General features: G+C 60.1%; 102 protein-coding genes, 15 pseudogenes and 1 other annotated feature. Of the genes and pseudogenes, 57 read left to right on the top strand and 60 right to left on the bottom strand.

What is annotated here, in order from left to right:
- Positions 1-703: 703 nt before the first annotated feature.
- A complete protein-coding gene (locus J3O30_RS25090; protein WP_207584495.1) occupies positions 704-1477 on the bottom strand; it encodes an SDR family oxidoreductase in 774 nt (257 codons plus the stop codon).
- A gap of 89 nt (positions 1478-1566) precedes the next feature.
- Between J3O30_RS25090 and J3O30_RS25085 the strand changes: the two genes are divergently transcribed.
- The 4 genes and pseudogenes from J3O30_RS25085 to J3O30_RS25070 all read left to right on the top strand — a co-directional run.
- Positions 1567-2184 carry a TetR/AcrR family transcriptional regulator gene (locus J3O30_RS25085; protein ID WP_207584494.1) on the top strand — a complete coding sequence of 206 codons (618 nt, stop codon included), beginning with the start codon at positions 1567-1569 and terminating at the stop codon, positions 2182-2184.
- Between the two features lie 274 nt (positions 2185-2458).
- Positions 2459-2902 carry a response regulator gene (locus tag J3O30_RS25080; RefSeq protein WP_246762870.1) on the top strand — a complete coding sequence of 148 codons (444 nt, stop codon included), beginning with the start codon at positions 2459-2461 and terminating at the stop codon, positions 2900-2902.
- A 16-nt stretch (positions 2903-2918) separates the two neighbouring features.
- Complete coding sequence (locus J3O30_RS25075; protein WP_207584493.1) at positions 2919-3773, top strand: transglutaminase family protein; 855 nt, start codon at positions 2919-2921, stop codon at positions 3771-3773.
- Between the two features lie 37 nt (positions 3774-3810).
- Positions 3811-4012, top strand: a pseudogene (locus tag J3O30_RS25070) (isochorismatase family protein); the annotation flags it as partial.
- A 112-nt stretch (positions 4013-4124) separates the two neighbouring features.
- Here J3O30_RS25070 and J3O30_RS25065 read toward each other — a convergent pair.
- From J3O30_RS25065 to J3O30_RS25050, 4 genes are read right to left on the bottom strand one after another with little or no spacing between them, the layout of a single operon-like run.
- Positions 4125-4550, bottom strand: a complete 426-nt coding sequence (locus J3O30_RS25065; RefSeq protein WP_207584492.1) for a type II toxin-antitoxin system VapC family toxin — start codon at positions 4548-4550, stop codon at positions 4125-4127.
- Positions 4550-4804 carry a type II toxin-antitoxin system Phd/YefM family antitoxin gene (locus J3O30_RS25060; protein ID WP_207584491.1) on the bottom strand — a complete coding sequence of 85 codons (255 nt, stop codon included), beginning with the start codon at positions 4802-4804 and terminating at the stop codon, positions 4550-4552. Before J3O30_RS25060 ends, J3O30_RS25065 begins: the two co-directional genes overlap by 1 nt.
- Positions 4805-4841: 37 nt before the next feature.
- A complete protein-coding gene (locus J3O30_RS25055) occupies positions 4842-5024 on the bottom strand; it encodes a hypothetical protein (RefSeq protein WP_207585203.1) in 183 nt (60 codons plus the stop codon).
- Positions 5024-5257, bottom strand: coding sequence for a hypothetical protein (locus J3O30_RS25050; protein ID WP_207584490.1), 234 nt, complete (start codon positions 5255-5257; stop codon positions 5024-5026). The genes J3O30_RS25055 and J3O30_RS25050 overlap by 1 nt, the downstream gene beginning before the upstream one ends.
- Before the next feature lie 156 nt (positions 5258-5413).
- On the opposite strand from J3O30_RS25050, the gene J3O30_RS25045 reads away from it, so the two are divergent.
- Entirely contained in the window at positions 5414-6013 is a 600-nt protein-coding gene (locus tag J3O30_RS25045) for a peptidoglycan-binding domain-containing protein (RefSeq protein WP_207584489.1), read from the top strand.
- A gap of 382 nt (positions 6014-6395) precedes the next feature.
- Here the strand turns inward: J3O30_RS25045 and J3O30_RS25040 are convergent.
- The 3 genes and pseudogenes from J3O30_RS25040 to zwf all read right to left on the bottom strand — a co-directional run.
- Positions 6396-6781: pseudogene (locus J3O30_RS25040) on the bottom strand (IS6 family transposase); the annotation flags it as partial.
- A 19-nt stretch (positions 6782-6800) separates the two neighbouring features.
- Positions 6801-7510, bottom strand: a pseudogene (locus J3O30_RS25035) (ISL3 family transposase); the annotation flags it as partial.
- Between the two features lie 217 nt (positions 7511-7727).
- Positions 7728-9194, bottom strand: a complete 1467-nt coding sequence (zwf, locus tag J3O30_RS25030; protein WP_018494277.1) for a glucose-6-phosphate dehydrogenase — start codon at positions 9192-9194, stop codon at positions 7728-7730.
- A 463-nt stretch (positions 9195-9657) separates the two neighbouring features.
- Here zwf and J3O30_RS25025 point away from each other — a divergent pair.
- A pseudogene (locus J3O30_RS25025) lies at positions 9658-10409 on the top strand (IS6 family transposase).
- 561 nt (positions 10410-10970) lie between these two features.
- Here J3O30_RS25025 and J3O30_RS25020 read toward each other — a convergent pair.
- Both J3O30_RS25020 and J3O30_RS25015 read right to left on the bottom strand, forming a co-directional pair.
- On the bottom strand, positions 10971-11642 hold the full coding sequence (locus tag J3O30_RS25020) for an SDR family NAD(P)-dependent oxidoreductase (protein ID WP_221166905.1): 672 nt from the start codon (positions 11640-11642) through the stop codon (positions 10971-10973).
- A 68-nt stretch (positions 11643-11710) separates the two neighbouring features.
- Positions 11711-12460 carry a glucose 1-dehydrogenase gene (locus J3O30_RS25015; protein WP_207584487.1) on the bottom strand — a complete coding sequence of 250 codons (750 nt, stop codon included), beginning with the start codon at positions 12458-12460 and terminating at the stop codon, positions 11711-11713.
- 117 nt (positions 12461-12577) lie between these two features.
- On the opposite strand from J3O30_RS25015, the gene J3O30_RS25010 reads away from it, so the two are divergent.
- Entirely contained in the window at positions 12578-12946 is a 369-nt protein-coding gene (locus J3O30_RS25010) for a helix-turn-helix domain-containing protein (protein WP_207584486.1), read from the top strand.
- A gap of 134 nt (positions 12947-13080) precedes the next feature.
- Positions 13081-13161 (top strand): annotated as a pseudogene (locus J3O30_RS33355) (TetR/AcrR family transcriptional regulator); the annotation flags it as partial.
- Between the two features lie 28 nt (positions 13162-13189).
- Here the strand turns inward: J3O30_RS33355 and J3O30_RS25005 are convergent.
- Entirely contained in the window at positions 13190-13822 is a 633-nt protein-coding gene (locus tag J3O30_RS25005) for a class I SAM-dependent methyltransferase (RefSeq protein WP_207584485.1), read from the bottom strand.
- 317 nt (positions 13823-14139) lie between these two features.
- Here J3O30_RS25005 and J3O30_RS25000 point away from each other — a divergent pair.
- Positions 14140-15068: pseudogene (locus J3O30_RS25000) on the top strand (IS3 family transposase); the annotation flags it as partial.
- Positions 14421-14537, top strand: a sequence feature (AL1L pseudoknot). (Overlaps the previous pseudogene by 117 nt.)
- Positions 15069-15078: 10 nt before the next feature.
- On the opposite strand, the gene J3O30_RS24995 reads toward J3O30_RS25000, so the two are convergent.
- On the bottom strand, positions 15079-16485 hold the full coding sequence (locus J3O30_RS24995) for an IS30 family transposase (protein WP_207584484.1): 1407 nt from the start codon (positions 16483-16485) through the stop codon (positions 15079-15081).
- A 43-nt stretch (positions 16486-16528) separates the two neighbouring features.
- Here J3O30_RS24995 and J3O30_RS24990 point away from each other — a divergent pair.
- Positions 16529-16831: pseudogene (locus tag J3O30_RS24990) on the top strand (integrase core domain-containing protein); the annotation flags it as partial.
- A gap of 565 nt (positions 16832-17396) precedes the next feature.
- On the opposite strand, the gene J3O30_RS24985 reads toward J3O30_RS24990, so the two are convergent.
- Positions 17397-17624 (bottom strand): hypothetical protein, encoded by a 228-nt coding sequence (locus J3O30_RS24985; RefSeq protein ID WP_207584483.1) that lies wholly within the window; start codon positions 17622-17624, stop codon positions 17397-17399.
- A gap of 228 nt (positions 17625-17852) precedes the next feature.
- Here J3O30_RS24985 and dinB point away from each other — a divergent pair, with 228 nt between their 5' ends.
- The gene (gene dinB, locus J3O30_RS24980) at positions 17853-18941 is read left to right on the top strand and encodes a DNA polymerase IV (protein WP_207584482.1); all 1089 of its coding nucleotides are present in this window, start codon (positions 17853-17855) and stop codon (positions 18939-18941) included.
- Here dinB and J3O30_RS24975 read toward each other — a convergent pair.
- Positions 18938-19432 carry an SOS response-associated peptidase gene (locus J3O30_RS24975; protein ID WP_207584481.1) on the bottom strand — a complete coding sequence of 165 codons (495 nt, stop codon included), beginning with the start codon at positions 19430-19432 and terminating at the stop codon, positions 18938-18940. The genes dinB and J3O30_RS24975 overlap by 4 nt on opposite strands.
- Positions 19433-19475: 43 nt before the next feature.
- Here J3O30_RS24975 and J3O30_RS24970 point away from each other — a divergent pair, with 43 nt between their 5' ends.
- The 3 genes from J3O30_RS24970 to J3O30_RS24960 all read left to right on the top strand — a co-directional run bounded on the left by J3O30_RS24970 (position 19476) and on the right by J3O30_RS24960 (position 21117).
- Positions 19476-19760, top strand: coding sequence for a hypothetical protein (locus J3O30_RS24970; RefSeq protein WP_246762817.1), 285 nt, complete (start codon positions 19476-19478; stop codon positions 19758-19760).
- Positions 19750-20340, top strand: coding sequence for an SOS response-associated peptidase (locus tag J3O30_RS24965; protein WP_207584480.1), 591 nt, complete (start codon positions 19750-19752; stop codon positions 20338-20340). Before J3O30_RS24970 ends, J3O30_RS24965 begins: the two co-directional genes overlap by 11 nt.
- A gap of 168 nt (positions 20341-20508) precedes the next feature.
- Positions 20509-21117, top strand: coding sequence for a J domain-containing protein (locus J3O30_RS24960; protein ID WP_207584479.1), 609 nt, complete (start codon positions 20509-20511; stop codon positions 21115-21117).
- On the opposite strand, the pseudogene J3O30_RS33350 reads toward J3O30_RS24960, so the two are convergent.
- From J3O30_RS33350 to J3O30_RS24935, 5 genes and pseudogenes are all read right to left on the bottom strand, one after another.
- A pseudogene (locus J3O30_RS33350) lies at positions 21095-21752 on the bottom strand (LysR family substrate-binding domain-containing protein); the annotation flags it as partial. The gene J3O30_RS24960 and the pseudogene J3O30_RS33350 sit on opposite strands and share 23 nt — an antisense overlap.
- A 331-nt stretch (positions 21753-22083) precedes the next feature.
- A complete protein-coding gene (gene groL, locus J3O30_RS24945) occupies positions 22084-23727 on the bottom strand; it encodes a chaperonin GroEL (protein WP_207584476.1) in 1644 nt (547 codons plus the stop codon).
- Positions 23728-23792: 65 nt separating this feature from the next.
- Positions 23793-24089, bottom strand: coding sequence for a co-chaperone GroES (gene groES, locus J3O30_RS24940; protein ID WP_207584475.1), 297 nt, complete (start codon positions 24087-24089; stop codon positions 23793-23795).
- A gap of 240 nt (positions 24090-24329) precedes the next feature.
- Positions 24330-24570 (bottom strand): annotated as a pseudogene (locus J3O30_RS33345) (ISL3 family transposase); the annotation flags it as partial.
- An 834-nt stretch (positions 24571-25404) separates the two neighbouring features.
- The gene (locus tag J3O30_RS24935) at positions 25405-25551 is read right to left on the bottom strand and encodes a DUF1127 domain-containing protein (RefSeq protein WP_080753481.1); all 147 of its coding nucleotides are present in this window, start codon (positions 25549-25551) and stop codon (positions 25405-25407) included.
- A gap of 453 nt (positions 25552-26004) precedes the next feature.
- On the opposite strand from J3O30_RS24935, the gene J3O30_RS33340 reads away from it, so the two are divergent.
- On the top strand, positions 26005-26187 hold the full coding sequence (locus tag J3O30_RS33340; protein ID WP_246762814.1) for a hypothetical protein: 183 nt from the start codon (positions 26005-26007) through the stop codon (positions 26185-26187).
- Positions 26188-26593: 406 nt separating this feature from the next.
- Here J3O30_RS33340 and J3O30_RS24930 read toward each other — a convergent pair whose 3' ends face one another.
- From J3O30_RS24930 to J3O30_RS24885, 11 genes are all read right to left on the bottom strand, one after another.
- Entirely contained in the window at positions 26594-27169 is a 576-nt protein-coding gene (locus J3O30_RS24930; protein ID WP_207584474.1) for a dihydrofolate reductase family protein, read from the bottom strand.
- A 353-nt stretch (positions 27170-27522) separates the two neighbouring features.
- A complete protein-coding gene (locus J3O30_RS24925; protein WP_246762813.1) occupies positions 27523-28920 on the bottom strand; it encodes a phosphatase PAP2 family protein in 1398 nt (465 codons plus the stop codon).
- Positions 28853-29557, bottom strand: coding sequence for a DedA family protein (locus J3O30_RS33335; protein WP_246762868.1), 705 nt, complete (start codon positions 29555-29557; stop codon positions 28853-28855). The genes J3O30_RS24925 and J3O30_RS33335 overlap by 68 nt, the downstream gene beginning before the upstream one ends.
- Positions 29558-29672: 115 nt before the next feature.
- Positions 29673-30224: a phosphatase PAP2 family protein gene (locus J3O30_RS24920; protein WP_207584473.1), complete on the bottom strand. Its 552-nt coding sequence runs from the start codon at positions 30222-30224 to the stop codon at positions 29673-29675.
- A 176-nt stretch (positions 30225-30400) separates the two neighbouring features.
- Positions 30401-31246: a hypothetical protein gene (locus J3O30_RS24915; RefSeq protein WP_207584472.1), complete on the bottom strand. Its 846-nt coding sequence runs from the start codon at positions 31244-31246 to the stop codon at positions 30401-30403.
- Positions 31247-31325: 79 nt separating this feature from the next.
- Complete coding sequence (locus tag J3O30_RS24910; protein WP_207584471.1) at positions 31326-31715, bottom strand: hypothetical protein; 390 nt, start codon at positions 31713-31715, stop codon at positions 31326-31328.
- Between the two features lie 244 nt (positions 31716-31959).
- Positions 31960-32211 (bottom strand): DUF1344 domain-containing protein, encoded by a 252-nt coding sequence (locus J3O30_RS24905; protein WP_207584470.1) that lies wholly within the window; start codon positions 32209-32211, stop codon positions 31960-31962.
- Positions 32212-32284: 73 nt separating this feature from the next.
- The gene (locus J3O30_RS24900; RefSeq protein WP_207584469.1) at positions 32285-34939 is read right to left on the bottom strand and encodes an FtsX-like permease family protein; all 2655 of its coding nucleotides are present in this window, start codon (positions 34937-34939) and stop codon (positions 32285-32287) included.
- On the bottom strand, positions 34921-35604 hold the full coding sequence (locus J3O30_RS24895; RefSeq protein ID WP_207584468.1) for an ABC transporter ATP-binding protein: 684 nt from the start codon (positions 35602-35604) through the stop codon (positions 34921-34923). Before J3O30_RS24895 ends, J3O30_RS24900 begins: the two co-directional genes overlap by 19 nt.
- Positions 35597-36259 (bottom strand): ABC transporter ATP-binding protein, encoded by a 663-nt coding sequence (locus tag J3O30_RS24890; protein WP_207584467.1) that lies wholly within the window; start codon positions 36257-36259, stop codon positions 35597-35599. Before J3O30_RS24890 ends, J3O30_RS24895 begins: the two co-directional genes overlap by 8 nt.
- A gap of 4 nt (positions 36260-36263) precedes the next feature.
- Positions 36264-36869 carry a hypothetical protein gene (locus J3O30_RS24885; protein ID WP_246762811.1) on the bottom strand — a complete coding sequence of 202 codons (606 nt, stop codon included), beginning with the start codon at positions 36867-36869 and terminating at the stop codon, positions 36264-36266.
- A 90-nt stretch (positions 36870-36959) separates the two neighbouring features.
- On the opposite strand from J3O30_RS24885, the gene J3O30_RS24880 reads away from it, so the two are divergent.
- The 4 genes from J3O30_RS24880 to J3O30_RS24865 all read left to right on the top strand — a co-directional run bounded on the left by J3O30_RS24880 (position 36960) and on the right by J3O30_RS24865 (position 40717).
- On the top strand, positions 36960-37604 hold the full coding sequence (locus J3O30_RS24880) for a HAMP domain-containing sensor histidine kinase (RefSeq protein WP_246762809.1): 645 nt from the start codon (positions 36960-36962) through the stop codon (positions 37602-37604).
- A 294-nt stretch (positions 37605-37898) separates the two neighbouring features.
- The gene (locus J3O30_RS24875; protein ID WP_207584466.1) at positions 37899-38912 is read left to right on the top strand and encodes an ABC transporter substrate-binding protein; all 1014 of its coding nucleotides are present in this window, start codon (positions 37899-37901) and stop codon (positions 38910-38912) included.
- 94 nt (positions 38913-39006) lie between these two features.
- The gene (locus tag J3O30_RS24870; protein ID WP_207584465.1) at positions 39007-39825 is read left to right on the top strand and encodes an ABC transporter ATP-binding protein; all 819 of its coding nucleotides are present in this window, start codon (positions 39007-39009) and stop codon (positions 39823-39825) included.
- A gap of 10 nt (positions 39826-39835) precedes the next feature.
- Positions 39836-40717, top strand: a complete 882-nt coding sequence (locus tag J3O30_RS24865; protein WP_207584464.1) for an ABC transporter permease — start codon at positions 39836-39838, stop codon at positions 40715-40717.
- Between the two features lie 74 nt (positions 40718-40791).
- Here J3O30_RS24865 and J3O30_RS24860 read toward each other — a convergent pair whose 3' ends face one another.
- The 4 genes from J3O30_RS24860 to J3O30_RS24845 all read right to left on the bottom strand — a co-directional run bounded on the left by J3O30_RS24860 (position 40792) and on the right by J3O30_RS24845 (position 42861).
- Positions 40792-41004, bottom strand: a complete 213-nt coding sequence (locus J3O30_RS24860; RefSeq protein ID WP_207584463.1) for a sensor histidine kinase N-terminal domain-containing protein — start codon at positions 41002-41004, stop codon at positions 40792-40794.
- Between the two features lie 77 nt (positions 41005-41081).
- A complete protein-coding gene (locus J3O30_RS24855; protein ID WP_207584462.1) occupies positions 41082-41750 on the bottom strand; it encodes a response regulator in 669 nt (222 codons plus the stop codon).
- A gap of 140 nt (positions 41751-41890) precedes the next feature.
- Positions 41891-42112: a hypothetical protein gene (locus tag J3O30_RS24850; protein ID WP_207584461.1), complete on the bottom strand. Its 222-nt coding sequence runs from the start codon at positions 42110-42112 to the stop codon at positions 41891-41893.
- On the bottom strand, positions 42109-42861 hold the full coding sequence (locus tag J3O30_RS24845) for a TMEM165/GDT1 family protein (RefSeq protein WP_207584460.1): 753 nt from the start codon (positions 42859-42861) through the stop codon (positions 42109-42111). The genes J3O30_RS24850 and J3O30_RS24845 overlap by 4 nt, the downstream gene beginning before the upstream one ends.
- Positions 42862-43392: 531 nt before the next feature.
- Here J3O30_RS24845 and J3O30_RS24840 point away from each other — a divergent pair.
- The 11 genes from J3O30_RS24840 to J3O30_RS24790 all read left to right on the top strand — a co-directional run bounded on the left by J3O30_RS24840 (position 43393) and on the right by J3O30_RS24790 (position 53587).
- The gene (locus J3O30_RS24840; RefSeq protein WP_207584459.1) at positions 43393-44049 is read left to right on the top strand and encodes a response regulator transcription factor; all 657 of its coding nucleotides are present in this window, start codon (positions 43393-43395) and stop codon (positions 44047-44049) included.
- Complete coding sequence (locus J3O30_RS24835; RefSeq protein WP_207584458.1) at positions 44046-45422, top strand: ATP-binding protein; 1377 nt, start codon at positions 44046-44048, stop codon at positions 45420-45422. The genes J3O30_RS24840 and J3O30_RS24835 overlap by 4 nt, the downstream gene beginning before the upstream one ends.
- A 169-nt stretch (positions 45423-45591) precedes the next feature.
- A complete protein-coding gene (locus J3O30_RS24830; protein ID WP_207584457.1) occupies positions 45592-46275 on the top strand; it encodes an MtnX-like HAD-IB family phosphatase in 684 nt (227 codons plus the stop codon).
- Between the two features lie 20 nt (positions 46276-46295).
- Entirely contained in the window at positions 46296-47717 is a 1422-nt protein-coding gene (locus J3O30_RS24825; protein WP_207584456.1) for an aminotransferase class III-fold pyridoxal phosphate-dependent enzyme, read from the top strand.
- A 4-nt stretch (positions 47718-47721) separates the two neighbouring features.
- Positions 47722-48675, top strand: a complete 954-nt coding sequence (locus J3O30_RS24820; protein WP_207584455.1) for an arginase — start codon at positions 47722-47724, stop codon at positions 48673-48675.
- Positions 48672-49025, top strand: a complete 354-nt coding sequence (locus tag J3O30_RS24815) for an EamA family transporter (protein ID WP_207584454.1) — start codon at positions 48672-48674, stop codon at positions 49023-49025. Before J3O30_RS24820 ends, J3O30_RS24815 begins: the two co-directional genes overlap by 4 nt.
- A complete protein-coding gene (locus J3O30_RS24810) occupies positions 49022-49894 on the top strand; it encodes a fatty acid desaturase (RefSeq protein ID WP_207584453.1) in 873 nt (290 codons plus the stop codon). Before J3O30_RS24815 ends, J3O30_RS24810 begins: the two co-directional genes overlap by 4 nt.
- Positions 49884-50696 carry an alpha/beta fold hydrolase gene (locus J3O30_RS24805; protein WP_207584452.1) on the top strand — a complete coding sequence of 271 codons (813 nt, stop codon included), beginning with the start codon at positions 49884-49886 and terminating at the stop codon, positions 50694-50696. The genes J3O30_RS24810 and J3O30_RS24805 overlap by 11 nt, the downstream gene beginning before the upstream one ends.
- On the top strand, positions 50677-51822 hold the full coding sequence (locus tag J3O30_RS24800; RefSeq protein ID WP_207584451.1) for a peptidogalycan biosysnthesis protein: 1146 nt from the start codon (positions 50677-50679) through the stop codon (positions 51820-51822). Before J3O30_RS24805 ends, J3O30_RS24800 begins: the two co-directional genes overlap by 20 nt.
- Positions 51822-52250: an EamA family transporter gene (locus J3O30_RS24795; protein ID WP_207584450.1), complete on the top strand. Its 429-nt coding sequence runs from the start codon at positions 51822-51824 to the stop codon at positions 52248-52250. The genes J3O30_RS24800 and J3O30_RS24795 overlap by 1 nt, the downstream gene beginning before the upstream one ends.
- Positions 52250-53587: a cyclopropane-fatty-acyl-phospholipid synthase family protein gene (locus tag J3O30_RS24790; RefSeq protein ID WP_207584449.1), complete on the top strand. Its 1338-nt coding sequence runs from the start codon at positions 52250-52252 to the stop codon at positions 53585-53587. Before J3O30_RS24795 ends, J3O30_RS24790 begins: the two co-directional genes overlap by 1 nt.
- Here the strand turns inward: J3O30_RS24790 and J3O30_RS24785 are convergent.
- Positions 53528-54352, bottom strand: coding sequence for a MipA/OmpV family protein (locus J3O30_RS24785; protein ID WP_207584448.1), 825 nt, complete (start codon positions 54350-54352; stop codon positions 53528-53530). The two genes, J3O30_RS24790 and J3O30_RS24785, sit on opposite strands and share 60 nt — an antisense overlap.
- A 192-nt stretch (positions 54353-54544) precedes the next feature.
- On the opposite strand from J3O30_RS24785, the gene J3O30_RS33330 reads away from it, so the two are divergent.
- Positions 54545-55072, top strand: a complete 528-nt coding sequence (locus tag J3O30_RS33330) for an ISAs1 family transposase (protein WP_221166906.1) — start codon at positions 54545-54547, stop codon at positions 55070-55072.
- Entirely contained in the window at positions 55059-55430 is a 372-nt protein-coding gene (locus J3O30_RS33325; RefSeq protein WP_221166907.1) for an ISAs1 family transposase, read from the top strand. Before J3O30_RS33330 ends, J3O30_RS33325 begins: the two co-directional genes overlap by 14 nt.
- On the opposite strand, the gene J3O30_RS24775 is transcribed toward J3O30_RS33325, so the two are convergent.
- A complete protein-coding gene (locus J3O30_RS24775; RefSeq protein ID WP_207584447.1) occupies positions 55403-56086 on the bottom strand; it encodes an IS6 family transposase in 684 nt (227 codons plus the stop codon). The two genes, J3O30_RS33325 and J3O30_RS24775, sit on opposite strands and share 28 nt — an antisense overlap.
- A 391-nt stretch (positions 56087-56477) precedes the next feature.
- Here J3O30_RS24775 and J3O30_RS24770 point away from each other — a divergent pair, with 391 nt between their 5' ends.
- The 3 genes from J3O30_RS24770 (at position 56478) to J3O30_RS24760 (ending at position 57924) form a co-directional block, all read left to right on the top strand.
- Complete coding sequence (locus J3O30_RS24770) at positions 56478-57218, top strand: SDR family oxidoreductase (protein WP_207585182.1); 741 nt, start codon at positions 56478-56480, stop codon at positions 57216-57218.
- Positions 57219-57325: 107 nt separating this feature from the next.
- The gene (locus tag J3O30_RS24765) at positions 57326-57529 is read left to right on the top strand and encodes an NmrA family NAD(P)-binding protein (protein WP_207584446.1); all 204 of its coding nucleotides are present in this window, start codon (positions 57326-57328) and stop codon (positions 57527-57529) included.
- Positions 57526-57924, top strand: a complete 399-nt coding sequence (locus J3O30_RS24760; protein WP_221166554.1) for an NmrA family NAD(P)-binding protein — start codon at positions 57526-57528, stop codon at positions 57922-57924. Before J3O30_RS24765 ends, J3O30_RS24760 begins: the two co-directional genes overlap by 4 nt.
- 177 nt (positions 57925-58101) lie before the next feature.
- Here J3O30_RS24760 and J3O30_RS24755 read toward each other — a convergent pair whose 3' ends face one another.
- Positions 58102-58989 carry a helix-turn-helix domain-containing protein gene (locus tag J3O30_RS24755; RefSeq protein ID WP_207584444.1) on the bottom strand — a complete coding sequence of 296 codons (888 nt, stop codon included), beginning with the start codon at positions 58987-58989 and terminating at the stop codon, positions 58102-58104.
- A 95-nt stretch (positions 58990-59084) separates the two neighbouring features.
- On the opposite strand from J3O30_RS24755, the gene J3O30_RS24750 reads away from it, so the two are divergent.
- Both J3O30_RS24750 and J3O30_RS24745 read left to right on the top strand, forming a co-directional pair.
- Positions 59085-60647, top strand: a complete 1563-nt coding sequence (locus tag J3O30_RS24750) for a 4-hydroxyphenylacetate 3-hydroxylase N-terminal domain-containing protein (protein ID WP_207584443.1) — start codon at positions 59085-59087, stop codon at positions 60645-60647.
- A 10-nt stretch (positions 60648-60657) separates the two neighbouring features.
- Positions 60658-61170 (top strand): flavin reductase, encoded by a 513-nt coding sequence (locus J3O30_RS24745; protein ID WP_207584442.1) that lies wholly within the window; start codon positions 60658-60660, stop codon positions 61168-61170.
- Positions 61171-61235: 65 nt separating this feature from the next.
- Here J3O30_RS24745 and J3O30_RS24740 read toward each other — a convergent pair whose 3' ends face one another.
- The 3 genes from J3O30_RS24740 to J3O30_RS24730 form a co-directional block, all read right to left on the bottom strand.
- The gene (locus tag J3O30_RS24740) at positions 61236-61910 is read right to left on the bottom strand and encodes a cytochrome P450 (RefSeq protein WP_207584441.1); all 675 of its coding nucleotides are present in this window, start codon (positions 61908-61910) and stop codon (positions 61236-61238) included.
- Positions 61895-63373, bottom strand: a complete 1479-nt coding sequence (locus tag J3O30_RS24735; RefSeq protein ID WP_207584440.1) for an aldehyde dehydrogenase — start codon at positions 63371-63373, stop codon at positions 61895-61897. The genes J3O30_RS24740 and J3O30_RS24735 overlap by 16 nt, the downstream gene beginning before the upstream one ends.
- Before the next feature lie 108 nt (positions 63374-63481).
- On the bottom strand, positions 63482-64933 hold the full coding sequence (locus J3O30_RS24730; protein ID WP_207584439.1) for an APC family permease: 1452 nt from the start codon (positions 64931-64933) through the stop codon (positions 63482-63484).
- A gap of 319 nt (positions 64934-65252) precedes the next feature.
- Between J3O30_RS24730 and J3O30_RS24725 the strand changes: the two genes are divergently transcribed.
- From J3O30_RS24725 to J3O30_RS24660, 14 genes and pseudogenes are all read left to right on the top strand, one after another.
- Positions 65253-66041, top strand: a complete 789-nt coding sequence (locus tag J3O30_RS24725; protein WP_207584438.1) for an IclR family transcriptional regulator — start codon at positions 65253-65255, stop codon at positions 66039-66041.
- Entirely contained in the window at positions 66038-67291 is a 1254-nt protein-coding gene (locus J3O30_RS24720) for a Tm-1-like ATP-binding domain-containing protein (protein ID WP_207584437.1), read from the top strand. The genes J3O30_RS24725 and J3O30_RS24720 overlap by 4 nt, the downstream gene beginning before the upstream one ends.
- Positions 67288-67938 carry an HAD-IA family hydrolase gene (locus J3O30_RS24715; RefSeq protein ID WP_207584436.1) on the top strand — a complete coding sequence of 217 codons (651 nt, stop codon included), beginning with the start codon at positions 67288-67290 and terminating at the stop codon, positions 67936-67938. The genes J3O30_RS24720 and J3O30_RS24715 overlap by 4 nt, the downstream gene beginning before the upstream one ends.
- 16 nt (positions 67939-67954) lie before the next feature.
- On the top strand, positions 67955-69310 hold the full coding sequence (locus J3O30_RS24710) for an aspartate aminotransferase family protein (protein WP_207584435.1): 1356 nt from the start codon (positions 67955-67957) through the stop codon (positions 69308-69310).
- A gap of 2 nt (positions 69311-69312) precedes the next feature.
- On the top strand, positions 69313-70596 hold the full coding sequence (locus tag J3O30_RS24705; protein WP_207584434.1) for an aspartate aminotransferase family protein: 1284 nt from the start codon (positions 69313-69315) through the stop codon (positions 70594-70596).
- 7 nt (positions 70597-70603) lie between these two features.
- Positions 70604-71623: a homoserine kinase gene (locus tag J3O30_RS24700; protein WP_207584433.1), complete on the top strand. Its 1020-nt coding sequence runs from the start codon at positions 70604-70606 to the stop codon at positions 71621-71623.
- A gap of 53 nt (positions 71624-71676) precedes the next feature.
- Positions 71677-72063, top strand: coding sequence for a 5-carboxymethyl-2-hydroxymuconate Delta-isomerase (locus tag J3O30_RS24695; RefSeq protein WP_207584432.1), 387 nt, complete (start codon positions 71677-71679; stop codon positions 72061-72063).
- A gap of 44 nt (positions 72064-72107) precedes the next feature.
- Entirely contained in the window at positions 72108-73625 is a 1518-nt protein-coding gene (hpaE, locus tag J3O30_RS24690; RefSeq protein WP_207584431.1) for a 5-carboxymethyl-2-hydroxymuconate semialdehyde dehydrogenase, read from the top strand.
- Between the two features lie 34 nt (positions 73626-73659).
- Positions 73660-74640 (top strand): 3,4-dihydroxyphenylacetate 2,3-dioxygenase, encoded by a 981-nt coding sequence (hpaD, locus tag J3O30_RS24685; protein WP_207584430.1) that lies wholly within the window; start codon positions 73660-73662, stop codon positions 74638-74640.
- Between the two features lie 70 nt (positions 74641-74710).
- Complete coding sequence (gabD, locus tag J3O30_RS24680) at positions 74711-76165, top strand: NADP-dependent succinate-semialdehyde dehydrogenase (protein ID WP_207584429.1); 1455 nt, start codon at positions 74711-74713, stop codon at positions 76163-76165.
- A 27-nt stretch (positions 76166-76192) separates the two neighbouring features.
- Positions 76193-77062 (top strand): fumarylacetoacetate hydrolase family protein, encoded by an 870-nt coding sequence (locus J3O30_RS24675; RefSeq protein ID WP_207584428.1) that lies wholly within the window; start codon positions 76193-76195, stop codon positions 77060-77062.
- A gap of 1 nt (position 77063) precedes the next feature.
- Positions 77064-77867 carry a 2-oxo-hept-4-ene-1,7-dioate hydratase gene (gene hpaH, locus J3O30_RS24670; RefSeq protein WP_207584427.1) on the top strand — a complete coding sequence of 268 codons (804 nt, stop codon included), beginning with the start codon at positions 77064-77066 and terminating at the stop codon, positions 77865-77867.
- Positions 77868-77878: 11 nt separating this feature from the next.
- Entirely contained in the window at positions 77879-78685 is an 807-nt protein-coding gene (gene hpaI, locus J3O30_RS24665) for a 4-hydroxy-2-oxoheptanedioate aldolase (RefSeq protein ID WP_207584426.1), read from the top strand.
- Positions 78686-78812: 127 nt separating this feature from the next.
- A pseudogene (locus J3O30_RS24660) lies at positions 78813-79284 on the top strand (SDR family NAD(P)-dependent oxidoreductase); the annotation flags it as partial.
- Positions 79285-79409: 125 nt separating this feature from the next.
- Here J3O30_RS24660 and hpaR read toward each other — a convergent pair.
- From hpaR to J3O30_RS24630, 5 genes are all read right to left on the bottom strand, one after another.
- Positions 79410-79919 carry a homoprotocatechuate degradation operon regulator HpaR gene (gene hpaR, locus J3O30_RS24650; RefSeq protein ID WP_207584425.1) on the bottom strand — a complete coding sequence of 170 codons (510 nt, stop codon included), beginning with the start codon at positions 79917-79919 and terminating at the stop codon, positions 79410-79412.
- 175 nt (positions 79920-80094) lie between these two features.
- On the bottom strand, positions 80095-81522 hold the full coding sequence (locus tag J3O30_RS24645; protein ID WP_207584424.1) for an arabinose isomerase: 1428 nt from the start codon (positions 81520-81522) through the stop codon (positions 80095-80097).
- 31 nt (positions 81523-81553) lie between these two features.
- Positions 81554-82558 (bottom strand): ABC transporter permease, encoded by a 1005-nt coding sequence (locus tag J3O30_RS24640; protein ID WP_207584423.1) that lies wholly within the window; start codon positions 82556-82558, stop codon positions 81554-81556.
- On the bottom strand, positions 82555-84117 hold the full coding sequence (locus J3O30_RS24635) for a sugar ABC transporter ATP-binding protein (protein WP_246762807.1): 1563 nt from the start codon (positions 84115-84117) through the stop codon (positions 82555-82557). The genes J3O30_RS24640 and J3O30_RS24635 overlap by 4 nt, the downstream gene beginning before the upstream one ends.
- A gap of 29 nt (positions 84118-84146) precedes the next feature.
- The gene (locus J3O30_RS24630; protein WP_207584421.1) at positions 84147-85316 is read right to left on the bottom strand and encodes a substrate-binding domain-containing protein; all 1170 of its coding nucleotides are present in this window, start codon (positions 85314-85316) and stop codon (positions 84147-84149) included.
- Positions 85317-85507: 191 nt separating this feature from the next.
- Between J3O30_RS24630 and J3O30_RS24625 the strand changes: the two genes are divergently transcribed.
- Both J3O30_RS24625 and rsgA read left to right on the top strand, forming a co-directional pair.
- Entirely contained in the window at positions 85508-86374 is an 867-nt protein-coding gene (locus tag J3O30_RS24625; RefSeq protein WP_207584420.1) for an AraC family transcriptional regulator, read from the top strand.
- Positions 86375-86595: 221 nt separating this feature from the next.
- Positions 86596-87363: pseudogene (gene rsgA, locus J3O30_RS24620) on the top strand (ribosome small subunit-dependent GTPase A); the annotation flags it as partial.
- A 218-nt stretch (positions 87364-87581) separates the two neighbouring features.
- Here the strand turns inward: rsgA and J3O30_RS24615 are convergent.
- Positions 87582-89004 (bottom strand): annotated as a pseudogene (locus J3O30_RS24615) (ISNCY family transposase).
- Between the two features lie 167 nt (positions 89005-89171).
- Here J3O30_RS24615 and J3O30_RS24610 point away from each other — a divergent pair.
- The gene (locus J3O30_RS24610; RefSeq protein WP_207584419.1) at positions 89172-89360 is read left to right on the top strand and encodes a hypothetical protein; all 189 of its coding nucleotides are present in this window, start codon (positions 89172-89174) and stop codon (positions 89358-89360) included.
- A 12-nt stretch (positions 89361-89372) separates the two neighbouring features.
- Here the strand turns inward: J3O30_RS24610 and J3O30_RS24605 are convergent, their stop codons facing one another.
- Positions 89373-90410, bottom strand: a complete 1038-nt coding sequence (locus tag J3O30_RS24605; protein WP_207584418.1) for a class I SAM-dependent methyltransferase — start codon at positions 90408-90410, stop codon at positions 89373-89375.
- Between the two features lie 230 nt (positions 90411-90640).
- Between J3O30_RS24605 and J3O30_RS24600 the strand changes: the two genes are divergently transcribed.
- On the top strand, positions 90641-92587 hold the full coding sequence (locus tag J3O30_RS24600; protein ID WP_207584417.1) for a GGDEF domain-containing phosphodiesterase: 1947 nt from the start codon (positions 90641-90643) through the stop codon (positions 92585-92587).
- Positions 92588-92765: 178 nt separating this feature from the next.
- Here J3O30_RS24600 and J3O30_RS24595 read toward each other — a convergent pair whose 3' ends face one another.
- Complete coding sequence (locus tag J3O30_RS24595; protein WP_246762805.1) at positions 92766-93182, bottom strand: UTRA domain-containing protein; 417 nt, start codon at positions 93180-93182, stop codon at positions 92766-92768.
- 34 nt (positions 93183-93216) lie between these two features.
- Here J3O30_RS24595 and J3O30_RS33320 point away from each other — a divergent pair.
- Positions 93217-94535 (top strand): annotated as a pseudogene (locus tag J3O30_RS33320) (hypothetical protein); the annotation flags it as partial.
- Positions 94536-94788: 253 nt separating this feature from the next.
- Here the strand turns inward: J3O30_RS33320 and J3O30_RS24585 are convergent.
- Complete coding sequence (locus J3O30_RS24585; RefSeq protein ID WP_207585181.1) at positions 94789-95622, bottom strand: DUF6030 family protein; 834 nt, start codon at positions 95620-95622, stop codon at positions 94789-94791.
- 578 nt (positions 95623-96200) lie between these two features.
- The gene (locus J3O30_RS24580; protein ID WP_207585180.1) at positions 96201-97442 is read right to left on the bottom strand and encodes an MgtC/SapB family protein; all 1242 of its coding nucleotides are present in this window, start codon (positions 97440-97442) and stop codon (positions 96201-96203) included.
- A 214-nt stretch (positions 97443-97656) separates the two neighbouring features.
- Here J3O30_RS24580 and J3O30_RS24575 point away from each other — a divergent pair, with 214 nt between their 5' ends.
- Positions 97657-98478: a universal stress protein gene (locus J3O30_RS24575; RefSeq protein ID WP_207584416.1), complete on the top strand. Its 822-nt coding sequence runs from the start codon at positions 97657-97659 to the stop codon at positions 98476-98478.
- A 375-nt stretch (positions 98479-98853) separates the two neighbouring features.
- Here the strand turns inward: J3O30_RS24575 and J3O30_RS24570 are convergent.
- From J3O30_RS24570 to J3O30_RS24525, 10 genes and pseudogenes are all read right to left on the bottom strand, one after another.
- A pseudogene (locus J3O30_RS24570) lies at positions 98854-99575 on the bottom strand (two-component sensor histidine kinase); the annotation flags it as partial.
- Positions 99572-100249, bottom strand: coding sequence for a response regulator transcription factor (locus J3O30_RS24565; protein ID WP_207584415.1), 678 nt, complete (start codon positions 100247-100249; stop codon positions 99572-99574). The gene J3O30_RS24565 and the pseudogene J3O30_RS24570, both read right to left, overlap by 4 nt.
- Positions 100246-100811 (bottom strand): annotated as a pseudogene (locus tag J3O30_RS24560) (cytochrome b/b6 domain-containing protein). Before J3O30_RS24560 ends, J3O30_RS24565 begins: the two are co-directional and overlap by 4 nt.
- A gap of 2 nt (positions 100812-100813) precedes the next feature.
- A complete protein-coding gene (locus tag J3O30_RS24555; protein ID WP_207585179.1) occupies positions 100814-101080 on the bottom strand; it encodes a PepSY domain-containing protein in 267 nt (88 codons plus the stop codon).
- Between the two features lie 434 nt (positions 101081-101514).
- A complete protein-coding gene (locus tag J3O30_RS24550) occupies positions 101515-102972 on the bottom strand; it encodes an HlyD family type I secretion periplasmic adaptor subunit (protein ID WP_207584414.1) in 1458 nt (485 codons plus the stop codon).
- On the bottom strand, positions 102969-105113 hold the full coding sequence (locus J3O30_RS24545) for a peptidase domain-containing ABC transporter (protein WP_207584413.1): 2145 nt from the start codon (positions 105111-105113) through the stop codon (positions 102969-102971). Before J3O30_RS24545 ends, J3O30_RS24550 begins: the two co-directional genes overlap by 4 nt.
- Positions 105114-105156: 43 nt before the next feature.
- Positions 105157-105465, bottom strand: coding sequence for a hypothetical protein (locus J3O30_RS24540; protein WP_207584412.1), 309 nt, complete (start codon positions 105463-105465; stop codon positions 105157-105159).
- 68 nt (positions 105466-105533) lie between these two features.
- A complete protein-coding gene (locus J3O30_RS24535; RefSeq protein ID WP_207584411.1) occupies positions 105534-106766 on the bottom strand; it encodes a GTP-binding protein in 1233 nt (410 codons plus the stop codon).
- A 49-nt stretch (positions 106767-106815) separates the two neighbouring features.
- Positions 106816-112161, bottom strand: coding sequence for a DUF4082 domain-containing protein (locus J3O30_RS24530; protein ID WP_207585166.1), 5346 nt, complete (start codon positions 112159-112161; stop codon positions 106816-106818).
- 229 nt (positions 112162-112390) lie between these two features.
- On the bottom strand, positions 112391-113575 hold the full coding sequence (locus tag J3O30_RS24525; protein WP_207585165.1) for a GTP-binding protein: 1185 nt from the start codon (positions 113573-113575) through the stop codon (positions 112391-112393).
- Between the last annotated feature and the right edge of the window lie 79 nt (positions 113576-113654).

Raw genomic sequence — 113654 nt, 5'->3', positions numbered from 1 at the left:
CATAGCCGTTTACCTCGCCGGTGCGGGAACGTTTCTGCCCAGTTGCACAAGCTTTCCCGCGGCCAACAAAGATGCTCCTCGTCGAGAGCAGGCAACAATAGCGAAGGCGAATCTTGCTCGAGATGTAAAAGCTTGCAGCAGCACACCGAATTTCGAAGGAATGCTTCGTACGAAATGTTACTGAGGAACTTGAGTCGCACCCGAGATTCAAAGCAAGCGCGTTCCATATACGCTCGCCTGCGCGCCGGAGGTAATCGCGAAACACAGCGATCCTCGGCACATGTTTTTTTCAACAAATTGATTACGCGACTTTTAATCGAAACGACACACTGAAGATATGCGTCCAGTCCACGATCACCGCCGACAGGGGGAGGACACGTTGGCAGCTGCTCATTGAGGATGAGTTGGCTTGTCGCGGCCAGGTCCGTTTACGCCGCCGTTTACCGGAACATTCAACCTCCAACGAAAGAGGTTCTTGGTGGGCGAGTTAATGTCGGCGCGTTGAGGCTGTTCGGGATGCGAGGAACGATCCTGCCAGCTTAGGCAGGCGCCCCGCCGATTGGATGAAAACATGATCGCGCCTGGCGAGCGCGATTCTGCCTTATGGACTAACGGGGAAGCGGACCTAAACCGGTACCTCGTCGAGGATGCATCCTGTGCCGCGGTTTGGATGGCTGCAAACACAGAAAAGTCTTAGGATCGATCAGATCCGCGCACCCCCCGTCGCATCGATCATCTGGCCCGTCGTCCAGCGCGCATGGTTCGATGCGAGGAAAGCGATAACGTCAGCGACGTCCTCCGCCCGGCCGACACGTGAGAAGACCGAGAGCGCTTCGGCGCCGGCGCGCGCGTCCGGCGATGCCAGCCACTCGGCATTCATATCCGTCTCCGTCACACCCGGAAGCACCGCATTGACCGTAATCCCCCGAGTTGCAAATTCAGGTGCCAGTGCCAGTGTCAATGTCTCCAGCGCCCCCTTGGAGGCCGCATAGGCAGGATGTGTCGGCGCAGCGATCCGCGTAAACCCAGTGGAGATATTAATGATGCGGCCGTTGTCGCGGATGTGGTCCGCCACTGCCTGGATCAGGAAGAACGGCGCCTTATAGTTAATCGTCATCACCTCGTCGAAAGCTGCTTCGCTCGTCTGCTCCAACGGTAACGCCGGCGCGATACCCGCATTGTTCACCAGAATGTCCAGAGCGGATGAGCCCGTCTCTATACGCGCGGCTTCGCTGAACTGGGCCCAGAGGTTATCGGCCGCGTCCTTGCCGTGTCTGAGATCGGCTTTCACAGCGACAGCCTTGACGCCAAGCGCCCCAATGTCGCGTACCGTGGCATTAGCGGCATCCGCGTTGGCGGTGTAGTGCACACCAATCAACGCGGCACCCTCCCTCGCAAACGCAAGGGCGGCCGCCCGGCCGATACCGCGCGAGCTTCCGGTAATGAGGGCTATCTTGTTTGCTAGTCTTTGGGACATGGACCACTCCGTTGCTAAATTAAATAGTGACCCCTATAATAAGAGCAGAAAACCCTCTGTCAACGCATTTAATAGGGACCACTATTTTAATGGAAAAGCCCGTCCGCAAACGAGGCAGACCGCCCGCGCTCGATCGCGACGTTGGGCTCGACATCGCGGCACGGCTGTTCTGGGAACGCGGCTACGAAGGAACCTCGACCGCAGATCTCACGAAGGCCATGGGGATCAATCCGCCGACTCTTTATTCGATGTTCGGATCAAAGGAGGAATTGTACCGTCAGGCGCTCGACTTCAGCATTGCCCGTGAAACCAGCCGACGGTCGGAAATCCTCCAATCTAATCTTCCAGTTTATGAAGCCCTGAGCCGTTACCTTTACGATATCGCTGACGGTGACACCCAACCGGACAAGCCGCGAGGTTGCATGGTATCGACAGCCGTGCTGCAGCATGCGGAAGAAAATGCATCCGTCGCGCGGATGACGGCAGCATTGCGCGAGGCGTCGATCAAAACCGTGAAAGCCCGCTTTGACCGCGCCGTTGAGGAAAGCGAATTGCCGGCGCAAACCGATACCGATACGCTCGCGCGCTTCTACGGTGCAATTATCCAGGGCATGTCCGCACAGGCCTGCGATGGCGCCTGCAATGCGCTGCTGAAGCGGCTGATTGATGTCGCACTCACGGCTTGGCCTGGGAAGTGTAGTACCTAACGGGAGTTCGGCCGAAGACACGTGAACCGTTACGGGCTTACCGCAAGCGTCGCAGAACTTTATCGGTGGTTCGCCCAGGGCGCCTTGAATGGACATGAACCCGCGACCCCGCCGTTCAGCCGCTGTATTCCAATTTGACAATCACAGCGCATGGCTCGGCGGATAGCGCTGCCAATATCTTGTTGCTGCGCCGCAGCATTGGTGATTTGATAGTTCTGTCGCTAAACTCTTTGCTGGGTAAATCAAGTTGTTGAACGGCCATGCTCAAAAACACGTGATCCTAATTGTAGAAGAGAACCGGGGCATCCGCGCGGAAGCGGTAGTTGCGTGTAAAGGGTCCGGCTATGGGACAGCCGAGGCATCCAATGGCGCAGATGCGCTGGAGATCTTGGAAATGCGGGACGACATCAGTCTCGTGTTCACATCCGTTAATATGAAAGGCCCAATAGATGGTGTCCAACTCGCGGTGCGCGTTCATGCAAGATGGCCAAAGCTAGCGATTGTTATGACGTCCGGGGTCGTAAATCTGCGACAGTCGTTGCTACCGCACCGCTTTAGATTTGTCAGGAAGCCGTACGCTACCAAGCCCCTAATGACATGCTTCAAGCTCCTTATTGAATCCGAACATCGAGAAGAAGTCTCGTCGCCACAACGGAGTCCGCAAAGCGCGTACACTTTACGAGCGCCGTTTCCCTGGCCTATGTCTGAGATAGTCTGACGGCCGGGAAATCATCATGAAACTTCAGATCAAGCATCGAACGACCTATCGTTACTTGCGGCCAGTCGGGCTGCTTGCGCACCGCCTGATCCTGTCGCCCAGGACCGACCAACAGCTTCGGACCTTGTCTTTCAGCATTGACTGTTCTGCGAACGGGTCGATCGACTGGTCGAAGGACGTTTTCGGCAACACGGTCGCGACGGTAACGTTTTCTGAACGGACCTGCGAACTGACGATCTCCAGTGCTGCCGTTGTCGAGCAGACCGCCGACCCGTGGCCGGTCTTCAATATAGACATCTCGGCGCATGCCTATCCCTTCACCTACTCGACCGAAGACGAGACCGACCTCGGGGCGTTTGCTGCCGCGACCTCTCCTGGTAGTCGTGTGGCGGATTGGGCCCGAGCGTTCGCGGGCAGCCGCCCGACCGACACGCTTTCGCTCCTGAAAGACATCAATACCGGCATTCTGACAGATGTCAGCTATCGCATCCGAGACGAGGAAGGCACACAGTCGCCGCAACAAACACTGGAGCAGGCCAGTGGCTCATGCAGGGACGTCGCAGCGCTTTTCATTGAAGCTGTTCGTTGCTTAGGGTTCGGTGCGCGTGCTGTCTCCGGTTACATCTACGACCCGCGGGCATCTGTCGACGACGGCGGATCGACACATGCCTGGGCGGAAGTCTATCTTCCGGGAGCCGGTTGGATTGCGTTTGATCCCACCCATCGACGAGTGGGAGAAGCATGTCTTATTCCCGTAGCGTTTGCCCGCAACAATGGACAGATCATGCCTGTTACCGGCGGATATACGGGAATGCCGGACGATTTCCTGGATTTGGACGTGTCGGTCAAGGTGGTCGAGACACGAGAATAGCGGCAGATGACGTTCGCCTGCTCTACTTAGTCAGTTCGTCTTTGCCGGCGTCACCACCGAAGTCTGCGTGCAGACGACGATGCGCGAAGCAAACGACCGCGGCTATGAATGCCTGCTCGCCGAGGAGGCGACGGAAAGCTATTTCCCCGAATTCAAAGCTGCAGCCATCGCCATGATCCATGATCCGCGCGCAGGGCGCTATCGTCGGCTGGACCGCCCGTGTCGACGACATTCTAGAAAGCTCGCTCATGCATGAAACCACGCGCGAACCTCTGACATCAGGCGGCTGTCAGGCGGTCGTTTCCCACCAGGCTACAATTAATTGCGCCACACGAACGATCGCTGTGGATGCTATGTCGGAAGATTCCACGGATTCACGAGTGCAACTCCCGTGCCTTCGAAATCTTTGATGTTGCGCGTGACCAGCGTCATACGGCGGGTGAAGGCTGTCGCTGCAATATAAGCGTCATTGATCGGTTTGGGGTTGGGCACATGCCATCGGGCCGCCTGAACTGCCACCGCCTCGTCCAGAGGCAGGATTCGGCCGGAAAACGCAGTGAGAACGGTATTTTCCAGCCAGTTCCGAAGCGCCTTCCCGGCGGCGGCATCATTACGCTCCACCAGCCGAACGCCAATCTCCAGTTCGTGCAGGACGACAGATGAAATGAAGGTCTGGGCCGGATCGACGGTTTCGTTCCAGACCACGACATTGGGATCAGCCTTGCCGCTCGCGACCTTGCGCAGTTCGGACACGACATTGGTATCGAGCAACATCATCAGGATAGGTCGACCGGCTGGGCATGTTCCGTGCGCTGCGGGAGCGGCAAGTCAACGTCTTCTGCACCTGGCGCCGCCAGCATGTCACCGAGCGTCCGCATTTTGCCTGTAAGCAGCTTGTACTCCTCGAATGACAGGAGAACATGCGCAGGCCGTCCCCTGTCGGTGATGATGACAGGCCCAGACTTGGTGGCGCGCTTTGCGCGGCCAAGATCCTGATTGAGTTCTCGGCCTGACAGCGTGGTGATGGTCATGGCCAGCCTCCAGCATTTCGTGGTTACGTAACCACATTTAATCCGCATAAATCGGAATTGCAAGATGCAGCGGCTCGCGGGGCAGCGATCGCAAGCTGCGCGACTGACAGTCGGCAGGCGTAAAGCGCTCGAGGAAAGCGTCGCTCGACCGGAAGAAGCCGCCGGCATCATCGCAGAAGATCAACTCGTGCCCGCCAGTCGGGCGGAACTTCAGCGGCATCACATTCGTCGCAACAGTCTTTCGATCACCGCCCGGCGAAGCGTGTCGGTCTCGCGATGAATCTTCTGGCGGTAGAGCGTATGCCGGAATTCAGCAACTATAGCCGGATCGGAAGTGCTCAGCGCGACGCCCCGCTCGGTGGTCGCGACGTCCACGTCAGGATGTAGATAAGAGAAGCGTGCGATCGCTTCATCGAGATAGGGCCGAAAGATCGGCGCAATGTCTATAGTCACGAATGTCATTCCGAACGAGCAACCAGGAGATGCGAATATAGCCGGGTTGCGACGATTCCAGAATCTTATCGCGAGAGTTGATCCAGACTTTTTTGGGCTTTGCTTCAACGAGATATGAAAGCGCCGGGAATTCGACCCGGATGCAGGTTTCGCATCTTGGATAGTAAACCTGGTGGTGTATATTTGCATCTCGGCGAGGGCGACGGCAGCATGGGGATGAAGGCAGGATACGCGACGCTGCTGTTTGCATATATGCTCTTAGCAGTGTCGGCGGCGGAATCGTTCGCGGATATCCGACCGGTTCGCGACGTTCAGAAGGCGTTGGCGGGACAAGGGTTCGACGCGGGGGTGCCAGACGGCATCTGGGGAACAAAATCCATTTCCGCGTTGAAGGGATTTCAACGCGCTCATGATCTCATCCCGACTGGCGTCATCACCCAAGATTCGTTATGGACGCTCTTTCCGTCTATCGCCACCTCCACACCGCCTCCTGCAGCCAATGCGCAGGATGCCGTCCCCGCACCTGCCGTGCAGACGTCCACGTCGGAAAGATCGTCGTCCGAACCAACGAAACTGCCGATACGCGAGGCACAGGTGACGCCCGCTGCCTCCGCGCCGAGCCCGACAGCGGACAAGAAAGGCGATGGGTCGAGCTACTTCATTGTCATGCTCATTTTTTTCGGCGTGTTCGTGTTCTTGTGGGGAAGATCGAGGAAGGCGCCCATCGCCAATGGACGGCGTCGAGCATCGCGCTGAGACTTCGCCTCTCGGCGTCATTTTGGTCAGCGGGAGGCGCGATGCTCTACGATCTATGCGGGCCTATTCAAGGACGAGCGACGCCTCACCCCTCGAAACTCCACCTGCCCCACGAAAGCGGAGCGCAAGGAGCGGGGCAGTCGGTCCAGCTTCCCCTTCGGGCCACTATGATGAAGCTCCTGCGGCTGCCCTGGTTTCCGCTCATTGCGCGTCGAGAATTCCCGGAATCCCGGCCGCTGGCCGGCGCTATGCTTATTTCTCCGATACTCTTCATTTCCAGGATCAGCCCAAGGCGACATGACCGCGGAGGACCGGGCCTTCCTCAAAGCGAACGGGCACGCCTTCGATAAAGTCGGCGACCTAGCTTACAACGCGTTCAGTTATCGCGGCGGGTCTGGACGATTTCGTCGAGAACGTAACCGTCCTGGTCGACGGCACGCCACAGCCAATGCTTTCGACCGTCGATGGAAGTCACCACCTCGTCCAGATGCCAGATATCTTTCTGCGACGGCTTCGTTCTGCGCAGTTGCTTTGCGTAGGCCGGGCCAAATTTGCGGCCACATCGCCGGATCGTTTCATAAGAAACGACGATGCCGCGCTCCAGGAGCATTTCCTCGACCAGCCGCAGGCTCAAAGGGAACCGGAAATACAGCCACACCGCACGGCCGATGATCTGCGGTGGAAAGCGGTGGTTCTTGTAGCTGATCGTCGACGTGCTCATCTAGCCGGCTCTATCTGCCAACCGTTAAGCCAACGACAACGTGACAACGCCCTTGAGAAACCCCGATGCCTCATCGGGCAGCAAAGCTCTGCCGGGGCACGGCCGGAAAAACTCATCTGTTCCTCGATAGCCAGGCGCAGGTTCTGCATCAGGTGGAAGCGATCAGCCACTTGATGCGCTTGCGGCGCCCCTTCGCGAGCAGCCTGCGCGTAAAGTCCGCATCGATCTCTGCTATCAACCTCGATAGAGGGATGCTGCGTCAACCATCCTGCAACGCTCGTTACGCTTCGGTCGGCGAGAACGTCCAAAACCGTGCGCCGTTCAAGATCGACGATTATCGTGCCGTAGCGCCACGACTTCCGCCAGCCCCAGTCATCTATGCCGACCACGCGAGCCGGGGTGTCGTCTTTGGCATGCGCGGCACACCGCTTCAAATGTCGAAGGATGGTATCGTCGCTGATGGGCATCCCGAGCCGTTGCATCAATCGCTCGCCGGGGCGGCCGCCAGCATTATGGCCAAGCATGCCCACTATCTCCGCGACCCTGGTTGTCCGACGGGCATAGGGGGCGGCAATCGCTGGGATGCGGTCAGTGAAAGTCCGCCGTTTGCAGAGCCGATATGTGCAACGCCACCGGCTCAACTGGAGCTTCACCGCCACGACTTTGCCCTGGATTGGGAGGTCTTGAAGACTGCGGTGTGACCATCCGTGTCTATTTCTGCTTTGGCATCCGCAATCAGGGCAAATCCCGGACGGCACCCCGCAGGCGGACAAAATCCAATTGCCATCCTCGCTGGGTAAAACATCTTGCACTTTGATACCCGGACCGGGCGACCATTTTGATTTCGTTCGCATGGCTAGCCCGTACCGGCATCGCCGCTAACAGCCGGTGAACCGCCACACAAATTGAGAAGACCCTTTTTTATTGGGATTTTTCGCAAAATTGGTCGGCGCCATTCCGGTCGCCGGCATCGATCCAACTATTGACCGTCAATCACCCTTTTGCCGCATCCCTCCAGGCGCGCTCGAACGGCAGGCGCCAGGCGTGCGGGGCAATGAGTTGGTGGATCGACTTCGGCCCCCAGCCGCCCTGGTCGTAGAGGCGTACGGGCGGCGGGTTATCGAGGAGAGGTTGGGAAACCTCCCAGAGCCGCTCAATACCCTCGGCCGTAGTGAACAGCGTGTGGTCACCGCGCATGGCGTCGAGGATCAGACGCTCGTAGGCCTCCAGAACTTCGCCAATCAGGCCGGTTTCGCTCATGGCGAATTGCAGCGAGAGCTTGTCGAGCCGGAAGCCCGGGCCAGGGCGCTTGCCATAGAAGGAAAGCGAGACCTTGGAGGCATCAGCGAGGTCGAAGGTGAGGTGGTCAGGGCCCTGTGCCCCCACGCCAGATCCCGCAGGGAACATCGATTTCGGGGGCTCGCGGAATGCGATCGAAATAATGCGCTGCCCCTCGGCCATGCGCTTGCCTGTACGCAGGTAGAAGGGAACGCCGGCCCAGCGCCAGTTGTCGATGGCGCATTTTAGGGCGATGAAGGTGTCAGTGTCGCTTTCGGGATCGACGCCAGGCTCATTGCGGTAGCCAATGTATTGACCGCGCACCACGTCGCGCGGCTCAATCGGCAACATGGAGCGGAACACCTTGTTCTTTTCTTCCGAGATTGGCGCAGGCTCAAGGGCGGTGGGCGGCTCCATCGCCATGAAGGCGAGGATCTGGAAGAGGTGGGTCACCACCATGTCACGATAGGCGCCGGTGGTCTCGTAAAAGGCGGCGCGAGTCGAAAGGCCGAGCGTCTCCGGGACGTCGATCTGCACATGGTCGATGAAGTTGCGGTTCCAGATTGGTTCGAACAGGCCATTGGCAAATCGGAAGGCCAGGATGTTTTGCGCCGGCTCCTTGCCGAGGAAATGGTCGATGCGGAAGATCTGCTTCTCGTCGAACACCTCGTGCAGCTTCTTGTTTAGTGCAACGGCACTGGCAAGATCCGTGCCGAAGGGCTTTTCCATAATGATACGGGAGCGTTCAGTCAGCTCAGCTTGGGCGAGGAGTTGCACGGCCAGAAGGGCAGCACTTGGTGGCACGGATAAATAATGCACGCGCCGCGTCTCGGCGCCCAGTGCTTCCTCGGCCCTATCGACCGCTTCCTTGAGAGCATTGGCGCCGGCAGCGAGCGGGACGTAGTCGAGTGATGCGGCAAACGCTTCCCATTCGGACTGCGAGAACTTGCGAGTCAAGAACTTGTCCAGCGAGTCACGGGCAATGGTGCGGAAGGCATCGGCGTCGATGTCGTCGAGCGAGACGCCGATAATGCGGCACCCTGGGATGAAGCCCGCATTGGTGAGGTGGAACAGCCCGGTCAGTAGCTTGCGCCGTGAGAGATCGCCCGTTGCGCCGACGAGCACAACGACCTGTGGATAGCCGGGGCCAACCCGAGTTGAATTCTTGCGCAAAACACTCATCCTCAAGTCTTCCGTTGTCCCTTGGGGATGGAGGTCGACCCCAGCTCCGCGCTGCCGCGAAGCGGCTATCTTCGTGCGTGATGCCATGACGTTGAAGCTCACCCCTCTAAGGTTAAATAGAGGCATGGATTGCCTAGCGGAGCAAGGGGCGGCAGTAGCGTCCCGAAGTGCCCCGTCTTAGCTACTTCGGTCGCTCGCTTGTCGACTTTCTTGATAGCAAGGTCTTGAACACCTCATTCAGTAAGATGACCCTCCTCAGAGGCGCAGGGCGGTCATTGACAGCAAATCCAAAGCTGACGCTCGGGGGCTTCGATATCAGTTGCCTTTGAATTCCGTTTGTCAAAGATCGAGTTCTGCAGTCACGGCAGCGTGCCATGCGAAGGTGACGCCTTCGCCAGCCGGCCAAACCGTCGAACCTTGCTGTTTACGAGCATCAGCGTGCCAATCAGCCCACGCGCCGGCGTTGTCACGTTGTCGTTGGCTTAACGGTTGGCAGATAGAGCCGGCTAGATGAGCACGTCGACGATCAGCTACAAGAACCACCGCTTTCCACCGCAGATCATCGGCCGTGCGGTGTGGCTGTATTTCCGGTTCCCTTTGAGCCTGCAGCTGGTCGAGGAAATGCTCCTGGAGCGCGGCATCGTCGTTTCTTATGAAACGATCCGGCGATGGGGCCGCAAATTTGGCCCGGCCTACGCAAAGCAACTGCGCAGAAAGAAACCGTCGCAGAAAGATATCTGGCATCTGGACGAGGTGGTGATTTCCATCGGCGGTCGAAAGCATTGGCTGTGGCGTGCCGTCAACCAGGACGGTTACGTTCTCGACGAAATCGTCCAGACCCGCCGCGATATCAAGGCTGCCAGGCGACTGCTGCTCAGACTGCTGAAGAAGCAAGGTCTGACGCCGAAGCGCATCATCACCGACAAACTGCGCTCCTACGGCGCCGCAAAACGGAATGTCATGCCCAGTATCGAACATCGATCACACAAGGGCCTGAACAATCGGGCGGAGAGTTCTCATCTGCCATTGCGAAAGCGAGAACGGATGATGCAGGGATTTCGATCGGTCGGCGGTTTGCAACGCTTCGTCGCGATCTTTTCTGCAGTCCGAAATCTCTTCGTCGCGCCGCACCAAAAACGCTCCGCTCTGGCCACCCACATCCATCGTATCGACGCTATGGCGCAGTGGAAAGCTGCGACAGCCGCCGGTGCCTGATTACGCAGATACACACCTCATTCTTGGCAGTGGAGAAACAACGTGACAACGCCGGGCAGTTACATGACGGGCGCGGTAATCGCGGTAACGGGTGGCGAAATCATGATCTGAAAGGACCACGCCTGAAGGTTTCCGAAAGTGGAAAACAAGAGTGGCACCTTGCCATCTTGCAGCGAGTGGCACGAGCAAACCTATGTTGGCGCATTAAAAATACGGACACTCGATTGGCTCTTGCGCAGCACCTGATTACAAGCGCCGGTGAAGTGCTTTCTGCGCCAAGCTTATATGTGCCTGCGGAAAGAAACACTTTTGCCGTGTGTAAGAGATTGGACGGGAGTGATCCGGTAGTTTCATTGGGCAGTCGATCGAGTTCAAAATTCTTTCCTCATGTCAGAAGCCATAAGACTAGGGTGAAGTTCTGGCGGGCTGCCAAGCCTGTGGCGCTGCGAGACGGACGAGAACCGTCGATATCGGTAACGGCGAGCATCGTACCGAGCTCCGCTCCTATCAGTGCCCTTCCCGACAGCTGCATCCGCAGATCAGAGGCGTAGAACGCCGCAATCACTCGTCCGGTGAATTCGGGCTTTCGCGTTTGTTCTTCGGTTTTGACGCCTCTGGAAGGGTGGCTATAAAAGCCCGTGCGCGCTCGGTGTCGAGACCGCCCATCCAGATGGAGATGGCGGCGACGTTGTGTGCCCGCTGTTCCAGCGCCATGTCGGCGGCCATCTTGTCGGCACCCGCCTTCTGGGCTCCGTAGGCGGGGCTGAGATGATACGACACGGCACCGTAATAGCCCGTGTTGACGATTATGCCCCTGCCGTTCTTGAGCAGAAGCGGCGCCGCGTAGTAGCTGGCAACGTAGTGTGAGAGCAGCCCGACCGCGATCAGGTCGAGAGTTTCCAGAGGTTTCTCCCAGAAGCCGCCCGGCATGGGGTCGAGAACCTTGGCGGCGTTGTTGACAAGAATGTCGAGCGTGCCGGCCTCGCGCGCCACGCGTTCGAAGAAAGTGGCCACCGCGCCGTCGTCGGCATGGTCCACCGCAACCGCTATCCCCTTGCCGCCGGCCTTTGTCACCATCTCCGCGGTCTCGTTGATCGAGGCCCCGTATTCGGACTTGGTAGAGTCCGTGCTCCGGCCGGTTACATAGACCGTCATTCCCGCGCCGCCCAGCCCTATGGCTATTCCGCGCCCAGCACCCCGGCTTGCGCCCGTCGCAACTGCTGTGGTCGTCATTGTTTATATCACCCCGTCAACATCTTGCCGCCATCACCGGCGGCAAAAACTATAACCCTGCCCGAAGTTCAGATCTGGGCGGAGCCGCCATCGACGAACAGTTCGGAGCCGGTGACAAATCCGCTCTCGTCGGACGCGAGGAACAGCGCAGCCGACGCGGTCTCGTCAGGATCGGCAAGACGACCGAGCGGCGTGCTGGCCTCGGTCTGCGCGATCATCTGGCGGTTCTGCTCTTCCGTCTCTGCGATCCCGTGCCAGCCGGGAGTCGACGTGGCTCCGGGCACCAGAACATTGACCCGGATCTTCCTGGGGGCAAGGTCGAGGATCCAGTGGCGGGCGAAATTGCGGATGGCGGCCTTGGTCGCACCATAGATGCTGAAGGTCGGAATACCGGTGACCGTCCCTGTCGATCCCGTCAGGATGATTGATCCGCCATCCCTGATCACAGGCAAGGCCTTCTGGACCGTGAAGAACGTGCCCTTGACGTTGATGGCGAAGGTCTTGTCGAACTGCTCCTCGGTCGCGTTCTCGATCGACGCGAATTCGCCTCCACCTGCATTCGCAAACAGCACGTCGAAGACGCCAGCCTCGCGGCGAACGACATCGAACAAGCGATCGAGGTCTGCCAAGTTCGACACATCGCCCTGGACGCCAACGGCGCCATGGCCGACCTGCAGGACTGCGGCGTCGAGCTGCTCCTGCCGCCTTCCCGTTATGAACACCTTGGCACCTTCGCGCGCGAACCGCTTTGCGGTCGCCAATCCGATACCAGAATTCGCGCCGGTTATGACGGCGACCTTTCCTTCAAGCCTTGCCACTGTCGTTCTCCTTGGTTTGTCGCGGCCGGACAGCCTGCGACGACGATTGCAAACCCGGAGATAGACATCCGCATTCTCCTGCGGTAGTACACACCTAAATGTAAGTATGGAAAAATCATGGAAAACCGTGACTTTTATTGCGGCCTCGACGTTGCCCTGTTCGTGATTGGAGGCAAATGGAAGCCGCTGATCCTGTTTCAGCTCAACGGCCAGCCACGTCGCTTCGGCGATCTGAAGCGATTGGTGCGCGGCATCAGTGAGAAGGTGTTGATCCAGCACCTCAAGGAACTGGCCGACGACGGTCTGATCACCCGGAAGGATTTCAAAGAGGTGCCGCCGAAGGTGGAATATGAGATGACGGAGTTTGGCCAAAGCCTCGCGCGGGCGCTAGCACCACTGTGCGACTGGGGTGACGCAAATAAGCCGGTCATCGAGGAGCTACACAGACTGAAGTCTTCTCGCCGTGTCCTTGCACCCGCCATTTGAATTTGGCCGCAAGGGCGGCACGAAACAGATGATCGCCCTTATTTTGTTAGGAAAGGCGACTTAAAAGCTCCTCTACGGCGCCTTGGATGGACATGAACCCGCGACCCCGTCGTTCAGTTGGACGACTTGTCGAGCACACCAACGTCTATCGTGGCCTCGCGGCATTGCTTGGAACGGTTCTGCAGGTCGGGACGCCCGGCTGTATCGCCACCAGCGCAGACTTGAGGTTAGCGGCGGCCTCTGTCAGGGCTTCACGAACCGATATGCGAAGCGATCGGTCTCGCCCTTAATCAAGGGATCGAAGACCTTGATCGCGTGTGGATCGTTCGTGTTCGCTAGCAGAGTGCTTTCCGCATCCAGTACGAAGCCGGCAGCCTCCACCTCCTCGCGCACGTAGGCAGGGTCGATGCGATGCAATGACTGGGCATCACTTGTGCCGCCTCCGGCGGCAGCGGCGTGATCGATGATGACGTAGAAACCACCGGGCTTAAGCCGCTCGTAGACAGCTCGATTGAAGTCGGCCGCCGTCGCGCCCCTGGCTTGCATCAGCGCGGTGTAGAGATCGTGGTAAAACAGGTGCAGCCACAGGACATCCGCTGGCTGCGTGATCTCCGGCATTGCCACGAGGTCCGCTGACACGGCTTCGACGTTTTCCCGCCCTGGCTCTTGCGCGAGCGTTTGGATGAGGCCGACTGGATCGTTCTTGAAGTGCGCGACTTCGGCCGGCACGAAGCTGATGACTCGACCTTCGGGTCCAACGATGTCGGAGAACAGGCGTGTCCAGTCGCCGCCGCCTGGATAAATGTCGATGACGGTGGCACCCGCATCAATGCGTGCAAACCGGATCAACTCGGATGGTTTGGATTGGTCGTACATAGGTCGCGGCCTCTTCAAGCGTCCGAACTCCTCGGCCATTCTCGGGCTTACGGCGTTGATCCGGATGCCGCGGGTCGAGGCTAAGAGCGGCGGAGCGGACGAGGCCTTCGACTTCGCCGTTTGCGACCGGGAAGCCGGTCGCTACTGGGGTCGGATCGTCGAGGAGGTAACCCGACATTAGGGCGACCCTTCGTCGGAGATCAGCGGACGGTCCAGCGAGATGATGCGAACACTCAAAAAAACCGCAGCGGTGTCCCCACACGCTGAACCGCGCCGGGTTTGCCGGAGGCTCCAACTTCTGAGAAAGTGGAGCCGATATGAGCAAGACAACAAACAAGTTTTCACCTGAAGTCCGCGCCCGAGCAGTGCGGATGGTTTTGGATCACCAAGTCGAATATTCCTCGCGATGGGCAGCGGTTTCCTCGATCGCCGCCAAGATCGGCTGCACGGCGCAGACGCTCAATGAATGGGTGAAGAAGGCGGAAGTGGACGATGGTTCCCGGCCCGGACTCTCAGGCGAAGTCGCCGAGAAGATGAAGGCGCTGGAGCGGGAGAACCGCGAGCTTCGGCAGGCCAACGAGATACTGCGCAAAGCGTCCGCTTATTTCGCGATGGCGGAGCTCGACCGCCCATTGAAGCGATGATCTCCTTCATCGACGAACACCGCTCGGTATTCGGGGTCGAGCCGATCTGCAGACTGCTGCCGATTGCCCCATCAACCTACTACGAGAACGTTGCCAAACGCCTGGACGTGGACCGGCTGTCGGTCCGCGCCCGCAGCGACATTGCATTGAAGATCGAGATACGCCGTGTGTTCGAGGCAAACTTCCGCGTCTACGGCGTGCGCAAGGTCTGGCGGCAATTGAAGCGGGAGGGCTTCGATATAGCCCGCGGCACCGTCGCCCGGCTCATGCGATCGATGGGACTTCAGGGTATTATCCGGGGCAAGCCGATCCGCACGACGATCCCGGACAAGACGGCTCCGAGCCCCCTTGATCGGGTGAACCGCCAATTCAAGGCTCCTGCGCCGAACAGGCTCTGGGTTTCGGATTTCACCTACGTCGCCACCTGGCAAGGCTTCGTCTACGTGGCCTTCGTCATCGACGCCTTCGCGCGCCGGATTGTCGGCTGGCGGGTGAGTCGGACGGCCCATGCAGGGTTCGTCCTCGATGCTTTGGAACAGGCCCTTCATGAGCGGCGTCCCGTTCATGGCGGCGGCCTGCTTCACCACTCGGACAGGGGCGTTCAAGGCAGATTCAATCGGTCGCCGCAACACCCTTGACCATATCTGATTTGAGCAACCCGTCGAGAGCCTCTGCAGGTGTGCGCCAGCCCAGCGTTTTGCGGGGCCTGCTATTGAGAGCATGCGCTACAGCGTTGATCTCATCGGCGCTATGCTGGCTGAGATCCGTGCCCTTTGGAAAGTATTGTCGCAGCAGGCCGTTGGTATTTTCGTTGCTCCCGCGCTGCCACGGGCTTTGAGGGTCACAGAAATAGATATCGAGGCCAGTGTCGATCCGAAGCTGTGCGTGTTGAGCCATCTCGGCACCCTGGTCCCAAGTCAGGGATTGGCGTAGGTGCGCCGGTAGCTCCATGATGGTTTCGGCGATAGCATCACGGACGGCTTCGGCGCCATGCCCAGCAAGAGCAGGACCGTTCTTGATGGATTTGTCGATCCCATGACGTTCCATGCGTGGCAGGTGTAGGAGCATTGTAAACCGCGTCGTGCGCTCTACGAGCGTTCCGATCGCGGAGCTGCTGAGACCGAGAATGAGATCGCCCTCCCAATGGCCAGGGACCGCCCTATCGCCAATCTCTGCGGGGCGATCGCTGATCATCAATGCATCACCAAGGAAGGATTTGCCACGGTTACGAGCACGTTCGCGGGGTAAGCGCAGCGCCCGTCCAGAGCGCAAGCAGGCCGAAAGTTCTCGTTTCAGTGCGCCGCGGCCCTGGATGTAAAGCGCCTGATAGATGGCTTCATGACTGATACGCATGGTTGGGTCCTCGGGAAAGTCCAGTCTCAGACGCCGCGCGATCTGTTCCGGGCTCCAGGCTTTGGACCAACGTCGACTTTGCCGATGAACGGCCCGTCGTCCTTTCCATACCACGATAGGTCCGTCAAAGGCGACGCCGCCCGGCGTGGCAATAAGGCCCGCGAGCCGGTCCTGGACGTAGTCACGAAGTGCCAGGTTGGTTGCAAGTTTTGCGGCTTTCGGCCGTCGCGCTGAACGATCAGCGTGCCACTGCGCGGTAATGGCCCGATAGTCGAAGTCTCCGCTTCGGGTCGCTGAGTTGCGCCTGATCTCGCGTGAGATTGTGCTCGGCGATCGCCCCAGCTTGTGTGCGATTGCGCGGATGCCAGCACCCCGAGCGCATTCCAAAGCTATGTCCTCTCGCTCTCGGAAGGTCAGGCTTCTGCTTTTGATTGGTGCCGCTGAGGGCGACAAATGTGTGGGAGGCATGCCACCTGAACTCCGAAACCAGCGGTTCCCAACGGGCGCAGAAACGCCGGCTTCCACAGCGGCATCTTCGCTAGACAAGCCCGCCGCCACCTCTCGCCAGAACCGGCAGAGGTTCTCACGTTGCCACACAGGTGGCCGACCTGGCGACGATAATTTTTGCCGCGTTGAGTGCTCCGACTTTCGTCTTCCCGTCACCATAAACACCTCCAAGTTTGCGGTGTTGCGGCGACCGGTTGAATCTGCCCAATACGTGTCGATCAAGTATTCGGAGCGACTGGCCGAGGCAGGCATCGAGCCTTCCGTCGGAAGCGTCGGCGACTCTTACGACAACGCCCTCGCCGAAACGATCAATGGCCTCTACAAGGCCGAGGTCATCCATCGGCGCGGACCGTGGCGCAGCTTCGAAGCGGTGGAATTCGCGACCCTGGAATGGGTCGACTGGTTCAACCATCGACGACTTCTGGAGCCCATCGGCAACATTCCGCCAGCCGAAGCCGAGGAGCAGTATTACGCCATGCTGGACGAACCAGCCATGGCCGCATAACTTAAACCAAACAGCCTCCGGCAAACCCGGCGCGGTTCAGCCTGTGTCCACAAGTGCTTTATCACGCGCTACCTCCCACAAGTTGGCTTGGGTGGCGGTTTGATATCCGGTCTTTAGTTCGATACCTCGCTGGTCTTCTATATCTGCGATATCAAGCCGCCTTGTGAAGCGCTGGCCGTTGACGTTTACTTGAATGGTGACTTCGGGAGTACCCCATCCGATCTCTTCATCCCGCCTGACGGCCGCTGAGAATTCCTGAAATCCGCCTCACGGCGCCGCTATGATGATTTCTCCGATACTCTTCATTGTTGGGTTTGGAACCCGCTTTGCAGGCGGATTCCGTTATCGCGTTTCTTTTCTACCAACGTCCTTGATCACAAATAGCGATTGCTAGAAGCTCTTGGTCGGACCTTTCTCCAGCACCTTATGACCGCCGTATTTCCAAGCGGCGCGTCGGGCCAATGGCAGTCTTGAGGTCAGTGCTTGCGCTCGCCCTTGTCAACCCTGCCCAGGCTTGCCTCGTGTTTCGCGGGAGTTGCTTGCCGCAAGGAATGCAGGGCCGAAATCAGCTGGAAGGCGAGTTGTCATTCGCAGGCCCGATCTGCACGTACCCAGCTTGTGACAGGTGCTCCTGGACGCTCGCGTGAATCAGCGCGGCCTCCACCTCGCCCAAGCTGAGCCCCTTATCGATCCCATAGTCCACGATAGTGTCGACCGGGACGCTGTCGGTCACGTTCATGGCGCGCATAGCCATGAAGTCCAGGACAAAGCGGTTATGAGCATCGGTATCCACGGCGCCTCCTGTCTGCCTGACAGATGCGGCAAACATCGCACGATTCCTGCGCGCTGTGAAAGCAGGATGGTTAAGACGCCGTGACGGAGAACGGCGTGATGGACAGGCTTCGGCGGCAGGGGCCGAGGCGCCCATTGAAACGGTTGATATCGCGCTCAAGCCTGCTATGTTCTCGATTTGTTTCGGCGCAAGTCATATGCCGATCCCATTGCCATCGCTGAAGCCGCCATGAACGACATGAGTTCGACTCCCGTCCGAAAAATCGTCCATGTCGACATGGACGCGTTTTATGCGTCGGTCGAGCAGCGTGATAACCCGGCATTGCGGGGCAAACCGATTGCCGTCGGCGGCTCGGCCGCTCGCGGCGTGGTGGCGGCGGCGAGCTACGAGGCGCGTGTCTATGGTGTCCACTCCGCGATGCCATCGGTGACCGCCAAGAGAAAATGCCCGGATCTGATCTTCGTGCCGCCGCGCTTCGATGTCTACAGGGCGGTGTCGCAGCAGATCCGCGAAATCTTCACCGAATACACGCCTCTGATCGAGCCGCTTTCGCTCGACGAGGCCTACCTCGATGTTACCGAGAATCTCAAGGGCATGGAGATTGCCACCGAGATCGCGCTGGAGGTCCGCGCCAAGATCAAGCATGTCACCGGCCTCAATGCCTCGGCCGGGATTTCCTACAATAAGTTCCTCGCCAAGATGGCGAGCGATCTGAACAAGCCCAATGGCCAGGCTGTGATTACGCCGAAGAACGGGCCGGCCTTCGTCGTGGCCCTGCCCGTCAAGAAATTCCATGGCGTCGGCCCCGCGACGACTAAGAAGATGCACCGGCTCGGGATCGACACCGGCGCCGATCTCAAGCAGCAGACCCTCGAATTCCTGGTCGAGCATTTCGGGACGTCGGGGCCATATTTTTACGGCATTGCCCGCGGCATCGACGAGCGCCAGGTCAAGCCGAACCGGGTGCGCAAATCCGTCGGCGCCGAGGACACCTTCTCAGAAGACCTCCATACCGTTGAGCCGGCCCGTGAAGGGCTTCAGCCGCTGATCGAAAAGGTGTGGGCTTATTGCGAGGCCAATGCGATCGGCGCCAAGACGGTGACGCTCAAGGTCAAGTATGCCGACTTCAACCAGATCACCCGCAGCAAGACGGTTCCCGCACCTCTGGCGGCGATCACCGAGTTGGAGGACATCGTCAGCCTTTTGCTGGTGCCGATCTTTCCGCCCCGAAAGGGCATTCGCCTGCTCGGCGTCTCACTGTCGTCGCTGGAGCGGCGGAATTCCGGAACGCAGCCGCAGTTGCGGTTGGCGCTTTAGACAGCCAGCATCGGCTGGGCAGAAGCGCCCGCGTGGCGCTTGAGCCGGAACGTCCCCGCCGCTAGCGGCCGTAGGATTTCCTCTTCGGGCACAAGTTCGTCGAGCCAGGCCATGCGTTGGTGCCGTGTCAGCACCGCCATCTGCCGGTCGTGGAACGGCGCGATATCAGGGTTCGCTTCAATCGTCAGGATGGCGTAGGCCTCCGGCCAGTCCTCGGTTGCCGGCCGCCAGATCCCCGCGAAATAGAACCAGTCGCCATTGGTGAGCGAGAAGCTGAAGCTCTTATGGCGAAACTCCGAGGCCGGCACCAGGCAGCGGTGGGTCGGGAACGTCCGTCCTTCCGATCGGACGACGTTGACGGCGCGGGAGCCGCCGTCGCGCGGGCGCAGTCCCCACGGCAGTTCCACCATCTCCACATCGCCGTCATGGCGTCTTATGATGACGCGGCGCTTGTCGAGTGGGGCGTCGGACTGGAAAACGGTCGCGTTCATAGTGATTGGAACATATCAGGAACGCGTACATTAGACAAGGTCGATGGATAATCGTGTGCGGATAGCCGAAAGCTGCTACTCTCAATGGATGCGCCCAAATGAGACCGAACTTCAGATGGTCATGCGGCATGTTCGCGATGGCGCCGCCATCGTCGCGCGCCAAACTGCGCTGATCAAAAGACTGGCTGGTCTCCCCCTGCCGACAAGACAAGCTGAAGACCTCCTCGTTCTGCTGGAGCGCATACAATCCGAGCACATATTGCACCTGCAGCGCCTCGGTCGTGAGGTGATGGCACCCACATTCGAAGGGAAGAGCAATGTGCAATGATTATCGGCTGATGGTGGATGTCGCCTCGGTTGTCGAGGATTTCGCCCACCTCAAGATCAAGATCCGTTTCGGTGAAGGCGCGCCGAACCTCGAAGCGCGCGAAGACATCAAGATAACCGATGCCGGCCCCATCGTCAGGACGATCGATGGTGTCCGCGACGAGGCCGAGCTCGTGCAGCGGCGCTGGAGCTGGCCGGGGCCGAACAAGCGGCCGGTCTATAATTTCCGTTCGGAGGGACGGGAGTTCACCTCCAATCGCTGCCTGATCGTTGCCGACGGCTTTTACGAGTTCACGGATCCAAAGGATGCCAAAAAGAAGCGCAAGGACAAGTGGCTGTTTACCAAGAAGGACGAGCCGATTTTCTGCATCGCCGGCATCTGGCGCGAAACGCCGGAGATCGGCCAGGCCTTCACTATGCTGACGATGGAGCCGGGGCCGGACATCGCGCCGTACCACGACCGGCAGATTGTCATCCTCGAGCGCAACGCGTGGGCCGACTGGCTCGATCCAACTGTTTCTGCAAAGTCATTGATCCGGCCGCTTTTAGCGGGAACGCTATCGGTGGAGCAGGTCGGTTGACCGATGATCGCTGATTACACGTGACGTATGGAAGTGAGATTCGCCGTCCCCCGGCAGTGCGTTTGCTCGAACCCTCGCCCTACCTGACCTGTAGAGGCGAACTACTGAAGCTGTGTCCTGCACTCGCCTTGCCTTGTTAGCGTCACGGAAGCAGTCATATAAGGCGCGATGAATTCAGATTCCAAAATATTCGTTGGCTTGCGACCCCTCCGCAAAAAGACAGATTCGAACCGGAAGCCGGATGGTCCGAAATGCCAATGGGACGGGTGCCAAAAGGGCGGCATTCACCGCGCTCCCGTCGGACGGGATGGAGAGGGATTGTATCTGCTCTTCTGTGCCGAGCATATGAAGGACTACGGCAGAGGCTACAATTTTGCGAGCAATCTGTCCGATCCTGTCGTCGCTCGCTATCAGAGAGAAGCGGCAAGCGGCGCCCGTCCGACCTGGGGAAGCAGGATCCGTCAGCCTGCGGAGGCAGCGCTCCCCTTCACGGTCCGATCTGGTTCTGCAAAGGCGATGAATGCCCGCAGAAACGCTGCAGAACGTCAGGGGGCAAGAGCGGATCTTCAACGGCGCAAGCTGAAAGTGCTGGAAGCCAAAGCGTTCGAAACACTCGGCCTTCTGCCGGAGGCAAGCCCCGAGCAAATCAGAAGCCGCTACAAGCAGAAGCTAAAGATGCACCATCCTGACGCTAACAGCGGAGATCGGAATTCGGAGGACGAGCTTCGGGCTGCAATCGACGCCTATAAGATCCTCAAATTGAACGGCTTTTGCTGAACAAAAAGAGCGCTGGCGAGCAGCGGCTCGACCTCCATAAACGGCCCGGCCGCACGAGCGAGCGTGCAATATCGATGGGGTCGACACGCGAGGCGGTTGGGTCTTTTCTGTTCCAGGCGACACCGAGCCCCGATCTTGAACCGACACCCCTCACCCTCTTCAGCTCGAACCCGCGGTTCGGCAGATCCTGCGTCCATTCCGGGACGAAACCGATGCCAAGCCCGGCGGAGAGAAGCGATACAGCGAGAAGGTGTCGCCGCAGGGGTAGGCGACATTGCCGCTCAGATCGTGCTCCTTGAATTTTTCCGCAAAATAACGCTCGCTGTAGGAGGGGTTTTGGCGGGAGAAGGAGATGATCTTCTCCATCCTCGATGGCGGTCTCGCTCTTGGCGGACAATGGCCTGGAGATAACGAGAAAGAAGCGTAAGGAGCCGCTCCACCTGCCGGATGAAGCCGAGATTGATGCGGCCTGCCTCGATATGGCGGATGCTGTCATCGGTGGTACCGCTTTCGATATGCTGGCGGATATCGGGATATTTGCGGGCAATGCCTGAGAGGAAGGACGGCAGCATGCCGATCGTGGCGGGATAGACGGTACCGATCGCAATCTTTCGCGCCGTCTTGCCGGCGACCGACCAGGCGATCTAGCAAAAGTTACCGCGAACACTGTCAGCCGCGTTGAGCAGGACGATTTTGGACCGCGGGGCGCGCAGCCGGTTACTACCATTGGCGCGATAGGTATCGGGCGCCGGGACTGTGAGCCGCTTCGCGGGTCTTACCACAGGATCACAAACGGTGACCTGGACCCGCGACTGGTAACTCAGCATCCTGTGGCAATTGCCATCTGCCGCTCGGCCGCGGACGCGGTCCATGGATATTATAACGTCTTGCTTTTTATTGGCGCAGCTTGGGCTTTGATAAAAGCCCAAGCTGCGGAGTAATTCCGGGAGCTCCGGAGCGGACCCGTTACATCATGCCGCCCATGCCGCCCATGCCGCCCATGTCAGGCATGCCGCCGCCGGTAGCATCCTTCTTCGGTAGATCGGCAATCATGGCTTCTGTGGTCACCAGCAGGCCGGCAACCGAAGCCGCGTTCTGCAGGGCGGTGCGCACAACCTTTACCGGATCGACAATGCCCATGGCGATCATGTCGCCATATTCAGACGTCTGAGCGTTGTAACCGAAGTTGTCGGTATTGCTTTCCAGGATCTTGCCGACCACGATCGAACCTTCGTCACCGGCGTTTTCGGCAATCTGGCGAACCAGCGACTGAAGTGCCTTGCGGATGATCGCTATACCGGCGTTCTGGTCGTCATTCTCGCCCTTGATATCGAGGACGATGGAAGCGCGCAGCAGAGCTGTGCCACCGCCTGGAACGATGCCTTCTTCAACAGCCGCGCGTGTGGCGTTGAGCGCGTCGTCGATGCGATCCTTCTTTTCCTTGACTTCGACTTCCGTCGAGCCGCCAACGCGGATGACGGCAACGCCGCCAGCGAGCTTGGCAAGGCGTTCCTGCAGCTTCTCGCGGTCGTAGTCGGAGGTGGTTTCCTCGATCTGAGCCTTGATCTGGCCGATGCGACCGTCAATATCCGCCTTGGTGCCCGCACCATCAACGATGGTAGTATTCTCCTTGGTGATAGAGACCTTTTTGGCACGGCCGAGCATCTCGAGCGTGACGTTTTCGAGCTTGATGCCGAGGTCTTCGGAGATGACAGTGCCGCCGGTCAGGATCGCCAGATCCTCCAGCATGGCCTTGCGGCGGTCGCCGAAGCCAGGAGCCTTGACGGCAGCGATCTTGAGGCCGCCGCGCAGCTTGTTGACGACGAGCGTCGCGAGAGCTTCGCCTTCGACGTCCTCGGAAATGATGAGCAGCGGCTTGCCACTCTGGACGACTGCTTCCAGGATAGGAAGCATGGCCTGCAGATTGGAGAGCTTCTTTTCGTGCAGCAGCACATAGGCATCTTCCAGTTCAGCCACCATCTTTTCGGCATTGGTGACAAAATAGGGGCTAAGATAACCACGATCGAACTGCATGCCTTCGACGACTTCGAGCTCGGTTTCGGCGGTCTTGGCTTCTTCGACGGTAATCACACCCTCATTGCCGACCTTCTGCATCGCGTCGGCGATATACTGGCCTATTTCCTTCTCGCCATTGGCCGAGATGGTGCCGACCTGGGCAATCTCTTCCGATGTGTTGATCTTCTTGGCCTTGGCCAGCAGGTCCTTCACGACCGCGGTAACGGCGAGATCGATGCCGCGCTTCAGGTCCATCGGGTTCATGCCGGCTGCAACGGCCTTGCCGCCTTCGCGAACGATCGCCTGGGCGAGAACGGTAGCTGTGGTGGTACCGTCGCCAGCGACGTCATTGGTCTTCGAAGCGACTTCGCGGACCATCTGGGCGCCCATGTTTTCGAACTTGTCGTCCAGTTCGATTTCCTTGGCGACAGCGACGCCGTCCTTGGTAATGCGCGGTGCGCCGAAGGACTTGTCGATCACGACGTTGCGGCCCTTCGGACCGAGCGTGACCTTCACTGCATCGGCAAGAATATCGACGCCCCGCAGCAGCTTCTCGCGTGCATCACGGCCGAATTTGATCTGTTTCGCAGACATGGAATAACTCCCGGGCCATTGGCCCCATGGTCTTCGTCAAAAGGAAATAAGGAAGCGGCCGAAGATCAGGCGATGACGCCCATGACGTCTGCTTCCTTCATGATCAGCAGGTCTTCGCCGTTGAACTTAATCTCGGTGCCGGACCACTTGCCGAACAGGATGCGATCGCCCGCCTTGACATCGAGGGGAACGATCTTGCCGCTCTCGTCGCGTGCGCCGGTGCCGACGGCGACGATTTCGCCTTCCTGCGGCTTCTCTTTGGCGGTGTCGGGAATGATGATCCCGCCCTTGGTCTTGGCTTCAGCCTCGATACGGCGCACGACGACGCGGTCGTGCAGCGGCCGGAAAATGGTATTAATCATTTTGGGGTTCCTCAACGGGGTCGCGGCCGAATGGCCAATCCCGATACCTCACCTTAGCAGTCTTGCGTTGAGAGTGCCAGCGAGGATTCGTGTCATGCCGGTATTTGTCGAGCCCATTGAGTTGCAGCGCGGTCGAAGACCGTACGCGGTAGCGCACCTAGATCGCTAGGGCCAAGTCTGCAAGAAGGGTCGAAATCGACGTGAGATGTATATGCTCTCATGCATCGGCGCGTATGTATGCCTGATATCGTGAAACAGATACCGCCCGCAGCGATTGCCATCTTTCCAACACTGGGTAAGAAACGCTTCGAAGTATAAAGGGAATGTGGGCTGCAGTGCAGCCCTGCGTCGATCGGGTGGGGATTCGAAAGTCAGCCATTTCGCGATGCTGTGTCGGCCATATCCGGTGCGACGTGCTATCTCGGAGCATGACAAACCTTCTTTGCTCAGGGCATGGACCGTATCGAACACCTGCCTGGCGAATAGGCTTCAGCCAAATATAGCCCAATCACAGCCGACGTCAGTGCCTTCGTCATCTCGGCACTGGCGTTGCCTTCACGATTGCGAGCCCGGACCTTCAGGGCATCCACGCCAAGCTGCGGGGTGAGTTCATCCCCTGGTTGGGTGGCCAGGACATGCAGAAGTGGCAGCCCCACATCACGATCCAGAACAAGGTCACGAGGTTGGTAGCGGATACTTTGCACGTGTCGCTCGTGAGAGAATTTCGACCGCATCCTATCGAGATTGTCGGCCTTGATCCGTGGCGGCATCTGAATGGTCCGTGGCAGCACGAAACGTTCGCGATGTTTGGCAAGGTTCCCTGACACGGATCACCGCACCAGGGGCCGGAGCTGCTGCACAGTCAGCCTAATACGAGCCGCTGAGGGGTTTTCAAGTGGGGTTCGGTGCTCTCGTCCCCAATTACCCCTCAAACTGCCAAGCGACACCGACGAACGCCCGTCCCAAAACGAAAAAGCCTGCCGCGGGAGGAGGTGCGGCAGGCTTTCAAAAAGAACCGAACAACGACTGGGAGGAGGAGTGCCGCTGTTCCAATAGACGTCCCTTGGGAGGAGGAGTGGGCCGTCTGAAACACGAAGCTCTGCGGGAGGAGGTGCATTGCTTCGATGAGGATTAAGATATGCTATCGTCGCGGATTTAACAGTCTCAATGCTGCAGTGCAGGTATGCGCGGGAGCCATAGCTCCATATCTCGCAAAAGCGTGAAGTTGAATGAGATAAGCTCTCACTATCTTGAAACGAAAACGCCCGCATCATCAGCGGGCGTAGAAGCAATCAAAAGTGGGCAAGTACCCCTGTTAGCGAGCAACCGATGCGCGGGCAACGCTGCGAATATCCGCGCGGTCAATGCCAAGGTCTTGCAGTTCGCGACTGGACATGCGGCCAAGTTCAGTAACGGTCTGACGGAACTTGCGCCAGTTGTTGAAAGAGCGTGCTACGTTCATAATAATCCCCTTTCCGGAGAGCTTTTGACGTCAGCAACCCTTGGTCCCGGCGTCGTTTCGATGATTGGAATATAGTCCTTTCAATCGGTTTAAAACAGTGACGATAACTCACGCCACCCATGCGTCTGGCGCAAAGTTTGAGGGGTTCTGCTTGAACGCTATGCAGATCGAGCCCTGAACCGATCGAAGGCCGTGAGGCGCTTGATCGCAGAGGCTCAGCTACATGCAGGCCTGCTCCAGCGTCCGCGCCATGGGTAGGGTCGCACAATTGATGCCTCAAAGGGACGTTCGCAGGCGCTGCTTTGGCTTAGACCTGAACAGCTTGAGTCTTCCCTGCAACACTCCGAGCAGAAAGCTCGCCAAAGGGGTTAGAAACGATCTTCACTATCGCCAAACTGGTCCGGCGCAGCCATCGTCGGATGGCAAATTCCAAATTGCCCCAAGGAGACCAAAATGCGGCGAGATCCTCTGACCGAACGGGAGACACGCAGGAAAATCTCCGATCCTTACGATGTCGATTACTTCGCGAAGAAACACGGGATAAGCTCCAAGGACGCATCGCGAATTATTAACCTGCATCGTTCTGATCGCGACTCGTCAGACCGGGCCGGATACCAGTTGAAAAGCACGCTGTGAACGCGTTCGTCCATCTTGCTCTCTAAGCCTTGAGCCACCGAGCGCGTTGCAGCCAAAAATAGCTCTGTGGCCGAGAGGTTAGAACGCGCGACCTCATCTTACAGGCCGACTACCCGACGAAGCGGCATGTACCGGCGGAACTTCGCGTCGTCTTTCGACACCTGATGCGGAGTTTTAGCGGTAAGCCGCATGGGATCTCGAGGGAAATGACTTAGCGAAACTCTGTGTTGTGGGATTCGAACTGTCAGCGTCCCATTCGCGGCGCAAATTATTCCGCTTGCTGTCCGTTTACCCACCGGTCGCCTTGAAGGGATCCGAACCGCCGACCACGTCTTTTGAGGCGGCGCGGGGCATAAACGGTATTTGTGGGACTGGACCCTGGTCAGACAGGGCTGGTTGCGTTCGCTTACTTCACAATGCGATAGGCGATATGCCGAGCGAGTGGCGTGTCGAGCATGCTGGTGGGCTCAAGCTTGATCTGGTTGGGCAGCGTGTCGAACAGGCGACTCCCAGCACCAAAGAGCACCGGCACGATATGCAACTCGATCTCGTCGACAAGCCCGCCGGCCAGTGCTTGGCGAAAGACGTCGGCTCCGCCCATGAGGCTCACATCCTTGCCTCTGGCCGCCGACTTCGCCTGCTTCACCGCGTCGGGAATTGTCCCAACCGCGTGATAGATTCCAGTGCTGTGCGAGGCGAGTAACGGCCGGTGAGTGACGACGAAAAGCGGCAGCTTTAACGGCCCCGTCGGCCCGTTCTCATCCCAGTATGGGATCGAGTCGTCATAGCATTTGCGCCCGCAGATCACGCTGCCAACATTGCTGGTGAGGCGCTGCACATATGCATCGCCCTCTGCACCGCTGTTGAAGAACCATTCGTGAAGAAATTCGCCGTTCTTGCCGAGTGGTTCCTCCCTGGTCTGGTTTCCTGCGGTAATGAAGCCGTCGAGCGACATGCTGATATTGAAAGCGACCTTGGTCATTTGCATCTCCGTGACCGATCGGTTGCGGTTACGCCTTCATGACGAATGAGAGTCGGTCAAATCTACATCGGGGACAAAAAATAACTCGTCGCGGCCTCTTGAAGCGTCCGAACTCCTCTGTGATGCACGGCATCTATCCGCAGCAGATTCCGGCAGCCACGCAAGGTGAATGAAGCCGCTCCTAAAGACTGCTCTCCGCCCCTCCCCACTTCGGCTTGTGTGTTCCGGTCGATCCATTATGCGATGTTCCTGGCCTAAACCGTGAACGCCATTGCAACAAGCCGGACGCTGGCCTCGAAAGCTATCGCCGTGCCAGACCCGTTGACCCGCTATCCCAGTGTTGTCAAAGCTGGTTAGAGCCGCGACGGTTCCAGCCAATTAGAAACGCGACACTTGTTCCTCGGATCAGCCCCCGATCCGACCGGCTGGGCCGGGTTGCTAGGGAGGAGCGGGGGCGGATGAGATGCCTTCTGGCGAGCCAGCAGAACACGCCCGTCCCATCCTCCCTTGGCCTCCACTTCATCGCGCGACACGAGATGTCCTTCCCGAAGTGATCGCGCCAGCGCTTCCCGTGGTCCGGTGAAATCAGGCTGTGTCGAGACCATTGTAACTAGCGATAGTAGTCGGTAGATCCGCTCCTCCGTTATCGAACCCACCCAAAGCGGGGTCTGCTCTCTATCCTCGAGCTTCATATCGGTTTCCCAAAGACGGAGAACGAGCCGCGCGGTCGACGGGGCCAGCGCGGTTGAGGACCGAACGAAGGCTATATCCGGTAGACGGCCGCTGGCAAAATGAGGCACCACCGGAACAACGGTGGTATCTGTAGACGCGGTGAGCCATTTAAGTACAGTGACTGGCGTCCAACCGAGGGATGGCCTCCAACCGTCCTGCTGCAAAAGATCCTGCAAACCCTGCAGGCTCCCCGCCCACTGGAATGTGAGCGGCTCTTCCACTTCGCCGGTGAGATCGACCCGACGGTCCGGAAGGGTCTGCCAACCAGTCGTCCACCAATCAGCAACGGCGAGCGCATGTATCGCGTTTTTGGCCGCGTACCGCGCAATATCAGTGGAGTGGCTGTGATAGATGTTGCCGGCGCCTGCAAGGATAATGGCTGCGGACGCGGTCACGAGCAGCGCTGAAGATCCTATTCGTTCGACCGGACGCCGCAGATAAAAGATGGCGAGCAGAATAAACCATGCGGATCCAACCGCCGCTCCGCCGGCCACATCGGAGAACCAATGTGCACCGAGGTATAGACGCGAGCACGCGATCATAAAGATAAGAACTGCGGCTCCCGTGCCGATCAAGACGCGCAGTGCTGGGCGAAGCTCGCCGGCGATCAGAAATGCAAGAAAGCCATAGAGCGCCATGTTCGTCGTGCTATGGCCGCTCGGAAAAGAAAACGCGCTCCAACCGGAATACAACAGCTCATCCGGTCTTGCCCTGTGAAGTGCCACCTTGATGACCGTATTGAGAGCCGACGCGCCACCGACAGCAGCCAGCCAGAAGGCAGCCGTGCGCCAAGCCCGCTTCCAAGCAAGCCATAGGAATATGACTGTGGTGACGACCACCACAACTTTGGTGTCACCAATCTCCGTGATGGCAACCATGATCGCATCGCCTAGCGGCGTGCGAACCTCCTGCAATGCGTTATAAATGGCGTGGTCTGCGAGAACCAGCGGATCACCATTGACCACATCTTCGAGAATGCCGAGGAACAACCAGGCGGCCCCGCCGAGTAAGCCAAGCATGATGGCGAGAACCCACGCTTCCGGGCGCGCCGGATCGGAGCATGTCGCCGACACGGCGGCTGAGCCACGTGTTGCGGGTCTCAGACCACCTTCGTGCCTCTGTGACGAGAACCTCCAGAAGGGGAAAACCTCGCCTTAATACCCACCGCCCAAGACGCCACGTCACCCAACCCGTTGCGAGCAGAATGACTAAAAGGATTGCCAACGGCCTTGCTGCCGAGCCCAGAGCACCGAACGTTACACCGACGAGAACGCCCGGTAGAATGTGTGACGGTGCCCACACCAGGGCCGAAGTGATGTTGACCGCATAGAACCGCCTGACGGGCATCCCGAGCATGCCCGCGAGAAGCGGGATGAATGCTCGAACACCAGGCGCAAAACGGGCGATAAACACGCTCTTGTCACCGTGCCGCTTGAAGAAGGCTTCGCTACGCTCGATCAGCTCCGGGTATCGCTTTAGCGGCCAGAGGCAGAGAATCTCGCGATGGTATCGGTGGCCGAGCCAGAATGATAAGCCGTCTCCGACGATCGCGCCAAAAGTCGCTGCGGCCATCAAGGGCCAGAGGAGGAGAACGCCATTCGGCACTAGCGCACTTAAGGCAATTATGACCGCCGTGCCGGGGACAACGACGCCCATGATTGGGATCGACTCGGAGAGTGCAAGCAGGAACACTGCAATGTAGGCAATATGGGAATGCGCGCTCAGCCAATGGATCACCGATGAGAGAAACCCCGCGAGCATTGCCGGTAACCTAAAAGATTCGAGTGATCAGGCGGTCAGCTTTGGTGCCTTCGCGATATATTGCAAGGACCATGAGTGCTGCGATGACACCGGTCAGTGCTCCGCCGAAGACGTCGCTGGCGTAGTGGGTCCCGATGTAAATGCGGGAGAAGGTGACAAAGCACGCCGCCGCAAGGAAGGCAAATCCGGAGCGTCGGGCGCCGTGAAGGAGAAAAGCGGCCGCAATCGCAAAGGTCGCCGTTGCATGATCGGAGGGAAACGAAAAGTCGGCGCTCCGTTCGATCAGCAGGTTTGTTACTCCGCTGTCATAGGGACGAGCCCGGTGGATAAAGAGAAGAATGAGTTGGTTGAGGCCGAGTCCCAGCAAGAACGAGAAGCCTGCCGCCACGATGACATGCCGTATATGCGGCCTGTCAGACCCGCGCCACCATTGCAGGGCTACCGCCATCACCATGACCGGGACGCCGATACCGGAGATCCAGACCATCAAGTAGTCGATCGCAGCGCTATGTCCCGCCAATCCATTAATGGCACGAGTTACAGCTACGTCGAGTCCATACATTGTCACACTCCAGTTCAACCCTTGCAGCCCCGAAGACATCAATCTCGGCTAGTCAACTGACGCTTGGATATTGGTTGGATCTCCACCTGCGCTCGGATTGTGACAGCCACGAAAGCGGCGCCAGCAAGGAATGTCGCCGCGGGCCGGTGATGTCCCAAAGTGCGCTGTCGACCGCTTCAGAGTCCGTCGTTGGCGGCAATCAGCTTTTTGCCCTCACCCACCGCCAGCAGCTCCCCATCTTGACCGACGACGACCAATTCGTCACCTCCGTGCCGCAGGCTCATGAAGGCGACGATCGTGACGATCGCGGCGAGAAAGATTGCACTCGTTATGATCGTGCCGAGGCCGAGGCCGCCATATTGCGCGGGCTGAGACATCAGATCGCCGAACGAAGCTCCCAGGGGCCTGGTCAGGATGTAGACCAGCCAGAAGCCGAGTATCGGGTTGAGACCCAGGAAGAAATAGCCGATGCTGAGCGACAAGATGATCATCCCGAACAGGATGCCGGTCGCCAAATATCCAAGCGCGAACTTCTCGGCGACCAGATCGCCCGCCGCAGTGCCGAGCGCAAAGGTGAACAGGATAGCGAGCCAATAGAAGGCCTCGCGTCGATTGGTGAATATGGAGTGGATCGAAAGCGTACGCTCTGTCTGGAACCAGAGTAGGAAAGTCAGCGCCAAGGCGATCGAGAATGCGATGGTCGTATCCAGCAGCGGTACATTGAAGTTGTCGACCAGGTTGTCGGTAATCAATGTGCCAACGATGCTGATGAGCACCACCGAAAGCCAATAGGCGGCAGGAACATACTTCTTCTGGGCAAATTGCCAAACCAGTGCGCCGGCGAGAATTGCTGACATGATCAGCGATGTCGCCGTCAGTCCCAAGCCCATTTGCATGTTGAGATAATCGGCCGCCGTTTCGCCCATGGTAACGGCCATCAGTTTGATGAGCCAAAAGTCGGCCGTGACGCGGGGAACGCGATTGTAGACAACAGCTTTCGCGGTTTCTGTCGTAGCGGGCATGGCGAGTATCCTTGAATGGGCGATGAAACGTCTCGCGGTTGAGCGGCGCGAAGGGCGCGGAACAACGGTTCGCGTCGGCCTACTGAGATGGCTGGGCCGGATGATTGAGAACCGCCATAAGGGTGGCGAGCGTCTTGTTGACGTTGTCGGCCGACGGGGCCGATTGGCGTAGCGCCTTGAGCGCAGCATCGGAGGCAGCGTCGATGCTGTTCCAGTCGTTCGGATTCAGCGGACGGATTGCGCTCTCGGCCTGATCCCATGCGGTCTCGTAGTCCGTGATCCGCTTTGCGGCCGATGTCAGATCACCCTTGGCAGCGAGGGCCTGAACGTCGGCAACGATGGTCTTGAACGATGAGAGATCACCGAGGTCTGCCGTTTTGGCGGGCGCATTGTTGGCATAGAGTTCAAAACCCGTGAAAGCCGCCACCGGAGCAATAATGAGCGCGATGGCGAGAAAGATCTGTCTCATTCAAAAATCCCCTAAATTCTGGAACGCGTCACGCCTGCATCGGCTTCGGGGTGGTCGGCTGCCCCTCGCTGCCGCCGGCGCACTCTCCGTCTAGCCATTGGCGTTTGCATTGTCCGGCAATGACTACGCAGATACTATTAGCGGAGAATTAGAGCCGATGCCGGTGTGGGTCCTGACACGTAAGCAATCGGTCGCAATCGCGTACAAAAGCGGGGGCCGGCGGTGCCGCCGGCCCCCGCAAGCCTCACTTCTCCGGGGTCAGGTGAGAGACGACCGCCTTGCCGCCTTTGATCGCGAAGGTTAGCTGAACCTTCTCGCCGACGCGGAGTTTGGTATCCTCGATCCCTTCGGGCAGGGTATAGTTCTTGCCGTCCGACAACGTGATCGTATCGGCCTTCTTGCTGATCGCGGTGATCATGCCGGACGTCTGGGCAGCGAGTGCCGTGCCCATCGGTGCCAGCGCCAGTATTGCGGCCATAAGCATTTGTGGTTTCATTTCTTTCTCCTTTCATGGTTTCTGCCCCCAATCTGTAGAATTTTTCGCAAGGCAGCGCCGGCGCGGCCGATGCTTATTCGCCTCTCAACTTCTCGGTGACGTGTGCCCCGCTGCGCATCGCCTCGCTCGTCGCGGCCAGCAGAGCGGCGCTGGTCGCGGTGAGGACGAGGGCAGCGAAATAGCCCCAGGGCAACGAAAGCGACTCGGGTGGCGGGTCGAATACCCCAGTCAGCAGCTTGACGAGCACATGGGCTATGAGCGCTCCGGCCGAGAGGCCGAGAAGCATGCCGCCGCCGACTACCAATCCAGCTTCGCTCCAAACAAAGGCGCCAAGCTGCCGCGGCTTGGCACCAAGCGCGACGAGGATGGCGAAAGAGCGTTCCCGGTCGGCCAGCCCTAGCCCCAGGACCAGTCCGCCCGAGACGGCAAGCATGACCAACGCGAAGATCAGCTCAAGCCGCGTCAAACCGGCGAGGTCGATCGCTGTGAGGCTCGATCCGATCAAAGCAACGGCATCACCAATCTGACTGACCTTGAGCGCTGGCAGATCCGCGATCGCGCTTCGGACAGTTCGGACGACCCGGGCCGGATCGCCGTTCGATCGGATCAGGACAATCTCGCTTCCCGCGGAACCGGTCTGTTGCGCAATGTAAGCTGCGTTGGCGACCAGAAACGAATCCCTGGGCGCCGTGGGGAATTCGCGCACCACGCCTACGATGTGAAAAGGCACGATGTGGTATTGGTGATCAGCCGCGTTTTGCAGACGAAGATTGATGCTGTCGCCGCGACTGAGCTGATAATCGTTCACGGTCTCCTGCGATACGAGCACGCCATCGGATGTTCGTGCGAGATCGGCGAGCGTCGCCCCGGCGTCGCCATTGGCGAAATAGGCATCGGACATCGCTGTGGCTGACCCGATGCGCGCCGGATCGATACCATAGAGATCCTGAAGGTCCGTTCCAACGTAAGCGTATCGATGTTGCATCGGCTGGGCGGCCAGCACCCCCGGCAGCTTGGAAAGACGATCGAATGCCTTGGATGCGGGCTCGGCGGGTGTGCCCGTAACGGTGACGTCGGCGCCATTGGTGAGCTCGGCGTCGATCCGGGCCTGAGCCTCGTAGGTCGCGTTGAAGATTGCGGTCGATGCCGCGAAAGCGAAGGCAAGCGCTGCAAGGCCTACGCCAGCGGTCAGCCGCGGGCCCTGCCGCCCGAAGGTCGCGGCGATGACATCCGCGAGAGAACCGGCGACAGGTCGCAGGCCTCTGGCGATGACCGACCGGCCGTGCTGCAGCCCGGCCCCGACCAGCCGCACGGCAAGCAGCGCCAACCCGCTCCATAGGAGGACAGGAGGCAGGAAGGACGTGTAGTCGACCGCCGTCGCTGCCACGCCCTCCGGGGCAAGGACGACTTGGTATCCGCTCGCCGCCGACCGCCAGTAGAACGCGGCGGCTAGCACGAGCAACACCAAGTCGACATAGCCGCGACTCCAGAGCGGCGTCCGGTGCTTGCCGATTGACCGGCGTGCGGCGGCAACCGTCGAGCCGCGAGCGTCGCGCCAAGTGGGGATCAGGATCGCCGCAAGAGAAAGCGCCACTCCGGCCACGACCACCGTGCCGAGCAGGGCAACGGCTTCGCTGCGCAAGAGCGCCACCCCAAGGATGAGGTATCCGGCCACAGCTCCGACGAAAATACCAAGTAGCGAGCCGCCGATGCCCGCGACAGCCGCCTCGACCGCGGCAAGGCGAAGAACAGTGTCAACCGTCGCTCCGCGCAGCCGCAGCAACGCTTGGTCGCGGCGGCGCCTGTCCCGTCCGGCGCCTGCGACGGCAAGTGTGAGCAGGACAGCGAGGATGACCCCTGGGGCGCCAAGGAACAGGAAGACCAGCCGCGCATAGAGGGCATCCTCGCGCACGGCTTCCAGGCGAGCCGCCAGATTGTTTGCAAGCAGCGCCGCACCGGCGGCGCGGGCCTCGAAATTTTGGCCGCGCTCGGTCGCCCATGTGCTCGCGGCAAGCGGATCGGATGGCAGGTCGTGATGATCGAGCCTGATGTGGAACTCGCTCCGAACGGTATCCTGCCGGCCGGCGCCTTGCTGCTGGAACACCTGCTCCCACTGAGACATCGGCAACAGCAAAACGTTGTCGGGCGGGGCTTGTGGTGCGGCGCCAGGCGGGACACCGATCGCCTGAAACATCGCATCGGCGTTCGGCAAATCGACGATGCCGGCGACCGTCACGCTGATATCAGGCGCTTGGTGGCGGTGGATGGTGACTTCATCGCCCAACGAGATATGCAGGTTGGCCGCAGTTTGCTGCGCCACCAGGACACCGTCGACCGATCCGAGCAAGCGCCGGATCTGGGCCGGGAACTGGCCAACATAGCTCGCTTCCATGCCGAGTACGGTGCCGCCGCCCGTGGTCTGGACGGTGCCCCCAGTGTTCGCCTCGAAGCCGGGCACGTCGGCATAGCCGACCAGCTGCAAAGCGGCAACCGGCGCGGCAGAGCGGATTCCGGCCTCGACCGCGCCACCATCTGCCCCCGGCAGTAGCTGGACCTGCCAGTCGACGGGAACCTGGGCGATCGATCGCGCGGTCATCTCGGCCGCGCTGGACTGCAAAAAGGTACCCAGACACGTGACGAAGGCAACGGTCAGCGCGACACCTCCGATGGTGCCGACAAGGCGACCCGAACGGGTTCGGACAAGTCCGATCAACCAGTGCTCGTACATTCGGTCCTCGCGCCCATAATCTCGAATTTGCCGTGTCGCATCCGCCAGATGCGGTTCATCTTTGCAGCCACACGCTCGTCATGCGTAGCGATGACGATGGCGCTCCCCGACTGCCGACCCCAGGCGAGGAGCCTGTCGACCAGCATGGCGCCGCCCGCCTGATCGAGTTGTCCCGTCGGCTCGTCGGCGACGATCAGTTGCGGACTGGTCGCTACGGCCCGGGCTACGGCGATCCGCTCGGCTTGGCCGCCGGAGAGCTGTTCCGGCAGCTTTGCCGACAGGGCTTCGACCCCAAAAGCGGTAAGCGCAGCCAGGGCCCGCGCCTCAGCTTCGGCGCCGTTGCTAAGAAGGATCGGTAACTCGACGTTCTCGGAAGCAGTCAGCGCGGGCATCAGGTTTGCCGACTGGAAGACGACGCCGATCCGCTCCGGGCGCAACGTGTCGGGCGGACCGAGCCCGGGCCACTCGATTCGGCCGGAGCTTGGGCGATCCAGCCCGGCGATCAGGTTCAAGAGTGTCGTCTTGCCACAGCCAGAAGGCCCGATGATTGCGACAGTCTCACCTGCGTCAATTCTGAAGGAGCAGCCCTGGACGGCCGAGACAACCCCCCGCTCGCGCTGAAAGCTGCGCCACAAATCGGCAGCAATGACCAATGGCTTAATCATGTGCGATGCGTCCGTCCCGGATATTGATAATGCGATCGGCGCGGGCGGCGAGCGCGCTGCTATGGGTGACGACGAGAACGGCTGTACCAGCGCGGCAAATGTCGATGAGGCGATCGATGACACGCTGTTCCGTTGCTGCATCCACCTCGGCGGTCGGCTCGTCGCAGAGCAGGATCGACGGCTTTGCCGCGAGAGCGACGGCAAGTCCGGCTCGCGCCGCTTCGCCGCCCGAAAGATGGGCGGGCAACATGTCGGCGAGACCGTCGAGGCCGAGATTGCCGAGCAGGCCATCGATTTCGCCAGGCCGGTCGGAGCCGGATATCTGCATCTGGAGACGAACGTTGGCCCGCACCGTCAAATGCTCGAACAGATTGGCGGACTGCATGAGCATGCCGAAATGGCGGGCTCTCAGGCGAGCCCGATCGGGTTCCGGGCGCCGGGTCATGCGCTCGCCGAGGATCGACACTGTGCCGCCATCCGGCTCGTCGATGCCGGAAAGACAGGCAAGCAGTGTCGACTTGCCGCTACCCGACGGGCCTCGCAATACCGTGAATTCCCCACGCTCAAGTGTCATGGTGACCCCGCGCAGCGCCACGACCTCGTCGTCACCGGTGTGAAAGAAACGGTAGAGCTCGGTTGTCTCCAGCACGGTCATGCGTTCACTTCCATTGCAGCGAATTGGAGATCAGCTGCCACTGGTCGACGTTATCCGCGCCGGCCGGCGCAGCCAGATCGAGGGTGATCGTCTTGCCGCCTTTGAACAGAATGAAACGCTCGTGCTCCAGGCGGATCTGCTTGTTCGTGACCGGGTTTGCCGCGGAATTCGACTGGTAGCTGATGCGAACAGCCGGTCCGGCCACGAGCTTCACGGCCTTGACCGCGGTGACCTTGACGGCGTGCCCGGTTTTCTCGAGCTCTGGGACTTCGCCAGCCCGGACCGAGGCAACCGTCGGAGCCGCATTCGCCGTCCCCAGCGCAGCGTCGATTTCATCGTATTTGTCGAAGAACCGAACGCTGGCGCCGCTCAGTTTCCGCGACCATCCCTCTGGCACTTTCAAGCTGAACCCATCCGGCGCGGTGTAAACCACAAAGACTTGGTTGTCGGGAATGTCGCCCGGCGGGTTCGTTTCAGGCGCAACGAGTTTTTCCTGCGCCGCGGCTGGAAGAAGTGCGCCAGATGCCACCATCAGCAGCGTGGCGAATGCGGCGGCGATCCAACAACGAACGGTCATGACTGAGACTCCTTTGCAAACCAGCAAGGGCATATGACGCTCGTAGAATTAGGAGGGTCTTAGGCGGCTGCTCGCCCCCAAGCCGAGCGACAGCGCCGGTTCGTTTCGGATGCGGCCCATGAATTGCGCACGCCTCTCTCGGCGCTCCAGATTCAGCTCGACAACCTTCGGCACGACGACCGCGATGGCCGATTTGCCCAGGGGTTGTCCGAGCTGGAGGCCGGCATCGGCAGGTCCACAAGCCTTGTAAACAAGCTCTTGCGCCTCGCCCATTACGATGCCCGCGAACCTGCGCCGAGCCCGCGGCCGGTCGACCTCGCCCAGCTTGCTGTCGACACGATCGCACGCCTGACCCCGCTCGCTGGCAGCCGGTCGATCGATCTTGGCATTACCCGCCGGGATGAGGCCGTCACGATCGGCGCGCTTGCGGATTTCGAAATCATCCTCGACAATTTGGTCGAGAACGCCGTGCGGTACACACCGTCGGGTGGAACCGTCGATGTCGCGGTGGAGGTCACCGGAGAAGAAGCACGGATCGAGATCCGCGACACAGGACCCGGCATCGCCGAGGACGACATGACACGCGTCTTCGAGCGGTTCTTCCGTGCCAACCCTCACGATAGCGAGGGGAGCGGCTTGGGGCTGGCGATCGCCAAGGCGGCAGCCGAAAGACAAGGGGCGCGGGTCGCGCTCTCCATGCGCCAGGACCGGCCCGGCCTCATCGCGTGCCTCGTTGTACGGCTGGTCCCAATGAAGGCGTCGCGTTAGTTCCCGCCTGACAAGTATGATGCGGTAGAATGCGAACGGATTGATTACGATGATTGAGTGAGAAAATGCAACGGATCTAGGTTTCGTTGAGGGTCGTCGACACCGGGATGGCGCGAGCGTCCCAATTGAGCAGCAGCGGATACGCGCTGCGCCTCGGTCGGAACCTTTTTCTCATCCTTGATCCGCCTGAAAGCTGGTTGAAAGCTTGGGCCAGCTATCTTCGCCCTTATCGCAGAGGAGCGCGTAGCCATCGTGGCGACGTAGGTGCGATACGAAAACTCAGGAGGAGACCCCATGCGTTCTACACGCACGTTATTCAGTTCAGCTGCACTGTCTGTCGTCATGCTCGCGTCGATGCTTGCAGCAAATTCTGCGCATGCAGCCGGCAAGATCACGCTGATGGTCGGCGGCTACGAAAAGCAGATCTATCTACCCGCAAAACTGGCTGAAGGCCTCGGTTACTTCAAGGATGAAGGCCTCGATGTCGAGCTTCTGAACGAACCGGCCGGCGTTGATGCGGAGAACCAGCTTCTGGCCGGCGCGGTCCAGGGCGTTGTCGGCTTCTATGACCATTGCGTCGACCTGCAGGCGAAGGGCAAGTTCGTCGAATCGGTCGTCCAGTTCAGCCAGGCTCCGGGCGAAGTCGAACTCGTCTCGGCCAAGCATCCGGAAATCAAGTCCGTCGCGGACTTCAAGGGTCATAGCGCCGGGGTCACCGGTCTTGGTTCCTCGACTAATTTTTTGACCCAGTACATGGCCAACAAGGCCGGCCTGAAGTCCGGCGACGTCACCTCCGTTCCGGTCGGTGCTGGCGCGACCTTTATCGCCGCCATGCAGCAGGATGCAATCCAGGTGGGCATGACGACCGAGCCGACGATCTCCCGTCTTCTGAAGACCAAGGAAGCAACCGTCCTCGTCGACATGCGCACGATGGATGGTGCACGCCAGGCCCTTGGCGGTACCTACCCCGCAGCCTCGCTCTACATGGAAACTTCCTGGGTCGATGCCCACAAGGACGATACCCAGAAGCTTGCCAATGCCTTCGTGAAGACACTGCGCTTCATCAATACGCATTCCGGCGCCGAGATCGCCGACAAGATGCCGAAGGACTATTATGTCGGCGACAAGGAAGGTTACGTCAAAGCGCTCGACGAAGGTAAGGCGATGTTTACCGCCGATGGCGTGATGCCGGAAGATGGTCCGAAGACCGTTCTCTCTGTTCTTTCTTCCTTCTCGAAGAATATGCAGGGAAAGCAGATCGATCTTTCGAAGACCTACACCACGGAATTCGTCAAGAAGGTCATGTAGGCGGCTTTCAGAACCGCCTCCGGCACATTCGCCGGGGGCGGGCATGTCCTCGGCTTCGCAGGCGAGCCTTACCGGCGCGCGTCAGGAAAAACCAATGTCAGACATCCACATTCGGAAGCCGGCAATCGAGCTTCTCAATGTCAGCAGGCGCTTTGTCTCTCCGACAGGCAAGTCGCTGACAGCGTTGCGCGATTTCACCATGTCCGTGGAAGAAGGCGAATTCGTCGCTGTCGTTGGCCCGACTGGCTGCGGCAAATCTACCACGCTTAACCTGGTAACGGGGCTTGCGCGGCCCAGTTCCGGCGAGGTCAGGCTGATGGGCGGACCGGTCGATGGTATCGATCCGCGCGTTGGCTTCGTCTTCCAGACGGACGCGCTCTTTCCCTGGAGGAATGTCATCGACAACGTTATGGCCGGCCCCCTATTTCGCGGCAAGAGCAGGAAGGAAGCAGAAGATAGCGCCAAGCGCTGGCTTCAGCGCGTCGGCCTTTCAAAGTTTGTGCATCACTATCCGCATCAGCTCTCGGGTGGAATGCGTAAGCGTGTCGCGCTGGCGCAAACCTTCATCAACGAGCCGGAAATCCTGTTGATGGATGAACCCTTCTCGGCGCTCGACGTGCAGACCCGCACCGTGATGCACGAGGAATTGCTGAGACTGTGGGCGGAACGAAAGGCTTCGGTCGTTTTCGTGACCCATGATCTGGAGGAAGCCGTCGCGCTTGCCGACAAGGTTTATGTGCTGACAGCCGGCCCAGCCACGGTCAAGTCCGTCTACACGATCGATCTTCCGCGCCCGCGTGTCGTGTCGGAAATTCGCTACGAGCCCCGCTTCATCGACTATTGCAAGGCGATCTGGGAGGATCTCCGCCAGGAGGTCGAGGCCAGCTATCGCCGTTCCAGCGAAGCTGCATAAGGAGACAAGCATGGCAAACATTACCGCAGACAACGTGCCGGCCGTCGTCTTTCGCCCCGGCACATCGGATTCCGAAATCGAAGCCGCCGCGCTTGGCGCGATCAAGAGACGTAAGCAGCAGGTTCTGTCGCTGCAGATCGGGATCTTCGTCGCGGTTGTGGCACTCTGGCAGCTGTCATCCAACCTGCTTTGGATCGATCCGTTTTTCTACTCCAGCCCGAGCGACATTATCTTCCGTCTCTATGATTGGGCGGTCAACGGCACCAGTGAAGGTTCACTCTGGTATAACCTTTGGGTGACGATGGAAGAGGCTCTGATCGGATTCTTCTGCGGCTCCATTACCGGTGTCATCGTCGGTGTAAGCCTCGGTCGCAACCGTTTTCTGTCGGATGTTCTGTCGGTCTATATCAAGGCGATCAATTCCATCCCGCGAGTGGTTCTGGCACCGATCTTCATCATGATCCTCGGCCTTGGCCTGCCATCCAAAGTGGCGCTTGCCTTCATCATGGTATTCTTCGTCGTGTTCGCCAATGCGTTCCAGGGAGTTCGTGAAGCCGACCGCAACATGATCGCCAATGCGAGGATCCTTGGTGCTTCTGATTGGCACGTCACGCGGGCCGTGATCGTTCCTTCGGCCATGAGCTGGATTTTTGCGAGCCTTCACGTCTCCTTCGGCTTTGCCATCATCGGCGCTATCGTCGGCGAATTCGTCGGCGCTCGCTTCGGCATCGGCCAGCTGATTTCAATCGCCAAAGGTACCTTCGACGCAGCAGGCATGTATGCCGCCATCGTCCTTGTGATGATCGTAACGCTGATCGCTGAATTCATCATGACGCAGATCGAAAACCGCTTGGCGAAGTGGCGCCCGCAGCAGAGCCTCGATATTCAATGATCCTGCTATGGATGGCAGCTTAAAACACCGACGCCCTTCGGCGCCGGTGTTTTATATTGGCAGGATCTGTTCGATCAGTGTGTGACGGCCGGAATTCTGACGGTCAGCAGTAGCCCTCCGGCGATCTGCGCTGCTCCCGCTTCATCGACGGTGACACCATCGGCAATGACGCGCGCCGAAGCCATCAATGTCTGGTCGAAGATAAGGTGGGCCGTCGCATTGACTGTGAGGAAGCTGAGGTAGAGATTTGTGCGGTTCGCGAGGCCGATGAGGTCAGAAAGACCCATGTCAACAGCTGGATGCGCAGGCTTGCGTAGAGCAGGTGGATGGTTGCCAGGCGTCTTTTTCGAGAATTTTGGCATTTTCACCCAGCATGGCGCAACATGTAGCCAAGGCCACGGAGCGTTGCAATCTGGGCGGAGCTGCCCTCGAGTTTCTTGCGCACGCGATGCACGTAGATTTCGATCGCGCTTGCGTCCGCCGTGTCGTCGAAGCCGAAGACGCTTTCCGACAATGTTGCCTTTGCGACCGTCGTGCCGACCTTCAGGACAAGGAGTTCGAGTACCGCATGTTCTCGCGGCGTTAGAACCAGCGTCTCGCCCGCCAGAGTGAACTGGCGCGTGCCGCCGTCGAAAATTAGGTCTCCGATGGCTATCTGGGGCGCTGCCCGGTCATGGCCGCGCCGGACAAGCGCGCGGATGCGGGCCTCCAGCTCCGCTATTTCAAAAGGCTTGGCAAGATAATCGTCCGCGCCGCCATCCAGTCCGGCGACCCTGCCGTCGAGGCTGGCATTGGCGGTGAGGATGATAACGGGGACCTTGTTGCCGGCTTGTCGGAGCCCCTTGAGCAGCGTCATTCCGTCAATTTTCGGAAGCGACAGATCGAGAATGACGACGGCATACTCCGCTACCTTCAGGAGATGCCCCGCGTCTTCGCCATCATGTGCGATATCGACCGCATAGTTCGCCTGCTTGAGGGCCTTGCCAAGCCACGCCGCCAACTCATGATTGTCTTCGACGAGCAGGATTTTCATAGGAGGACACTACTACAAATCACCCGGGAATGTCGCGACGTTAGAGATGTCTGCTCCTAGCATTAAAGAAAAGATGGCACAGCCGATGAGACTTGTCGGAGAGCTGAGTTGGTAGAGTCCTTCCAAATTTCATAGGGCCATCACTTGTGCATGAATTTCCGCCTCGCAGCCCGCGCGACGCTCTCGGCCAGGATCAGCAGGCATCCGATGATCAGTATGCCGGCGCCGATTGAGCCGCCGAGCAGCCCCCATTTCACTGAAAAGCCGACGGCGATGATCAGGACTAGCGCCAAAAGGGCCAGTGCGCCGTCGTCTATGAACATGCCGACGAGTTCGTGGATTGCGATTTTGAGAATGTTCATTGGGCAGGTTCCATATGCGCGTTGTGGTACCGGCGAAGCACTTTGACGGCCACCAACGAGAAGAGCGCCAATACCCCGAAGATCGGCAGCAGCGAGAGATCGGCCCCCGGCCAATCCGTGCCGATGCCTTCCCCCACCCAGAAAATACCAAATGCACTCAGCATCAGGCCAACCACGAGTTTGAGCGTGTTTTCCGGAACGGTCGAGAGCGGCTTGTGGACGAAAAGGCCGATAAGGAGAACGAGAAGGCAGGCCGCCAACGCCCCCAGGCTCGCATAGCCGAGCATGCCGGGCCGTGCGCCGGTGGCGATCACAATGAACACCACCTCCACCCCTTCGAGCAGGACGGCCTTGAATGCTACAACGCCGGCCAGAAAGTCTGCCCTGCGGTTGTCCGCCTGCCGACGAAGGCTGCCCGTCTCCTCGGCAAATGCCATTTCCTCGTCATGCAGGGCGATGAAACCAGAAGCACGCAAAATGGCTTTTCTCAGCCAGCGCAGGCCGAACAGAATCAGCAGCGTGCCGATGACGAATTGCATAATGTCGATCGGGATGAGGCCGAGCAGCGGCCCGAAGACCAGCACCAGAACGGCGAGAACGACAAGCGCCAGGCCCATGCCCATGAAGGCCGGCCGCCAACTCTGGGTCACGCCGACCGCAAGGATAATGGTGAACGCTTCGACGACCTCCACGAAGGAGCCTAGAAAGGCTGCTGTCACGGTGGAGATGATACTTGTTATTGTTGTCATGATTAGTGTCCGTGTTTAGTCCAGGAGAGTTCGGAAATCGATGTGCACGAGGAACCTGCAGGCACCAGCAGCGTCCGTCAAATGCGCTGTCGACCACCTCGCGGGTCAATGGCGGACAGCCATCTTCCTGCCGGCCGATAAAGTCGTTTTGCAGCTGGCCACAAGACTCTGCCAGTTAGTTCAAATAGATAACACGCCACATTCCTCCGGATGAAGCAACATGGCAACGGTGCCACCTATATCGCGCTTCGTCGCCGGTGAGAGTCCACAAACTTCTGCGACCCCGCCTGTTATGGAAAACGTCGCATTCGATATGCGTATTTATAGATTGTTCTTGGTACGAGCTTATAGGCAATACGCCTTGGCGCCGCACCTTGGGGCCTTTCTATGCATCGACTGAGCACAAGGTCGAGTCTGCTGCTGGCTTGAGATTGTGATCTGGGCGCGATCGTTTCCGTCACCACCTGCCACAACAATGCTTTAAATCGCCATTCACATCGGCAGCATGCCGACACGAGAATCGGAGGAAACGTGCGTATTCTGCTTGTTGAAGACGACAGCATTCTCGGCTCATCGCTGAAGAGGGCGCTGGAGAAACATGCCTATGGAGTCGACTGGATGCGCGACGGCCAGTCAGGTCTCGAAGCCGCGGAGCACTCGCAATTTGCAGCCGTCATCCTCGACATCAACCTTCCGGTTCTAGGCGGCATCGGCGTCCTCAAAGGCATAAGGCGGAAGGGTAACACGGTCCCGGTCCTGCTCCTGACAGCGCTCGATGCCGTCAGGCAGAAGGTGGAAGGGCTCGACGAGGGCGCCGACGACTATCTGATCAAACCCTTTGACCTTGACGAATTGCTTGCACGCCTGCGCGCCCTCATCCGTCGCCGCGAAGGCCGGGCCGAAAGCATCTTGCGGTGCGGTGATATCGAGGTGGATCCGGCGGCGATGGTGGCGCGCAAGGGCAGTCTGCAGGTTCACACCACGGCCAAGGAATTTCACCTGCTCAAGCTCCTGATGGAGCGAAGCGGTCGCTATGTGACGAAGAACGATATCGAATACGCTCTCTATGATGCCAACAGCACCGTCGAAAGCAATGCCATCGAGGTGACGATCTACAATCTGCGCAAGAAGCTCGGAACCGATTTCATCAAATCGATCCGTGGCATCGGTTACATGATCGAGCGATGAGCCAGTCAACCCTCACACGCAAGATTTTCTTCAGGATCGCACCTGTCGTAGTGGTGACGATTATAGTGATCGGCGCTTTCGCCTTCAACAGCGCCACACGCGAGATCAACAACATCTACGATGCGCAGCTCATCAACGATGCAAACGTCTTGTGGCGATTGTTGCATAACCGGCTGCAACATTCGCTCGACCGCACGCCGCAACAAGTCGACGATATCGATTTCAGCATGGATAATCAGCTCGCCTTTAATGAGGATGCTGACGACTACGCCGACGCGCACATGTTCCGCGCCTGGGTAGACGGCAAGATCATGTTCTTCAGCAGCACTGCCTTTCAGTCCGACGTGCCACACCAGCAGGCGGGTTTCACGAACCTGAGCTATCGTAACGAGGACTGGCGCGTCTATTCGCTGCCGATCCCGGATTCCGGAATCGTCATGGAAGTCGGCGAGAAGATCTCGCTACGCCAGACACTGGTATCCAACATCTTGTTGAACCTCTTCTTTCCATTGCTCGTCCTAGTACCGGTGATCGGCTTCTTGATCTGGCTCGGCATCAATAGCGGCCTGCGCACCATCCATGGACTGGTCCACCAGATTCGAACCCGTTCCCCGGACGACCTTTCAGAAATACCGGTCGGCGATCTGCCCAGGGATCTCCTGCCGCTCGGCCGCTCAGTCAATCAGCTTCTCGGCAAGCTCGGGCGGTCGCTGACGCTGGAAAGGCGCTTTTCGGATCTTGCCGCCCATCAACTGCGCACGCCGCAAGCAAGCGTCAAACTGCTCTTGCAGATGCTGGATGGCACCGACGACGAACAGGAGCGCAAGGCGATCATTGCCGATCTGGTTACCAGCAACAACCGGGCAACCCATCTGATTGAGCAATTGCTGCGCCTTGCGAGGGTTAGCCACCATCCCCTAAATCCGATGCCTGTTCGTCTCTACCATCTGATGGCATCGACGCTCGCGGAAGTCGGCAACATCATCACCAGCCGCAAGCTCGACGTCTCTTTGGTCGGTCCTGAATCGGCCGAGGTGAGTACGGACGCATCGCTGCTGCAGATGATGGTCGGCAACCTCCTGGACAACGCGATAAAGTACACCCCACCCGGCGGTCGGATCGAGGTGGTTCTCGCCCCGGAGGCCGACTTCTGGCTGATTTCAATCAGTGACAGCGGACAGGGAATTCCGCCCGATGAACGTGAGGCCGTCTTCAAGCGCTTCTATCGACTCGACACCCTCAGCGCCGAGGGCGCCGGCCTCGGGCTTGCCATTGTCGCCGACACGGCGGATCGTCTTGCCGCATCGGTGAAGCTTTCCACACCGGTCTGGGGGCACGGCTTGCGGGTTGAGCTGGGACTGCCGAAGACCTGAACCCTCCTCCCGATCCCGATCGAAGCCTGTAGAACCACGCTCTCAAAGCGCGGCGCAGGCATTTCAGGACGCGGCGTCCCGCATATTTCATTTTCGCATCATTTTCCCTTCAGTCCTGCCTCATCGACGCCCGGTAAACACCGCCGCAGAGAGTTCGAAAGGGCATTTGATGCAGGTCTTCTCCGATTTTGACGGCACGATTTCCATTCAGGACGTGACGGACATCGTACTGTCGCACTTTGCCGATCCCGAATGGGAAGAGATCGAAAAGCAATGGAAGGACGGCCTGATCGGATCGGCCGATTGCATGCGCCGGCAGATTGCCCTCATCCGAGCTAGCCGCGGCGAACTAGGCGCATTCCTCGATACGGTCGCGATCGACCCCGGCTTCAAGTCCTTCCTCGACTATTGCCGCCTGGCCGGCCTGCCGGTGAGCGTCGTTTCCGACGGCGTCGACCATTTCATCCGTCACGTCCTGCTGCGTAACGGCATTGCCGATCTTCCCGTCATTGCCAACCGCCTCACCTGGCGCCTCGTCGACGGCCGCGAGACCTACGCCCTTTCGCCCGCGCCCACGGCGACCGGCTGTCTGTCTGGTTCGGGTGTCTGCAAATGCCAGATCATTTGGGGCATCGAACCACACATCTATATCGGCGACGGACGAAGCGATTTCTGCGTTGCCGGCATGGCCGATCTCGTCTTCGCCAAGGACAAGCTCGCCGATTACTGCACCGACCATGGCATCCCCTTTATCGGCTTTGCCGACTTCACCGACCTGCGTTCCAAGCTGAAAGCGGTCCTTGCAGGCATCGCGCGCCAAGGCCGCGCGGCCCCCCAATCCCAAATCGCATGAACCAGACCAAGAGGCATCTGATGAACATTGTGAATGTCGAAACCTTCTCCGAAAAGTCCCCGCTATCCGAACGCTCGGAGGCCGAGCTGCGGCTGATGGAAGAAGCCTATTGCTCGCATGGCGATACGGTCCACTACGCGGCGGAACCGAAATTCTTCGAGGAATGCGAAGGCTCCTACGTCTATGACGCAAAGGGGACGCCATTCCTCGATCTGCAGATGTGGTATTCCGCCGTCAATTTCGGCTATCGCAACGAGAGGCTGAATGCCGCCGTCCATCGGCAGCTCGACCGGCTGCCGCAAGTCGCCTCGCAATATCTGCATCGCGAGAAGGTCGAGCTTGCGACAATGATCGCGCAAGATGCCGAGCGCAAGTTCGGCCGCAAGGGGCGCGTTCATTTCAATGTCGGCGGCTCGCAGGCGGTCGAAGATTCGCTGAAGCTGGTGCGCAATTATACAGGCGGCAAAAGCCTGATGTTCGCCTTCGAAGGCGGCTATCACGGCCGCACCCTCGGCGCCTCGGCCATCACCTCCAGCTATCGGTATCGCCGCCGCTTCGGCCATTTCGGTGAACGAGCGCAATTCATCGAGTTTCCCTATCACTTCCGCGGCCCGAAGGGCATGTCGAAGGAAGAATACGGAGAGCAATGCGTCCGGAAATTCGCGCGCCTCTTTGAAAGCGAATATAACGGCGTCTGGGATCCCAAGGTCGGCAGCGCCGAATATGCGGCCTTCTATATCGAACCGATCCAGGGCACCGGCGGCTACGTCATCCCGCCGATGAACTTCTTCGCCGAACTCAAGAAGGTCCTGGATCAGCACGGCATCCTGCTTGTCGTCGATGAGATCCAGATGGGCGTCTACCGGACCGGCAAGCTCTGGTCGATCGAACATTTCGGCGTTCAGCCCGACGTTCTCGTCTTCGGCAAGGCGATCACCAATGGGCTCAACCCGCTGTCGGGCGTCTGGGCCAGGGAGGAAATGATCAATCCGACCGTCTTCCCGCCCGGCTCTACCCATTCCACCTTCGCCAGCAACCCGATGGGCACGGCCGTTGCGCTCGAAACCATGAAGATGCTGGAAGAGGAGGATTTCGGCGCGGCGATCATGGCCAAGGGCGCCTATTTCCTCGATGGCCTGAAGCAGCTTCAAAAGCGCCATGCGATCGTCGGCGACGTCGACGGGCTTGGATTGGCACTGAGATGCGAAATCTGCAAGGAAGACGGTTTCACGCCCGACAAGGCGACAATGGACTGGCTTTGCGACGAAGGCATGAAAGGCGACCTCCAGGTCGGCGACAAGGTTTATGGCCTCGTTCTCGATGTCGGCGGCTACCACAAAAACGTCATCACCTTGGCGCCGAACCTGCTGATCTCACGCGAAGAGATCGATCTGGCACTGACGCTGCTCGACCAGCTCTTCACCCGCGCGGTCCGGAGGTAGCACGGTGCAGCTTCTCCTCCTTCATCTCGACGATGCTTTGGAGTTGCAGCCGGACTTCGTGCGCGCCTGCACACTTGCAGGCGCGTGCCACCATGTCGATAAGCGGGGCGGCAGTGCAATCAGATTGTGGGGCAGGCAGAAGATGCTTTCCGACCTTGGCCGGGACATCTCCCGGTCGCTGCCCTCTCGAGGCCGGGGACCGCAGCTTGCCTTCATGGGCTCGGGCGATTTCCACCATGTGACCGCTCTGCTTCTCGATACGGCCCTCGAGCGGCGGCCGATTTCCACCACTCTCGTTCATTTCGACAATCACCCTGACTGGGTGAATTTCGAGGGCGGCATGCATTGCGGCTCGTGGATCAACAGCGCCCTGTCGAACCCCAAGATAGCAAAGGTCGTCACGGTCGGCGTCTGCAGCCGCGATCTGCGCAACCCCGAACGCAAGGGAGCCAATCTGCGCTGGTTGAGGGAGGGCAAGCTGGAGCTTTACCCTTACGAGCATCCGCCAAGCCGCGTCTCTGCCGAATACGGCAGCGGCGCCAGCTACCGGCAGGACGGGCGCGCCCTCTACTGGAATTCCATCTCCGAGATCGGCGAAGAGAATTTCATCGACCTGATCCTCAGCCGCATCGGCACCGAGGCGGTCTATTTCACGATCGACAAAGACGTGCTTGCCGCCGATGACGCCGTGACCAACTGGGATCAGGGTCGCATGCGCCTGCCCTATCTGATGGCGCTGATCAGCGAGATCGGCAGCCGCCATCGTGTCGTCGGCGCCGATGTCATCGGCGATTATTCGGTGCCGAGTTACGCCGGCGGCCTCAAGACCCGGCTGCTGAAGCAGGCGGAAATCTTCCTCGATCAACCGCGGCTGCGGCAGGCGGCGGACGCCGTGCGCAACATCAACAGCGCCGCAAATCACGCGTTGCTGGAAGTCCTGGCGGAATCGATGGGATGACCGGCGGCCTCAAATTGCCGATGCTCGGCCTGATCCTGTTCTGCGTGGTCGCGGAAACCGCCCGCGAGGTCTGCTTCAAGCAGGCTGCCAGCGACAGCGCCATTCTGGCAACCCTGGCCAAGCCGCTGACCTGGCTCGGCATCGCCTTCTGGGCGATCGAACTGCTTGCGTGGACGGCCGTGCTCGCCCGCGTGCCGCTGACCATCGCCTTTCCGCTGATGGCGCTCAGCTATGTCGGGACCGTCGTCGCGGGTGCCGCCGTCTTCAAGGAAAATATCAACCTTCGCCACGCGGCGGGCGTGTTTCTCATTACCGCCGGCGTGGCCTGCGTGGGAGCAACCGGACTATGAAAATCTTTGCTCATACCAGATGGGATGTCGCCCCCGTGCTTGCGGCTTTCGCGCATCTTGTCTTTGACGTCTACCTGATCGTCGGCTTCGAAAGCCGGCCGCTCTGGGTCTCCGCGATCCTGGGTTGCCTCTATGCCGTATCGATATCCTGGAACATCAACAGCATCTCGCACAATTTCATCCACACTCCCTATTTCAAGCCACACTGGATGAATTACGGCTTCAGCCTGCTGGAGTCGGTGGCGATCGGTTTTTCTCAGACCTATTACCACTGGGTGCACATGCGCCATCACTCCGGCAACAGCGACCGGCCGGATGAGAACGGCGGTACGATCGATCTCCTGTCGATCTATCGCTATGGCCGCAACGGCGAGCCGGAGGATGTCTGGTCCTACACGCTGAAGAGCTTCTTCCGCGACAGTCTCGGCGATATTCACAAGGCCATCGCCAAGAACCGTCCTTTCGACGCCGCGTGGGGCCGTTTCGAACTGCTTGCCTTCTTCGGCCTTGCGGCGATCGCGCTGATCTACGATTGGAAAGCCGTGCTGTTTTTCGTGCCGTTTTACTACGCCGGCAATTGTCTGTCGTCGCTTAACGGCTATTACGAACACCTGCATGGCGATCCGGACGAACCGATTGCCTGGGGCGTGAGCAGCCACAAGCCGTTCTACAACTGGCTTTGGTTCGGCAATGGCTATCATGCCGAACATCATTACCGGCCGCGCACCCACTGGACGAAGCTTGCGGTACTGCACGAGCAGATCAAGGAAGACCAGGAAAAGGCCGGCACGCATGTGATTAGCACCTGCCATGCCCTGGGCTTCATGGCCCCGGAAAACCGTGAGCTGGAACTTCGGCATGAGGTCTGAGCAGTTGAGCTTTTTCCTGCCGGGAACGAACGGCAAAGGTGTGCTGCTGATCCACGGCCTGACCGGCGCCCCGGCCGAAATGAAGCTCGTGGCGCGCCAACTCAACCGGCGCGGCTACAGCGTTCACGCGCCGTTGCTGGCCGGTCATGGCGAAGACATTAGGACGCTGCGCCGCACGCAGTGGGAAGACTGGCTGGCAAGCGTCGTGCGCGGATCCGAATTCCTGGCAGAGCGCACGCAAGCGGTTTTTGCCGCCGGCATCTGCGTCGGCGGCAAGCTGTCATTGCTGGCCGCCAAGCACCGGCCGGACCTGATCAAGGCTGTCGCTATCTACTCGCCCTGCTTCCACTACGACGGCTGGGATGTTCCGCGACATTATACAATGCTGTCGCCGCATATCGGCTGGCTATCGCGGGTGCCGTTTCTCGACCGGCTCAATTTCAGGGAAAATCAGTCACTCGGCATCAAGGATGATCGCATGCGCCGCCTGGTCGAGGACATGGCGGGCGAAGGCATGCTCGACAAATTTCCCGGCCGCGGCATCGTCGAGATGTATCGATTGGGCAAGGCGCTTCGCGGAACCCTGCCTGAGATTCAGACGCCAACGCTGATCCTCCACGCTGAAGAGGACGATCTCAGCAACCCCCGGCATGCGCTTTATATAGCCAATCACATCGGCGGACCGCATGAACTCAAGTGGATCAAGGACAGCTACCACATGATCCATCTCGACCAGCATCGACAGGTCGCGGAATTCACGGCCAATTTTTTTGAGGCAGGCCATGCTGAAACTCGCTTATAGACAATTTCCCGCCGAAGACGGCGAGCCGGTCGCACAGGTCTACGACACGATCCGCGCTATCGGCCGCGAAGCGTGGAATGCCTGTTACCGCGGCCAGGTCGAAGATTATGATTGCCTGCTTGCGATCGAAGACGCCGGCATCGGCGAATTCGATTGGCGCTACATTACGATCGTCGAGAACGGAAGGATCAGCGCCGCCATGCCGGTGTTTCTGTGCCCCTATCCCCTGGACACGACACTGGAAGAGGGTTTAGCGCGCCGGCTGATCCGCCGCGTGCGACAACACGTTTCAGGCTTCCTGGTGCTGCGGCTGGCCTGCCTTGGCTCGCCGTGCACCGAAAACGGCGTCATAGGCTTTCATGCCGAGGTGCCGGAGGACCGTCGTGAGGCGCTGCTCGGCGAACTGCTCGACGCCTTCGAAAGGCTTGCGGCTCGGGAAGGTTGCGCGCTGATGGGGATCAAGGATATTCCCGCGCCGGTCGCCCTGGAATTCGGCGCCGTGTTTTCGGAGTGGCGCTATGCCCCAATCTGCGGGCTGCCATCCGCCTGGCTCGATATCGATTTTCGGACGATCGACGAATACATGGCCCGGCTGTCTGCGGGCACGCGCAAGGACATGCGGCGCAAGATGAAGTCCTTCGACGCCGTCAGGGTCGAATTCAGAACGGATGTGGGTGACGTGCTGCCGCGGATCATGGCGCTCTACCACGATACGCGCAATCGCAGCGAATGGCAGTTCGAAGAGCTGACGCCCGCCTATTTCGAGGGGATACTGACCCATATGCGCGGCCGTTCGTTCTGCGTCCTCTATCTTGTCGAGGACGAGCTGCTGGCGGCCAATCTCATCGTTCATGATGATCGCGTCGCGATCGACAAGTTCTTCTGCATGGATGGCGAACAGGGACGGCCGTACAATCTCTATTTCCTGAGCTGGTTCACCAATCTGCGTTACTGCCTCGATAGTGGTCTCAACCGTTACCAGAGCGGCCAGGCATATTATGAAAACAAGGTGCGGCTTGGCAGCCAGCTGACGGCCAACACCATGTTTTTCCGCCACCGAAATCCTGTGCTGCAGACATTGCTGCGGCTGGTCTCTCCGCTTTTTTCCGCGGAGCAGGCCAAGTGATGACGTCGATGCGCCTGACATGGCTTGCCGTGCCTGTCCTCAACACGCTGTTTCAGATTTTCATGAAGCTCGGCGCGACGCAGTTGAACCGTGCCGAGGGGGCGACCTTGCTGCACGACGCGCTTGCCTCGCACTGGATCCTCGCGGCCCTCGTCGTCGAGGTCGTCTGCTTCTTCGTCTGGATGACCATTCTGGCCGAGCTCGACCTCAGCCGGGCCTTCCCGCTCTCGGGTATCAGCTATGTCCTGATCATTGCGAGCGGCTGGTTGATGTTCGGCGAGCCGATCGCCGCACTCCAGGTCGTCGGCAGCGGCCTGATCCTTGCCGGCGTCTGGCTGATCGCCGGCGCATCGGAGGCGACGCACGCGGTCGATGAGACTGGCAGCGTGCACTCCCTGCCCCGCGCGCATCCTGGCGAGGATCGGTGATGACGCAAGCACAAGGCTTCATCCTCCATAGGTTCGGTGCTGCGGCCGCGGCTTTCACCAACTGGATCATGGCGCGGGCGCTTTCTCGCATCGTCACGCACGGCTCCCTCGACGTTACCATGTCCAATGGCCGCCTGCTCTCCTTTGGTGACGCATCCGGTGAGCGGGTGCATGTGCGCTTTGCCGATCTGGCTGCGCAATGGGCCTTCCTGATCGATGCCGATATGCGGCTCGGCGAACTCTACATGGACCGCCGCTTTCTCGTCGAACATGGTTCACTTTTCGACTTCCTGGCGATGATGCTGCGTGAGGCCCAGAACGCCAAGCATCCGCTCATCGCCCGGCTGATCGATCATGCGCGCACCTGGCTGCGCATCTTCCGCCATCGCAATCTGCCGGCCCGCTCCAAGGCCAATGTCGCCCACCACTACGATCTGGATGGCCGGCTCTACGAACTCTTCCTCGATCGGGACCGGCAATATTCCTGCGCCTATTTCGACAGCCCCGACCAGTCGCTCGATGCGGCGCAGCGCGCCAAGAAGCGGCATCTCGCCGCGAAATTGCGGCTTGAGCCCGGCAAGAGCGTGCTCGATATTGGTTGCGGCTGGGGTGGGCTGGCCCTGCATATGGCAAGGCATGTGCCGCGCGGGCATGTGCTCGGCATCACCCTGTCGGAAGAGCAGCATGGCTACGCCCAGAAGCGGCTTGCCGAACACGAGCGGTTGGAGGCGGATATCCAGTTTGCCCTTCAGGACTATCGCAGCTTGAGCGGACGGTTCGACCGGATCGTGTCGGTCGGCATGTTCGAGCATGTCGGCCTCGCATCCTATCGCGCCTTTTTCGACACATGTGCGGATCTGCTGGAAGATGACGGCATCATGGTTTTGCACACGATCGGCTGCTCTGCGACACCCGGGTTCACCACGCCTTGGCTCGACAGATATATATTTCCCGGCGGCTACATTCCCGCGCTGTCGGAGATCCTTCCCGAAATTGAAAAAGCCGGTCTTCAGGTTACCGATATCGAGGTCCTGCGCCTGCACTATGCCTGGACGCTGGCACATTGGCGAAAGCGCTTCCTGGCGCGCTGGCAAGAGGCTGCCGCACTTTACGACGAACGCTTCTGCCGCATGTGGGAATTCTACCTTGCAAGCGCCGAAGCCGCGTTCCGCTACGAGGATCTGGTGGTTTTCCAGATCCAGTTAAGCAAGCGCAACGACGTCATTCCCGTGACGCGGGACTATATCGGCGAGCATGAGAAAACGGCAGCGCAACGCTCAAAAGCCGATCTGGAAGGAGCGGTTGAGCGTGACACCGATGACGTTCTGGTCGGCTGAGCCAAGTCTTGAGGTGATCGGGCTGTCGGCGGCATCGCCCGCCAAGCGGCTGTATTTGTCATAGACCTGCACGCTCCAGGCCGATGAGAGCGTATAGGTGGCGGTCACCGTGAGCCCGATGGATTTGAGACCGCCATTCGCGTCGAACGCCTCGACGCGACCACTGTTGGCGGCTTCCTCGGCGGAAACCGCGAAATTGTTGCGCATATAGGCGCGGTTTGCCAGAGACAGGCGCGGACCGGCAGACAGCAGCCAGCGATCCCCGACGGGCTGGAACCAATCGAGATAAAGATCTGCAAGCAAACCGTCGCCGCCCCACAGCGCGTGACGTGTTTCCGCCCGCACACGCAGGCGATCCTCTATCGGCCAGTATTGCGCAAAGACGCCGGCGTCCACATTCCACTGGACCGAATGCAAACCCTGCAATTCAGAATCGTCGAATGCCGACCGTCCACCTCTCAGGCCGACGACAGGGCCGATTTCGACGCCGCCGATATCGAACAGCCCGTAGTCGATATTGTCGTCCGGCGCGCTGTATTCAGGCGCCTCGCCAAGTCGGCGAAAATCGAAAGACGGCATGCCGCTGAAGGAAAGATGCTTCGATCCTTCATAGGAGGGACCGTATTCCACGGATCCGCCAAGCGTTATGATCCACTGATTATCGGAGGATTTTGCATTCTGGCTCAAGGCCGAATGAGAGCCCAGGAATATCAGCGGCAACGATAGCGCCGCCGCGCGGAATAATGCCGTATCCGATGAGACCATATACGCCCTGCTCCGCACCTCGAACGTCAGCGAACGATCCCACTTTCGCAGGCGGCGCCGTTGCAGTCTTTTAAAACAATTTCCTATTCTAGCCAACTGCCTTGGGGCATGCAGACAGGGCAATCGGGTGAATTAACAGGTGACAATGGGCTGAAAAGCTGAATCTGTCGGCATCCTCTAATTGGTGGGAGGATGAAGTCGATGGACGATGTGGCTTGCGATCTCGATGCAGTCGCCGAGACGGTTGTTTTTCTGAGCTATTTCGATGACCTGCATGATGGCCGGCAAATCGCGAAGGTGAAATACCCGCTCGCGGAAGTGTTGCTGCTGTGTCTGTTGGCGGTGATCGCCGGGGCGGAAACCATCACCGATATCGCCCGCTTCGGCGACAAGAAGCTCGCACTGTTGCGCCGGTTCCGCCCGTTTCGCGAGGGCACGCCGGCCCATGATCATCTGGGCGATATCCTCGCCACCCTGGATGCCGAGCATTTTCAACGCTGTTTCGTGGCTTGGGTCGCCTCTCTGATTGGCGTTCCGGAAGGCGTCGTCGCCATCGATGGCAAGACCGTTCGCCGCTCGAAGGGGGTAGACAAGGACGCCATCCACATGGTGTCGGCCTTTGCCGCCCGCCAGCGTCTGGTGATGGGTCAGGTCAAGGTGGCGGACAAGGCCCAACGAGATCGTCGCCATCCCCAAGCTGCTGGACATGCTGGCCATTGAGGGCGCCGTCGTGACCATCGACGCCATGGGCTGCCAACGGGCCATCGCCCAGAAGGTCGTGGACCAGAAGGCCGACTACATTTTCGCCCTCAAAGGCAATCAGGGTACCCTGCGCGATGATGTCGAACTCTTTGCCACAGAACAAAAATCCAAGTCTTTCCAAGACACGACCGTCAGCCGCCATCGCACGGTCGATGGCGATCACGGAAGCATCGAAACGAGGGACATCACCGTCATCCACGACGTCGAGTGGCTTCAAAAGGATCATCGGTGGCCGGTTCTGTCGCAAATTTTTAGCAAGGTCGCAGAACCAGCTGACGCTGGACACACCTACGCAGCGAGTGAAGCGAATTGCTGAAATGGCGATTGGCCACTGGGTGAAAATTGGCCCTTGCGGATCATGTGCGCCACTTCGATACCATCCAGTTTCGCTGACGCAGACTGAAAGGATTTGAAGCCTTTCATCGGGCCGGTCAGCTTCTTGATGAACCGGTGGTCCTGCTCAATCATGTTGTTGAGGTATTTGACCTGCAGGATCTCGATCAGCCAGAACCATCCCTGCAACAGCAGTAGCCAGTTGATGTTTTGCAATCCTGCCAGGTTGGCACCGCTCTTATCGATGACGACCTTTTCAGGCCAGCCATTGTTCTTGATCGTGCGGGCGAAGAAAGCGCTGGCCGCAGCCTCATCGCGATGCTCAGACAGCATGAAATCAAGGGTTCTGCCGAATTTATCGACAGCCCGATAGAAATAGGTCCACTTGCCTTTGACCTGAATATAGGTCTCGTCCATCCGCCAGGAGCTGCTGGTTGCGGATTTCCGGCGACGAGCCCGGCAGGCGAGAAGCGGCGAATACTTCACCACCCATCTGTTCAGCGTCGCGTGGTCAACGGTAACGCCGCGCTCGGCCATGATCTCTTCCAGATCACGATAGGAGACTGCATATCGGACGTAGAAAAACACCGCGTATAGAATAACCTCTTTCGGGTAATGGCTGCCTTTGAAATCGACCATGATCTGGAACTCAACCTGCCTGCTCATCTTCAACCCAGATCTATGGCATCACCAACCTGGCGGCAAATGTGCTGAGAAATTTGCGACAGAACCGCTATTTCCACTCTTTGCCGAGATCTAATCGGAAGTCGCAAGGCGGAACTGCAGTCTACCCCGCATTGACCTTAGCTGCGCCCACGGATTGCCTTTTGTCTCCGACTTTGCTAGGAAATCGCTGTCGAAAGAGTGCTGGCCGGATGGTAGCCCGGTCGCCGTCCCCTTGGACGGCAACTCCTCCCATTTGGGTATCCGCGACACCTGGACCGGCTGGTCGGTCGTCGAGGTGTGTCCGCTGATAACCCTGAGGTCATTGTCGGCTCACCTTTCAAACTCGATGGAAGGACGCACGACTTTGACTATTACAGGAAACACAATTCTTATCACCGGTGGCGCGACCGGCATCGGTCTGGCGCTTGCGCGGGGCCTTGCCGAGAGGGGCAACAAACTCATCATCTGCGGGCGAAGTGGCGATGCGCTGGCCAAGGCACAGGCGGACTTGCCGGCGCTGGTCACGCGGGTTTGCGACGTTGCCGATGCCGGGAGCCGCCGTTCGATGGTCGAATGGCTGAAGGCGGAACATCGCGATCTCAACGCAGTCATCAACAACGCCGGTGTTCAGAACCACCGCGACTTCACCTCCGATCCCGGTATGCAGACACTCGACCAGGAAGTGGCCACCAATCTTACGGCACCGATCCACCTGATCGCCGAACTCCTGCCAATGCTAAAGGAAAAAAGCCACGCGTTGATCGTCAACGTAAGTTCCGGTCTCGCTTTTTCGCCGATGGCTGATGTCCCCGTCTATTGTGCCACCAAGGCAGGGATCCACTCTTTCACGCTCAGCCTGCGCCACCAGTTGAAGGCGACGGGGATACGTGTGGTGGAAGTCGCCCCACCGATCGTCGATACCGGTCTTGGCGGCGACAAGCGCAGCGAGGGGACGGCTAACAATATGATGGTCACTCCCGAAGCGTTCGCAACCGAAGCGCTGGCCCAACTGGAGGCTGGCAATGACGAGGTTCTTGTCGGGGTTTCTGTTCAGACGCGCAAATTGGGTGAAGCCATGTTCGAGCGCATGAACAGCCGCTCCTGATACATGATGCGGATTGTCGCGATCAATCGCGGCAATGCCGAGTGCACATGCCTTTCGGGTCGATATCGCATTCGGATAGAAGGCAGCACGCGCACGTCGGGGAGGTGATGAGTGTGACTATTCTGGCAGTCGGAGCGGCCGGCGACCTGGCGGGGCTCGTGATCCCCGCGCTCGTCGATCGCGGTGCACTGGTTCGCGGCCTGGTTCGCAAACCGGAGCAGGTTCAAACCGCAAAAGATCGCGGCGCTCATGAGGTGGCCGCAGGGATCTCTCTAACCCAAAAAGCCTTGATGCGGCTTTGCAAGGCGTGAGCGGTGTCTTCTACATCGGCCCTGTGTTCGAGCCGAATGAAGTCCAATTTGGACTAAACATGATCGCGGCGGCTCAGCGCGCTGGCGTGCGCAAGTTCGTGTTCTCGTCGGTGATCCACCCGATCCTTAGCCTGCCCAACCATGCGGCTAAGACGCCGGTCGAGAACGAACTGATCAACTCGGATCTCGATTACACGATACTTCCCATGCGTGTAGTTTCAGAACTACGCGCCCCTTCATGGGAACGGATCGTCGAGACCAGTTGCCTGGCTGAGCCGTGGTCAGCCGAGACCCGTTTCAGCCGCGTGGATTACCGGGACGTCGCGGAGGTTGCCGCCATCGCGCTCACCGAAGATCGCCTGGCCTATGGAACTTTTCGAGCTGTGTGCGCCTGATAGCATGAACCGCAACGATGTGGCGGCGCTCATTGGTCAAGTTATGAGAAGGAAGATCAGGGTCGCAACGGTCGATCGGGCAAAGAATTCCACCCCGAAACTGAACCGGCTCAGTTCCGGATGGAAATCAACCGAACGACCTGAGCCGGTAACGCGGCAATAGTTCGCGCTTCATGTTCAGGTCGTCGACGAGGCCGTCTCCTGCAGATGGCGCCTGCGCCAGGCAGCGGGCGCCTCGCCGGTACGCTTGCGGAAGAAGCGAGTGAAATAGGCCGGATCCTCGACACCGATTTCGCGCCCAATGTCTTCCACCGATCGGACGGTGAACATCAGAAGACGCTTCGCCTCCAGCAGCCGCCGTTCCAGCAGCAACTCCTTGACGGACAATCCGAAGACTTCGCGGGCCGCCTTGTCGAGCAGATGTGGCGTGGTCGCAAGCTCATTCACGTAGGCCCTGACAGGCCAATCCTCCTTGTAGTGAAGGTCGATGACACGGCGTAGCGCAAGACCGAGTGAGACCGTCGTCGAGGTGGACGGCAATGCCACGCGACCGCCGATGCGGCCCATCAGTGACAGCACGACGCCGATCAGACCACACAGCACCTTCTCGTCTTCCGTACCGCGATCACGATAATCTTCGGCAATCATATCGAGGAGTGTGCCGAGCTTCGACCATACCGGGTCCGACGGCTGGCCGGCCAGGAAGGTCGGCACGTCGAGATTGAGCGCGACCTGCGGCACGATCGCCTTCAGCATGTCGTCCGAGATCGACACGACAATCGCGTCGGACTGTTCGTCGACATCGAAACCATGCACCACGTTGCTCGGCACGAAGCTCACGGCGGGAGCGGAAAAATTCCAAGTCTCCTCTTCGATCCGATAGGCTCCGCCACCTTGAAACCAGTAAGTGATCTGCCCCATCAGCGGATGTTTGTGCGGCGAAACATGTCCGAAATGCAGGGTTTTTCGCTCCATCACTGTTTCGACATGCAGGAATCCCACATCGAGCGAGCGGCTCGGCTCGCCATAGACGAAAAAAATCGGAACGTCGCTTCGTGTCGCCATGCCGGAAAAAGTACCAGCGAATTCCCTTCTTTGTCCATGGTCTATCCGCGGCTCCCGTTTTAGCTTCTGACAATATTCCAAGGGAGGAACCTGAGATGCGAGCTGAAGACCACCGCGGCGACAAGACCCGTCCGTTTACCGGCGCCGAATATCTCGCCAGCCTGCGCGACGGTCGCGAGGTCTATATCAACGGCGAGCGCATCGCCGACGTCACCAGCCATCCGTCGATGCGTAATTCCGCGCGTTCGATCGCGCGGATGTATGATGCGCTGCATAACGAAAAGACCAAAGACCGGCTGACATCGCCGACCGATACCGGCAATGGCGGCTATACCCACAAATATTTCCGGGTGGCGAAATCTTCAGCTGAGCTCGTCGCCCAGCAGGGCGCCATCGCCGATTGGGCTCGCATGTCCTATGGCTGGATGGGCCGCACCGCCGATTACAAGGCGGCGCTGATGAACACGCTCGGTGCCAATGCCGACTGGTATGGGCCGTTCAAGGACAATGCACTCGCCTGGCACAAACGCGCGCAGGAAGCAGCGCTGTTCATGAACCACGCGATCGTCAATCCGCCGATCGACCGGCACAAGCAGGCCGATGCCGTCAAGGATGTCTTCGTCCACATCACCAAGGAAACCGATGCCGGCATCTACGTGTCCGGCGCCAAGGTGGTCGCCACGTCCTCGGCGCTGACGCATTACAACTTTCTCGCCCAAAGCTCGGCGACGGTGACGGAAGACCCCTCGCTCTCGGTCATGTTCATCGTTCCGATGAATGCGCCCGGGATCAAGATGTTCTGCCGCGTCTCCTACGAGCAGACCGCCAACACGATCGGCCAGCCCTTCGACTATCCCTTGTCCTCCCGCTTTGACGAGAACGATGCAATCCTGGTGCTCGACAACGTCTTCGTCCCCTGGGAGGACGTGCTGGTCCTGCGCGATGCGGCCAAGATCCTGTCCTTCCATCCGGCCTCCGGCTTCATGCACGGCTATTGCTTCCAAGGCTGCACGCGCTTTGCCGTCAAGCTTGACTTTATGGCGGGGCTGCTTGCAAAGGCACTGCGGGCCACCGGCGGTGATGCCTTCCGCGGCAATCAGGCGGCGCTCGGCGAGGTCATTGCGCTGCGCCACATGTTCTGGTCCTTTTCCAACGCCATGGCCCACAATCCGCAACCATGGGCGAACGGCGCCGTGCTGCCCAACATGGAAGCGGCGCTTTCCTACCGCACCTTCATGTCGGAGGCCTATCCGCGCGTCATCGAGACGGTGCGCAAAGTCGTAGCCTCGGGGCTGATCTATCTCCCCTCCTCCACCAAGGATTTCGGCAATCCCGAGATCGACCGCTATCTCGCCCAATATGTGCGCGGCTCCAACGACATGGGCCATATCGAGCGCATCAAGATCATGAAACTGCTTTGGGATGCGACCGGCACCGAATTCGGCGGGCGTCACGCGCTCTACGAACTCAACTATGCCGGCGCGCCTGAGGAAGTCCGGCTGCAGGTGCTGAAGGGCGCCGAGCGCGGCGGACGGCTGAAGGAGATGGAAGCGCTCGTCGACCAATGCATGAGCGACTACGACGAAAATGGCTGGACCAGTGACACCTGGCTGCCGCCGCTCGATGCAGCGTCTCCCGTGCGTAACGCGGCCGAATGAGGCGACGACCATGGAGGAGCAAGTCTCGAAAACCGAGTTCCGCAATGCGATGGCCAGGGTCTGCGCCCCGGTCAACGTCATCACCACCAACGGACCCGCCGGGCGCGGCGGATTCACCGCCACCGCCATGTGCAGCGTCACCGACGAACCGCCGACACTGCTCGTTTGCATGAACGGCCGCTCAGCCCAATGCGGCGTCTTTCTCGAAAACCACCGCTTTTGCGTCAACGTACTCGCAGATGATCACCAGGAGCTGGCCGGCTATTTCGCCGGCCGCCAAGCGGATATGGCGGCCCGGTATGCCGCGGCGGAATGGGTCGATATGCCATCGGGAACCCAGGCACTGGCCGGCGCCATGGTCTCCTTCGACTGCCGGCTCGCCGAGGCGCGCCTGGTCGGCACGCACCATATCTTCATCGGCCAGGTCATTGGCATTCGCTCGCGGGCGGATGGCAATGCACTGCTTTACTTCGACCGCAACTATATCAACGTGCCGACGCAGGTGGGCAGTTTCGGTGGCTAGTGCATCGGGCCGATGCCTGGCGTCAAAGTGGTACAGCGCCTGAAAAAACTCCTGCGCTGTACCACCTATCGCAGCGTGACGTTCGATGTCGAGGGAGCGCTGAATTCCCAGCCGCGAATCTGCACCGGGCCGTCATCACGGAGCGCGATCTCCGGCGGTTTGTCGATCAGATAGGTGGACGCCGAATTGATCTGCTGCCGGGCAAACCAGCGCCCTGCACAAAAGTGATGGCCGAAGCCGAAGGCCGCGTGACTTCCCTCGTACGGTGAATGTCGAAGCGTCTCGGATCCGTGAACCGCTCTCGCAATACGAGGCCGAGGCGAGCACGGCGGCGACCGGTTGATTGGCGGGATCGTCACGCCACCGATTTCGACGGCCTGTGTCGTCTGTCGCGTCTGCGTAGCGATCGGCGTGATCCAGCGCAAGGCTTCGTCGACGGAGCGCGGAAGAAGCGCATCGAGATCGCCCTTCACTTCCGCGAACTGATCCGGGTTCTGCAAAAGGCCTGCCATGATCGAACCCGCTCCCTGGCCAGGCTCCTGCATGCCGCCAAGCTGCACGATTTTGAGTGTCGGCAGCACGAATTCTATGGTGCGAGTCTGGTCCTCGGGCATGCCGTCATGCAGCATATGCGACAAGGCGGAATCGTCCGGCTCTTCGATGAGCTTCTGCATCACGGGCGTCACGGTGATTTCGGTGCTGACTGCTGGCCGAAATTCCTGTTTTAGAGCTGGATCCACGCGGTTTTCAGATCGACATATTTGTCCAGCGCATGCAGCGATTTGTCATGACCATTGCCCGATTGCTTGACGCCGCCGAGCGGAACGCTGTTGTCTGACCCGCCATAGGTATTGACATGCACGACGCCGGCGCGAATTCCGCGCACCATCCGGTGGGCGCGCGACAGGTTCGACGTCCAGACGGCGGAGGCCAGGCCGTATTCTGTGGCGTTGGCGATCTGCAGGGCTTCCGCCTCCGTCTCGAACGGAATGACCGACAGGATCGGCCCGAAGACCTCCTCACGGGCAAGCGCCATCGATGGCGTCACGTCGAAGACCGCCGGCCGCATGTAATAGCCGCCCGTCTCCTCCAGGATGCGGGCGCCGCCGGTGCGCAGCAGAGCGCCCTCCGAGACGGCCTGGGCGACATGGCCGAGGTCTTTCTGCAACTGGATCTCGCTTGAGATCGCGCCCGCTTCGGTTGAAAGCTGCAGCGGGTCTCCGACCCTCATGGAGGCGGCAATGCCGGCGACCTTTTCCGAAAATTCCTCGTGGATCGATTTTTCCACAAGCAGGCGGGAGCCCGCGACGCAGACCTGGCCGGAATTGCGGAAGATGCCGTAAGCCGACACCGTGGCCGCCTGATCGAGATCCGGCGCATCGGCAAAGACGATGTTCGGAGATTTGCCCCCGAGTTCGAGATAGACGCGCTTCAGATTGGAGCGCGCCGAATATTTCAGCAGCCGGCGCCCGACCGGGCCGGAACCGGTAAAGGCCAGCACATCGATATCCATGTGCAGCCCGAGTGCTTCGCCGCTGACGGCGCCGCGCCCGGTGACGACGTTGAGCACGCCATCCGGCAATCCCGCCTCTGCGCAAAGTTCGGCGAGCCGCAGCAGCGTCAGCGACGCGCCCTCGGCCGGTTTCAGCACCACGGAATTGCCGGCCGCCAGTGCCGGTGCAATTTTCCAGGCGCCGATCATCATCGGGAAATTCCACGGCACGATGGCGGCAACGACGCCGACGGGCTCGCGATGGATAAGGCCGAGAATATTATCGGCCGTCGGCGCGATCTCGCCATAGACCTTGTCGATCGCCTCGGCGTAGTAGCGGAAGGTGCCGGCGGCACTGCCGGGCTCGGCCTTCAGCGCCATGGAGATTTCCGTGCCGTTGTCGCGAACGCCGAGAACGGCGAGCTCGAGCGCATTCTTCTCGATCAGCTCGGCGATCTTCAGCAGCACCTTCTTGCGCTCAGCAGGTGCTGCCTTCGACCAGCCGCCTTTTTCGAAGGCACGCCGCGCTGCCTTGACGGCGAGATCGACATCGTCGGAGCCGGCATCGGCGATCGTCGTCAACCGGGTTCCGTCGATCGGCGAGATGACATCCATCGCAGCACCGCCGACGGGCGGTCGCCATGCGCCGCCGATAAACAGCGACCGAGGTGCAATGTCGAGCATCCGGAGTTGATTGACCTTGTCCTGCATCTCAATCCTCGCAAAATCAAAGCATGTCGCGCAAAACCAAAACGGTGCAAGCGGTTTTGCGCGTTTTAGATCGGCGGGCGATGCGCCCGCCAATCCAGCCGGTTTCAATCAGGCTTCCTGGCCCGCGCCGAGACGTCCGAAGCTCACTGAATCCGCCGATCTCAACCGCGCGGCAGCGATGAAGCCGATGATCGCTGCGATCAGCACGAGACCTGGAAGGAAGACGGCCAGAACGCCGCTCGCTCCGGCGATGCTGCCGAAATAGATGGTGATATAGACCACCAGCGCCAGCAGGATCACACCTGTCAGAACCGGGAGGATCTTGGTCACCAGCGCATTGTTTTCGAGACCGGGATTACGGCCGAAGAAGGCAACGATCGCAAATGCGGTAAAGGCCATCAGCAGGATGATCGCAAGCGTGCCGACATTGGTGAGCCAGGAAAACAGCGCCAGCACCGGATCCTGCCCGGTGAAGGCAAAGAGAGCGACGACGACAGCGGCAATGACCGTTTGGATCACCGAGCCGACATGCGGGCTTTGGAAGACCGGGTGGGTGACGCCGACAGACTTCGGCAGCAAACCTTCGCGACCGGCGACATACATGTAGCGGGCAACGCCGTTGTGGAAGGCGAGTACGCCGGCAAACAGGCTGGTGACGAACAGGATGTTCATGACCACGACAATCCAGTGGCCGACATAGCGCTCGGCGAGGCCGAACAGGAACGTCGTCGGATCGGCAAGGCCCTGCAGTTCGGGAACAAGCTTGTCGGCGCCGGCGCCGGCCACCATCAGCCAGGAGGTCAGCATGTAGAAGAGGCCGATGATCAGCACGGAAATATAGGTCGCGCGCGGCACGGTCTTGTGCGGTTCGCGGGCTTCCTCGCTGTAGATCGTCGTGGCTTCGAAGCCGATGAAGGCGGCAAAGCAGAACAGGATGCCGATTGCCGGCGTGCCGCTCATGAACGCAGCTGGCGTGAAGGGGGTGGACGAAAGGCCGCTGTCGCCGCCCTTCAGGAGGATCGCCGCATCGATGACCAGGACGACCAGATATTCGAGAATGACGAGAACGGTCAGAACTTTGGCCGAGAGGTCGACACGGCGATAGCCGAAGACGGCCACGATCGCGATGCCGATATAGGTCCAGACCCACCAGGGCAATTGCAGGCCGAGGCCGGCGAAGAGGCCAGAGGTTGCTGCGCCGAACAGGCCGAAGACGCCGATCTGCATCGCATTATAGGCCAGGATGGCGACCAATGCCGCGGCGCCCCCCATCATGCCGCCCAGGCCTTGGGCCGTGTAGGCATAGAATGCGCCGGCATTGCGGATATGGCGGGCCATGGCAACGTAGCCGACGGCAAAGAGCAGCAGGATCAGCGTGACCAGCAGAAAAGTGAGCGGAATGCCCGGTCCATTGCCGAGCATCATCGACAGCGGCACGCCGCCGGCGACCGCGGTCAGAGGGGCTGCGGCCGAAACCACCAGGAAGGTCACGGCACCGACGCCGAGACTGTTCTTGCGCAGCTGGTTCTCAGCCGCGCCTTGCGAATTTTGCGTATTCATCTGCCTTCGTTCCCCTTGTTAAGAACATCCGATAATCCCCGCGATTGCGCGCAGGCGACCTCCACCAGAACCGGACTGACAAACGGGCGCTTATGCTTTTGTTGATTTTACCGCCGTCAGCGCCTAAGGTTCATTATTTGAACCACAGCTTCAAATATAGACTTGCAAACAATCCCTGTGTCTGTCAAGTTATTTCGCATGTTAAGTATCTTGGGTCGCCGCCATCGTGCCGCGGCGCAGGGTCTGCGGCCCGATTTGACCGATGGCGCCGAGCCGACGCGGGGAAACCTGGGCATGACCCGACCCAAGAGGAGGAACGATGAGCACGATCGGAAAGGCGCTTTCATTGCTGGATACGCTGTCGCGACTGGATAAGGAGGCGGGTCTGACGGACATCGCCCGCCTGTGCGCGCTCGACAAGGCGACGACCCGCCGCTTTCTGGTGGAATTGGAAAAACACGGTTTCGTCGAGCAGGATCCCGATACCCGCCGCTATCGGATCGGATCGGCGCCGGTTCGTCTCGCACGCATTCGAGAGGCCCGCTATCCGTTCCTGCGCGTTGCCATTCCCTTCATCAAGGCGCTCGCCGAAACATCGATGGAAACGGTGCATTTCTCCGAGTTCTCCGGTGGCCGGCTTTCGACCATCCATGTGGAGGATTCGCCGCGGGCTCACCGCGTCATCGTCGAAGTCGGCATCCCCCTGCCCTTTCACGCCACCGCATCCGGCCTGGCCTTCCTCGCCTTCTGCCCGCCGGCGGAGATCGACGAAGCGCTTGAAAAGCCACTCGAAAAGTTCACCGACCACACCGTCGTCGATCCCGGACGGGTGCGCGATCTGCTCCAGGAGACGGCTGCGCGAGGCTTTTCCATCAGCCATCAAGGTCTCGAAGCCGGTGTCGTCAGCACGGCTGCGCCGATCCGCGCACCCGGCGGTCATCCGGTCGGCTGCGTCGCCATCGCCGCCCCGCTGGCCCGCATCACAAAGGCGGCGATCGACGAATTCGGGGCTCAGGCCATCACTGCCGCCGATGCGATTTCAGAAAAATACTACGGGTCGGAAAGGCCCATGGGAACCAGTGTAAAAATCAGGAGGACGGATCGATGAGCCCTGTGGCTCCTTCGCCAAGAATACTCGTCATCGGAACCGGTGACACCAAATGCGACGAGCTGCAATTCATGGCGTCCGTCATTGAAGAAGCCGGCGGCCGACCGGTCATGGTCGATGTCAGTATTCTCGGCGACCCGCCCTACGTCCCCGATTATTCCAAACATGACATCGCGCAAGCCGCCGCGACCTCGATTGCGGCGATCACCGAAAGCGGTGACGAAAACAGTGCCATGGCCGCCATGGCGAAGGGGGCGACCGCACTTGTCCGCAAGCTCTACGATCAAGGATTGGTGGACGGCATCATCGTGCTCGGCGGCTCCATGGGCACGGATCTGGCGCTCGACGTCGCGGCCGTCCTGCCGCTCGGCGTGCCGAAATTCGTGGTGTCGACCATCGCCTATTCCCATCTGATCCCGCCCGAGCGCATCGCGCCCGATCTGATGATGATCCTCTGGGCCGGCGGTCTCTACGGCCTCAACGGTATCTGCCGCTCAGTCCTGTCGCAGGCCTGCGGCGCCGTCGTCGGAGCCGCCAAGCACGGAAGCAAGCCCGACTGCGAACGCCCGCTGATCGGCATGACCTCGCTTGGCTCTTCCTGCCTGAAGTATATGAAGTATCTGCGGCCCGAGTTGCAAAAGCGCGGCTATGACGTCGCCGTGTTCCATTCCACCGGCATGGGCGGGCGCGCCTTCGAAGCCATTGCCTCCCAGCGCGGCTTTGCCGCTGTCTTCGATTTCTGCATCCAGGAGGTCAGCAACCATCATTACGGCACGGTGGTCACCTCGGGACCGGACAGGCTTGAAAATGCCGGCCGCGCCGGCATCCCGCAGATCGTCGCCCCCGGGGCCGTCGATATGGTCGATCTGCAGGCCTGGCAGCCCCTGCCCGACATCTTTGCCGACCGTCCGTATCACGCTCACAACCGGCTGATCGGATCAGTGACGACATCGCCCGAGGGCCGGCGGGAAGTCGCCCGGCTGATCGGGCGAAAGCTCGAGCGCGCCGATGCGGAGGTTGCCTTCCTGCTACCGACGGAAGGGCTTCAGGAATGGGACAAGCCCGACGAGCCTCTGCATGATCCGGAAGGGCTGGCCGCCTTTCTCGACGAGATGCGCCGGGCCCTCCCCGCCTCCGTCGCCCTTCACGAGGTCGATGCCCATATCAATGCGCCGTCCTTCTCCGCCGCCGCGCTCGCCATTTTCGACAATTGGATCGCCGAAGGCGTGATCCCGAAAGGACGGCCATGACTGCAAACCGTGCCCTCATCCTCGACTTCGGCGGCGTGGTCACCCGCACCCTGTTCGAGACGCATGACATCACAGAACGCACACTAGGGCTTGCCAAAGGCTCGCTCGGCTGGCTCGGGCCTTTCGACACCACGACCGATCCGCTGTGGGTGGCGATGCAGAACCGTGAGATCACCGAGCGTGACTACTGGCTGACCCGCACCAGTGAAGTCGGCGCCCTGCTCGGCGAAACCTGGACGGATATGCAGACTTTCGTGCGCCGGGCCCGTGGCGCCGAGCCCGAACTCGTGCTGCGTCCGGAAGCCCGCGACGCCACCCTGCGCGTCAAGGACGCAGGGCTGAAGCTTGCGATCCTGTCGAACGAGCTCGATCTTTTCTACGGCGTCGAGTTCCGCAAGCGCTTCCCGCTGATCGAACTCTTCGACGTCATCGTCGATGCCACCTACACCAAGATCCTGAAACCCGATCCGCGCGCTTACGAACAGGTGCTTTCCGAGCTCGGCCTGCCGCGCGAAGCCTGCGTTTTCGTGGACGACCAGAAGAAGAACATCGAAGGCGCTGAAGCCGTCGGATTGCAGCATGTGCATTTCGACGTCACCCGGCCTGCCGAAAGCTATGCCCGCGCACTTGCGATGCTGGGGCTCTGAACCGAAGGGAATAGAGATGCGTGAAACCAATTTCATAGCCGAAAACAATGCCCGTCACATGTGGCACCCGATGGCCCACCCGGCCGAAATGCAGGCGCATCCGCCGCGCATCATCAGCGCCGGCGAGGGCGTGGAGATCGTCGATATCCAGGGCAAGAAGGTGCTGGATGCGGTCGGCGGCCTCTGGAACGTCAATCTCGGCTATTCCTGCGAACCGGTGAAGAAGGCGATCCGCGACCAGCTCGACGAGCTGCCCTACTATTCGACGTTCCGCGGCACGACGAATTCGCCGCTGATCGAACTGTCCTACGAGCTTGCCGAATGGTTCCGGGAAGACGGGCTCAACCGCTCCTTCTTCACGTCGGGCGGCTCGGATTCGGTCGAAACCTGCCTCCGGCTCGCGCGGCAATATCACAAGATCAACGGCCAGCCCGAGCGCACCAAATTCGTTGCGCTGAAGAAGGGATATCACGGCACCCATTTCGGCGGGGCATCCGTCAACGGCAACCAGAATTTCCGCCGCAACTACGAGCCGCTGCTGCCGGGCGTCTTTCACCTGCCCGCACCCTTTGCCTATCGCAATCCGTTCGGTATGAGCGACGGCGCAGAGATCGCGGCGGCCATCGGCCGGCTGTTCGAAGACGAGATCGCCTTCCAGGGGGCGGACACCATCGCCGCCCTGATCGTCGAACCGGTGCTCGGCGCCGGCGGCGTCATCGTCCCGCATGAGACATTCCTGCCGCTGATGCGCGAGATCTGTGACCGCCACGGCATTCTGCTGATCGCCGACGAAGTCATCACCGCCTTCGGTCGTGCCGGCGCCTGGACGGGATCGCGCCTTTGGGGCGTCATACCCGATCTCATGTCCACCGCCAAGGCGATCACCAACGGCTACTTCCCCTTCGGCGCCGTCATGATCGCCGACAACGTCGCCGAAGTTTTCGAAAGCAACAAGAACGGGGTCGGCACGATCGGCCACGGCTATACCTATTCCGGCCATCCGGTCGGCGCCGCCGCCGCACTTGCGACGCTGAAGGAGACCAAGCGGCTGGATGTCGCCGCCAATGCCGCCGCCCGCGGCGACGAACTGCTGGCCGGCCTGAAAAAACTGCAGGAGAAGCACGAGCTGATCGGCGACGTGCGCGGCAAGGGCCTGATGTGCGCGCTCGAACTCGTCAGCGATCGAGGCAAGAAGAGCGCGGCGTCGAAGGATGTCCTGCAAAAGGTGCAGGATGCTGCCTATGATGCCGGCGCCCTCGTCCGCACCTCGGGAGCCAATGTCATCATGTCGCCGCCGCTCGTCATCACGGCCGGGGACGTGCAGACGATATTGACGGCGCTTGACGCCGGTCTCACCGCCGCGGGAGCCTGATCATGTCCGACAATGCTGCCCTCATCGCCCGTCGCGAGCGCCTTCTCGGCCGGAACATGTCGCTCTTCTACGAGGAGCCGGTCCACCTTGTCCGTGGCGAGGGCGTCTGGCTTTGGGATGCCGACGGCCGCAAATTTCTCGACTGCTACAACAACGTGCCGCATGTCGGCCATTGCCATCCGCGCGTGGTCGAGGCGATCACACGACAGGCCTCGACGCTCAATACCCATACGCGCTATCTGCATGAAGGCATTCTCGACTATGTCGAACGCCTGACGGCGACCTTCGATAGGAGCCTTGACGCCGCGATCCTCACCTGCACCGGCAGCGAGGCGAACGACATCGCGCTGCGCATGGCGCAGGCCGTCACCGGCAAGACCGGCGTGATCGCCACCGACCATACCTATCACGGCAACACAGCTGCCGTGTCGCAGCTGTCGACCCGCATGCCGCCGGTCGGCGGCTTCGGCGGTCATGTCAGGCACGTGCCGGCGCCCGATAGCTACCGTCCGCTCGGCGGCGAAGGCGGCGATGCCTTTGCCGCGGCCTTCGCTGCCGAGGTCGAGAAGGCGATCGCCTCGCTTCAGGACGGCCCGCACGGGTTTTCGGCGCTGATCATCGATCCGTTCTTTGCCAATGAAGGTTTTCCGGATCTGCCGCCGGGCTTCCTCGTCAAGACGGTGGCTGCCGTGCGCAAGGCCGGCGGCCTTGTCATCACCGACGAGGTGCAGCCGGGTTTCGGCCGCACCGGCTCGCATATGTGGGGCCATCAGCGCGCCGGCATCGTTCCCGACATCGTGACGCTCGGCAAGCCGATGGCCAATGGTCATCCCGTCGGCGGCGTCGTCGCCAATGCCGATACGCTGAACGCTTTCCGCAAGGCGTTCCGCTATTTCAATACGTTCGGCGGCAATCCGGTCTCCTGCGCCGCCGCCATGGCGGTCCTCGATGTGATCGAGGATGAGAAGCTCGTCGAGAACGCCCGCCATGTCGGCGAATATACACGCGGCGCCTTCAAGCGGCTTGCGGAAAAACATGCGATCATCGGCGACGTGCGCGGCAGCGGCCTGTTCATGGGCATGGAATTCGTGCTGGACCAGACGACCAGGGAACCGGCCGTCACGCAGGCGACCCGGATCGTCAATGCGATGCGCGAGCGTGGCGTGCTGATGGGCAAGATCGGCATCCATCAATGCGCCACCAAGATCCGCCCGCCGATGCCGTTCTCCAGGGATCATGCCGACCTGATGCTGTCGGTCTTCGACGACGTCCTTGGCAGCTTGTGAGGCAGGGATGGGCGATCAACTGCCGCAAACCATCCGGGATGCCCTGCAGGAACGGGCGCTGGAAGCGCTCGGCCACTGGTCGGCCTTGGCGGACGACCCGGTTCTGCTGAAATACCGGGAAAACGCCGTCTTCCGTATCACGCTTGCCGATGGCCGATCTGCCGCCCTGCGGCTGCATCGGCCGGGCTATCATGACGAGACGAGCCTGCGCTCGGAACTGGACCTTATGGCAGCGCTGCGGTTCGGCGGCCTCGATGTGCCGTGCCCCGTGCCGACCGGAAACGGGCAAAACCTCATTTGCCTTCCGGAGAGCTGCCGGTTTCCCGAGCAATATGCCGACGTCGTCAGCTGGGTCGACGGCGCGGCCCTTGGGCAGAGCGGTACGCCGCTGTCGCAACCGGCTGAAACGCAGGCAGATATCTTCTTCTGCATCGGCCATGCCATGGCGACCATGCATGATCTGGCCGACGCGTGGGCTCTGCCGGCAGATTTCCGCCGTCCGGCATGGGACGCCGAAGGCCTGCTCGGAGAAAAACCCCTCTGGGGCCGCTTCTGGGATTGCCCGGGACTTTCACGCGACGAAGCCTCGGCGCTCTCGGCATTGCGCGACGACTTGCGGCACCGCCTCGCCAATGCGCAGCGACACGGCCTCGACTACGGCCTGATCCATGCCGATCTTGTACGCGAAAACATCTTCCTGACGGGAGATGAAGATCGTGTCGCCTTTATCGACTTCGACGATGCGGGATATGGCTTCCTCTTGTTCGATCTCGCCACGGCACTGCTGAAGAACCGCCAAGAGCCAGCCTACCCCGCCATCGAGAATGCCTTGATCACAGGCTATCGCAGCCGGCGCGGTCTTTCCGATGCGGCGCTGGAATGCCTGCCGTTGTTCATGGTGTTGAGGAGCCTCACCTATATCGGCTGGCTTGCCGAGCGGCCCGAAATCCCGAACGCCGCCGAGCGCCTGTCGCGTTATGTCGCCGAAAGTCTGGAACTCGCAAGAAAGCTCGATACCGGAGCTTGACATCCACGGTCAATTTATTAACATGTTAAGTAAATAGAGATCGGGGAGGATCGATGCCACATCTCACCATCGAATATTCGGCCAATCTCGACGATCGCGCTGATATCGGCGCGCTCTGCGAGACGCTGCTGAAGACCGTGCTGGAGACGGGCCTCTTCGAACTCGGCGCGGTGCGCGTCCGCGCCCTTCGCGCCGATCATTATGCGATTGCCGACCAGCTCCCGGAAAACGCTTTCGTCGACCTGAACTTCCGCATCGGCAAGGGCCGCACGGCTGAGGAGAAGAAGCGCACGGGCGAAGCGATCTTTGCGGCGGCGGCGGACGTTCTCGGCCCGCTCTTCGAGACGCCGCATTTCGCGCTGTCGCTGGAGATCCGCGAGATCGATGCGGAGCTGAGCTGGAAGAAGAACGCCATCCATCCGCGGCTTCGCGGCAAGTGACAACGCCCGCGTCGCGGGATGAGACAACATCGAGGAAATAGACGATGTCCAAACTGCAGGAAAACATCGCAAAGGCCGAAACCTATCTTGCGCGGCTGAAGGAACGCGGTGTCCTGAACCGGATCGGCGGCGAGGATGTGACGGCCGATGACGGCTCGACCTTCGAGACGATTTCGCCGGTCGATCTGCAGCCGCTCGCCACCGTCGCGCGCGGCAAGGCCGCCGACATCGACCGGGCCGCCAGGGCCGCCAAATCAGCCTTTGCCGAGTGGGCCGCCATGCCGGGCGATGCCCGCAAGAAGCTGCTGCACAGGATCGCCGACGCGATCGTCGCGCGGGCCGAAGAGATCGCTTTTGTCGAATGCATGGACACGGGGCAGTCGCTGAAGTTCATGGCCAAGGCGGCGCTGCGCGGTGCGGAGAACTTCCGTTTCTTCGCCGATCGCGCCCCTGAAGCCCGCGACGGCAAATCGATTCGCGCCGACGGCCAGGTCAACATCACGACCCGCAATCCGATCGGCCCCGTCGGCATCATCACGCCCTGGAACACGCCGTTCATGCTGTCGACCTGGAAGATTGCGCCGGCACTCGCCGCCGGCTGCACCATCGTCCACAAGCCGGCCGAGTTCTCGCCGCTGACGGCACGCCTGCTCGTCGAAATCGCCGAAGAGGCCGGCCTGCCGAAGGGGGTCTGGAACCTCGTCAACGGCTTCGGCGAGGATGCCGGCAAGGCGCTGACCGAACATCCGCTAATCAAGGCGATCGGCTTCGTCGGCGAGAGCCGCACCGGCTCGATGATCATGAAGCAGGGCGCCGACACGCTGAAGCGGGTGCATTTCGAGCTTGGCGGCAAGAACCCGGTCGTCGTCTTCGCTGATGCCGATCTGGAGCGCGCCGCCGATGCCGCCGTCTTCATGATCTACTCGCTGAACGGCGAGCGCTGCACCTCGTCCTCGCGCCTGTTGGTCGAGGACAGCGTCTATGACAGGTTCACTGCGCTCGTCGCCGAAAAGGCGAGCCGCATCAACGTCGGCCATCCCCTCGATCCCGAGACGGTCATCGGACCGCTGATCCATCCGGTACACGAGAAGAAGGTGCTGGAATATATCGCGATCGGCAAGTCGGAAGGCGCAACGGTCGCGGCCGGCGGTGCCAAATATGACGGTCCGGGCGGCGGCTGCTATGTCTCGCCGACCCTGTTTATCGGCGCCGACAACGGAATGCGCATAGCCCAAGAAGAGATCTTCGGGCCGGTGCTGACCGCCATTCCGTTCAAGGACGAAGCCGAGGCGCTCGCCCTTGCCAACGACATCCAGTACGGCCTGACCGGCTATCTCTGGACATCGGACGTCACCCGCGCCTTCCGTTTCACCGATCATCTCGAGGCCGGCATGATCTGGGTGAACTCGGAAAACGTCCGCCACCTGCCCACCCCCTTCGGTGGAGTGAAGAACTCGGGCATCGGCCGCGACGGCGGCGATTGGTCTTTCGACTTTTACATGGAAACCAAGAACGTCGCCTTTGCCACCAAGCCGCACGCCATCCAGAAGCTCGGCGGCTGAACGACAGCAGCAGGTATAAAGAGGAGGAACCCCCATGCCCTTGCCGCAACCCAATCTCTACCCGCCCTTCAACATCGTGCGCCTCAGCCATGTCGAATACGGCGTCAAGGATCTTGCCAAATCGCGCGCCTTCTATGTCGATACGCTCGGCCTTCAGGTGACCGACGAGACGGCCGACACCATTTATCTGCGCGCCATGGAAGAGCGCGGCCACCACTGTATCGTCCTGAGGAAGTCGGAGATATCGGAGGCCCGCGACCTCGGCTTCAAGGTCTTTGGCGACGAGGATCTCGACAAGGCTGCGCACTTCTTCAAGGGCAAGGGCCTGCCGGTGGAATGGGTCGAGCGGCCCTACCAGGCGCGCACCTTCCGCACCCGCGATCCGCTCGGCATTCCGCTCGAATTCTATTCGAAGATGGACCGCCTGCCGCCGATCCACCAGAAATATGCGCTCTACAAGGGCGTCAAGCCGCTCAGGATCGACCACTTCAACTGCTTCTCGCCCAATGTCGATGAATCGGTGGCCTTCTACAACGAGATCGGTTTCCGCGTCACCGAATACACCGCCGACGAGGAAACCGGCCGGCTCTGGGCCGCCTGGACGCATCGCAAAGGCGGCGTGCACGACATTGCTTTTACCAATGGCAAGGGTCCGCGGCTGCACCACACCGCCTTCTGGGTGCCGACACCACTCAACATCATCGACCTGCTCGACCTGATGGCGACGACCGGCTGGGTGTCCAACATCGAGCGCGGCCCCGGCCGCCATGGCATCTCCAACGCCTTCTTCCTCTATATCCTCGATCCGGACGGCCACCGCATCGAGATCTACTGCTCGGATTATCAAACGGTCGATCCCGACCTCGAGCCGATCAAGTGGGATCTGAAAGATCCGCAGCGCCAGACGCTCTGGGGCGCCACGGCGCCGAAATCCTGGTTCGAGCATGGCAGCCTGTTTGCCGGGACGCCGATACGGGAAGCCGATCTCAAAGCGCAGCCGATCGTTGCCCCATGATCGGCATCAGCCCATGATGCGACGCCGCGCGTCGGCTTCGCATCAACTCCATCGATAAAGGACCGTCACCATGCAGCTCAAAGATATCAGTCTGTTCTGCCAGGCAGCCCTCGTCGGCGATCACTGGATTGAGGCTGACCGGGAGACGGGTATCGCGGTCACCAATCCGGCCACGGGCGAGACCATCGGCTACGTCCCGAAGCTCGGGGCCGCCGAGACCCGGGCCGCGATCGAGGCCGCGCGGATCGCGCAGAAGGGCTGGGCTGCCAGGACCGCCAAGGAGCGCTGCGGCATCCTGCGCAAATGGTATGAGCTGATGATCGAGAACAAGGACGATCTCGGCCGCATCCTGACGCTGGAGCAAGGCAAGCCGCTGGCGGAGGCCACCGGTGAGATCGTCTATGGCGCGAGCTTCATCGAATGGTTCGCCGAGGAAGGCCGCCGGATTTACGGCGACCTGATCCCCGGCCATCAGCCCGACAAGCGCATCATGGTGATGAAGCAGCCGATCGGCGTGGTGGCCGCGGTTACGCCGTGGAACTTTCCGAACGCCATGATCACCCGCAAGGCCGGGCCCGCCCTGGCCGCTGGCTGCGCCATGGTGCTGAAGCCGGCCAGCCAGACGCCGTTTTCGGCGATCGCCATCGCCATCCTTGCCGAACGCGCCGGACTTCCCAAGGGCCTCTTCAGTGTGATCACCGGCTCCGCACGGGAGATCGGCGGCGAAATGACCGCCAATCCCGTCGTGCGCAAGCTGACCTTCACCGGCTCGACCGAGGTCGGCGCCGAGCTTTACAAGCAGAGCGCGCCGACCATCAAGAAGCTCGGCCTGGAGCTCGGCGGCAATGCGCCGTTCATCGTCTTCGACGATGCCGATCTCGATGCGGCGGTAGAGGGCGCCCTGATCGCGAAGTTTCGCAACAATGGTCAGACCTGTGTCTGCGCCAACCGCATCTATGTGCAGGAAAAGGTCTACGACGCCTTTGCCGAGAAACTCGCTGCCGCCGTATCCAAGCTCAAGACCGGCAACGGCTTCGACGAGGGCGTGATCCTCGGGCCGCTGATCGACAAGGCAGCGCTTGATAAGGTCGAGGAGCACGTGGCCGATGCCGTCGGCAAGGGCGCCCGCATCGTTCAGGGCGGCAAGAAACACGCGCTCGGGGGCACTTTTTACGAAGCGACCATCCTCGCCGATGTCACCAGGGAGATGGCGGTTGCCCGCGAGGAGACCTTCGGTCCGCTGGCACCGCTCTTCCGCTTCAAGGACGAAGCCGACGTGATCGCCCAGGCCAACGACACCGAGTTCGGTCTCGCCTCCTATTTCTATGCCAAGGATCTCGCCCGCGTCTTCCGGGTCGCCGAGGCGCTGGAATACGGCATGGTCGGCGTCAATACCGGGCTGATCTCGACGGCCGAAGCCCCCTTCGGCGGCGTCAAGCTCTCCGGCCTCGGCCGCGAAGGCTCGAAATACGGCATCGAGGAATTCACCGAAATCAAATATGTCTGCCTCGGCGGCATCGCCTGAGGCCAAAGCAAGGCCCGAGAGAAAAGCATGACCCATCCAAGATTCCTGTCCTTCTCCAGAAACGGCCGTCATGGCTACGGGCTTGCCATCGACGGCGGTGTCGTCGACCTGTCGGCCCGCCACGGCGCGACCTGGCCGAGCCTGCGCGAGGTCATCGAGGCAGGCCGCCTCGCTCAGCTCGCCAACGAAGGCAAGACATTGAAGCCGGATTATACGTTGGATGAGATCCGCTTCGAGATCCCCATTCCGTCGCCGGAAAAGATCATCTGCGTCGGGGTCAACTTCCCCGACCGCAACGAGGAATATAAGGACGGCCAGGCGGCCCCCTCCAATCCCTCCCTGTTCATCCGTTTTCCCCGGTCGTTTACCGGCCACGGCCAGCCGCTGATCCGGCCGCCGGAAAGCCCGCAGCTCGACTATGAAGGCGAGATCGTTATCGTCATCGGCAAAGGCGGCCGGCGGATTGCCGAAGCGGATGCATTTTCCCACATCGCCGCCCTGTCGCTTTGCAACGAGGGCACGATCCGAGACTGGGTGCGGCATGCGAAATTCAACGTCACCCAGGGCAAGAACTTCGATCGGACCGGCTCGATCGGTCCGTGGCTGATCCCGTTCACGGATGAGAGCCAACTCGCCAATATCAAGCTTGAGACGCGGGTCAACGGCGAAGTGCGCCAAAGCGACCGCACCAGTCGGATGATCTTTTCCTTTGCCAGAATCATCAACTACGTCTCGACCTTCACCACCCTGGTTCCCGGCGACGTGATCGTCACCGGCACGCCGACGGGCGCCGGCGCCCGCTTCGATCCGCCGATCTGGCTAAAGCCCGGCGACGTCGTCGAAGTCGAGGCGAACGACATGGGCGTCCTCACGAACACGATCGCCGACGAGGTGTGAGATGCTGACGTCAGACGAGATCAGGCAGGCCGCCGAGCGGCTCGATATAGCAGAACGGACGCGCGTCCAGACGGAGCTTCTGTCGCTGAAGTATCCGCACATGACGATGGACGATGCCTACGGCGTACAAGCCGCCTGGGTGAAGAAGAAGATCGCCGCCGGCCGCAAGCCGATCGGCTGGAAGATCGGACTGACCTCGAAGGCGATGCAGTATGCATTGAACATCGACACGCCGGACTCCGGCGTGCTCTTCGACGACATGCTATTCGAGGACGGCGCGACAGTGCCCGCCGACCGCTTCATCCAGCCGCGCATCGAAGCCGAAATCGCCTTCGTCATGAAGGCGCCGCTGAAGGGGCCTGGGATCTCGATCTTCGATGTGCTGAACGCCACCGATTACGTGACGCCTGCGCTCGAAATCCTCGACACCCGCATCCTGCGCGCCGATCCTGGGACAAAAAAGGCGCGCACCATCGTCGACACCATTTCCGACAACGCCGCCAATGCCGGCATCGTCACCGGTGGCCGCGCCGTAAAGCCCGACCAGATCGACATGCGCTGGATGGGCGCGATCGTCAGCCGCAATGCCGAGGTCGAAGAGACGGGGCTCGGGGCCGGCGTTCTCAATCAGCCCTCCCGCGGCGTCGCCTGGCTTGCCAATCGCCTGGCGCAATATGGTGACGGCATCGACGCCGGCCAGATCGTGCTGGCGGGTTCCTTCATTCGTCCGATCGAGGCGCGGCACGGCGATACCATCGTCGCAGACTTCGGCCCCTATGGCTCCGTCAGCCTCTTCTTTGCCTAAGGATCAGCACCATGCCCGCGCCCAAAAACCTCTTCAAGCAGGCTCTGAAGGAAGGCCGCGCCCAGATCGGCCTCTGGCAGGCGCTCGCCAACCCCTACACGGTCGAAATCTCAGCCGGCGCCGGTTATGACTGGCTGCTGCTCGACGCCGAACATGCGCCGAACGACGTACCGCTTCTGGTCTCGCAGTTGCAGGCTATGAAAGGCGCGGCGAGCCATGCGGTGATCCGCCCGCCGGTCGGCGAGACCTGGATCATCAAGCAGATGCTCGATATCGGCGCGCAGACGCTGCTCATTCCGATGGTCGACAGCAAGGAGATGGCGGAGGCCATGGTCCGCGCCATGCGTTATCCGCCGCAGGGTGTGCGCGGCGTCGGCGCCGCCCTTGCCCGGGCGTCGGCTTTCAACCGCATTCCCGACTACCTGCAAACCGCCAATGACGAGATCTGCCTGCTGCTGCAGGTGGAGAGCCGTGCAGGGCTTGCCGCACTCGATGCGATCGCTTCGACCGACGGCGTCGACGGCGTCTTCATCGGCCCGGCCGATCTTGCCGCCGATATGGGGCATCTCGGCAAGCCGGGCGCGCGCGCGGTGCAGGCGGAGGTTGAAAAGGCACTTGCCAGGATCCAGTCGCACGGCAAAGCCGCCGGTATTCTCATCGGCGATCTCTCTCTGGCCAAGCGCTATCTCGAGCTCGGCGCCACCTTCGTCGCCATCGGCAACGATGTCACGCTGCTCACCAATGCGACGACCAGGCTCCTCGACGACTTCAAGAAAGCGGAACCTTCTAGACCCGCAACCGATGCGAAGGCCTACTGACACTTTCCGCCTGTATTGTTTTGCACGGCCTGCATCATTTTGCACGCTCAGTCAAAACCAACTGCACAAATAGACGCTACGCCTCGGCATGCTTCGATCATGATTGCGAAGGTCAAGAGGAGGCAGCATGCGTTTCAAGAACAAAACAGCCATAATCACCGGCGGCGGCACGGGCATCGGCGCGGCGGTTGCCCGCCGCATCCGGCAGGAAGGCGGCAATGTCACGCTCGTCGGGCGACGTCCCGAGCCGCTTCGGGCCGTCGCCGATGAAATCGGCGCGACCGTCGTTGCCGCCGACGCGGCCGATGGTGCGGCGATGAAGGCTGCCGTCGAGAAGGTCAACGAGACTTTCGGCGGGCTCGATATCCTGATTGCCAATGCCGGTGGCCACGGGGTCAGGCCGACGGTCAGCATGATGGATGAGACCTGGGATCTCGCCGTGATTGACCACCAAAATACTGGCTCTGACAGACGCCCTAGGAAATCTGGTTCGCTTCGAACTCCTGCCCGGCAACCGACACGACACAGTTGGTGTCGCGCCCCTCATTGACGGCATCGAATTTGGCGGGTTGCTGGCAGACAAGGCTTTCGACAGCAATTGTGCCCGATCGACGAGGCTGCGATTCTGCAATAGATCCAACTCTGCCTCCCAAACAGCGTTAGCATAATTGGAGACTGCTACAGTTCATACGGATCGTCAATTTTATTTAACATATTAATTAGTTCAGGTATCAGGCGCTTCTTCGAGCCTTAAAGCGGTGAGCTCTTCCAGCATGTCGAGAAGTCTCTCCATTCGCTCGGCACCAAATCGCCTATCGATGTCAGCATACACCTTCAAGCTTTCCGGCATAACTTCTTCGACAATAGCCTGTCCTGCCGAAGTAATCTGTAACAGCACCCGTCGGCCGTCGTCGTCATCCCTATGTTTGGTAATGAAACCGCGCTCCTCAAGCGACCTGATCATCCGCGTCAGGCTCGGGGCGAGAATTGAGGCCTTATCTGCCACCTCGCTCGCATCCAACTTGTCCGCCTCGTACAGAACACGAATGACGCGCCACTGCTGTTCTGTCACATCATGCGCTGCCAGGATCGGCCGAAAATGGCTCATCACCCCTTCGCGAGCACGCAAAAGTGAAATTGCCAGAGAGCGGCGGGCGCGCTGCGGCTGAGTCGTCTCGTCGGACGAGGGTTCAGACGGAAGTTGAGTGTGGCTACCAGCTGTTTTTTGCTGCATTTTGGCGATCCGCTCGCATCAACATGCTGATTCCATTAACATGGTAACGACCAAACACAAGTCCTAACGTCTTTTCAACCACCCGAATGACGGGCTTCACCAACCTGGGACGAATTTGTTGCCGCAGGGCCTGCATTGAAGGCGGCCGTGAGGCCTCGCTCATCTCACCGTCACGCTAACATACCGCTACGAACTCAAGACCCAACAGCTTTCCCAGCTTTTCGATGCGCCCGGCAATATGCCCGACGCCGACGGCGCAGTGATGGGCCGGTCCTTGCGCATTCCACGCTTCGACAAAGCGCCGCGCTCCCAGCGGAAACTGATACCGGCTGTTGGTATTGCCGATTTCGAGGATCGGGCCTGCGACTGAGGCGCCCTCTGCGCAGAGCAGCTTGATCTTGCCGGCGCTCTCGACGACCGAAAGCAGCGTCACCGGTCCATGCTTGACAGACATCTCGACGCTGACGCCGAAGCCGACCTTGCCGTGGAAAACCTGCAGCGGGCGGATCTTGGTGCGCCCCTCGGCAATTCCGGTATGCCCGGGCCCGTCATGCCCCATCAGCACGACGTCTGCGGCGAAATCCATGGCATAGTATTCCGTGAACGAGCCGCCGACACCGAAGCTATCCATGATCTTCATGGCCTGAGCGTTCTTGATCTCGTACTCACCGGCAACCGGCACGCCATTGGCCGTCAGCATCGAACAGCCGACGATGACCGAGGTGATAATGTCCTCGTATTCGTTGCCGGGCTGAGATTCGTAATAATAGGCCAGCGACCCGAGCGATTTCTTGATCACCAGTCTTCGCAGCGCCACTGCGGTTTTTGCCGCACGCGCCAGCTCCTTGGGGTCGCAGTCGGGCTGCACATCGAATTCGGCTTTGATCGTCGCCAGACAGGCGAAGACATCCGCCTCGCTTACGTCATTGCGGAGCCGCGCCAGCTCGTCGATTTCCAGCACTTCGATATGTGTTCCGAAGGCTGCCGCTTGCGCGGTCAGATCCGAATAGATATCGAGCATGCCATTGTAGTAGCGGCCCATGACGCCGAGCCGATTATGCGCCATTACATGGGCGACGCGCGCAGCCTCGATCCAGTCGTTGATCTCCTCCTCGACGATCGGATCGCCGGTGAGAACGCCGGTCACCTGATGAAAGCTAATGCCCGCCCGGTGGAAGACATTGGCAATTTCCGGGACGGGGCAGGCCGAGCAATGCGCCAGCCAGTCGCCGGTCATCGCGGTGCGATCGCCGAGCGCGTTGAAGCTGGCATAGTCAATGGCTGCGGTCGGTTGCAGATTGAGAATGATCACCGGAACCTTTGCACGACGGACCACCGGCAGAACGGTCGACGAGAGGGCATAGGTGGTGATGTAGAGAAAGATTATGTCGACATCGGCCTGACGAAACTGATGGCCGGCTTCCAGCGCTTTTTCGGGCGTATCGATCAGCCCAAGGTTGACGACCTCGACGCCGGGGCGCGCAAGCTTTTCCTCGACGGTATCGACATAGCCGCGCAAACGCGTTTCAAGACCTTTGAATTGCGGCCAGTAGGCCTCCAGGCCGATGCCGAATAGGCCGGCCTTCAATGGGCGTTCAGACATTTGTATTTCTCCGATGCAATATGGAATGGCGTCAGCTTTGCAGGCGCACGCGCAATTGATCGAGGCCGACAGCCATCAAGAGAACGACGCCGCGGGTCACATCCTGCCAGAAGGAGGACACGTTCATCAGCGTCAGACCGTTATTGAGTGTGCCGAGAATGAGGACTGCGATCAGCGTGCCCCAGACGCTGCCGCGTCCGCCAAACAGGCTGGTGCCTCCAAGGATGATGGCAGCAATGATGGTCAGCAGATGCTGTCCGGCGGCATTCGGTGCTGCAGCGCCAAGCATTGCGGCAAGGATGATGCCGGCCGCAGCGCCTGAAAGTCCGGAGACGATATAGAGCACCATCTGGGTCCGCTCGACGGGCACGCCGAGCAAGCTGCTAGCCTCTGGATTGCCGCCGGTCGCATAGACGAAGCGTCCGAACGGTGTCTTCGACAGGATTAGCCACAGCGCGACGAACACGAGCAGCATCAGGATGATCGGAAACGGGATGCCGAACAGGCGGCCGGATCCGAGCCAGTTGAAGGCTGGAATGAAGAGGGGCTTCGACAGGCCGCCGGTCATGACCATGGAGAGACCGGAAAATATGCTCATCGTCCCGAGCGTGGCGATGAGGGGATTGAGCTTCAGCCGAGTGACGATAAATCCGTTTAGTACGCCAACCGCGCAGCCAATAACAAGCGCCGTGAGGCAGCCAGCCCAGATATTGATGCCGTTGGCATGCATCAGCGCCACGATGACGCCGGCAAGACCGGCAACGGCGGCAACCGACAGGTCGAGTCCGCCGCCGATGATCAGCGGCGTACCGGCGGCAGCCATCAAGCCGATGAAGGCCATGTTGGTGCCGATGTTGGACAGGTTGCTCAGCGTCAGGAAATAGGGCGAGAGAAGCGAGAACGCGGCCAGAAGCAGGATGTAGAACACCAGGAGGAGCACGATGCCGGCGGCCGGGCGGCCGAGAAAGTCGGTCAGCGAACTTGGCTGCTTCTTCGAAACACCTGGCGCTGCGGGAATGGAGGACGACTTGCTCATGATTTCTCCGGTTCATTCGTATCGCGGACGGCAGGCCGAAGCTCGGCTGCGCGCATCAGGTCCGTCGCGGTCGCATCCTGTCCAAGCTCGGCCACGACCTTTCCATCCTCCAGAACGAGGCTGCGATCGGCGAGCCCCGCCACCTCTTCCGCGTCGGAGGAGACGATCAGGATCGCAAGTCCCGCTTCCGCCAGGCGGCGGATTTCCGCGTAAATCTCGCGCCGGGCGCCAAGATCGACGCCACGTGTCGGCTCTTCGAGGATCAGGAAACTGGGGCTTCCGAGCAACCAGCGGGCCAGGCAGATCTTCTGCTGGTTGCCGCCGGACAAAAGGCGGATCTCCTGATCCGGGCCAGATGTCTTGACCCGCAAGGTTTTGATCCAGTCGCTGGTACTCGCGTCTTCGCGCTTCTGATCGACGACGCCGGATTGCGTGAAAAGGCTGAGATAGGGCAGCGTGGTGTTGGTGCGCACCGACAGATTGCCGATCAGCCCCTGACGCTTGCGCTCGGCGGCGACAAAGCCGATACCCGCGCGTACGCTCTTTCGCGGCCAGGACAGGCCGATGTCGATATCGTTCAGCCGGACGGCTTTGGCACGCGCGGCAGACTCGGCGCCGTAGATGGCAGGGCCGATCTTTTCGGCGCCGGAACCGATCAGGCCGAAAACACCAAATACCTCACCGCGCCGCACGGAAAGCGACACGCCGTTAAGCCACCCGGGAAGAGACAGGCTCTCGACGGACAGGACGATCTTGGCATCCGAACGCGCTGCTGATTTGGCCGGATAGAGGTCGCCGAGATCGCTGCCGAGCATTGCCGTCAGCACCTCGTCGCGACAGGTCTCCGCCGTCTTGAACGCGCCACGAACCTCGCCGTCGCGCAACACGACGATACGGTCGCTGAGCCGGAAGACCTCGTCCAGATAATGCGAAATATAGATGATGGTGACACCCTGGGCTTTCAGCGCCTCGATCACCTCGAATAGATTGTTGGCGTCAGCCTCGCCCAGCGATGCCGTCGGCTCGTCCATGATAAGGATCTGCGCCTTGCCGGAAAGCGCGCGGGCGATTTCGACAATTCGCTGTTCGGACAAAGGCAGCGAGCCCATGCGCCGGCCGGTCGCGACATGATCGAGCCGCAATCGCTTGAGCAGCGTCTCCGCCTGTCCGTCCATTGCCGGCCGGTCGATCATGGGAATGCCCGCAAACCTCCGCTTCGGCATGGAGCCAAGCGCGATGTTTTCAGCGACAGACAGGTCCGGATGCACCGAAAGCTCCTGCGGCATCAGCCGGATGCCGGCCGCAATCGCATCCTGTGGGGTGGCGATCGTCGTGATTTTGTCGTCGATTCGGATTTGTCCGCTGTCCAGCGTGTAGACGCCTGACAAAATTTTCATAAGCGTCGACTTGCCGGCCCCATTGGCACCGAGAAGTGCAACGATTTCGCCCGCATGGGCCGCAAGGGACACGTTCTTCAAAACCGTCACGCCAGCAAACGCTTTCGTGACATTGGCGATCTGGAGCCGCTGATTGCGGCTCCCTTCAGTTCTCTCGTCCATCACGTGACGCTCCCTTGACGGCATCCCTCTTACTGCTGAGGGAGAATTGCCTCGTAGCCTTTCAGCCAGTCCTGCTTCTTCAGGTCTGCGAGGTAACTTGCGAATTCCGTTTCCGGAAACACGTACGCATCAGCCTCGCCGACGCATTGAAATTCCTTGTAGAACTGGCAGATATTGGACTTGGTGACCATCTGGTGGGTGACGAACGTCGCCTCCGGGACGGGTTTTCCGGCAAGGGCCGAGAGCGCGATCGGGATCAGGTAGTTTCCGTAGCTGCCGGGGAACGAACCGGTAGCGGCAACCAGGTTCGGATCGGTGGCAAGCGCCTCGGCCTCGTCTGCCCCGTTGCCGACCGCAATCGCCTGATCGGCGCGGCCCGCAGCCCGCACGGCCTGCAGCATCCCCATCGTCGCTTGGTCATTGATGGCGATGAGCAGAATTGGCACGCCCGGCGGAATGCGGCCGATGACGTTGTTCATCTGCGCAAAGGATTCCTGCAGCGTGTTCTTGGTATCGATTTCGATGATGTGATCGGCCGGGAAGTCCTTGGTCAGCGCCAGGAAACCGGCCCGCTGGCCTTCCGTGCGCATGCGCGGGATGACGCCCGATTGCGGCAGGGCGCCGATGACCAGATAGCCGGTCTTGACGGCATCGACGCCAAATTTCTTCTGCGCCGCCGTTGCCAGATAGGACCCGCCCATAAACCCGGACTTCGGATTGTTGACGCCAAAGAAGCTCGCGCCCGGCATCGGAATGTCGATTGCCGTCACCTTCGTGCCGTCCGCTTTGAAGACGTCCATTACGGTCTGGCCGAAATTGGCATCGGTCTGGAATTCGATGACGTAGTCAACCTTGCGCTCGGCAAACGATTTGGCATTGGCCAGCGCCGTCGGCCCGTCGAGACGGTTATCCGCGATCAGGAGTTCGACGCCTGCGGCATCCGCATTCTGCTGAATGCCTTTTTCGACAAGTACGCCGAAGGAAATATCGCGCTGCAGATTGGCAAAACCGATGCTGTAGGTCTTGCCGTTTTTCGGCGGGGTGATTTTGGCGGCATCTGCCGCCATCGCCTTCAGATTATCGGCCGACAGCATGTTGCCGCCGAATTTTAGCGGATCGAACCCGTGGAAATCCTCGGCATAGGCAGCAGAAGCCGCAAGGCAAGCGGCCACCACCAGCAGTCTGGCTTGATGTTTCATGTCTCTCTCCTCCCGGCCCCTGCCCTCCCTGGCAACGGCAGCGCTGATGATCTCAGCGCAGATGTTCAGGTCATCCGAAAACTGACCTTACCTATTGACGTTAACACCAAGCATTCTCGTTGACACGACAGCATATTCCGCAAAAATGATCTTTTGCATACAAAATATGATCCTCAGGCGCAGCAAGGAACATGCAGAACTATTTCGTTTACATGCCAGACAATCGTCTTTGCGCCGCCTGGGGATGCACGGCCGTTTCTACCGGCTATACAGAAATCGCGCCCCATTCCGACTACCCACCGAGCCGTCATCCGGACGATCATCATTTCAGTTGGTCGCGCGGCCGTATCCTGAACGCCTACCAGGTGGTGCGCATTAGCGCCGGAAGCGGACGGTTGGAATTTGGGCATGAACGTCGACAGGTCACGATCGCCGGAGGCTCGATTTTCCTGCTCTTTCCAGGGGTATGGCACCGGTTTGCCCCCGATCGTCGCACGGGGTGGGTCGAGCACTGGATCGAATGTCGGGGAAGTGCTTTCGACTTTGCCTGCGATGCAGGCCTGCTGCAACCGGAGCGGCCAGTTCATCAGAGCAGCGCGGAAGTTTCCGATGTTTTCGCCTCGATCCACGCGCTGGCGCAGGACGATACCTTGCGCAATCAGCCGCTGATTTCGACCTTAGGCCTCCAACTGCTTGCTCTCTTATGCCGGCCCACCGACATCAGCAGCAACGCATCAGGCAGGCTTGTCGATCGCGCGCGTATGACCTTGATGGAGCGTTGCGGCCATGCGCTTTCTGTCGAGCAACTCGCCGAGGAGCTAGGCGTCAGCTATCCCTACTTCCGGCGCCTGTTCCGGGAGCAGACCGGCATGTCGGCCAAGCAATATCAAATGACCGTGCGCATTCAGCGGGCTGGAGATTTTTTAGTAAACACCGACAAATCGATCAAGGAGATCGCCGGTATTCTCGGTTTTCATTCGGCGTTTCACTTTTCGACTCAGTTTCGTCAACTGATGGGCGCAAGTCCGACGGATTTCAGGGCGACGAGCCACCGGTAAGCTTGCCACGCTTTGGGTTTCCGATGCCGTTATCTTCTTCAGCCGGACAGCAAAGGGTTTCGTCGCAAATTTTTCCGGTCATTTGCAACCTGATTTATGATGGCATAGACCCGGGGTGAAGATGCACCGGCGGGTTGAGTTCTCGGTCATGGTCGATTTCAAGGGCAGCCACTATTCGAGAGACGTGATTTTGTATTCGGTGTTTTTCCGATCCCCGGTCCGACATGCTTGTCACTAGGCTCGAGCGAAAAACCGTGTTTCGGCGACGCCCGGAAGTCGGACGTGGCCAACAACTTGTTGCTGCCAACGTCGATACACTGTTGATCGTGACGTCGTGCAACGCCGACTTCAATACTGACCGGCTAGAACGTTACCTGATCATGGCCAACCAGGCAGGAAGCAAAGCGGTGATCGTGTTGACGAAGGCTGACACTGTGGACGACGTTAGCCTATTTCAGGCCAAAGCCGAGGCTTTGCAGCGTGACCTACCTGCCGTTGCAAGCTCTTTTTTGAGTTCCTGGTGCGGCGTTGGCCAAACGATTGCCCTGGTGGGATCTTCCGGCGTTGGAAAATCGACGCTGGTGAACACGCTGACCGGACCTGCATCTGACTCAGTGCAGAAAACCGGGACTATTCGCGAATATGACGCCCAAGGCCGTCACACCACAACGGCGCGATCGCTGCATGCTATTCCAGGCGGCGGCTGGGTCATAGATAATCCAGGAATAAGAACACTTTACCTCAGTGATGTGACCGACGGGATCGATACGCTTTTTGCCGACATAACGGAACTGGCACTGCTTTGCCGATTTCGCGATTGTACCCATGCGCATGAACCGGGCTGCGCAGTTCAGGGCGCTGTCAAAAGCGGCACTTTGGCCGACCACCGCCTCGAACGGTGGCGAAGCCTTGTGGCTGAAAACGGCGATAGAACACCAGTCCTCAGCGGACCACGCGGCAACAAGATCGTTCGCAAAAAGAAATATTGAAGGTCTGCACGGCTTCAAACGATACGAACCAACGACCACGATCTTTGGACGTCGGTCTGTCAAAGCTGGTTAGAGCCGCGACGGTTCCAGCCAATTAGAAACGCGACACTTGTTCCTCGGATCAGCCCCCGATCCGACCGGCTGGGCCGGGTTGCTAGGGAGGAGCGGGGGCGGATGAGATGCCTTCGGCTTTAGCTTTGAGATATGCTCGCCACCATTCATTCTGCAGCTTCCATACGAGCCAGAGCTTTCTGTCGCTTAGCAATCACGTCCGGATCGCTCATGAAATCCTTCCTTTTACCCGGCTTGCGCCCGCGCTTCTGATATCCGTTGCTCGTGCTGCCGTCGCGAATGCCAAACATATGATCTGTCTGTCCAGTGCGACGAGGGCCGCTTTTGCTGCGCTGCTGGTCCCGCCCTGCCTGCTGTTCTATGATGACCGAGAGCACGTCATCCAGACGCTTGTTCTCGACAACAACTGACCGATGAACCGAGCGCAAGGTGTCAAAGGTTCTATAAGGTAGGACGTAACTCTCATGCATGATCTCGAGGCGTCCATCCGGATAGTCGCAAACCACGACCTTCTTGCCTGCCAAGGGCCTGGAGACGGCACTGGGTTCGAGAACGAAGAGGACTTTGTCATAGCGCAGTGTCAGGGATTGCGACAGCGTGCGAGCTTCTTTCCTACACATGGCGCCGTCAAGGTTCTCATGATCGGCAAGCGGCCGGTGCATGTCCTTCGGATTGCGCGGCGATTTGCCGAAGCGGGAATTGAAATCCGCAATGAATTCTGATGCATAGGCATTGGCAGCCTCGATCGTGTCGATACTGCGAAGCCGCAACTCCTTCACCAGCCGATCCTGCAGCGTCTGGTTGGCGCGTTCCCCCTTTGGCTTGCGGAGTGTTGGCGCAGATGATGTCGATGTTCAGCTCATAGAGCGCACGTCCAAACTGCGTTAGCCCGCTCGTCCGGTCTTTCTCCGATGCATTAGTCGAGCGAAAGACGCTGTGCTTGTCGCTGTAGAACGCCAGTGGTTTACCCCATTGCTGCAGATACGCCTTCGTCGCATGCAGATAGTCGAACGTGTTCTCTGATCCGGCGAACCGCAGATGCAGCAGCTTGCCGGTAGCATCATCGATGTAGACGAGCAGGGCGCATTTAGGACCGCGGTTCTCAAACCACCAGTGATGCGATCCATCGATCTGAACCAGCTCCCCGAAACAATCGCGCCGGCCGCGCGGCTGGAAAACCCGCTTCTTGCGCTCACGCCGCGAGATCCAGATGCCGGCCTCTGTCATCCATTGCCGCAGCGTCTCCTTGGCGACCGAAATATGATGCAGTTCGATCAGCTTCTCGCGAGCCAGCGTCGGACCGAAATCCAGATAGCGTTCGCGGATGAGATCCAGCGCCGCATTGCGAAACTCCTCGCCATGGCGCCGATTGCTTGGTCTCGATCGCTTCTTCGAAACCAGGCCGGCCGCACCGGCATGGTCATACGCCTGCAGCAGCCTGTGCATCTGACTTCGGCTAAGGCCCAGCAGTTCGGCGGCCTGGACAACGCTAAGGCGCCGATCGCGGATCTTCTGGACAACTTCGAGGCGATGCAATTCTTTCTGCGACATGGTGATCATAAAGGACATGACGACTCCGACCGCTCCTGGTCTCGACCAGGCTGAAGATCGTCATCCTTGCTCCCAACGTTGGCATTAACCAGTGCACCAAGAGGCAAGATTGTCGCATCTCTAACTGGCCCAACTGTCGCATTACTAAATAGCCGCTACAAGTGTCGGTGGCGTAAGAGGTATTTATGGAACTGGAACATGCAGCAGGCGCGAACGAGCGGGTTTACTTCGGCCGGATGATTGGCATCACGCCAGAAAAAGAAGATAATCGCTCATGCAGCTCAATCGAGCGCACTGCCGAGGAGGGCGTAAAACTCCGGGAGTTTGTCTCGCTCGTCATCGAGGCTCATGCACATCTCCCGTCAGAGCGGTGACATGCGTGCGGTTTAGGGCTGCTTTTCAATTTCACAATAGACAACGCTCCGATTCGAGCCGGGCCAAACAGACACCTTCAGATCCGCCCCAGCCGCGCTTTCACTGGCGATCAAGCCCATCTCGCGTTCTGACCGCAACAGCAGTTCCCAGTTCATAAATGTCTCCATATAGCCATCGACGTCCGTCTCCGGGGAGAAGTTGGCGAACAGGAATGTGCCGCCGGGCTTGAGCATGCTGACGCACTTCTTGGTCAGCTTTACGGCTACGGCATCCGGCAAATAGTCATAAAGACCCGCGGCATAGACGAAATCGAACATTCCCAGCGCATGCCTTCCACCGAGCAAGGATTTGACCGACCCGTTGATTGACTCGACGGACGTGCCGGCGAAATCGCGGGCTACGGTTCCAACGCTCATCGGGTCCTGATCCAAAGCCACCCAGCGTTTGATCGCGCCGGCGCCGAGAGCGCGCGACAAAGGCCCCTCGCGAAGATGGCCCGACGCGATGGCCAAGACTTCGGCGGAACCGGGCCGAGCCGAAGCGATTTCGTCTACTCGGCGCGCCAGAATGTCCCGGCGCTCCCTTACCGCGACGGATGACGAAGCATTTCGAGTGTAGGCATAGATTGAACGTCCCAAGGTGCTCGATGATGCGACGGCGTCCTCGATCTCGGGCCTGCCGTAGATGAAGTCGAGAAGACGTGCGTCGCCAGAATAGCCGCGGGGTTTTTCAAACGACCAGCGGGTCAACGGATCCTGATTTAGATAGTGAGCAACTGGATGAGATTGCGCGATAGGAACGATGACATCCCACACCTCTGGATGAACGCGACGCCGTAACCGATGCAAGGCGTCGGTAAGGCGCTCGATTATCGCACTTGCCTCGACGCCGGATTTGAACTGACGGCTCGACACGTCAAGGCTGACAGCAAGGTCGGCTTTGGCAACGGTAAAGTCGCAGGGATTTGGCGCAGCAAACCTCCTTGTTGCCTGACGAATTTCACCCGGCGCAACAAGACTTTCACCGTCCAAGACAAGACTTCGTGCCATTTCGAGACTCCCTTGACCTCGCGTTAAGCATAATCACCCTCGAAATTAGATGCGACTAGAATCTGCACGGGATAAGGGTATTTCTACTGTTGCGGGTGGGAACCTGCTCCTCTACGAATGTTAAGTAATAAGACAAACCGGTTGCAGGTTGCCGAACGTAATTTTGGAGGGCGCCCAAGCATGGCTTACTTTTTACGCTCGTTAGCTCGCTGTCGGGCTGGTGTTGTTGAATGATCGCGGCTTACGCTAATGTTCAGCGCGACGAATCAACCGCCAGCTTTTCATTCGCCGAGGCTCGTAACTCTCTGGAAATTGAGAATGATACTGTCCGAAGGCGAAGCTCACGGCATGGCCTTTGGATCGCGGTTGCCGTTTATGTGGCCTTCGCACTTCCCGACCGATGGCTCATCCCCGATGTTGCGCCTGTGACGATCGCCGCGCGATTCGTTGTTGCAACGATCGCGCTGCTGGCTTTCGAAGCCTTGCGACTGGCAAAAGCGAAAACCGTCTGGCTGGACATCACATGCGCCTCTGCATTGCTTGTGGGCTATGTGGGCTGGCTTTACCCGGCGATCGGCACCCGCGATGTCACTGCCATGTCATACTACATGATATTTGGCGCCATCTTCATGATGGGCGCCAACCTCTTTTTCAGTTTTCCGTTTCGGCTCTCCGTGATCACCTCCAGCTTCGTTCTCGGCGCATTTTTTGTTACCATCGAGGAGTTCTTTCCTTCAGGCCAAACCTACAAGCTTGCCTTCGGGATGTTCTACATTTCGTGCTTTGTCTTCACGTCTTTCGTCAATTGGCGATTGAACGTGGAGCGTCGAAACGTGTTGCTGAACGCGGCAGAGGCTCGCTACCAGCACTGGGAAGCGTCCGAGCGTGGAAGATCACTGCTCGAGCTTTCAAATACCGATTACCTGACAGGCATAAGCAACCGACGCGCGCTGGATCGGCGACTCGACGAATGCTGGGCCATCTGGAAAGACGAGCGCCGCGACTTCGTCGTCTTCCTGATCGACGTCGATTTTTTCAAACGCTTCAATGACCGCTACGGGCATCAGGAAGGAGACCGATGCCTGACTGTCATCGCCAATGCGCTGAAGGCGGTTGTGGAGTCGTCCGGCGGCATGATCGGCAGGTATGGCGGCGAGGAGTTTATCGTGGTCTTGCCGGTTGAAACTCCTAAGATCGCGATGAGCCTGGCCGAAAAGATCAGAATGGAAGTCGAGTTTCTTGCGATTGCTCACGACGGGCGACCAGATGATAGCCCGATCGTAACCGTCAGCATTGGCGTCGCGTTCACTCGCGAGAAAGTTGGAGAGAAAGTCGAACGAATAGTGCGTGAGGCCGATCTTGCTCTCTACAATGCCAAAGCAAGTGGCCGAAATTGCATTCGCAGGTTTGATCCGTTGTTGCCTCGCCCCGACGACAATGCTGGTAAACTCGTCCCGCTGCTGACGGCCGCCATTGATCGCAAACTGGTCTCGCTCGTTTACCAACCGATCTTCGATGTGACCAACGAGAAAGCAAGAGCTGTCGAGGCTTTGATGCGCCTTAGGATGCCGGACGGCACCGCGGTTTCGCCGAAGACTTTCATTCCGGTTGCAGAACGGACGGGCGCTATCCTCGAATTGGGTAAGTGGGCGATCGAGACCGCATGCCGTGACATACTGATGACCGATCGCATGGCGACCGTCAGCGTCAACGTGTCGCCCATACAACTACGTTCCCCCGGCTTTGCTGCGAGTGTCGCTGATATTCTTGCCCGGTGCGGGGTCTGCGGGTCGCGACTGGCCTTAGAAGTCACCGAGGGCCTGGACATGGATATGCAGTCGGAGGTGCTCAAATGCATTGCAGATCTGCGGGCTCTCGGCGTCGAGATCTGGCTTGACGATTTCGGCTCCGGCTTCGCAGGCCTCTCTTGGCTGAGGGCGATCGAGTTTCAGACGGTCAAGGTCGATCGCACCTTCCTGCACGACTGCTCCAACCCGCGCGGGTTGACGATGCTTCAGGACATGATTGCTCTCATCCGCAATCGTGGGAATACGATCCTGGTGGAAGGCGTCGAAACTGCAGCACAATTGTCGCTGCTCAAGGATCTTCGCATTGACCGCGTCCAGGGCTTTCATATGGGGATGCCGGTTAGCGCTGAATTTCTAAGCGCGGCATAACTGGATCTCAAGGCTTCCAGAAGAACGTTGATTGCAGACGCGACGTCGCCCGCGATCTTGGGCCTGAACCGGCCCACGGCGCCGGAGGCACTTAGAAATTCTTTAGATGAAAGCGCACTGAACGCCTGAATTCCCGATCCGCGCTCGCAAGCGATCTTCGTTTCTTGAGGTGGTCGACTTAGACGGACATTCGATTACCGAGGAAAAATTTGTATCGCTCGGGTCGGATGAAGAATTCCGACCACTCGGCGCAGGCGCCATGATCGAAATATGAGGTTCGTTCAAGGACGAGCAAGACCGCATCTGCAGCAGTACCGATCAAGGACGATATTTGTGGCGGGACGGCGCGCGCGCCTATCGCGATCTCGGCGGAGGCAATATCGGCGCCTGCTTTCTCTTTAAGGAGGGCATAGGTCGGCCGTTGTTCGGCCGTTTCCAAAGCCAGCTCGGACATGACGGCGGGCAGGAGGCTCCGACCCAAGGCAATGGGCTCGTCATCCACTATGTGAAGACGCTCCAACAGCGCGCATTTTGCTCCGAACAACGGGACAAACGCCGACGGTGTGTCAACCGCCGTCAGTGCGACGATCCGCATCGTGGCATCGAAACCCTGCACTTTCAGCGACTCGTGGGACGCTGCCGTGGAGACTATCCATAGCCTCAACGAGCCCGGACGCTTCGTCTGTTATCCGGGCACCGAATGGTGCGGCAACTCGGCAGCCGGCGGCGACCGCAACGTCGTCTTCCTTCGTGATGGCAAACCCTTCGATCAAGAGGGGCGGTCCCTTCGCTCTTTCGAATGGAATGAGACGACGGCCGGAACAATCCGACCCGGCATCTGGCCTGTAGAGCGGCTCCATACCGCCTATGAGGACGATCCAAAGGGCCATTTGCTGATCCCACATGTGGGCGGCCGGCGCTGCATTCTGGATTGGAACCATCCCGAGCTGGAGCGGCTGATCGAGATTGGGTCCGCCTGGGGACAATTCCATTGGCTCTACACCGAGGCGCTCGCGCGCGGATACAGGGTCGGAGCTTCCGCGGCGAGTGACGAGCACCAGGGCCGATGGGGTGGCGGCGCACCGGCAACCGGCACCTTCGGGTCGCGCGGCGGTCTGACCGGCGTCATCGCCGACCGCTTCGACCGTGCCGGCGTCGGCAGCGCACTCAGGGCACGGCGCACCTTCGCCACGACCGGTGAACGCAGTTTTGCTGTTCTGTCGCAAGGACGGCATTTCATGGGCGAGGTGTTCCATGCCGAACCCGAAAAGCCGCTGGCCTACCGCCTGCTCGGCCAGGTCGGCTGGGAAGAGGTTCAGCTTTATGACGGCGATCGCCTCGTGTGGAGCCGCGACCTGCATGTGGAGGCGGGTCTCAGCCAACGCAGCGTCCGGGTCCGTTTCGGCGGTGCGCGGATCAAGGACCGCTATCGGGCCGCCTATTGGAGCGGCGAGGTTGCTGTGATCGGCGCGGGGCTTCTTGATGCGCACGGAGTTGGCTTTGACCACCCTGAACAAAGCGTATGGCGTACCGGACTCGGCAAACTCCGCTTTAGAACGGCAACACATGGCGATGTCGACGGGATCGAGCTCAAGCTTTCCGACCTAAACGATGCTCACATCACGATTGCCGCGGACCTTCATGGTTACAGCAAGATCGGCGACCCGCTGCAGCCGCCACCGCATGTGCAGCCCCGGAAGCAAGACTAGAGGTAAATGGGAAGGATCTCCTTGCGAAGGGCTCGGTCACACTCGATCTACCAGGCGTCGAGCTGCGCCTTATCGTGGAAAGGGTGACAGACCAACCGCTACCGAGAGATCTTGCGGGTGAGATATTGCTGCGCGAACTGAAGCTCGATCCGGAACGCGAACATCCATTGTTCATCACGGCGCGCCAGCGTGACCAATCCCGAATTTGGACGTCTCCGTTGTTCTTGAAGCCTCGGTAGTTAATGCTCCTACAACAGGATGATTTTTGGCCGGATCGGCCTAAAATCTGAATCCTGTTCTACATCAAGGAGTTAGACGCGACGATTGAGTCGCAGCTTGGGCGGCCCTTAGCCTGTCGAGTGTCGGCGGGTTGGGGCAACGGGAGGCGATTGATGCAGAAGGCGCCATGCCAACTCGGCAAAGAACGCAGCCGTTCCGCCGATAGTCGAAGACAGGAGGATCGACGGCGCCGATCTCAAAGGCCACCCGCCGTCATTGAGCGCAATTGGCTGATATGGGCGTGCCCAAGGGGTCCATCAGGATGAAATTCGCAGAAACGTTGCGCGGGTTTGTGGCCAGCCAGCGCTCTGTCGAAAAATACGCCTTAGTCCTCACCTGCGAAGCTGAAGTCGCCTTAAGGCCAAGAACAAAATCAAAATTGTTTCCGCTGCCGGCTTCGCGCGTGAAGCTGAGATAGGCCCCGAATCGTTCATATTCGACATTTCGAAGGTTTTGGATCGCCTCAAGAGTATCCTCGAAATCACGCCAGCATGCCTGCTTCACAATGATCGCGAAAAGGTGCAGGACGGCGGGGGCTAGACGCCCCTTCGCGTCTGTCGTCGGCTTAACGATCTTGGCGCGGATCTCAAGAATATCGCCGGTTTCATTGCCACGAACCTTGAGGAAGGTGGAGCTGAGGGGACGCACCTCGTCCCGTTCGTAGATGCGCTGAAAATAACATTCATAATTGCGATTGCGCATCGATGCGGCTTTCCATTCGCTCATCTCGATGCCGGCCTCCCGAAGAGCACCGCAAATAACCGGCCCCGAGACGCGCCACGTCCGCAGAAATTGACTTGCCAACTCCGGCTTCGGGACCTCGATCAGCCGCGGCGATATAGACATCGGCGGGAGAAGAGAGGGAGCCGCCGTATCAGGACGGACGGCTATGGGCGCCGATCGGGCAGCGTTATTGAGAGCTCGATTTTCGGAGAGCCCGACCGGATCTTCGACGCGGTGGATTTCACGGTAAAAAACAACGCCTGCAAGAAGCAAAACGGATATCAAAAGCACTGGCCAACGCAGCCAGCGGCGGTCGCTCCGCAATAGGAATTTCCAGTGCCAAAACGGGATGTCGCGAGGCGGATCGACTGCTGATAACACCTTATCCACGGCGCGACCTCACGAGAAAAATAGCAGCGGATGCGAGTTCGAACGCAATCAACCTCGATCCTGTTTGCGACCAACCGGCGTCGGTCGGCGCGTGAGCCAAAGCTCCTGCTGGCGACTCCTTCTGAGGTGGGCAACGGATGTGAACAACGGTACAGTCTGTCCGACTCACCTTCGACACCGCGAGTGTGAGGTCGCGTGTGTGGAGCGTCAAGCAGCAACCCCGGTGGACGGCGTTCGCCCCCAAAATTCGCGCGGAAGAACGCACCGGCGGCCCTCAAGAAAATCACATCAGCTAGAGCCTGTCTCGCAAAAGTGTGCTGCGGTTTTGCGTTAAAGACATGCGTAAAAACAAAGACCTAAAGCGTGACGAGCGAATCTGAAAGATCGCGACACGCTTTAGCGTCGCGACAACTGCGCAAGTCCTGAGTGGAGATGCTCAGCGTCGCATTTCTAACTGGCTGGCGGCGTCCCGTCTCTGATCCGTCGCGTCATCGCCACGTCCGCGCGAGCGATCATTGTGAATTCCAGATGAAAACAATGAAGCCGAAAGCGATCGCCATTGTCGTGGTGGCGGCGTAAAGCATGGTGAACCGGGCGGGACCGACGGATGCTGCCAGTATCACGCGGCCAATTGCGTTTGCAGCCATGGCGCCCAGTACCGCGTGGACGACGATGTCCGAAGCCTGGAGGTCGGTCCGGCGCAGCGCCGTCAACACTGCGACGTCGACGTCGAAGCTGCCAGAGATGATCGAGGCCAACAGGACCGCAGAATTTCCCAGGTATGCGACCAGGACTTCGCTCGCAGAAAGCGCCAGTACGTATATCGTCGCAAAAAAGAAAAGCGAGCGGACCTCGAAGGGGTTGCGGGCCGAGACGTCGACGGCGGGCCGCTTGTGTTCAGACCTCGTCAAGAACACGGCCATGCAGGCGAAAACCACTGCCGCGACCGTTGCCACAGGCGCTATCTTCGGCAAGACTGCGGGACCAACGATCAAGGTCAGCCCAGCCACGCGCAGGATAGACACCGTGGCCGCCAAACACGCGGCGCCGGCAAGTCTCCAAACTTCCGCTCCATCCTTGGCGGAACGAGCCAGCGTTAGCGTCACGGCCGTGGACGAGACCAAGGCGCCGGCGGCTGCGCCGATCAAAGTGCCCTTCCTCTCGCCGAATAGGCGTACGGTGATATAGCCTGCAAAAGAGATGGTCGCGGTCAAGACGGTGAAAAGCCATACTTCAAAGGGGTTCACCGTCAGTGCCCGACCTACATCGCGGTTTGGTAAAAGAGGAAGTATGACGGCCGTCATGACCGCAAGCATCAGAGCCGAGCGCAGCTCGACCCAAGTCAAACGCCTGAGGAAGGCGTGAAGAACGTCGCGGCTCGCCAGTATGGCTGCAAGGCCAGTGCCGCCCGCCGCCGCGGCGACGGGATCGCCATCGACTGCAAGAGCGCCGAGTCCGAAAACGCATAGCGCGGCAATGACCGAGGTGACGCTGTAGTCTTCGTCGTCCCAGGCCTCCCGCAGCTTGAAGAGTCCGAATACGGCGGCAAAACTCATGAAGCCGCAAGCCAGGAGCAGCGAGGACCCGGTCGCGTTGGCCAAGGCCGCAATTACACCTCCAAGCAACCCCGAGATGCCAAAGGTTCGGATGCCCCCGGTTCTGCTCCCTGCAGGAGAATCCCGCTCCCGCCAGCCACGTTCCAGCCCGACCAGGAGACCGATGGAAAGCGCTAATGCAAATCTTGCAACGACCATGGAATTCACAAGGGCCTCCCTATGTCAAAGTTGCTGCGAGTCAGTCGGCACGCGCAGTACCGCCCGGACTGGTTTGGCAGACATCGTCGTCTGCGGTCCGACGTCAGTTTGTCCGGGTTGCGCTCCGACCGGACACGGCGGTGCTTTGACGAAGCGCAATGCGAAGTTCGGCTCGGGATGCATCATGGCGGAGGTATAACCTCAGGAGGTCAGCATGAAACCACAATTCCATCTCCCTTTGTCAACTTATCCCGATGCAAGTTCCTTCACCATCGTTGACAACGCGATCGACCTCGCCCGCCAGATTGGCGCCGACCTCCTCGCCAGTATCCCGCAGGTGCGGATCCCACCGATCCACCCGCCGTTTCCAACGGTGGTCGATGTAGACTCATGGCGGGGGCAAGCGGAAGGGTATAGCCGCGACAGTGGGGCCTCGCTTCGAAAATACATTGCCGACGCGGCCTCGGAGAGCGGCGTCGAGGTGCGAATTCATGGCTTCGACGCCAGGGAGCCGTTCGTCTTTGAGTGCTTCGCGAAAATCGCCAGGAGCCACGACCTGTCCATAGTGGAGGCATCGGAACTCTCTCGCCAGCTTTCGGAGACGCTGTTGCTCGAGAGCGGCCGTCCGTTGATTCTGTTTCCTGCCAGTAGCGTCTGTGGTCGCGTCGATACCGTTGCGATCGCCTGGGACGGCAGCGCGACCGCGGCACGAGCGATCTCCTGCGCCCGTATATTCGCCGAGCGGCTGACGAAGATGCAGGTCATCTCGGTGATCGACGACAAGCAGGTCGACGAAGCGAACCGTTCGCTCCTGATATCCTCGTTGAGGCACTCCGGGTTCGAGGTAGAAGACGTATCGATTCAGGCCGGCGGGCAGTCCCCGGCTGCCGCCCTTCAAGCGGCCGCGCTCGAACGGAATGCGGATCTCCTGGTGGCGGGCGGATTTGGCCACTCCCGGCTTCGCGAGTTTATCCTTGGCGGCGTCACTCGGGAACTCCTTTGCAATGCTGACATGCCGGTCCTTCTCGCGCACTAGAAGGCGCGAGGGGCGTGCCGATTCAGGCGGCGGGAGAGACCTCTGCAGCGGCGTTGAATTGGCAGCATTGGAACGGTGCCCAGAATGGATGCCAGGCGCTCCTGAGACGATGGCCTTCCGTGACCAAGATCAAAGACATCAACTTCGGCATCGCTGGCAGCAGACGCTTTTCGGGGGCGTGACCCGCAGCATGATCGAAAACGGTAGGACGCCGATATTCCTGTCGCATTGATTGGAACTCGCTTTAACAGATTACCTTTGACGGTCGCGCAAAGTTCATAGGCGTCATCATCGGCCAGGGCCATTTGATGGCCGTGGCCTTGTGCAGCAGGTCCTACAAACGGGCGCAGCTCGTCCGACGAATAAGTCAGCGAACAGCTCGCCGACCCGCTTGAAGGCGCGGTTGACCGCGACCGCGAGATGCGCGACTTCCCGCGGCATTTCGTCGAACCCAAATGCGAACGGGAATCCATTGGGTCGATGCGATCGGCCGCTTCTGCCGCGGCCCGCACCGGACGCAATGCCTGCCGGACGGACAACAAGGTTCCACCGAGGACGAGGACCAGGAGAATGCTCATCGGCACGATCAGGTGTTCTATCACCTCGTTCCAAAGGACATCGGACATGACGTCGGAAGGATCATCGATCGTTGCGATATCGACAAGGAAACGCTGATTTCCAATGAAAAATGCCCTGCCGCCAACAAGCGACAACGGCTTGCCGGGCGTCAAGGATCGCAACCAGAAATCCGGCGGGTTGACATCGGCCGGAAGGAAGCGCTCCTCGCAGGCGGCATCGCAAGACTCGAACAGGAGCGCGCCGCTTGCTTGACGAACACGGGCCACGTAGCCGGTGCTACCCTGACTGTAACGCTGCTGCACATTTTCAGGAATTCGGTATCGAACGCTTGCACCATCGACCACGATCCCAGATGCGAGCCGCTCCGTTTCCGGCTCGACGAACAGTCGAGAAAGCTCCCCTACATTCCAGTAGTAGTCCGAGAAGACGACGGCGAGCTGCAAGAGCATGGCCAGGATCGCGAAGAATGCAATTCGGCGCGCCAGAATGGCTCCGAGCGTCGGGCGGGATCGGCTCAATCGCGTACCTCGCGCATCATATAGCCAACCCCTCTGATTGTTTCGATCGATGAGTAGGTCCCATGACCTTCCAACTTCTTGCGCAAACGGGAGATTGCCAGCTCGACGGCGTTGCTACTTCTTTCAGCGCCAAATTCCGAGAACGTGTGCTCGATCCTTGATTTTGCGACCACCTTGCCACCGTTACGCATCAGAAGCTCGAGCAATCCTTTCTCCGATGGGGCAAGCGCAATCTCTGTGCCGGCGCACATTACCTGTCGTGAAGCGACATCGAATTGAATTGCTGCATATTCCAGCACTGGCATGGAAGTGAGGGGCGCCCGGCGCATGATTGCGCGTATCCGGGCAACCAGTTCGCCATTGTGAAACGGCTTGGCCAGATAGTCGTCGGCGCCTGCATCAAGCCCGACTATCCGCTCGTCGATCGCACCACGCGCCGTCAAAAGAAGCACCGGTGTCTGCATGCCAGCGGCCCGAAGAGACTTCAAGACGTCGATGCCATCTTCGTCAGGCAGACCGAGATCGAGGAGCAGGAGATCGTACTCGCCCTCACGGAGCGCAAGCCGGCCTTCCTGCGCTGTCCCGAAGGCGTCGATCTTCCAACCTTCGTCCCTGATCGCCTCGCAAAGAAGATCGCGAAGCCGGGCGCTGTCCTCGATGAGCAGAACTCTCATGCCTTCTTTCGACCTGTAACCATCGACCAGACGAGATTTTCCCGATGCCGCCAGCTTTCCAAAATAGCAGCGCCGCCATGGATGAAAGCAAGCACTATAATGCTGTTGGCAATCGTGCCGTGCAATCGCTCCAACCATTTTTCGCCCCAGAAGGCATCCAGTGTCGTCATGCAACCAGTCGTGGCAGTTTCCACAAGAAGCACGATCAGCAACAGCATCATCACAGATGCCAGGGGACTGTGGCCGAGATGGCGCTTTTCGTTCCGACCGACAATGCCACGGATTTGATCCATGACCTTACGCGGCGTCGGAAAGAAGTCGCTAAAGAGCGCGTGCTTCGTGCCAACGAAACCCCATTCAAGCGAATGCCGATCGCAGCGGCCACCACGTAGCCCGTAATGCGATGCCAGTATTTGCCCTCTTCCAAAATGAAAAGATTGAGGGTGCTGGCAACGACGATGGTCCAGTGGAATACCCGGACAACCGGATACCAGACCTTGACGCTTTTCGGAGCGACGTCGGAGGGCGATGCGCCCTCCTTCCTTAGCGAGATCACCGTCATCCTCATTCGCCCTTCTGGACAATATCACCGGATACCGGATTGAAATAGACCTCGGCTCGCTTGCCGTCCTTGTCCTTGCCGTAGATTTCATAGCAATTGCCAGTGATTTCAAATGTCTTCACCTTGTAGCCAAGCGTATCGACCTTGGCCTTCATGGCGTCTTCGGACATCCACTTTGATTTCGGCTCCTTGGTGCAACTTGGGCTAGCCGATGCCAATATCGGCGTGGCGGCGATGATTGCGACAGCGGCGATCAGTTTCAACATGATGTTTTTATCCTTTGAGTAACCCGTCCGGGCGACCTCCGATCAATAGAGGTCACTAGCTGTCGGTTTACTGTCAGGACTTTCGAAACGCTCTCGGGGATTGAGATCAAGAGCCGGAATCATTTCGTCAATATGTGAAGGCCACATCGGGTACCGCTCATCCAAGTGCTTTCTTAGCCCTACGTCTGGCGTACACGAAGTCCGCAACCAGAATCACCCCGGCGACGGCAAATCCAGAATAGTCCCCTCTTTTCCCGCTGACCGGCTCCTTCGACGCGATATCGTCGGAAATCGTCTGGCCATACTGCGACGCGTGGTTCGTGACCGCGGTTTCGATGCATATGGTCCCTGGGGCGGGCGTGGGCATGAAGTCACCCGGATCGAGGACCTGCGAAGTCACTCGGGATCTCGTTCGGGGCGAACTGAACCATCGCGTCCTACGGTTCGCGTATTGCGTTATCGAGGCCACGCAGCAACGGATACAGAAAATAGGAGATCACCGTGCGGTTGCCGACCTTGATTTCCGTGGATACGGTCATGCCGGGAAGCAGCCGCACCGGCACATCTGCGGCATTCAGCCTTGTATCGGCAAGCAGTATCCGGGCCTTGAAGAAGGGGGCGGCCGGCTGGCCGGGGGTGGCGCTCTGTTCCTGTTGGCCGGTGAGGAACGTGTCCTGGCTGATGGTTCTCACCTCGCCCGAGGCGGTGCCGTATTTCTGGAAGGGATAGGCGTCGAGCTTGATACGCGCTTCCTTGCCGACGGCGACACGGCCGATGTCGCGGGTGTTGATCGAGACTTCGGCTTCGAGCGGCACGTTGATCGGCACCAGCGTCACCACCGGTTCGGCCTCGCGCACGACGGAGCCGACCGAGCGTTGCGCCAGGTCGAGCACGACGGCATCGGCGGGTGCGGTCAGCGCCACCATATTGCGGCGCAGCTCCATCTTTTTCAGTTCCTCGTCAGCCATGTCGCGCTGGCCGCGCAGCTCCACCAGCTGCTCCATTGCAGCGCGGCGGAAATCCTCGATGAAGGCCTGGCGGTCGGCTCGGAGCTTGGCATACGAGTGGGCGGCCTCGTCGGCCCGGCCGCGGACGGCGGTCAGATCGGATTCGACGTCGAGGCGGGCGTCGCGGGAGCCGAGCAGCGTGATCAGCGAGCCGCTCTGTGTGTTATAAAGCCGCTCCCGCGCTGCCTCGATCTGCGAGAGCCCATCGCGCCTTTGGGTCAACACCGCTTCCTGGTTCTTGCTGGCGGTGAGCGACGCCGACTGGCCGGCGATTTGCTGCTCGAAATTCTGCAGCTGCGCCGCGTAGAAGGCCTGTCGCTGGCCGAAGAGCTGCGACTGCAGTATCTGGTCGGGCGTATCTCCCGCCATCTTCGTATAGTCGACGCCGGCAAGCTCGGCCTCGATGCGTCTCACCTGAGCGTCGAGTGCGGAGAATTTCGCCTGCTGCTGGTCGACATCGGCCTGGCTGAAAGTGGCATCGAGGGTCGCCAGCGTCTGCCCGGCATGCACCACCTCGCCGGCCTTCACCTCGATCGTGCGGATGATCGATGTTTCGAGCGGCTGGACGACGATGGTCGGCTGGGTGGTGACGAGCTTGCCGGGCGCAATCACCACCTCGTCGATGGAGGAAACCGAGGCCCAGGTGATCGCTGAGGCAAGCAGCGCCGTCACGCAGTAGAGCGTCATGCGCGCCACCCGCGGCGGCGCGCGCTCCTCGAGCTCGACGGCATCGGACTGAAATTCCGCTATTGCCGGCGGCAGCGGCGGCCGGGCAGTCAGTTGCCTTCCCGTGTCTGAGGGGCCCTTGTCTGAGAGGCCTTGGCCTGTGGAGCCTTTGTCTGAAGGAACCGGCAGGTTTTCGCTGGATTTTCTGGCGTGCGCGTTCATGCGACCTGCCTCATTTGTTGGGACCACAGGTGGCGGTAGGTCATGCAGCGCGACACGAGCTGATCGTGCCGGCCGATATCGGCGACCTTGCCGCGATCGATGACGAGAATGGCATCGGCATCGACGAGCGTCGAAAGCCGGTGCGAGACGATGACCACGGTCCGGCCGGCGGCGATGCGGCTGAGGTTGTCGCGGATGATCGCCTCGCTGTCAGGGTCGAGCGCGCTCGTCGCCTCATCGAAGATCAACAGCTTCGGATCGGTGATCAGCGCGCGGGCAATCGCCAGGCGCTGCTTCTGGCCGCCCGACAGGTTGGCGGCGTTTTCTTCCAGCATGGTGTCGAAACCGCGCGGCAGACGCTCGATGAACTCCTCGGCGCCGGCGATGCGGGCGGCTTCCATGATCTCCTCGATGCTGGCATCGGGCTTGGCGGCGGCGATATTCTCGCGAACCGAGCCGCGAAACAGGAAACTATCCTGGAGCACCACGCCGATGCTGGTTCTTAAGTGCACCAGGTCGATCTCGCGGCTGTCATAGCCATCCATGCGCACGAGGCCTTCCTGGCTCTGATAAAGCCCCTGGATGAGCCTTGTGATCGTCGTCTTGCCCGACCCGCTCTTGCCGACCACGCCGAAGACGCAGCCCGCCGGAATGGCGAATGAGACATTGTCGAGCGCAGGCGCACTATCAGGCGCATAGCGGAAGGTGACCCTGTCGAATTCGATGCGGCCCTTCAGATGCGGCCGAACACCTCGCCCGCGGCCCGCCTGCTCCGGCCGCTGGTTCATGATCTCGCCGAGCATGCGCACGGAGAGCGCCACTTCCTGATATTCGTGCACCATGGTGACGATCTGCACCAGCGGTCCGGAGACCCGGCCGGCGAGCATGTTGAAGGCGACCAGCGCACCGATGGTCATCGAGCCGTTAAACACATCGAGCGCGCCGAGGCCGATGATCGCGACACTCATCAGCTTCTCCAGAAGCCCGGTCAGCGACTGGGCGATGGTCGAAATCTTGTCGACCCGGAAACGCACGGAGATCGACTGGGCCGAATAATCGTCCCACGCCTTGCGCTGGCGCGGCTCCAGTGCCAGCGATTTGACGGTGCGCATGCCGTGCACGGTTTCCACCAGTAATGCCTGCCGGTCGCCTTCGGCCTGGTAAAGCGCCTGCAACCGGCGCTGGAACGGCCCGACGAGCATCATCACCACGAGGCCGACGAGCGCTGCGAAACCGAGCACCACAAGCGTCAGCTTGACGCTGTAGAGAAGCAGGATCGGCACGAAGACGAAGAGCGAAACGCCGTCGAGAAGCGTCAGGAACAGGCGCCCCGTCAGGAATTCGCGGATGCGCCCCGTCTGCTGCATATGCTTGACGAGAACGCCGGCCGAGGCCTGCTCGAAAAGTGCGATCGGCAGGTTGAGCAGATGGCCGAAGGTGCGTGTCGCGACGCGGATGTCGATCCTGTTCGTCGCGTAGAGCAGCAGATAGCGGCGCAGGAAGCTGAAGGTCGCGTCGAAGACGAGCGCGATAGCAATACCGATAGTCAGAACCGTCAGCGTCGCATAGCTCTGGTGCACCAGCACCTTGTCGATGACAAGCTGGAAGAAGATCGGCGTCGTCAGGCCCAGCCCGTAGAGCACGAAGGCGGCGAGCGCGACATCGCGGAAGAAGCTACGCTGCTTGATGATCTCGGGCACGAACCAGCGAAATCCGAAGGGCCGGTCCTCGTCGGACATGCGATAGTTGCGCTTCAGTAGGATCACCGATCCGAGCCAGGCCTTGGCGAACTGCTCTTCGCTGAGCATCATCACTTCGGCGCGTGACGCGAGCGGGTCAAGAACGCGAATTCTCTCCTCCTCACCCTCCCCGACGGCGCCGGCGATGACCACCCAGTTGCCGTTCGTCAGTTCCGCGATCACCGGAAAGGCTTCGCCGAGCTGAAACAGGGATCGCCAGCCGAGCGTCAGATGCCGGGCTCTGAGGCCGGCATCCTTGGCCATGCGCAGCAGCTGCCGCACGGCAACGGGATCGTTGCCGACGGCATAGTCGTGCTGCAATCGCTCAGGCGCGAGATCGACGCCGTGATGACGCGCGACGAGCGCTAGACAGTGCAGGTTGGTATGCAGAAAACCACTCATGGCCCACCCGAAACAATACGAGACCCAGTCACTATTTGTTTTATCAGTTGAAGTTCGGCGAAGCGTTCGAAGCGCCGGGCTGTACCGACTGGATATCGGCAGCCGCCGCAGCTGACATATCGCCGATGCGACGGACCGCGCCCGCCTCGACCAACCCGCCGAGCGCCTTTTGCATGAGGTCGACCGCATTGGCGAAGGCATCGACAGGCATGATGATGCGCTGACGGAAGACCGGCTTCGGGTTGTTGTTGGCGTCACGATCGGTTGCCGAAAGCGACATCAGGTCGATGCGCACGATCGTTCCGGTAATGGTGATTTCGCCGATGCCATCTGCATAAAGTTCGTCACTCATTGTTCTCTCCTCTGGTTGGTAATCAAAACGTCTTCACACTAGGCCGTCTTACGCCCATCATGACACTTCTAACTATTTGAATGTGCGAGGATATGTCCGTGCTGCCATGCCGGAAACGGATCGCGGAGGCCGACGGCGGTTTGCGGATCGAAACCCGTCTCCTCGCCGGTCAGGCAATCGCCGAGCGCAGCACGGATCGCTTCCTCGTCGAAGCCGGAACCGATGAAGACGAGCTCCTGGCGGCGATCGCCCCAGACATCGTCCCAATGCCGGTCGATGAGCTGGCGGAACTGCGGAAAGCGCGGCCATTGCACCCGCGGCACCGAGGCCCACCAGTACCCCCTGGTCTCGATGCGGCACTGGGTGCCGGCAATTGACAGAAGGCCGATCTCGTCCGGCCTCGTCGCCAGCCAGAAATGGCCCTTTGCGCGGATGAGGCCCGCCCATTTCCGGTCGAGGAAATCCTTGAGCCTCAGGGGATCGAAGGGCCGGCGACTGCGATAGACGAAGCTTGTTATGCCGTATTCCTCGGTCTCCGGCACATGATCGCCCCAACCGAAAAGTTCCTTGTGCCAGAGCGGATGGCGGGCGGCCTTCGCTTCGCTGAAGAGGCCGGTATCCAGGATCGCGCCAAGCGGCACCTGGCCAAAAACCGCCTCGACGACCTGGGCATCCGGATTGAGCGCCGCGACGACCCGGCGAACCTCGGCAAGGTCGGCGCACGGCACATCGCCTGCCTTGTTGATGATGACGACATCGGAAAATTCGATCTGCTCGACGAGCAGGTCCACGAGCTTGCGCTCATCGTCCCCGTCACGCCTTTCGCCGCGATCGGCAAGGAATTCGGCGCTCTGGTAATCGGTGAGAAGATTGACCGCATCGACGACGCAGACCATCGCGTCGAGACGCGCCACGTCGCAGAGGGCAGCCCCGCTCTCGTCGCGGAAGGAGAAGGTGGCTGCGACCGGCAGCGGCTCGGCAATGCCGGTTCCCTCGATCAGCAGATAGTCGAAACGGCCGGCGGCTGCGAGCCGGCGCACTTCGCTCAGAAGATCGTCGCGCAGGGTGCAGCAGATGCACCCGTTGGTAAGCTCTACCAGCGTCTCGTCGGTGCGCGAGAGGTCTGCACCGCCCTCGCGCACGAGATCCGCATCGATATTGACCTCGCTCATATCGTTGACGATGACAGCAACCCGGCGACCCTCCCGATTACTCAGGACATGATTGAGCACAGTCGTCTTGCCGGCGCCGAGAAACCCGGCGAGAACCGTTACGGGCAATCTGTTGTCTGCACTCATCATCGAAACTCTCACTCTTTACAGCATGCTTGGCCTTGCATCCTCGCGGGCTTTACGCCGCGAGCTGCGGTTTGAACGCCACATCCACATAGTAGTTCGTGCTGTTGTAGCTGGCTGTCGGGAACAACCCGCCCGCCCCGTAGGCATAGACGCCGTTGCTGCCGCCGGGCGCCTTGAGATCGCCGTTCGTCACATCGCTGGCAAAGTAATTGCCGGTCGCCGAGTAATTGCCGTTGCTCGAATAAGAAACGACATAGCTCGTATCCGCCTGGACCGCGATCTGCTGGGTGAGCTGCGCAGTCTGCCAGCCGCTGGCCGTCTCGTTGTTGAAGGTGACGCTGCCGAGCAGCGTGCCCGAGGCGGTCCAGAGATAGCCGCTATGCGGGCCGGTGTTGTCGGCCCCCTTGTAGAAGCGGACGCCGGTGATCCAGCCTGACGTATCGGCCTGGAATTTCATGCCGAGATTGATTTGCTGGTTGTCGTTGATGGAGACGATCGACGGCGTGGCACCGGCGGCAAAGAGGTTCTGCTCCGGCCCTCCCGTCTGGCCGCCGTTGATGGTGAGGGCAACCTGCGCCGACGCCGTGCCGCCCTTGCCGTCTGCTATCGCGTAGCTGAAGCTTGCCGGTCCCGAATAGCCTGCCGTCGGCGTGAAGGTCACCGTCTGGGCCTGGGCATCGTAGGCGACCGAGCCGTTGACCCCGCCGCTGACGCCGGTGATGACAAGCGGATCGCCATCGGCATCGGCGTCGTTTGCCCGGAGCACGGAGGCCTGGATGGTGATCGGCGTGCCGGTATTGGTCGAGAAGCCGCTGTCATTGGCGGCGACCGGAACCGCATTCTGCGCGCCGCCCTGCTGATAGAGCACGTCGACCCAATAATTGCTGGCATTGTAGGAAGCGGTCGGGAACAGGTTGCCCGAGCCATAGGCATAAAGGCCGTTGCCGCCGCTCGCCGCACTCGACGGCGCCGTCAGCGCACCGTTCGTATGATCCGTCGTGAAGTAGTTCGCCGTTGCGGAATAGAAGCCGTTCGAATGGTAGCTCGCCACATAGGTGGCGCCGGCCGTCACATTGATCGGCTGGATGAAGGAAACCGTCTGCCAGCCGCTCGCCGTCTCGTTGATGAAGGTCGCCTGAGCCAGAAGCTGGCCGCTCGCTGTCCAGAGCGAGCCGGCATGCGTGCCGGTATCCTGGGCGCTCCTGTAATAGGTGAGCCCGGTGATCTGGCCGCTGGCGGAAGCGATGAACTTGACGCCGAGGTCGACCGAGTTGGCGTCATTGGCAGCGGTAACGCCCGACGTGTCGGCGCCGGTGAACAGGCTTGCGGTCGTGCCGCCGCCAGGCTGCGAATTGACCGCGAGGCTCACAGTGGCCGACGACGTGCCGCCATATCCATCCGAGATCGAATAGGAGAAGCTTGCTGAACCCGTATAGCCAGAGTTCGGCGTGAAGATCACCGTTTTGGTCTGGCTGTTGAACGACACGGTTCCGTTGACCGCACCATTCGCGGCGGTGATGCTAAGCGGATCGCCATCGGCGTCATGGTCGTTTGCAAGCAGGCTGGCTGCGGCAATCGAAAGTGCGGTGTTGGAATAGGTCGTGTAGCCATTGTCATTGGCGGCGACCGGCACCGCATTGGTTGTCTGGTTGAAGACGACATCCACCCAGTAGTTCGACGACTGGTAGCTGGAAGTCGGGAAATCCGTGCCATTGCCGAAGACGCCGTTACTGCCGGCAAGCGCCGTCAGCGCGCCGTTGGTATGCGCTGAGGTGAAATAGTCTGATGTCGCCACATAGGAGCCTGTCGTGTGGTAGGAGGCGACATAGGTTGTGCCGGCTGCGATATGCACCGGGTTGGTGAATGTCGCGGTCTGCCAGCCGCTCACCGATCCGCTGTCGGCGAAAGTGACGGTCGCGACCAGCGTGCCGTCGGCCGTCCAGAGGGAGCCGGTATGGGCGCCGGTATCGCCGGCCGCCTTGTAGTAGCGGATGCCGGAAATCATGCCGCTGGACGAAGCGACGAACCTCATCCCGAGTTCCAGCGACTGACCGTCGTTGAAGCTTGCGCCCGTCGGCCCTTCGCTTGAGGTAAACAGTGCTTCCCCGGCAGGGCCCTGGTTTACGGTGAGGCTGACGTTGCCCTGATCCGTGCCGCCGCGCCCGTCCGACAGCGTATAGGTGAAGCTTGCAGGCCCCGAATAATTGTTGGTCGGCGTGAAGATGACGGCGCCGTTCTGCTTGTTGAGCGTCACCGTGCCGTTGACGGCATTGCCGACGGCCGAAATCGTCATCGCATCGCCATTCGGATCCGTATCGTTTCCGATGAGCGAGGCGATCGAGATGACGACGCTGTCGTTGCGGGTGATGGTCAGCCCCGTATCGTCGGTCACAACCGGGGCGCTGTTGGGCCCGGCATCGAAGACTACGTCGACCCAGTAATTGGTGCCGGTGCCGGGGCTTTGGCCGGGGAACGTGCCGGCAGTGGTGCCGTAGGCGAAGACGCCGCCGCCATCGACGGCCTTCACCGCGCCGCTGGCATAGGTGCCGCCGGTGAAATAATTGTTTGTCAGCGAGAAGAAACCGCCGCTGTGATAGGAGGCCACGTAGGTCGTGCCGGCGGCAATCTGGATCGGCGAAGAGAACATCACCGTCTGCCAGCCGGAGAGCGGTTCGTCGACGGACACGCCTGATGCCAGCAGCGTTCCGTTGGCGCTCCAGAGGCTGACGACATGGTCGCCGATATTGGAGAAGCCCTTGTAGAAGCGGATGCCCTCCACGGAGCCTGCTGTCGTCGTCTGGAAGCGCAGGCCGAGCTCGACGGAATCGCGATCGATCGCCACTTCGACCGCCGGCTTTTCCGCAAGCGTCCAGAGGCCTGTCGTTCCCGGCAAGGTGACGGTGACCTGCTTGCCGGCCGATGACGCCTCCATATTGACGCTGTCGTCGACGGCCCGTGACATGATCGTGTAGGTTCCGCTCGCCTGGACGACCCAGTTATAGCTCCAGCTCTCGCGGCCGGTGGCCTTGAACCAGTGCTGGCCGCCATCGGTCGAGACTTCCACGCCGGCAATGATGCCGCCGCCGAAATCCTGCGCCGTGCCCGTGATCGTCACATGTTGCCCTTCGAGGAAGCTTGCGCCGACGATCGGCGACGTGACCGACGAGGTGGGCTTCAGCGTGTCGGTCGATTGTGTCGCAAGGATCAGGCTCGCATCCAGCGTCGTCGGCTGAATGCCCATGTCCGCGAACATGTTGACCATCGCCTGTTGCACATTGCGATCGGTTGACGTCGCCGCGCCCTGATGGTTGTCACTCAGCCCCCAGGACCAGAAGACTGTGCCGGCGCCGAAGACCAGCGCGCCGCTTGCCGCCCGATACATGGTCAGGCTGTGGGTCGCCACCGCATCGCCGACCGTCGTGCCGTAATCGCGCAGATAGGTGCTTACCGAGACCGAGGAGAGTGACAGGTCGATCAGCCCATCCGGACGGAAGCCGTTCTCGACATCGGAATCCCATTCGTAGCCGAGCAGGTTCTGCACGAGATTGTAGCTCTCGCCCTGCTGCAGCTCAGCAACATCGGTGTTGCGCCAGAAGCGCAGGTTCGAATAGTCGTAGGGAATGGAGATCGTATCGGAGCGGTAGCTGTCCACCTGGAACATCGTGCCCGTCAGCGAATTCTCCGGCTCCTGTCCCGCATCGGCATAACGCGGATCGCGCCAGGTGCCGGTGCCGACATTGCTCGGATCCGTGCTCGTGCCCCAGGTTTCCTTGTAGCAGACCATGGTGCGGTAGGCCTGGCCGCTGCCGTCGATGCTGCTTTCCCAGCGGACCTTCCAGTAGCACTCGTTGCCGCTCCAGAAGGCGAGGTTGACGCCGGCATCGCGCGCCGCCTCGACATTGGCGCGCTGTTCGGCAGACCAGTATTCGTCATGCCCGACGGAGAGATAGGCGTCGTGGTTGAGCAGCAGGCTGCCGCTACGCGCTGCATCGACGCCCGAAATATAAGATACGTCGTAGCCGTTCTGCTCCAGCCACGAGATGGCGGAGGATTCGGCGCCGAAGATGTAGTCGTGCGAGCCGCCGATCGGGCTCGTATTGGTAATGATCGGCCTGTTATAGCTGACCGCCGAGGCCCGGCCGATGGCCTGCAGGCCGCAGCTGCAGTTCGGTGGCAGGTAGCCGATCATGCTTGCGGGATCGACGGGCACTTCGCCATAGTAGAGGCTGGCGCCGCCCCAGGCATTATAGGCCTGCCATGTCGTGTCGGACGTCTGGAAGACGATATTGCTGGTGGAGGCGTCGTCGCGCACAACGAAAGGAATGATGCTGGCGTCTGCGGTGCCGTCCTCGCGCACCAGCTTGGCGAAATAGACGCCGGAGACCGCGTCCGTCGGAATCTGCCAGCTCGCCGAGACCGACCAGTTGCCGCAGTCGATGAGGCCGAGTGACATATCGACGATCGGATGCGGCTGGATCTGCGCCGTGGTCAGCGATTGCTCGATCGAGTCGACCTTGCGCGCCCCGGCCCCGCCATAATAGCCCATGCGGTAGATATCGATGCGGTAATGGGTGGAATCGGTGGCGATCTTGAAATCGACCGTCTGGCCGATATTCGTGCTGATTTCGGTGGCGAAGCCCTGAATGGTGCCGCCGCCGTCACCCTCCAGACCCCACTCGCTGATCGGGTTGCCCTGCTTCAGGTTTTCGAGCGCGATCTTGTTGGGCGTCGCCGCAGCCGAAGCTGCCGGTATCGATGCCATCAGTGCCGTCGGGGCCGCGGTCGTCTGAGCAGAAACGTCCTGGCTCGGCTCCACCGAGATGGATGCTATCGAGGCCTGAAGGCGCAACGAAGCCGTGCCAAGACTGCTGGAAGAACTGACCGGCGCCGTTTTGGCGCTGCCGGTATCGGCATCGCTGATAACACCCGTAAGCGCGGGAGCAGCAGGCAGTGTCGCAGCCTCCTCGGCCGGATCCGGGCCAAGCACAGTGCGTTGCAATGTCGAGGAAGGCGTCTGGAAGACCGTCGCAGCCGACGCCGTCTTCGTGGACGTATCCTGCGCGCCGCCATCGGCAGCAGGCGCAGGCATCGCCGTCGACGACGCAGGGGACGATTGCATGTCGCCTGATGATATCATGAAAGATGTGACCGTGCCGGTGAAGGAGGATTGGACGGTTGCGCTGCCCTGATTGGCAAAGCTTGGGGAGCCATCGGTACTTCTCGACGATACGACCGTCGCGGATGCAAGTACTGCGCTCCAGGCGGAGGATGCACGAAAGATACTCAACGCTCCACCAAATGTACTCAGGTACTCACGATTACTCACATGAATTCTCCGCATCAGCGGCGTCCCCTTCCGCATCGGCCGGCTCTTCGCCCGCTGTAGCATGACGTTCATTCTGGCACCTTTGCTAAGGGAACGTACGACAGCAATCCGGGGTATGAGGGAGGTATCCCCCTACGCCCATAGGATGACCCTCGCCGCATGCCGGCCGACAAGGCTCCAAAGCTGCCCACCGTTCTGCCAAGTGGCCGACGCTGGTTGAAAGGAATTCTGATTCCGTATCATTTTGCCGGTCCGGCTGGTCGAGGTGGTCAACTCGAGCGTTGTCCTGCGCCGCCCCGTGCTACCAGGCCGGAAACGGATCCTCGAGGGTGGCCCAGTCGCGCGGATCGGCGCTGGCGAGGCATCCGTCCAGCGCGGTCCGTACACCTATCTCGTCCATATCAACGCCGATAAAAACCAATTCCTGCCGGCGGTCGCCCCAAGCGCTGTCCCACCGGCTCTCAAGATGCTGACGAAACTGCTGATGGCCCGGCCAGTCCTGCCGGGGCACGGCTGCCCACCAAAGCCCCATGGGCTCGCAGCGCCGTTGCACGCCAGCGGCCGACATTAGGCCAACGTGACGCGGGCGCGTGGCAAGCCAGAAATGGCCTTTGGCGCGGATCACCCCCGGCCACGGCTCGTCCAGGAATGCTCGAAACCGCTTGGGGTCGAAGGGGCGCCTCGTGCGATAGACAAAGCTCGAGACCCCGTATTCCTCCGTCTCCGGAACATGCTTATCATGGCTGTACAGTTCCTTGTGCCACAACGGGTGCGCTGCCGCCTTTGCTTCATCAAAGAGGCCCGTATTGAGGAGGGTTGCGAGCGAAACCTCACCGAAATCCGTCTCCACCTGGCGTGCGTCGGGGTTGAGTGCAGAAATGATCTTGCGAACTTCCGCGCGGATCCCTTCGGTCGCCTCCGAGATCTTGTTGATCACGACGACATCGGCAAACTCGATCTGATCCACCAGCAGATCGATGAGTGTGCGCCGGTCCTCACCGTCGCGCTGCAGGCCGCGGTCGGCAAGCAAATCGGCACTGCTGTAGTCGGCTAACAGGTTTGCAGCGTCGACCACGGTGACCATTGTGTCGAGCCTGGCAAAATCGGCGAGCGAGACGCCGTTCTCGTCGCGGAAGGAAAAGGTTGCCGCAATCGGGAGCGGCTCGGCAATGCCGGTACCTTCTATCAACAGATAGTCGTATCGCCGGTCTTCGGCCAGCCGTCGTACTTCCGTCAGCAGGTCGTTGCGCAGGGTGCAGCATATGCAGCCATTGCTGAGCTCGATCAATGTCTCCGTCGTATGCGACAGGTTGCAGCCGCCGTCTCGAATGAGACTGGCGTCTATGTTCACTTCGCTCATATCGTTGACGATGACGGCGACCCTCAGGCCCTGACGGTTATTGAGGACGTGGCTGAGGAGCGTCGTCTTACCAGCGCCGAGGAAGCCGGCCAGCACGGTTACCGGGAGCCGCTCGATCCTGTTCATCGGCATTCCTCGAATGTGGGGTCGGAGCGCCTCTCGCCGCGACCAGCATTTGCGTCGTATCAGAGCATGATGCCGAAAA

The organism is Rhizobium sp. NZLR1 (genome assembly GCF_017357385.1).
Taxonomy (GTDB): domain Bacteria; phylum Pseudomonadota; class Alphaproteobacteria; order Rhizobiales; family Rhizobiaceae; genus Rhizobium.
The sequence above is the reverse complement of the archived record's forward strand: the minus strand, read 5'-3'. Positions and strand labels throughout refer to the sequence as shown.

Excerpts from the sequence above, each read along its gene's own strand:
- J3O30_RS25085 (WP_207584494.1), top strand. The coding sequence starts at position 1,567 with ATGGAAAAGCCCGTCCGCAAACGAGGCAGACCGCCCGCGCTCGATCGC.
- gabD (WP_207584429.1), top strand. The coding sequence starts at position 74,711 with ATGCAGCTCAAAGATATCAGTCTGTTCTGCCAGGCAGCCCTCGTCGGC.
- J3O30_RS24970 (WP_246762817.1), top strand. The coding sequence starts at position 19,476 with ATGGATAATCGTGTGCGGATAGCCGAAAGCTGCTACTCTCAATGGATG.
- J3O30_RS24710 (WP_207584435.1), top strand. The coding sequence starts at position 67,955 with ATGCGTGAAACCAATTTCATAGCCGAAAACAATGCCCGTCACATGTGG.
- J3O30_RS24935 (WP_080753481.1), bottom strand. The coding sequence starts at position 25,551 with ATGAACGTAGCACGCTCTTTCAACAACTGGCGCAAGTTCCGTCAGACC.
- hpaI (WP_207584426.1), top strand. The coding sequence starts at position 77,879 with ATGCCCGCGCCCAAAAACCTCTTCAAGCAGGCTCTGAAGGAAGGCCGC.
- dinB (WP_207584482.1), top strand. The coding sequence starts at position 17,853 with ATGAACGACATGAGTTCGACTCCCGTCCGAAAAATCGTCCATGTCGAC.
- J3O30_RS24595 (WP_246762805.1), bottom strand. The coding sequence starts at position 93,182 with ATGCGGATCGTCGCACTGACGGCGGTTGACACACCGTCGGCGTTTGTC.
- J3O30_RS24910 (WP_207584471.1), bottom strand. The coding sequence starts at position 31,715 with ATGAGACAGATCTTTCTCGCCATCGCGCTCATTATTGCTCCGGTGGCG.
- J3O30_RS24645 (WP_207584424.1), bottom strand. The coding sequence starts at position 81,522 with ATGTCTGAACGCCCATTGAAGGCCGGCCTATTCGGCATCGGCCTGGAG.
- J3O30_RS25005 (WP_207584485.1), bottom strand. The coding sequence starts at position 13,822 with ATGTACGACCAATCCAAACCATCCGAGTTGATCCGGTTTGCACGCATT.
- J3O30_RS24800 (WP_207584451.1), top strand. The coding sequence starts at position 50,677 with ATGCTGAAACTCGCTTATAGACAATTTCCCGCCGAAGACGGCGAGCCG.
- hpaR (WP_207584425.1), bottom strand. The coding sequence starts at position 79,919 with ATGCAGCAAAAAACAGCTGGTAGCCACACTCAACTTCCGTCTGAACCC.
- J3O30_RS24785 (WP_207584448.1), bottom strand. The coding sequence starts at position 54,352 with ATGGTCTCATCGGATACGGCATTATTCCGCGCGGCGGCGCTATCGTTG.
- J3O30_RS24875 (WP_207584466.1), top strand. The coding sequence starts at position 37,899 with ATGCGTTCTACACGCACGTTATTCAGTTCAGCTGCACTGTCTGTCGTC.
- J3O30_RS24750 (WP_207584443.1), top strand. The coding sequence starts at position 59,085 with ATGCGAGCTGAAGACCACCGCGGCGACAAGACCCGTCCGTTTACCGGC.
- J3O30_RS24575 (WP_207584416.1), top strand. The coding sequence starts at position 97,657 with ATGAAACCACAATTCCATCTCCCTTTGTCAACTTATCCCGATGCAAGT.
- J3O30_RS24550 (WP_207584414.1), bottom strand. The coding sequence starts at position 102,972 with ATGAACGCGCACGCCAGAAAATCCAGCGAAAACCTGCCGGTTCCTTCA.
- J3O30_RS24825 (WP_207584456.1), top strand. The coding sequence starts at position 46,296 with ATGAACATTGTGAATGTCGAAACCTTCTCCGAAAAGTCCCCGCTATCC.
- J3O30_RS24675 (WP_207584428.1), top strand. The coding sequence starts at position 76,193 with ATGACCCATCCAAGATTCCTGTCCTTCTCCAGAAACGGCCGTCATGGC.
- J3O30_RS24850 (WP_207584461.1), bottom strand. The coding sequence starts at position 42,112 with ATGAACATTCTCAAAATCGCAATCCACGAACTCGTCGGCATGTTCATA.
- J3O30_RS24600 (WP_207584417.1), top strand. The coding sequence starts at position 90,641 with ATGATCGCGGCTTACGCTAATGTTCAGCGCGACGAATCAACCGCCAGC.
- hpaE (WP_207584431.1), top strand. The coding sequence starts at position 72,108 with ATGTCCAAACTGCAGGAAAACATCGCAAAGGCCGAAACCTATCTTGCG.
- J3O30_RS24830 (WP_207584457.1), top strand. The coding sequence starts at position 45,592 with ATGCAGGTCTTCTCCGATTTTGACGGCACGATTTCCATTCAGGACGTG.
- J3O30_RS33325 (WP_221166907.1), top strand. The coding sequence starts at position 55,059 with ATGCTGGCCATTGAGGGCGCCGTCGTGACCATCGACGCCATGGGCTGC.
- J3O30_RS24635 (WP_246762807.1), bottom strand. The coding sequence starts at position 84,117 with ATGGACGAGAGAACTGAAGGGAGCCGCAATCAGCGGCTCCAGATCGCC.
- J3O30_RS24835 (WP_207584458.1), top strand. The coding sequence starts at position 44,046 with ATGAGCCAGTCAACCCTCACACGCAAGATTTTCTTCAGGATCGCACCT.
- J3O30_RS24540 (WP_207584412.1), bottom strand. The coding sequence starts at position 105,465 with ATGAGTGACGAACTTTATGCAGATGGCATCGGCGAAATCACCATTACC.
- J3O30_RS24755 (WP_207584444.1), bottom strand. The coding sequence starts at position 58,989 with ATGGCGACACGAAGCGACGTTCCGATTTTTTTCGTCTATGGCGAGCCG.
- J3O30_RS24700 (WP_207584433.1), top strand. The coding sequence starts at position 70,604 with ATGGGCGATCAACTGCCGCAAACCATCCGGGATGCCCTGCAGGAACGG.
- J3O30_RS24535 (WP_207584411.1), bottom strand. The coding sequence starts at position 106,766 with ATGATGAGTGCAGACAACAGATTGCCCGTAACGGTTCTCGCCGGGTTT.
- J3O30_RS24960 (WP_207584479.1), top strand. The coding sequence starts at position 20,509 with ATGAATTCAGATTCCAAAATATTCGTTGGCTTGCGACCCCTCCGCAAA.
- J3O30_RS24725 (WP_207584438.1), top strand. The coding sequence starts at position 65,253 with ATGAGCACGATCGGAAAGGCGCTTTCATTGCTGGATACGCTGTCGCGA.
- J3O30_RS24900 (WP_207584469.1), bottom strand. The coding sequence starts at position 34,939 with ATGTACGAGCACTGGTTGATCGGACTTGTCCGAACCCGTTCGGGTCGC.
- J3O30_RS24995 (WP_207584484.1), bottom strand. The coding sequence starts at position 16,485 with ATGGTGACGGGAAGACGAAAGTCGGAGCACTCAACGCGGCAAAAATTA.
- J3O30_RS25060 (WP_207584491.1), bottom strand. The coding sequence starts at position 4,804 with ATGACCATCACCACGCTGTCAGGCCGAGAACTCAATCAGGATCTTGGC.
- J3O30_RS25010 (WP_207584486.1), top strand. The coding sequence starts at position 12,578 with ATGGAAAACCGTGACTTTTATTGCGGCCTCGACGTTGCCCTGTTCGTG.
- J3O30_RS24545 (WP_207584413.1), bottom strand. The coding sequence starts at position 105,113 with ATGAGTGGTTTTCTGCATACCAACCTGCACTGTCTAGCGCTCGTCGCG.
- J3O30_RS24525 (WP_207585165.1), bottom strand. The coding sequence starts at position 113,575 with ATGAACAGGATCGAGCGGCTCCCGGTAACCGTGCTGGCCGGCTTCCTC.
- groL (WP_207584476.1), bottom strand. The coding sequence starts at position 23,727 with ATGTCTGCGAAACAGATCAAATTCGGCCGTGATGCACGCGAGAAGCTG.
- zwf (WP_018494277.1), bottom strand. The coding sequence starts at position 9,194 with ATGAGTGTTTTGCGCAAGAATTCAACTCGGGTTGGCCCCGGCTATCCA.
- J3O30_RS25065 (WP_207584492.1), bottom strand. The coding sequence starts at position 4,550 with ATGATGTTGCTCGATACCAATGTCGTGTCCGAACTGCGCAAGGTCGCG.
- J3O30_RS24885 (WP_246762811.1), bottom strand. The coding sequence starts at position 36,869 with ATGCCCTTGCTGGTTTGCAAAGGAGTCTCAGTCATGACCGTTCGTTGT.
- J3O30_RS25055 (WP_207585203.1), bottom strand. The coding sequence starts at position 5,024 with ATGCCGCTGAAGTTCCGCCCGACTGGCGGGCACGAGTTGATCTTCTGC.
- J3O30_RS24810 (WP_207584453.1), top strand. The coding sequence starts at position 49,022 with ATGAAAATCTTTGCTCATACCAGATGGGATGTCGCCCCCGTGCTTGCG.
- J3O30_RS24965 (WP_207584480.1), top strand. The coding sequence starts at position 19,750 with ATGTGCAATGATTATCGGCTGATGGTGGATGTCGCCTCGGTTGTCGAG.
- J3O30_RS24695 (WP_207584432.1), top strand. The coding sequence starts at position 71,677 with ATGCCACATCTCACCATCGAATATTCGGCCAATCTCGACGATCGCGCT.
- J3O30_RS25075 (WP_207584493.1), top strand. The coding sequence starts at position 2,919 with ATGAAACTTCAGATCAAGCATCGAACGACCTATCGTTACTTGCGGCCA.
- J3O30_RS24865 (WP_207584464.1), top strand. The coding sequence starts at position 39,836 with ATGGCAAACATTACCGCAGACAACGTGCCGGCCGTCGTCTTTCGCCCC.
- J3O30_RS24930 (WP_207584474.1), bottom strand. The coding sequence starts at position 27,169 with ATGACCAAGGTCGCTTTCAATATCAGCATGTCGCTCGACGGCTTCATT.
- hpaD (WP_207584430.1), top strand. The coding sequence starts at position 73,660 with ATGCCCTTGCCGCAACCCAATCTCTACCCGCCCTTCAACATCGTGCGC.
- J3O30_RS24975 (WP_207584481.1), bottom strand. The coding sequence starts at position 19,432 with ATGAACGCGACCGTTTTCCAGTCCGACGCCCCACTCGACAAGCGCCGC.
- J3O30_RS33330 (WP_221166906.1), top strand. The coding sequence starts at position 54,545 with ATGAAGTCGATGGACGATGTGGCTTGCGATCTCGATGCAGTCGCCGAG.
- J3O30_RS24765 (WP_207584446.1), top strand. The coding sequence starts at position 57,326 with ATGAGTGTGACTATTCTGGCAGTCGGAGCGGCCGGCGACCTGGCGGGG.
- J3O30_RS24565 (WP_207584415.1), bottom strand. The coding sequence starts at position 100,249 with ATGAGAGTTCTGCTCATCGAGGACAGCGCCCGGCTTCGCGATCTTCTT.
- J3O30_RS24915 (WP_207584472.1), bottom strand. The coding sequence starts at position 31,246 with ATGCCCGCTACGACAGAAACCGCGAAAGCTGTTGTCTACAATCGCGTT.
- J3O30_RS24805 (WP_207584452.1), top strand. The coding sequence starts at position 49,884 with ATGAGGTCTGAGCAGTTGAGCTTTTTCCTGCCGGGAACGAACGGCAAA.
- J3O30_RS24735 (WP_207584440.1), bottom strand. The coding sequence starts at position 63,373 with ATGCAGGACAAGGTCAATCAACTCCGGATGCTCGACATTGCACCTCGG.
- J3O30_RS24845 (WP_207584460.1), bottom strand. The coding sequence starts at position 42,861 with ATGACAACAATAACAAGTATCATCTCCACCGTGACAGCAGCCTTTCTA.
- J3O30_RS24775 (WP_207584447.1), bottom strand. The coding sequence starts at position 56,086 with ATGGTCGATTTCAAAGGCAGCCATTACCCGAAAGAGGTTATTCTATAC.
- J3O30_RS24625 (WP_207584420.1), top strand. The coding sequence starts at position 85,508 with ATGCAGAACTATTTCGTTTACATGCCAGACAATCGTCTTTGCGCCGCC.
- J3O30_RS24580 (WP_207585180.1), bottom strand. The coding sequence starts at position 97,442 with ATGGTCGTTGCAAGATTTGCATTAGCGCTTTCCATCGGTCTCCTGGTC.
- J3O30_RS24860 (WP_207584463.1), bottom strand. The coding sequence starts at position 41,004 with ATGGGTCTTTCTGACCTCATCGGCCTCGCGAACCGCACAAATCTCTAC.
- J3O30_RS24715 (WP_207584436.1), top strand. The coding sequence starts at position 67,288 with ATGACTGCAAACCGTGCCCTCATCCTCGACTTCGGCGGCGTGGTCACC.
- J3O30_RS24705 (WP_207584434.1), top strand. The coding sequence starts at position 69,313 with ATGTCCGACAATGCTGCCCTCATCGCCCGTCGCGAGCGCCTTCTCGGC.
- J3O30_RS24720 (WP_207584437.1), top strand. The coding sequence starts at position 66,038 with ATGAGCCCTGTGGCTCCTTCGCCAAGAATACTCGTCATCGGAACCGGT.
- J3O30_RS24630 (WP_207584421.1), bottom strand. The coding sequence starts at position 85,316 with ATGAAACATCAAGCCAGACTGCTGGTGGTGGCCGCTTGCCTTGCGGCT.
- J3O30_RS24795 (WP_207584450.1), top strand. The coding sequence starts at position 51,822 with ATGACGTCGATGCGCCTGACATGGCTTGCCGTGCCTGTCCTCAACACG.
- J3O30_RS24640 (WP_207584423.1), bottom strand. The coding sequence starts at position 82,558 with ATGAGCAAGTCGTCCTCCATTCCCGCAGCGCCAGGTGTTTCGAAGAAG.
- J3O30_RS24895 (WP_207584468.1), bottom strand. The coding sequence starts at position 35,604 with ATGATTAAGCCATTGGTCATTGCTGCCGATTTGTGGCGCAGCTTTCAG.
- hpaH (WP_207584427.1), top strand. The coding sequence starts at position 77,064 with ATGCTGACGTCAGACGAGATCAGGCAGGCCGCCGAGCGGCTCGATATA.
- J3O30_RS24815 (WP_207584454.1), top strand. The coding sequence starts at position 48,672 with ATGACCGGCGGCCTCAAATTGCCGATGCTCGGCCTGATCCTGTTCTGC.
- J3O30_RS24530 (WP_207585166.1), bottom strand. The coding sequence starts at position 112,161 with ATGAACGTCATGCTACAGCGGGCGAAGAGCCGGCCGATGCGGAAGGGG.
- J3O30_RS33335 (WP_246762868.1), bottom strand. The coding sequence starts at position 29,557 with ATGGGCGTCGTTGTCCCCGGCACGGCGGTCATAATTGCCTTAAGTGCG.
- J3O30_RS24610 (WP_207584419.1), top strand. The coding sequence starts at position 89,172 with ATGGAACTGGAACATGCAGCAGGCGCGAACGAGCGGGTTTACTTCGGC.
- J3O30_RS33340 (WP_246762814.1), top strand. The coding sequence starts at position 26,005 with ATGCGGCGAGATCCTCTGACCGAACGGGAGACACGCAGGAAAATCTCC.
- J3O30_RS24730 (WP_207584439.1), bottom strand. The coding sequence starts at position 64,933 with ATGAATACGCAAAATTCGCAAGGCGCGGCTGAGAACCAGCTGCGCAAG.
- J3O30_RS24920 (WP_207584473.1), bottom strand. The coding sequence starts at position 30,224 with ATGTATGGACTCGACGTAGCTGTAACTCGTGCCATTAATGGATTGGCG.
- J3O30_RS25020 (WP_221166905.1), bottom strand. The coding sequence starts at position 11,642 with ATGACGACCACAGCAGTTGCGACGGGCGCAAGCCGGGGTGCTGGGCGC.
- groES (WP_207584475.1), bottom strand. The coding sequence starts at position 24,089 with ATGATTAATACCATTTTCCGGCCGCTGCACGACCGCGTCGTCGTGCGC.
- J3O30_RS25090 (WP_207584495.1), bottom strand. The coding sequence starts at position 1,477 with ATGTCCCAAAGACTAGCAAACAAGATAGCCCTCATTACCGGAAGCTCG.
- J3O30_RS24905 (WP_207584470.1), bottom strand. The coding sequence starts at position 32,211 with ATGAAACCACAAATGCTTATGGCCGCAATACTGGCGCTGGCACCGATG.
- J3O30_RS24605 (WP_207584418.1), bottom strand. The coding sequence starts at position 90,410 with ATGGCACGAAGTCTTGTCTTGGACGGTGAAAGTCTTGTTGCGCCGGGT.
- J3O30_RS24790 (WP_207584449.1), top strand. The coding sequence starts at position 52,250 with ATGACGCAAGCACAAGGCTTCATCCTCCATAGGTTCGGTGCTGCGGCC.
- J3O30_RS24925 (WP_246762813.1), bottom strand. The coding sequence starts at position 28,920 with ATGCTTGGCTTACTCGGCGGGGCCGCCTGGTTGTTCCTCGGCATTCTC.
- J3O30_RS24890 (WP_207584467.1), bottom strand. The coding sequence starts at position 36,259 with ATGACCGTGCTGGAGACAACCGAGCTCTACCGTTTCTTTCACACCGGT.
- J3O30_RS24855 (WP_207584462.1), bottom strand. The coding sequence starts at position 41,750 with ATGAAAATCCTGCTCGTCGAAGACAATCATGAGTTGGCGGCGTGGCTT.
- J3O30_RS24870 (WP_207584465.1), top strand. The coding sequence starts at position 39,007 with ATGTCAGACATCCACATTCGGAAGCCGGCAATCGAGCTTCTCAATGTC.
- J3O30_RS24745 (WP_207584442.1), top strand. The coding sequence starts at position 60,658 with ATGGAGGAGCAAGTCTCGAAAACCGAGTTCCGCAATGCGATGGCCAGG.